The 99,953-nt window shown below is 35.8% G+C and carries 82 protein-coding genes, 3 tRNA genes and 2 pseudogenes (2 of these 87 cut by a window edge); 44 read left to right on the top strand and 43 right to left on the bottom strand.

Annotated elements, in window-relative coordinates; all coding sequences use genetic code 11:
- The 7 genes and pseudogenes from dnaE to P164_RS11130 form a co-directional block, all read right to left on the bottom strand.
- Positions 1–2,200 carry the 5' portion of a DNA polymerase III subunit alpha gene (gene dnaE, locus P164_RS11150; RefSeq protein WP_316930204.1) on the bottom strand. 632 nt of this gene lie to the left of the window's left edge, so the window shows 2,200 of its 2,832 coding nt (coding positions 1–2,200); the start codon lies at positions 2,198–2,200; the stop codon falls past the left edge of the window.
- Between the two features lie 32 nt (positions 2,201–2,232).
- Positions 2,233–2,400 carry a PHP domain-containing protein gene (locus P164_RS19140; protein WP_316930203.1) on the bottom strand — a complete coding sequence of 56 codons (168 nt, stop codon included), beginning with the start codon at positions 2,398–2,400 and terminating at the stop codon, positions 2,233–2,235.
- Between the two features lie 32 nt (positions 2,401–2,432).
- Positions 2,433–3,653: a DNA polymerase IV gene (dinB, locus tag P164_RS11145; protein WP_028376464.1), complete on the bottom strand. Its 1,221-nt coding sequence runs from the start codon at positions 3,651–3,653 to the stop codon at positions 2,433–2,435.
- A gap of 106 nt (positions 3,654–3,759) precedes the next feature.
- Complete coding sequence (locus tag P164_RS11140) at positions 3,760–4,611, bottom strand: EcsC family protein (protein WP_035899772.1); 852 nt, start codon at positions 4,609–4,611, stop codon at positions 3,760–3,762.
- Between the two features lie 34 nt (positions 4,612–4,645).
- A pseudogene (locus tag P164_RS19000) lies at positions 4,646–4,879 on the bottom strand (malate:quinone oxidoreductase); the annotation flags it as partial.
- Between the two features lie 93 nt (positions 4,880–4,972).
- Positions 4,973–5,455 (bottom strand): annotated as a pseudogene (locus tag P164_RS18995) (malate:quinone oxidoreductase).
- Between the two features lie 121 nt (positions 5,456–5,576).
- Positions 5,577–5,649: transfer RNA gene (locus P164_RS11130), tRNA-Phe, on the bottom strand.
- 145 nt (positions 5,650–5,794) lie between these two features.
- On the opposite strand from P164_RS11130, the gene P164_RS11125 reads away from it, so the two are divergent.
- From P164_RS11125 to P164_RS11095, 6 genes are all read left to right on the top strand, one after another.
- On the top strand, positions 5,795–6,526 hold the full coding sequence (locus tag P164_RS11125; RefSeq protein WP_051621338.1) for a type III pantothenate kinase: 732 nt from the start codon (positions 5,795–5,797) through the stop codon (positions 6,524–6,526).
- The gene (locus P164_RS11120) at positions 6,526–7,782 is read left to right on the top strand and encodes a hypothetical protein (RefSeq protein WP_028376460.1); all 1,257 of its coding nucleotides are present in this window, start codon (positions 6,526–6,528) and stop codon (positions 7,780–7,782) included. The genes P164_RS11125 and P164_RS11120 overlap by 1 nt, the downstream gene beginning before the upstream one ends.
- 29 nt (positions 7,783–7,811) lie before the next feature.
- Positions 7,812–9,188, top strand: coding sequence for a tetratricopeptide repeat protein (locus P164_RS11115; protein WP_234405851.1), 1,377 nt, complete (start codon positions 7,812–7,814; stop codon positions 9,186–9,188).
- Positions 9,189–9,779 carry an LPS export ABC transporter periplasmic protein LptC gene (gene lptC, locus P164_RS11110; RefSeq protein WP_117434317.1) on the top strand — a complete coding sequence of 197 codons (591 nt, stop codon included), beginning with the start codon at positions 9,189–9,191 and terminating at the stop codon, positions 9,777–9,779.
- A 197-nt stretch (positions 9,780–9,976) separates the two neighbouring features.
- A complete protein-coding gene (locus P164_RS11100; RefSeq protein ID WP_028376456.1) occupies positions 9,977–11,263 on the top strand; it encodes a hemolysin family protein in 1,287 nt (428 codons plus the stop codon).
- 97 nt (positions 11,264–11,360) lie between these two features.
- Positions 11,361–13,481, top strand: coding sequence for a peptidylprolyl isomerase (locus P164_RS11095; protein WP_028376455.1), 2,121 nt, complete (start codon positions 11,361–11,363; stop codon positions 13,479–13,481).
- A gap of 70 nt (positions 13,482–13,551) precedes the next feature.
- Here P164_RS11095 and P164_RS11090 read toward each other — a convergent pair whose 3' ends face one another.
- From P164_RS11090 to P164_RS11080, 3 genes are read right to left on the bottom strand one after another with little or no spacing between them, the layout of a single operon-like run.
- Positions 13,552–14,466 carry a GYDIA family GHMP kinase gene (locus P164_RS11090; RefSeq protein WP_028376454.1) on the bottom strand — a complete coding sequence of 305 codons (915 nt, stop codon included), beginning with the start codon at positions 14,464–14,466 and terminating at the stop codon, positions 13,552–13,554.
- 1 nt (position 14,467) lies between these two features.
- Positions 14,468–15,556 (bottom strand): serine hydrolase domain-containing protein, encoded by a 1,089-nt coding sequence (locus P164_RS11085; protein WP_051621337.1) that lies wholly within the window; start codon positions 15,554–15,556, stop codon positions 14,468–14,470.
- 3 nt (positions 15,557–15,559) lie between these two features.
- Complete coding sequence (locus tag P164_RS11080; protein WP_028376453.1) at positions 15,560–16,879, bottom strand: hydroxymethylglutaryl-CoA reductase, degradative; 1,320 nt, start codon at positions 16,877–16,879, stop codon at positions 15,560–15,562.
- Between the two features lie 238 nt (positions 16,880–17,117).
- Between P164_RS11080 and P164_RS11075 the strand changes: the two genes are divergently transcribed.
- Genes P164_RS11075 through P164_RS11060 form a run of 4 tightly spaced genes read left to right on the top strand, consistent with a single transcriptional unit; the run spans position 17,118 to position 23,211 of the window.
- Positions 17,118–19,289, top strand: coding sequence for a S9 family peptidase (locus P164_RS11075; RefSeq protein ID WP_028376452.1), 2,172 nt, complete (start codon positions 17,118–17,120; stop codon positions 19,287–19,289).
- Between the two features lie 9 nt (positions 19,290–19,298).
- Positions 19,299–20,864: a peptide MFS transporter gene (locus P164_RS11070; RefSeq protein WP_028376451.1), complete on the top strand. Its 1,566-nt coding sequence runs from the start codon at positions 19,299–19,301 to the stop codon at positions 20,862–20,864.
- A 16-nt stretch (positions 20,865–20,880) separates the two neighbouring features.
- Positions 20,881–22,623, top strand: coding sequence for a peptide MFS transporter (locus P164_RS11065; protein ID WP_028376450.1), 1,743 nt, complete (start codon positions 20,881–20,883; stop codon positions 22,621–22,623).
- 39 nt (positions 22,624–22,662) lie between these two features.
- The gene (locus P164_RS11060) at positions 22,663–23,211 is read left to right on the top strand and encodes a thioredoxin family protein (RefSeq protein WP_028376449.1); all 549 of its coding nucleotides are present in this window, start codon (positions 22,663–22,665) and stop codon (positions 23,209–23,211) included.
- Positions 23,212–23,218: 7 nt separating this feature from the next.
- Here the strand turns inward: P164_RS11060 and P164_RS11055 are convergent, their stop codons facing one another.
- The 4 genes from P164_RS11055 to surE form a co-directional block, all read right to left on the bottom strand.
- Positions 23,219–25,252, bottom strand: coding sequence for a ComEC/Rec2 family competence protein (locus P164_RS11055; RefSeq protein WP_051621336.1), 2,034 nt, complete (start codon positions 25,250–25,252; stop codon positions 23,219–23,221).
- Positions 25,253–25,314: 62 nt separating this feature from the next.
- Positions 25,315–25,896, bottom strand: a complete 582-nt coding sequence (locus tag P164_RS11050; protein WP_028376448.1) for a C40 family peptidase — start codon at positions 25,894–25,896, stop codon at positions 25,315–25,317.
- A gap of 5 nt (positions 25,897–25,901) precedes the next feature.
- Positions 25,902–27,014, bottom strand: coding sequence for a lipid-A-disaccharide synthase (gene lpxB / locus P164_RS11045; protein ID WP_028376447.1), 1,113 nt, complete (start codon positions 27,012–27,014; stop codon positions 25,902–25,904).
- A gap of 36 nt (positions 27,015–27,050) precedes the next feature.
- Positions 27,051–27,833 carry a 5'/3'-nucleotidase SurE gene (surE, locus tag P164_RS11040; RefSeq protein ID WP_028376446.1) on the bottom strand — a complete coding sequence of 261 codons (783 nt, stop codon included), beginning with the start codon at positions 27,831–27,833 and terminating at the stop codon, positions 27,051–27,053.
- A 132-nt stretch (positions 27,834–27,965) separates the two neighbouring features.
- On the opposite strand from surE, the gene P164_RS11035 reads away from it, so the two are divergent.
- From P164_RS11035 to P164_RS11025, 3 genes are read left to right on the top strand one after another with little or no spacing between them, the layout of a single operon-like run.
- Positions 27,966–30,107: a carboxy terminal-processing peptidase gene (locus tag P164_RS11035; protein ID WP_410503386.1), complete on the top strand. Its 2,142-nt coding sequence runs from the start codon at positions 27,966–27,968 to the stop codon at positions 30,105–30,107.
- Between the two features lie 3 nt (positions 30,108–30,110).
- Positions 30,111–31,229: an ABC transporter permease gene (locus P164_RS11030; RefSeq protein WP_028376444.1), complete on the top strand. Its 1,119-nt coding sequence runs from the start codon at positions 30,111–30,113 to the stop codon at positions 31,227–31,229.
- Positions 31,230–31,235: 6 nt separating this feature from the next.
- Positions 31,236–32,042 carry a DNA/RNA non-specific endonuclease gene (locus P164_RS11025; RefSeq protein WP_028376443.1) on the top strand — a complete coding sequence of 269 codons (807 nt, stop codon included), beginning with the start codon at positions 31,236–31,238 and terminating at the stop codon, positions 32,040–32,042.
- Positions 32,043–32,050: 8 nt separating this feature from the next.
- On the opposite strand, the gene rodA is transcribed toward P164_RS11025, so the two are convergent.
- The 6 genes from rodA to purH all read right to left on the bottom strand — a co-directional run bounded on the left by rodA (position 32,051) and on the right by purH (position 39,183).
- Positions 32,051–33,313, bottom strand: a complete 1,263-nt coding sequence (gene rodA / locus P164_RS11020) for a rod shape-determining protein RodA (RefSeq protein WP_028376442.1) — start codon at positions 33,311–33,313, stop codon at positions 32,051–32,053.
- Positions 33,313–35,226, bottom strand: coding sequence for a penicillin-binding protein 2 (gene mrdA / locus P164_RS11015; protein ID WP_028376441.1), 1,914 nt, complete (start codon positions 35,224–35,226; stop codon positions 33,313–33,315). The genes rodA and mrdA overlap by 1 nt, the downstream gene beginning before the upstream one ends.
- Positions 35,223–35,729 (bottom strand): hypothetical protein, encoded by a 507-nt coding sequence (locus P164_RS11010; protein ID WP_028376440.1) that lies wholly within the window; start codon positions 35,727–35,729, stop codon positions 35,223–35,225. Before P164_RS11010 ends, mrdA begins: the two co-directional genes overlap by 4 nt.
- Entirely contained in the window at positions 35,719–36,543 is an 825-nt protein-coding gene (gene mreC / locus P164_RS11005) for a rod shape-determining protein MreC (RefSeq protein WP_028376439.1), read from the bottom strand. Before mreC ends, P164_RS11010 begins: the two co-directional genes overlap by 11 nt.
- A 15-nt stretch (positions 36,544–36,558) precedes the next feature.
- The gene (locus tag P164_RS11000; protein ID WP_028376438.1) at positions 36,559–37,587 is read right to left on the bottom strand and encodes a rod shape-determining protein; all 1,029 of its coding nucleotides are present in this window, start codon (positions 37,585–37,587) and stop codon (positions 36,559–36,561) included.
- 69 nt (positions 37,588–37,656) lie between these two features.
- Entirely contained in the window at positions 37,657–39,183 is a 1,527-nt protein-coding gene (gene purH / locus P164_RS10995; protein WP_028376437.1) for a bifunctional phosphoribosylaminoimidazolecarboxamide formyltransferase/IMP cyclohydrolase, read from the bottom strand.
- 138 nt (positions 39,184–39,321) lie between these two features.
- Here purH and P164_RS10990 point away from each other — a divergent pair, with 138 nt between their 5' ends.
- A complete protein-coding gene (locus tag P164_RS10990) occupies positions 39,322–40,575 on the top strand; it encodes an ABC transporter permease (protein WP_028376436.1) in 1,254 nt (417 codons plus the stop codon).
- Positions 40,576–40,653: 78 nt separating this feature from the next.
- Here the strand turns inward: P164_RS10990 and P164_RS10985 are convergent, their stop codons facing one another.
- Positions 40,654–41,115, bottom strand: a complete 462-nt coding sequence (locus tag P164_RS10985; RefSeq protein WP_028376435.1) for a GAF domain-containing protein — start codon at positions 41,113–41,115, stop codon at positions 40,654–40,656.
- A gap of 39 nt (positions 41,116–41,154) precedes the next feature.
- Between P164_RS10985 and xrtF the strand changes: the two genes are divergently transcribed.
- The 3 genes from xrtF to P164_RS10970 are packed head-to-tail and all read left to right on the top strand — an operon-like array spanning position 41,155 to position 42,705.
- The gene (gene xrtF, locus P164_RS10980) at positions 41,155–41,697 is read left to right on the top strand and encodes an exosortase family protein XrtF (protein WP_028376434.1); all 543 of its coding nucleotides are present in this window, start codon (positions 41,155–41,157) and stop codon (positions 41,695–41,697) included.
- A complete protein-coding gene (locus P164_RS10975) occupies positions 41,694–42,128 on the top strand; it encodes an exosortase F system-associated membrane protein (RefSeq protein ID WP_028376433.1) in 435 nt (144 codons plus the stop codon). The genes xrtF and P164_RS10975 overlap by 4 nt, the downstream gene beginning before the upstream one ends.
- Before the next feature lie 37 nt (positions 42,129–42,165).
- The gene (locus tag P164_RS10970; protein ID WP_051621335.1) at positions 42,166–42,705 is read left to right on the top strand and encodes a DUF3347 domain-containing protein; all 540 of its coding nucleotides are present in this window, start codon (positions 42,166–42,168) and stop codon (positions 42,703–42,705) included.
- A gap of 77 nt (positions 42,706–42,782) precedes the next feature.
- Here the strand turns inward: P164_RS10970 and groL are convergent, their stop codons facing one another.
- From groL to miaB, 7 genes are all read right to left on the bottom strand, one after another.
- A complete protein-coding gene (groL, locus tag P164_RS10965; RefSeq protein WP_028376432.1) occupies positions 42,783–44,420 on the bottom strand; it encodes a chaperonin GroEL in 1,638 nt (545 codons plus the stop codon).
- 72 nt (positions 44,421–44,492) lie between these two features.
- Positions 44,493–44,768: a co-chaperone GroES gene (groES, locus tag P164_RS10960; protein ID WP_028376431.1), complete on the bottom strand. Its 276-nt coding sequence runs from the start codon at positions 44,766–44,768 to the stop codon at positions 44,493–44,495.
- A 146-nt stretch (positions 44,769–44,914) separates the two neighbouring features.
- Positions 44,915–45,262: a preprotein translocase subunit SecG gene (secG, locus tag P164_RS10955; protein ID WP_028376430.1), complete on the bottom strand. Its 348-nt coding sequence runs from the start codon at positions 45,260–45,262 to the stop codon at positions 44,915–44,917.
- 52 nt (positions 45,263–45,314) lie between these two features.
- Complete coding sequence (locus P164_RS10950) at positions 45,315–46,250, bottom strand: hypothetical protein (RefSeq protein WP_028376429.1); 936 nt, start codon at positions 46,248–46,250, stop codon at positions 45,315–45,317.
- The gene (locus P164_RS10945; RefSeq protein WP_028376428.1) at positions 46,251–46,769 is read right to left on the bottom strand and encodes an LptE family protein; all 519 of its coding nucleotides are present in this window, start codon (positions 46,767–46,769) and stop codon (positions 46,251–46,253) included.
- 21 nt (positions 46,770–46,790) lie between these two features.
- Positions 46,791–48,044 (bottom strand): sigma-54 interaction domain-containing protein, encoded by a 1,254-nt coding sequence (locus tag P164_RS10940; RefSeq protein ID WP_028376427.1) that lies wholly within the window; start codon positions 48,042–48,044, stop codon positions 46,791–46,793.
- A 10-nt stretch (positions 48,045–48,054) separates the two neighbouring features.
- A complete protein-coding gene (gene miaB, locus P164_RS10935) occupies positions 48,055–49,500 on the bottom strand; it encodes a tRNA (N6-isopentenyl adenosine(37)-C2)-methylthiotransferase MiaB (RefSeq protein ID WP_028376426.1) in 1,446 nt (481 codons plus the stop codon).
- Positions 49,501–49,772: 272 nt separating this feature from the next.
- Between miaB and topA the strand changes: the two genes are divergently transcribed.
- The 7 genes from topA to P164_RS10900 all read left to right on the top strand — a co-directional run bounded on the left by topA (position 49,773) and on the right by P164_RS10900 (position 59,265).
- A complete protein-coding gene (topA, locus tag P164_RS10930) occupies positions 49,773–52,307 on the top strand; it encodes a type I DNA topoisomerase (RefSeq protein WP_028376425.1) in 2,535 nt (844 codons plus the stop codon).
- Entirely contained in the window at positions 52,308–53,474 is a 1,167-nt protein-coding gene (locus P164_RS10925) for a formimidoylglutamase (RefSeq protein ID WP_028376424.1), read from the top strand.
- Between the two features lie 107 nt (positions 53,475–53,581).
- On the top strand, positions 53,582–54,955 hold the full coding sequence (gene gldK / locus P164_RS10920) for a gliding motility lipoprotein GldK (protein WP_028376423.1): 1,374 nt from the start codon (positions 53,582–53,584) through the stop codon (positions 54,953–54,955).
- A gap of 67 nt (positions 54,956–55,022) precedes the next feature.
- Positions 55,023–55,658 (top strand): gliding motility protein GldL, encoded by a 636-nt coding sequence (gene gldL / locus P164_RS10915; protein WP_028376422.1) that lies wholly within the window; start codon positions 55,023–55,025, stop codon positions 55,656–55,658.
- A gap of 46 nt (positions 55,659–55,704) precedes the next feature.
- Entirely contained in the window at positions 55,705–57,237 is a 1,533-nt protein-coding gene (gene gldM, locus P164_RS10910; RefSeq protein WP_028376421.1) for a gliding motility protein GldM, read from the top strand.
- Positions 57,238–57,250: 13 nt separating this feature from the next.
- Positions 57,251–58,138: a gliding motility protein GldN gene (gene gldN, locus P164_RS10905; RefSeq protein ID WP_028376420.1), complete on the top strand. Its 888-nt coding sequence runs from the start codon at positions 57,251–57,253 to the stop codon at positions 58,136–58,138.
- A 71-nt stretch (positions 58,139–58,209) separates the two neighbouring features.
- Entirely contained in the window at positions 58,210–59,265 is a 1,056-nt protein-coding gene (locus tag P164_RS10900; protein WP_035900075.1) for an NAD(P)/FAD-dependent oxidoreductase, read from the top strand.
- Here the strand turns inward: P164_RS10900 and P164_RS10895 are convergent.
- Positions 59,252–59,656: a DUF983 domain-containing protein gene (locus tag P164_RS10895; RefSeq protein WP_028376418.1), complete on the bottom strand. Its 405-nt coding sequence runs from the start codon at positions 59,654–59,656 to the stop codon at positions 59,252–59,254. The two genes, P164_RS10900 and P164_RS10895, sit on opposite strands and share 14 nt — an antisense overlap.
- A gap of 118 nt (positions 59,657–59,774) precedes the next feature.
- Between P164_RS10895 and P164_RS10890 the strand changes: the two genes are divergently transcribed.
- From P164_RS10890 to P164_RS10865, 6 genes are all read left to right on the top strand, one after another.
- Positions 59,775–61,682, top strand: a complete 1,908-nt coding sequence (locus tag P164_RS10890; RefSeq protein ID WP_028376417.1) for an ABC-F family ATP-binding cassette domain-containing protein — start codon at positions 59,775–59,777, stop codon at positions 61,680–61,682.
- Positions 61,683–61,767: 85 nt separating this feature from the next.
- Positions 61,768–62,904, top strand: coding sequence for an efflux RND transporter periplasmic adaptor subunit (locus P164_RS10885; protein WP_035899770.1), 1,137 nt, complete (start codon positions 61,768–61,770; stop codon positions 62,902–62,904).
- Positions 62,905–62,909: 5 nt separating this feature from the next.
- Positions 62,910–66,107, top strand: a complete 3,198-nt coding sequence (locus P164_RS10880) for an efflux RND transporter permease subunit (RefSeq protein WP_028376415.1) — start codon at positions 62,910–62,912, stop codon at positions 66,105–66,107.
- Positions 66,094–67,431: a TolC family protein gene (locus P164_RS10875; RefSeq protein WP_028376414.1), complete on the top strand. Its 1,338-nt coding sequence runs from the start codon at positions 66,094–66,096 to the stop codon at positions 67,429–67,431. The genes P164_RS10880 and P164_RS10875 overlap by 14 nt, the downstream gene beginning before the upstream one ends.
- Positions 67,431–67,613, top strand: a complete 183-nt coding sequence (locus P164_RS10870; protein WP_028376413.1) for a CPXCG motif-containing cysteine-rich protein — start codon at positions 67,431–67,433, stop codon at positions 67,611–67,613. Before P164_RS10875 ends, P164_RS10870 begins: the two co-directional genes overlap by 1 nt.
- Positions 67,614–67,815: 202 nt before the next feature.
- Positions 67,816–68,172 (top strand): STAS/SEC14 domain-containing protein, encoded by a 357-nt coding sequence (locus P164_RS10865; RefSeq protein ID WP_028376412.1) that lies wholly within the window; start codon positions 67,816–67,818, stop codon positions 68,170–68,172.
- Here P164_RS10865 and P164_RS10860 read toward each other — a convergent pair.
- Positions 68,169–69,731 (bottom strand): hypothetical protein, encoded by a 1,563-nt coding sequence (locus P164_RS10860; protein WP_028376411.1) that lies wholly within the window; start codon positions 69,729–69,731, stop codon positions 68,169–68,171. The genes P164_RS10865 and P164_RS10860 overlap by 4 nt on opposite strands.
- Positions 69,732–69,859: 128 nt before the next feature.
- On the opposite strand from P164_RS10860, the gene P164_RS10855 reads away from it, so the two are divergent.
- Positions 69,860–69,932, top strand: a tRNA-Met gene (locus P164_RS10855).
- A 135-nt stretch (positions 69,933–70,067) separates the two neighbouring features.
- Here the strand turns inward: P164_RS10855 and P164_RS10850 are convergent.
- The 7 genes from P164_RS10850 to P164_RS10820 form a co-directional block, all read right to left on the bottom strand.
- Positions 70,068–70,667, bottom strand: a complete 600-nt coding sequence (locus tag P164_RS10850; protein ID WP_028376410.1) for an HD domain-containing protein — start codon at positions 70,665–70,667, stop codon at positions 70,068–70,070.
- Between the two features lie 4 nt (positions 70,668–70,671).
- Positions 70,672–71,250: a phosphatase PAP2 family protein gene (locus P164_RS10845; RefSeq protein WP_028376409.1), complete on the bottom strand. Its 579-nt coding sequence runs from the start codon at positions 71,248–71,250 to the stop codon at positions 70,672–70,674.
- Positions 71,251–71,282: 32 nt separating this feature from the next.
- Complete coding sequence (locus tag P164_RS10840; protein ID WP_028376408.1) at positions 71,283–72,026, bottom strand: membrane protein; 744 nt, start codon at positions 72,024–72,026, stop codon at positions 71,283–71,285.
- An 89-nt stretch (positions 72,027–72,115) separates the two neighbouring features.
- Positions 72,116–74,536 (bottom strand): TonB-dependent receptor domain-containing protein, encoded by a 2,421-nt coding sequence (locus P164_RS10835; RefSeq protein WP_028376407.1) that lies wholly within the window; start codon positions 74,534–74,536, stop codon positions 72,116–72,118.
- 52 nt (positions 74,537–74,588) lie between these two features.
- On the bottom strand, positions 74,589–75,872 hold the full coding sequence (locus tag P164_RS10830; RefSeq protein WP_035899769.1) for a sensor histidine kinase: 1,284 nt from the start codon (positions 75,870–75,872) through the stop codon (positions 74,589–74,591).
- 3 nt (positions 75,873–75,875) lie between these two features.
- The gene (locus tag P164_RS10825; protein WP_028376406.1) at positions 75,876–76,550 is read right to left on the bottom strand and encodes a response regulator transcription factor; all 675 of its coding nucleotides are present in this window, start codon (positions 76,548–76,550) and stop codon (positions 75,876–75,878) included.
- Positions 76,551–76,715: 165 nt separating this feature from the next.
- A complete protein-coding gene (locus P164_RS10820; protein ID WP_028376405.1) occupies positions 76,716–77,651 on the bottom strand; it encodes a sugar phosphate isomerase/epimerase family protein in 936 nt (311 codons plus the stop codon).
- Between the two features lie 182 nt (positions 77,652–77,833).
- Between P164_RS10820 and P164_RS10815 the strand changes: the two genes are divergently transcribed.
- A tRNA-Val gene (locus tag P164_RS10815) sits at positions 77,834–77,908 on the top strand.
- Between the two features lie 58 nt (positions 77,909–77,966).
- Here P164_RS10815 and P164_RS10810 read toward each other — a convergent pair.
- Together P164_RS10810 and gldJ are read right to left on the bottom strand one after the other, a co-directional pair.
- Entirely contained in the window at positions 77,967–79,259 is a 1,293-nt protein-coding gene (locus tag P164_RS10810; protein ID WP_028376404.1) for a UDP-N-acetylmuramoyl-tripeptide--D-alanyl-D-alanine ligase, read from the bottom strand.
- 84 nt (positions 79,260–79,343) lie between these two features.
- Positions 79,344–81,041 (bottom strand): gliding motility lipoprotein GldJ, encoded by a 1,698-nt coding sequence (gene gldJ / locus P164_RS10805; protein ID WP_028376403.1) that lies wholly within the window; start codon positions 81,039–81,041, stop codon positions 79,344–79,346.
- A 212-nt stretch (positions 81,042–81,253) separates the two neighbouring features.
- On the opposite strand from gldJ, the gene porU reads away from it, so the two are divergent.
- From porU to P164_RS10755, 10 genes are all read left to right on the top strand, one after another.
- Positions 81,254–85,135 carry a type IX secretion system sortase PorU gene (gene porU / locus P164_RS10800; RefSeq protein WP_028376402.1) on the top strand — a complete coding sequence of 1,294 codons (3,882 nt, stop codon included), beginning with the start codon at positions 81,254–81,256 and terminating at the stop codon, positions 85,133–85,135.
- Between the two features lie 36 nt (positions 85,136–85,171).
- Positions 85,172–86,329 carry a type IX secretion system outer membrane channel protein PorV gene (porV, locus tag P164_RS10795; RefSeq protein ID WP_028376401.1) on the top strand — a complete coding sequence of 386 codons (1,158 nt, stop codon included), beginning with the start codon at positions 85,172–85,174 and terminating at the stop codon, positions 86,327–86,329.
- 74 nt (positions 86,330–86,403) lie between these two features.
- A complete protein-coding gene (locus tag P164_RS10790) occupies positions 86,404–86,886 on the top strand; it encodes a cytidine deaminase (protein ID WP_028376400.1) in 483 nt (160 codons plus the stop codon).
- Between the two features lie 163 nt (positions 86,887–87,049).
- Entirely contained in the window at positions 87,050–88,051 is a 1,002-nt protein-coding gene (pdhA, locus tag P164_RS10785; protein ID WP_028376399.1) for a pyruvate dehydrogenase (acetyl-transferring) E1 component subunit alpha, read from the top strand.
- A gap of 4 nt (positions 88,052–88,055) precedes the next feature.
- A complete protein-coding gene (locus tag P164_RS10780; protein WP_028376398.1) occupies positions 88,056–89,756 on the top strand; it encodes a pyruvate dehydrogenase complex dihydrolipoamide acetyltransferase in 1,701 nt (566 codons plus the stop codon).
- A gap of 75 nt (positions 89,757–89,831) precedes the next feature.
- Positions 89,832–90,872, top strand: coding sequence for a M28 family metallopeptidase (locus P164_RS10775; protein WP_028376397.1), 1,041 nt, complete (start codon positions 89,832–89,834; stop codon positions 90,870–90,872).
- Complete coding sequence (locus tag P164_RS10770; protein ID WP_028376396.1) at positions 90,865–91,554, top strand: SDR family NAD(P)-dependent oxidoreductase; 690 nt, start codon at positions 90,865–90,867, stop codon at positions 91,552–91,554. The genes P164_RS10775 and P164_RS10770 overlap by 8 nt, the downstream gene beginning before the upstream one ends.
- A 3-nt stretch (positions 91,555–91,557) precedes the next feature.
- Positions 91,558–92,154: a SprT-like domain-containing protein gene (locus tag P164_RS10765; protein ID WP_028376395.1), complete on the top strand. Its 597-nt coding sequence runs from the start codon at positions 91,558–91,560 to the stop codon at positions 92,152–92,154.
- A 6-nt stretch (positions 92,155–92,160) separates the two neighbouring features.
- Positions 92,161–93,249, top strand: coding sequence for a mannose-1-phosphate guanylyltransferase (locus P164_RS10760; protein ID WP_035899767.1), 1,089 nt, complete (start codon positions 92,161–92,163; stop codon positions 93,247–93,249).
- Between the two features lie 6 nt (positions 93,250–93,255).
- Positions 93,256–94,689, top strand: coding sequence for a DUF389 domain-containing protein (locus P164_RS10755; RefSeq protein ID WP_028376393.1), 1,434 nt, complete (start codon positions 93,256–93,258; stop codon positions 94,687–94,689).
- Positions 94,690–94,729: 40 nt separating this feature from the next.
- On the opposite strand, the gene P164_RS10750 is transcribed toward P164_RS10755, so the two are convergent.
- Complete coding sequence (locus tag P164_RS10750) at positions 94,730–95,506, bottom strand: ABC transporter ATP-binding protein (protein ID WP_028376392.1); 777 nt, start codon at positions 95,504–95,506, stop codon at positions 94,730–94,732.
- A complete protein-coding gene (locus tag P164_RS10745; RefSeq protein ID WP_028376391.1) occupies positions 95,506–96,243 on the bottom strand; it encodes an MlaE family ABC transporter permease in 738 nt (245 codons plus the stop codon). Before P164_RS10745 ends, P164_RS10750 begins: the two co-directional genes overlap by 1 nt.
- 113 nt (positions 96,244–96,356) lie before the next feature.
- On the opposite strand from P164_RS10745, the gene pafA reads away from it, so the two are divergent.
- Complete coding sequence (gene pafA, locus P164_RS10740) at positions 96,357–98,000, top strand: alkaline phosphatase PafA (protein WP_028376390.1); 1,644 nt, start codon at positions 96,357–96,359, stop codon at positions 97,998–98,000.
- Here the strand turns inward: pafA and P164_RS10735 are convergent.
- Together P164_RS10735 and P164_RS10730 are read right to left on the bottom strand one after the other, a co-directional pair.
- Positions 97,992–98,840, bottom strand: coding sequence for a glycosyltransferase (locus P164_RS10735; protein WP_028376389.1), 849 nt, complete (start codon positions 98,838–98,840; stop codon positions 97,992–97,994). The genes pafA and P164_RS10735 overlap by 9 nt on opposite strands.
- Positions 98,837–99,358: a methyltransferase gene (locus P164_RS10730; RefSeq protein WP_028376388.1), complete on the bottom strand. Its 522-nt coding sequence runs from the start codon at positions 99,356–99,358 to the stop codon at positions 98,837–98,839. Before P164_RS10730 ends, P164_RS10735 begins: the two co-directional genes overlap by 4 nt.
- Positions 99,359–99,565: 207 nt before the next feature.
- Between P164_RS10730 and P164_RS10725 the strand changes: the two genes are divergently transcribed.
- On the top strand, positions 99,566–99,953 hold the 5' portion of the coding sequence (locus P164_RS10725) for a sigma-70 family RNA polymerase sigma factor (protein WP_028376387.1). Its footprint extends 164 nt past the window's final position; the window shows 388 of its 552 coding nt (coding positions 1–388); the start codon lies at positions 99,566–99,568; its stop codon lies beyond the right edge, outside the window.

Below are 99,953 nucleotides of genomic sequence, written 5' to 3'. Positions count from 1 at the left end.
CTATACTTAAAGGTACACGTTGAATAAAATCTGTAAACGATTTAAAAGAACTAAAAGCTCGTGCGTTTATAATCTTAATCATAGATTTTTTTTCAAGACTGTCTAGATGTTGAAGTCCCAAATAAATAGTTTTATTTTTTATTATTGTTTCAATATTACTTTGGTTAATACAAGGTGCTTCAATAGTAGCACCTTTCATACGGGCTTCGTGAATATAAGTTTCGGTATTATAAAAACCACCGCCATTATTTATGGTTGCGACCATGTATTCTAAAGGATAATAGCATTTTAAGTAAAGACTTTGATAGCTTTCTACAGCATAAGATGCAGAATGACCTTTGGCAAATGCATAACCGGCAAAACTCTCTATTTGCCGCCATACTTCATCTACTATTTCTTGTTTTTCCCCATTAAGAATACAGTTAGATTTAAATTTATCTTTTACATCTTGAAATTCTTTTCTAGATCTGTACTTCCCACTCATTCCTCTTCTCAATACATCTGCTTCTGCTAAATCAAGCTTTGCATAATGATGTGCCACTTTAATCACATCTTCTTGATATACCATAATACCATAGGTGTCTGGCATAATCTCATACAACACCGGGTGCGCTTCTTTGCGCCGCTCCTTATTTCTATGTCTTAAAATATATTCGCGCATCATACCACTTTTAGCTACCCCTGGTCTAATAATTGAACTTGCTGCCACCAGGGTAAGATAATTGTCAACTTTTAATTTTTTTAAAAGCATACGCATAGCCGGTGATTCTACATAAAAACATCCTATACATTCTGCCTGCGAAATCATTTTATTGATTTTTGAATCCTTAAAAAACAAACTTGCATTGTGTATATCTGGAAGTTTAGCTTCTGAATGATTTTTTTTTATAATGTCTATAGCATCTTTTATTTTTCCTAAACCTCGCTGGCCTAAAATATCAAACTTGTATAAGCCAACATCTTCTGCGATATGCATATCAAATTGTACGGTAGGAAAATTTTTAGGAGGTAAGTGGGTCGCAGAGAAGTAATGAATGGGTTTATCTGCAATTAAAATTCCTGCAGCATGAATGCTTAAGTAATTAGGTTTGTCATTTAAATATGTACTGTATTTTAAAATTAATTTTGATATATCATCAAGTTGTTCAAAACTATAACGACCATCACTTAGTTTATCTATTTCATGTTTAGGCAAGCCAAAAACTTTTCCTAATTCACGTACAGCCCCGCTATGTTTAAAAGTTACATAAGATCCTAAAAGAGCAGCCTGGTTATTTTGCCCAAATTCTTCAAAAATAAATGATGTTACATCTTCTCGATCCCAGGTCGAGAAGTCGATGTCAAAATCTGGAGGACTGCTTCTAAACTCGTTCATAAACCGTTCAAAATATAAGTCAAGTTCAATAGGATCTACATCTGTAATACGCAATAAATAAGCAACAATACTATTAGCACCACTACCTCTACCTACATAGAAATAGTTTTTACTGCGTGCATATTCTATAATTTTCCAGTTTATTAAAAAAAATGAAACAAAATTTTGACTTTTAATAAGTGTGAGTTCTTTTTCTACACGCTGTTTTATTTGGACTGTAATTTTATTATAACGTTGTGGTAAACCTAATTGACAAAGTTCATTGAGTTTTATAAAATCTAATTCTTCAGAACCTAAAACTGTTTTTAGATTTTGAGGTTTTCTATCTTTTGAAAAGTCAAAATGAATGGTACACGAATTTAAAATTGAAGTAGTATTCTCTATAATATGGCGATACTCTACAGTAATCTGATTAATTATTTCCGAAGAAAGTATTTTCTCATCTGGTGACGCCTGTTCTTCTTTGGGTAATTTACTAAGTAGAGAATTAGTGTCTATTGCTCGTAAAAGGCGATGGGTATTGAAATCTTTTTTATGACGAAAAGTTACTGGCTGAAGCAGAACAAGTTTATTTTTAAAACTACTATAACTAGAAAAGCGAAGCTTATTTAGTTCTTTGAAAGCGACCCCTATATATTCATTTTCTAAAAAACTGAATTTATCCAGTTCGAGTACTTTTTCAAAAGGATAGATAATAATAGCATCTGAAATTAGAGGAGAATGATCTGGGAATTTAGTTTTATCGTGTAAATGCTTAGATAAGAAACTATTAATATTTAAAAATCCATTATTATTTTGTGCAAGCATGACGTAGCACTGTCGCATACCATTTCTAAAATCTACACCTACTACAGGCTTTATTTTTTTTCTTTAGCCTTACTAATAAACTTTAAGCAGGCAGAAGTGTTATTAATATCTGTGAGCGCAATACAGCTTTGCTTATTTTGAATAGCAAGATCAATTAACTCTTCTTCTGAAAGCGTACCATATCGTAGACTGAAATACGTATGACAGTTTAAAAACATAATTAAATTATTTGCTTAATTAGAGATGTGTCTTATTGATGCCTATGAGCTAAAACTATAGGAGGCTGGCCATTAAAGGGATTTCCCTGACCACCTATAGTTCTGGAGCCTTCTCCCATAGTAGCAGCTCTCATTACGCTGCGATCGCCATAGCGTATACGTATTTCATCCATAGCTTTATATAGACTTACGGTACGGTTTGTATTTTCAAAAAGATCTATTTGATAATGACCTTCAGTAAGGCCGCTAAAGCGAACACCCACCAGCCTAATAAGTAATCTCCTATTATAAAGTTTTTCAAAAATCTCTAATACCTGGGGTATCAAATTATGATCTGCAGCAGTGTATGGTATTTTTAGTTGCTTAGAAAAAGTTTGAAAATCTGAATACCGAACTTTAACCGTAATACAAGAAGTTAATTTATTACCACGACGCAACTGAAAAGCCAGGTTTTCAGCCATTGCATGAATAGTTGTTTTCAATTTATGTATATCTGTGGTATCCTGTCCATAAGTGCGCTCACTTGATATAGATTTACGCTCGTGGTATTGAATAATAGGAGAGCGGTCTATGCCATTTGCGCGTTCCCAAATTACTCTCCCGTTTTTACCAAAAACGGAGATCATCATCTCAACCGGCATTTGCTGAACAAGACCTATGTTCTTTACTCCAAGATTGCAAAACGTACGGAAGGTTTTCTCGCCCACCATAGGTATTTTTTTTATAGAAAGCGGTTCAAGAAATAGTTTTTCATAACCAGCATCAACTTTAAGCTGACTGTCTGGCTTCGCTTCATTAGTAGCAACCTTAGAAACTGTTTTGTTTACAGAAAGTCCAAAAGAAATAGGAAGTCCTGTTTCTCTAATTACTTTTGAACGTAGTTCTTTAGCAAACTTGTAGCAACCAAAAAAACGATCCATACCGGTGAGATCTGCATAAAATTCATCAACACTCGCTTTTTCTAGAATAGGAACTTCTTGCTGAAGAATATCAGTAACCATTTTTGAATACTTTGTATAGGTGCCGGCATTCCCTCTTATATAAAATGCTTGTGGTAAAAGTTGCCTTGCCATTTTAATAGGCATTCCTGAGTGAACACCGTATTTTCTTGATTCATAACTTGCTGCGCTTACCACACCGCGATCTCCAGTGCCTCCTACTATAACAGGTTTTCCTATGAGTTTACTATTCGCTAAGCGTTCACAAGAGACAAAAAAAGTGTCAAGATCAAGATGTAAAATATTTCGATTCATAAAATTGGAATTATTACAAAAATATGGAAATATTCCTAATTTTAGGAAATAATCTGATTTCTGAATAGTTAATTATTCAGTTTTAAATTATTAGAAATTTTTTAAGTTATTCAGAAATAGGAAGTTGTTTAGGTTTTATGTGTTCATAAGTTTCTTGAATGAGTGCTTTAGAATATTTACGTTCTAAGCGTCTCAATGTAAAATGTGCAGTTGCCATTTTTTGAAAATGAGAAATAAATAAGACATTGATAGACGCACCAGCAGCAGCACCTAATACAGGAATTGCCTGAGCAGCAAATTTCTCACTTACCTGTACACTAAAACGTGCCGCAATCTGATTAATAAGTTTTGCTAGTGGTGCAGCTGTTTGAGAAGCTAGTGCTTCAATTATATTTTTGGTACCATTTTCTGCAATATAAACACTGGTTTGATTCATTGCTGTATGCAGTGCCGCCCGAGTAGCATAATAACTTGTATCTAATTCGTCATCATCGTCAGATGTCCCACCTAATGCGAAAACCTGCAGACACGCTAATTGTGTATTTATATTGTGAATATCTTCTCCCTGGCTTCGCGCGATATCCATAATAGATCGCATCATAAATTTTGTAGAAATCAATAAGTCTGCAGTAAAACCAGCGACCCCAAAAAAACCACCTGTAGCACCAGAAAGACCGGTTACCACTTTGTAGGTAATGTTTGAAGAGGGAGTGTATTGTCTTCCTTTATTAAGTGTTTTCAAATTTGCCTTTACAGAAAGTTGAAGGGCTTTTTGAATAGTGCTGCTTATTTTGTCCTGATATTTTTCAGGAAGTAATGTCAAGCCAGAATCTATAGGTGTTCCTATAGTGTTTAATGCACGCATTAAAAAGGAAACTTCATCAAGGTCTTTTTTAGATTTTTTGATGAGAACCAAATCTTCTAAACTTATTTTTTCTAATTGTGCTAAATGCGTCATTGTTTTTAGTTCTAGTTAATTTACTACTGAAGAATTACAAGTTTAAAGTTTTTTCTACGTAGCTTAAATTTTCTTTAAAGGATTCTTTAGTAAACTTATTTATATAAACGGGAACGATTTTTTGAAGCTTTTGTTTTGTTTCAGCAGAACTTAGGAGTTCTGGAAAGGCTTTTTCTAAAACATCTAAGATAATTTTTACAGCTGTAGAAGCTCCCGGTGAGGCTCCCAACAAGCAGGTGATTCTGCCGTCTTTACTACTTATTACTTCGGTTCTAAATTCTTAATTAACTTCTTTGCCTCGTTCAATACGTGAAGCAGCCATTTTCTCATTGGTATTGCGATCGTGCATCATTTACGGAAACTATTCTTTCATCTTATTCTCATCTTCTGTAAAATCTATGCTACCAAACATAAAATGTGACTTCATAGTTTCAAAACGCTTCTTGAGATAGGCGACATCATTAGAACCGGTGATCAAGCTGCGATGTGGGACATTCGAAATAAAAGTTGAGGGGTCTTTAATATGGTTTTCAGTTACCAGAAAGAACCAGAATTTTTTAAAAATTCCAAATTGATTGCAGATAGCAATAGCTTTACTTATATCTATTGACCCATCTTCATTTTGTAGTGTATAATTGAGTTCGCATTAAGCAGAATGACCGGTATCTGCATTATTTCAGACAGCACTGCTTTTTAAAGCAACATCCTCAAGACACTCTAAGAAGAGAATTTTAAGTTCTGGTTTTACAAGCCTGGTAAGTAACGCCAGTATTGCACTCATAATCCCACCACCCACACAAATTAAATCGTAATGTGTACTTACATTTATCTGGTCTTTACTCATCTTATTTTCGGTTAAAATTAGAAAAGTATAAGGTTAATTTATGGCAAGGATTTGTTAATAGTTAAGAGGGAAATTGTGATAAAACAAAAAACCCCGAAACATAAGTTTCAGGGTTTTGTTGTGGTACCTCCAGGAATCGAACCAGGGACACACGGATTTTCAGTCCGTTGCTCTACCAACTGAGCTAAGGTACCTCGCCTAAGCGGCTGCAAATATAAAATCAATTTTTAGATTGCACAACCAATTTTAGGAAAATTAATGATTTTTTTTTGTGAGCTTTTGCTAAATGTGTGAGCACGAGGCTTTGAGTATTTGTATTATTGCAAAAAAAAATCAGCAATGATAAATCTGGCAATCGATTTAGGTAATACCCGCATTAAGTTTGGACTATTTGATCAGAATATTTTAAAAAGTAACTGGGCTGGTAGTGTTGATGCTGCAAAAACCCGATTTGAACAAATCATAAAAGAATTTGAAATAGATCATATTGTAGTTTGTGCCACAGGCAATTCAAAAGATTTTGTCACGTTTATAGAAAATAGGGGTCTTTCTTTTGAATTAATATCCTCACAAACACCTATGCCTTTTAAAAATGGTTACAAAACTCCACAAACACTAGGCCTAGATAGGATGATTTTAGTTGCAAGTGCACATGAAGATTTTTCTGGTGAAAATGTATTAATCATTGATGCCGGCACATGTGTTACATATGATTTTAAAGATGCGAGTGATACCTATCAGGGAGGTTCAATCTCTCCGGGTTTACAAATGCGTTTTAATGCGATGCATAAGTTTACTGCACGATTGCCACAATTAACACCTGTAGAAACGGTAATTGATGTAATAGGTAAAGACACAAATGAGGCAATGCAGTCTGGTGTTGTGAATGGTTTAATAGCTGAAATAGACGGTCTAATAGACTGGTATAAAGTAAAATTTGAAGATTTAAAGATTATTTTAACAGGAGGAGACGGGCTATTTTTGTCTGGTAGGCTAAAAAATGGCATCTTTGCCAACTCAAATTTTCTCCTGAAAGGACTGAATTATATAACAGTATTTAATAAAAGTTAATGATAAAAAGATTTTTAGTAGTTGTTTTGGTTTGTATCTCGGCTTCTGCGTTCGCTCAGGAAGGTAATTCTTCACCGTATTCTTTTTACGGATTGGGGATTTCGAACTTTAAAGGTTCAGTAGAGAATCAAGCAATGGGAGGTTTGAGTATTTTAGGAGATAGTACCCATATAAATTTTAGAAATGCAGCTGGTTATGGTGCCTTAAAGTTGACAAACTTTACGATTGGTGCTAATCATAGAGAAACAGATTTAACCAGTAATGGCGAAAACGGTCATACTACTTCTACTACAATAGATTATTTGGCCCTGGCATTTCCGGTTTCTAAAAAATTAGGAGTAGGTTTTGGTTTAGTTCCCGAAACTTCTGTTGACTATCAAATATTAAATGCGGGCGAAACAAGCCTTACTCAATATTCTGGTAGAGGTGGAGCTAATCGCGCATTCTTAGCAGCGGGTATTGAGATTTTTAAGGACTTCAGATTGGGAGCGGAAGGAAGTTATAATTTCGGAAACATTCGTAATGAGATTATTCAGGTAGATGAAGGTCAGCAATATAGTGTGCGTGAAATTGATAGGTCTGATATTCAGGGATTAACTTATAATTTTGGGGCTCAGTATGAAGCTACATTAGCAAAAAAATATAAAGTTTATTCTTCAGTAAGTTTTCAGCCGGAGGCTAGTTTAACATTAAGTAATGATAGATCATTACAGTCTGTTGTTTATTCACAAACAGATAAAGCAGTTGTTAGCGTTATAGATTCTCAAGATACTAATTTAGCAGATACAGAAAGTATTGTGCCTAATATGTATTCTTTTGGATTAGGGTTTGGAGAGACTAACAAGTGGTTCGCTGGGGGGCAGGTAGAGTTTCTAGAAAGCAGTAAATTAACTAATAGATCTTTTATTACTCCTGAGGCTACTTACGATGATTCATTTAAATATCGTTTAGGAGGATATTTTGTTCCAGACTATAATTCCATAACAAGTTATTGGAGTAGAGTTACTTATAGGCTAGGTGCTCGATATGAAGAATCAGGTTTGATGATACAAAATGAGTCTATTGATGAGTTTGGCATATCTTTTGGTCTTGGATTACCGTTAGGACGAGGATTTAGTAATGCCAACTTAACTTTTGAATACGGTCAACGCGGAACAACAAACGCAGGCTTAGTTAAAGAAGATTTTTTTAAAGTAGGCCTTAGTTTGTCATTAAATCCACTTAGACCGTGGTTTGTGCCTAACAAATACAACTAAAATTATTAATATTGCTTTTAAACCATTTAATGATGAAAACTAAATTAACATTACTATTTATAGCCCTTGTAGGAGCAGTAAATTTCGTTAGCGCTCAAGCTACTGAAGAATGCGTTACAACAATGTCTATTTTTTCTGAGCACGCAAAAGTTAAAAATTACGATGCAGCTTATGAGCCATTTATGAAATTGCGTAAAGAATGTCCTACTACTTCTTTTGCGTTGTATCAATATGGAGAGCGTATCTTAAAATACAAAATCGAAAAAACTTCAGGAGCTGAGCAAATGGCTTTTCTTGAAGATTTAAAGAAAATGTATCAAGAGAAGAAAACTCATTTTGCTGCAAAAACTAATGAAGGTGAAGATCTTGCCGATGTAGCAATTATAATGTATGATAACAAAATAGGAACTGCTCAAGAGCAATACGCTCAATTTAATAAAGCCTGGGAAACTGATAAAGCAACATTTACAAATGCAAAAGGTTTATACGAGTACTTCGTAGTAGCTGTTGAGTTACAAGAAGCAGGTTCTATTGAGTTGCAGGAAGTTTTTGATATGTATGATAAAGTACAGGAAAAAATCACTGAAGAGCAAGATGGTTACGCTAAACGTATGGAAACAATCTTAGAGAAAAAAGAGGCAGGTACTGCACTTTCTGCTCAAGAGAAAAAACTAGAGCAGGTTGCAGAAGTAAACCTAGATAACTACTCTAAAGTTTCTGCAGGTATCAATCAAAAATTAGGAGTTTTAGCTGATTGCGATCGTTTGGTTCCTTTTTATGAGGCTGCTTGGGAAGAGAAGAAAGGTGATGTGACCTGGGTTAAAAATGCTGCAGGACGTTTAGTTTCTAAAGAATGTACAGATAGTCCGCTATTTGTAAAGTTAGTTGAGCAATTAAATACATTAGAGCCTTCTGCAGAAACGTCTTATTACTTAGGTCGTCTTGCAGAGCAACGTGGTGAAAATGCTAACGCATTAAAATATTATGAGGAGTCTGCAAATCGTCAAACAGACCCTTCTAAAAAAGCTAAAGTATTTTATCAGTTAGCTGAGAACTTTAGAAAAAAAGGAAGTATGAGTAATGCACGTAGCTACTACTTAAAAGCTGTAGGAGCAAAACCTTCAATGGGTATTGTGTATCTTAAAATTGCAGATATGTACGCTGGTAGTGCAAACAGCTGTGGAGATAGTGTATTTAATAAAAGAGCAATCTATTGGTTAGCTGCAGATATGGCTGCTCGTGCAGGAGCTATTGATCCTTCTTTATCTAGTGTTGCTCAAAAAACTGCCGCTGCTTATAGAGGTTTAGCTCCAGATCGTACGATGATTTTTAACGCTGGTAACGCTGGTCAACGTATTAACTTTAGCTGCTGGGTAGGTGGCGGAGTTACCGTTCCAAATTTATAAGTGAGTACATCACATAAACATATAATCTTAAACTTAGTCACAGCATTAGCTGTGACTTTGTTTTTTAGTTGTGGTAACAGCTCAGAAGAATTACAAAAGTTCAATCAGCGCACAGATGGTCCTTCTGCAGAAGGTGAAGGCGTTGTTTTAAAATATACAGATTCTGGTAAAGTAGTTGCTACACTAAAAACACCATTGCTTATAGATTATGGCTTATTAAACTTTCCGTATCAAGAGTTTCCTAATGGTGTAGAAGTTACTTTTATAGATGACGCTAAGAAAGAGAATTATATTACGGCAGATTACGCTATTAGATACACCCGCACAAATTTAATTGATATGCGTAAAAATGTGGTTCTTATAACAAGCGATTCCACGCGGTTAGATGCCTCTCAATTGTTTTGGGATCAACGAAATAAATGGGTTTTTACAGATAAGCCTTACACTATTAAGTTTCCTGATAATTCCTATAATAGTGGAGATTTATTTGACAGCAGTGAGGACTTCAAAAATTTTATATCTTTAGATAATCAAAGTAGAATGTATGTTAAAGAAAATCCAGATTCTACTAAAAATGATAGCTTATTATAATGTCTAAGTACTTTAAATATTTCGAATACGCCTACTTAATTTTTGCTGCACTGTTTTTATTTGAAGCGGTAAGAGTATGGTCTGTAGAGCCTAGTAAAGCTTATCTTTATTTGTTTTTCGTAGTAATTGCCATAGGTATGTACTTCTTTAAGCGTCGCTTTAGGAAAAAGTATGAACAAGGCAGTCAGAAATAATATATGGAAACAGAAATTCTGATCATTGTAGTTTCCTTAATTCTTTCCGCATTTTTCTCGGGTATGGAGATAGCATACGTTTCTTCTAATAAGATTCATATCGAGATAGAAAAAAAACAAAATGACCTTATTGCTAAAGTTCTTACCCGTTTAACCGAAAAACCATCTAAGTTTATTGCGACCATGCTGGTGGGAAATAATCTGGCACTGGTAATCTATGCCTATTTTATGGGCGATCTTTTACAGGCTTGGTTAGAGGGTGCAGATTTTGGTTATGCCTGGCTTACTAACTTTTTTGTAGAATTTAGTTTGCTAACGCAGACAATTATTTCTACACTACTTGTGCTATTTACTGCAGAATTTTTACCTAAAGTATTCTTTCAGATTTATGCAAACTCACTGCTAAAGATTTTTGCGGTTCCTGCATATCTATTTTATGTTGTTTTTAGTTTCTTGTCAACTTTTATCATCTGGATTTCAGATTTACTTTTAAAGAAATTTTTTAAAACTGATGGTGACGAAGTCCAATTGGCTTTTACTAAAGTTGAATTGGGGAATTATATAAACGAGCAAATAGATTCTTTTGAAACTAATGAAGAATTAGATTCTGAAATACAAATCTTTCAGAATGCCTTAGAATTTTCAGAAGTTAAATCACGTGAAGTAATGATACCGCGTACCGAAATTGTAGCGGTTGAGAAAAATCAATCTCCTTCAGATTTAAATAAACAATTTACAGAAACTGGGCTTTCAAAAATACTGGTATATCAAGACTCTATAGATGATATTATAGGATATGTACACTCATTTGAACTCTTTAAAAAGCCGGTAACCATTACAGATGTATTGATGCCTGTGATCTTTGTGCCGGAAACCATGCTTGTAAAAGATGTTTTAAACATACTTATTAAAAAGCGTAAAAGTATGGCTGTAGTTATAGATGAATATGGCGGTACAAGTGGTATGATGACGGTTGAAGATATTGTAGAAGAGTTATTTGGCGAGATTGAAGATGAGCATGATAGTGTGGTTCTTATTGAAGAGGTTTTAGAAGAAGACACTTATAAATTTTCAGCACGACTTGAAGTTGATTATTTAAACGAAACCTATAAGCTAGAATTGCCTGAAGATGAGAATTATGAGACCCTTGGAGGACTTATAGTAAATCATACTGAAGGAATTCCTGAAGAAGGTAATATTGTGGATATCGAGGGGTATCAATTTCATATTATTCAAACCTCAAATACAAAAATTGAATTGGTAAAGGTACGTGTTGTTGAAAACGATTAATACCTAGATTAATAACTCTTTTTATTTTGCTGATTTTACATTTCATTTTTTCATTTAAAATGGTATTTTCGCCCACTATTTGACAAACACATAAACAATGGCAGTTTTAAACAAGATTAGACAACGCTCGGTATTCTTAATTGCAATTATAGCTCTGGCTTTATTTGCATTTGTACTGGCAGATGTGCTAAAAAACGGTGGTTTTTCTACTCAAAAATCACAACGTATTCTAGGTTCTGTAAATGATGAGGATATAGAACAGCAGGAATTTGCTGGGCTGGTTGAAAGCCAGACTGCGCGTTACGGGGCGGGCATTACTACAACACAGGCAGTAAATGCTGCTTGGGAGCAAGAAGTGCGTCGTATTTTACTTGATGAGCAGTATGAAGATTTAGGTATTACTGTAGAGCAAGATCGTATAAATAATTTGTTGAAAGAGGCATTGCAAAACGATCCTAACTTTCAAAATGACGGTGTTTTTAGTGAGCAAAAGTTACGTGAATATGTAGCGACTTTAAAATCTACAAATCCTACAATGTATGCACAGTGGGTAGATTATGAAAAGCAATTAGCAAATAACGAACAACAACAAATATATTTTAGCCTTATTAAAGCTGGTTTAAATACAAGCTTTAAAGAAGGTCAAATGGCTTACGAGTTAGAAAATAATCTTAGAGATTTAGAATATGTTCAGGTTCCTTATACTTCTATTGCAGACGATCAGGTAACAGTTTCTAAAGAAGATATTGCTGCTTATCTTGAAGATCACAAATCTGAATTTAAATCTGAAGCTACCAGAAATCTTCGTTATGTAATGTTTTCTGAAGCGCCTTCGCTATCTGATGAGGAAGCTTTAAAAGCAAGCGTTGCTTCGCTTTTAAATAAGCGTGTAGAATATACGGCTGCCACAAAAACAAATGATACCGTTAATGGCCTGGCAGCAACTACAAATCCTGAAGAATTTGTAAATGAATACTCAGATTTACGATATTCAGATGCTTATTTATTTAAAAACGAATTGCCTGGTTCTGTAGGAGATACTCTTTTTGGTCTAAATGAAGGTTCTGTTTATGGTCCTTACAAAGACAATGGGTATTACAAAATTTCAAAAGTAGTGGGTGTAAGTCAAATACCTGATTCTGTAAAAGCGTCTCACATACTTCTTACCTATGAAGGCCTTGCAAATGCTGCAAGCCAAACACGATCTAAGGCAGAAGCTAAGAATTTAGCAGATAGTCTTGCTTCAGTAATAAAAGCAACGCCATCTAAGCTTGCAGAATTAGCTCCTGAATTTTCTGCAGACGGCAGTAAAGAAAAAGGTGGTGATTTAGGTTACGCTACTAAAGGAAGATATGTTAAGCCTTTTAATGACTTTATATTTAATGGCAATACAGGAGAAGTAGGAGTTGTAGAATCTCAATATGGTTATCACGTTATCAAGATAGATGATCAGAAAAATAAGCAACGCGCTATTAAATTAGCAACAGTTGCAAAAGAAATAGAGCCATCTCAAGAGACAATCAATGAAGTTTTTAATGCTACTACAAAATTTCAAATGGCTGTTTCAGACGATAAAAATTCATTTGAAGATGCAGCTAAAGCTGACAACTATACGGTAAGACCTGTAAATAGCATTAAAGCGTTAGATGAGACATTACCAGGACAGGGTAGTCAACGCGAGATTATTCGTTGGGCGTTTAATGAAGAAACTAAAACAGGAGACGTGCAGCGTTTTAATGTAGAAGGAGGTTACCTGGTAGTACAGCTTACAGCTAAAACAGAAAAAGGATTAATGCCGGTAGATCAAGCTTCTCCGCGAGTAACTCCAATAATTCGTAATGAGAAGAAAGCTGAACTAATTAAGAAAAAAATTACTGGTAAAGATCTTAATGCAATTGCTTCTGCAAATAATGTAAGCGTTCAAACTTCAAATGGAGTAAATCTTAAAAATCCTACTTTAGCAGGAGCAGGTACAGAGCCTAAAGTTATGGGTATTGCTTTTGGTCTTGATAAAGGTAGTGTCTCAAATCCTATTGCAGGAGATAAAGGTGTTTATGTAGTGAAGGTAGTAAATGTTACTCCTGCTCGTAAGCTTGATAATTATGCGAGTTTTGCGATACAAAAAGATAATGCAGATAGGGCTAATGTGAATTTTACTGTTCTACAAGCATTAAAAGACGCAGCTAAAATTGAAGATAAACGAGCTGATTTTTATTAATCAGTAACATAGAGTACAAAAAAAAGAGCCGTTTTTAAAACGGCTCTTTTTTTTGTATAAAATTTAGCTTCTAATATGCCATATCACTGTAAGAAATTATTGTGTGGTATTCTTTATTTCTAAAGTAGTCAAGATCTTCCTGATTTGCAGTTACAAGAATAAAATCACCGCCCCAGCCTCCCAGACTTTTAATGCTTCCGGGGTAATCTGCAAATAATTGCTGCTTTATAGTTTGGGTATTTAGTACTGAAGCAATAATGCGCTCGTGAGCGTCTATAAGCGCCCTAAAACTGAGTAATTCTTCACAGATGAGCAATGTTTCGCTTATTCCGGAAACCTTGTTAATCGCGCTCTCCAGGCTTTCTTTAGGTTGTTTTCTATAATTTGATATTGCGTCTCTGCTGTTTTGTTTTTTATTGAGATGTATAAAATATAATTGATCTCTAAATGGTGGATTAAACTGTGTTTGTAATACGCGGGGTTTTTGTTCTTTGAGTTGGTACAGAATTGGAGTGTGATTACTTGCGCAGGCAATGTCGTAGCCGCTGCCACCAAATGTTAGATTTAGTAAGGCATATGCATCTACTTCTGCCCATTCTGCGAGTGTATAAATAAGTGTAGACGAAGAGCCTAGTCCCCAATTACTTTCAAATTCTAAAGTGGTGGTTACTTTTATATTTTTAGCATCTCTTAAAAATTGCGGATTTAAACTTCGTGCTGCCGCAAGTAGTTGAATTAAACGGTCTTTAGGGTCTGCGGGTTGTTCGGGTAGTGATTTATTTAAATCTTCATAGGTTAGATGCGTAGTAAACCAGAGTTCACCAGAAGACTTAAGACTTACCCAGGTTATTCCTTCGGTATTTAAATCTTCTACAACCAGACTTTGTCCTTTTTGAGTAGGTATAGCCAGTGCTAGAGCTCCATCTAAAACAAGATATTCTCCAGTTATGAGAAGTTTTCCGTGGCCGTAAAATCGCTTACTCATATTATTTCTTAGATTTTTGAGGTTGTGATGTTATAAACTGCTGAAGATTATAAATAGCCTCAACAGCTTCGGTAGAAGCTGTATTCATAAGTATTACAACTGCTATATTTTTATTTGGTAAAAGTACAGTATGGCTGTAGTACGTACCTGCACTGCCATCATGAAAACTCATCTTTTCAGAATCCTTAATTACATTTCCCCAGCCATAAGCATAGGGGCTTTGACCAAAATGTAACCAATTATAATCATCTGCATTAAGATAAGTACTCGTTCCTAAAAGCCCGTTTAGATGTAGCTGTATAAATTTGCTGTAATCGAGTATATTCATGCTAATGTCTCCGGCACTAGACATATAATCTGGTAATTTATAATCGTGCTCTGGTGAGAGGGCTTCAAATACTCCCTTTTGATCCCAATGTCCCCAGGGATACGCAGCGTTTTCTTTATTGGGAAATCCTATGAAGTACTCTAAATCTAATTCCTGCATAGTCTGATCTACCAATTCCCGGTAGGTCTTACCCGAAGCACGTTCTAGCATTAAAGCTGCTAATACGTAACCAGCATTAGAGTAGGTGCCTTTTTTTACAGCTTTTTCGGTTAAAACACTTTTTGAAAACGAATATCTGTTTTCACTAATTGAACCTTTTAATATATTGAATTTTGTGAGCTCAGAGCCTTTAGTGTAAGGGCGTATTTGAGCATTATGCGATAATAGATCTCCTAAAGTAATATCAGAATAAACAGATCTACTTGTTGATTCTAGTTCTGGAAAAAGTTTGAAGAAAGGAGTTCCCCAACTTATTTCTCCTTGCTCAGTTAGGCGCATAGCAATAAAAGAAGTTATTGCCTTTGTATTAGATCCTAAATGAAATTTAGCATTTATAGAAATTTGCTCTTTCTTCGAAAACCTTGCTTTTCCATTTACATAACTAAAAATAGAATCTGGTGTAATTAAACTAACTGCAATTGCTGGTATTTGATGGACTTGCTGTGCTTGCTTTATTTTGATTTTTAAATCTTCAGAAAGTTCCTGAGCAGTGCACAGGTTTACTAGTAAAATAAAAGAAACCAGGCTAAAAGTTAGTTTCATAAGCTATTCGTTTCGAGCATTTTTAATAAATGAATCAACAGCACTATGGGTTACTTTGTGCGTTTTAAAATGATTTATTGCCTGTGCCTTTTCTGCATCTGTAGCCTCAAACTGATTCAACATATTCATAAGGTGCATTTTCATATGCCCTTTCTGAATTCCGGTTGTGGTAAGTGATTTAATCGCCCCAAAATTTTGAGCAAGACCTGCCACTGCGATGATTTCCATAAGTTGCGGTGCGCTAGGGTTGCCCAGCATTTCAAGATTCAGTTTTACTAACGGGTGTAATTTTGTAAGACCACCTACAGTTCCTAATGCCAGAGGTATTTCTATCCAAAATCTAAATATTCCATTTTCAACCGTAGCGTGGGTAAGACTTGAGTAGCTTCCATTTCTTGCTGCATAAGCATGAGCACCGGCTTCAATTGCTCTAAAATCATTTCCGGTAGCAAGAACGACAGCATCAATACCATTCATAATTCCCTTATTGTGAGTAACTGCGCGGTAGGTTTCTACCTCTGCGATACGTATTGCCTGTACAAATTTTGATGCAAAAACTTCAGGATCTATACCGTTTGCTTCTGTAAGTTCGCTCACCGCACAACATACTTCAGCGCGTACAACACATCCCGGTACATAATTAGAAAGAATGCTCATAATTACAACCATTTCTGCGTTACTTTCGGTAAAAGCTAAATGGTTATTAAACTCCCGTTGCCAGCTTTCTGCAAGTTGCTCAAGACACGAATTTATAAAATTTGCCCCCATGGCGTCCAGGGTTTCAAATGTTACATGCAGTTGATAATAGTTTTCTAAATATTCTGTTTTATTAACGAGATCAATACCGGTAATGCCACCGCCACGATTTTCCATAGAGGCGGTAAGTTCTTTGAGGTCTGCTAATAATGTAGCTTCTATATCATCAAAAAACTCATTTAATATTAGATTGTCACCTGCGTAGGTGAAGTGAACCTGTCCTATTTTTTGTGTACCTAATATTTCAGCTTTAAAACCACCTCGAGACATCCAGAATTTTGCAGCTTTACTTGCTGCGGCAACAACAGAACTTTCTTCAATCGCCATAGGTATTGCAAAGGTTTTGTTATTAATAACAAAATTAGGAGCAACGCCTAATGGCAAATAGTAATTTGAAATGGTGTTTTCTATAAATTCATCGTGCAATTGCTGCAACTTGGTATCAGAATTCCAATATTGTTTAAGCGTAGAAACCGCATTAGGTGAATCTGTTAAAAAATTATCTGCAAGCCAGTTTATTTTTTCTTCTTTACTTAAGCGGGAAAATCCTTGTATTGTTTGAGGCATAATCAGGTAAAAATATTGAAGCGTAAAGATACTATTTTGGCTCATGTATAAGCCTTTTATAAGCTTTGTTATATTTTAAGAGTAACTCATTTAGGAGTAAAGGAAGATTAAATACTTGAGGTTATTATAATGATACTCGCGTATTTAGCTAAAAGACTGCGTATTTAACAACGATAAGCAGGGTTTTTTGATTAATTTTTAGTAAAATTGGCGGTCTATTTTTAAGTTAAATTCCACTATGAATATAAAAAAAGTACTATTTCTGTTTGTATTAATTGCTACCGTAGCAACTCAGGCACAACAGAAAAATATTAGCGTTGAAGAAATATATAATGGCACTTTTAGAATGCAATACCTTGATAGGTTGCATCCTATGCAAAATGGTAAAGAATATGCGGTTTTAAATACAGACCGAAAATCTGGTATTAAAACACTTGATGTTTACAGTTATGAAACCGGTGAAAAGGTAAATACAATTATAAACTCAAGTGAGATTGAAGGCTTAGATTATTTTATAGGCTATACCTTGAGTGCTGATGAAACTAAAGTTTTGCTAAGCACAAACCTTCGTTCTATATACCGTCGTTCAAGTCTAGGTGTTTATTACGTATATGATTTGGTTTCAAAAAAACTTACACAGGTTTCAGATCAACCTATACAAGAACCTACGTTCTCACCAGATGCTTCTAAAGTGGCTTATGGCCTCAATAATAATTTATATGTAAAAGATATTGCTACAGGAGCAACTACACAGTTAACTACAGACGGTGTAAAGAATAAAATTATTAATGGTATTACAGACTGGGTTTATGAAGAAGAATTTTCTTTTGTAAGAGCTTTTGACTGGAATGCCGATGGAACTAAAATTGCTTTCATTCGTTTTGATGAGACCGAAGTTCCTGAATTTAGTATGGATGTCTTTGGGAGTGAATTATATCCTTCAAAAGATACCTTTAAATATCCTAAGGCAGGAGAAAACAATGCTGTGGTAAGTCTTCATATTTATGATTTGGCTACCACCGAAACTAAAGCTGTTGACTTAAGCGGTTTTCAAAATTATTATATTCCCAGACTAGAGTGGACACCAGATGCTAACGTTCTGGCAGTGCAAACAACAAGCCGCAAGCAAAATGATCTTAATCTTCTTTTTGTAGACGGAACTTCAGGTAAGGCAAAACTCATACTTTCAGATAAGGATGATGCTTATGTTGATGTAACAGATAACCTTACTTTTTTAGATAATAATGACTTTTTATGGACCAGTGAAAAAGATGGCTGGAATCACATTTATCACTATGACAAAAACGGAAAATTAAAGAATCAGGTTACAAAAGGTAATTGGGAAGTAACCAGCTATTATGGTTACGATGCTAAAAGTAAACGTGTTTTTTACCAAAGTTCAGAAAACGGTTCTATAAATCGTGGTGTATATTCTGTAAAAATAAATGGAAAGGATAAAAAAGCACTTTCAGCTAAAGCAGGTACTAATTCTGCAGATTTTAGTACAAACTTCACGTACTATATAAATAGTTTTTCAGATGCTTCAACTCCATATGTATTTACATTACACAATGCAAATGACGGAAAGCTAATACGTAAGATAAAAGACAATCAAGAGCTTAAAGATCAATTCTCTGACTATGTGATTTCTGAAAAAGAATTTTTCACACTTCCTATTAATGGTGAGGAGCTTAATGCATATATGATTAAACCGAAAGATTTTGATGCATCTAAAAAATATCCTGTTTTTATGACGCAATATTCCGGTCCCGGTTCTCAAAGTGTTGCAAACAGTTGGGATGGTGGTAATGGTTACTGGTTTCAAATGCTGGCTCAGGAAGGTTATATTGTAGTGTGTGTAGATCCTCGTGGTACTGGTCTTAAAGGAAGAGATTTTAAGAAAATGACGCAAAACGAATTGGGTAAATATGAGGTAGAAGATCAGATTGCTGCTGCAAAGGCACTGGGTAAACGCGATTATGTTGATGCAGATCGTATAGGAATCTGGGGATGGAGTTATGGCGGCTTTATGGCTTCTAATTGTATCTTTCAAGGAGCAGACACGTTTAAAATGGCAATTGCTGTAGCGCCGGTTACCAGCTGGAGATTTTACGATTCTATCTACACAGAACGTTATATGACAACGCCTCAGGAAAACGCTGGTGGTTATGATACCAATTCACCATTATCTCACGTAGATAAGTTAAAGGGTAAGTTTTTATTGGTACACGGTAGTGCAGATGATAATGTACATGTACAAAATACAATGCGTTTAATTGAAGCATTAGTACAGGCAAATAAGCAGTTTGACTGGGCAATCTATCCCGATAAGAATCACGGTATTTATGGTGGGAATACACGTTTACACCTGTATACAAAGATGACCAATTTTATTAAAGAAAATTTATAAAACAACCTAATGGCACAATCAGCACAATTTACCAAACAAAAAGAATTGTTTGGACATCCGGTAGGACTATACATTTTATTTTTCACAGAAATGTGGGAGCGTTTTTCCTATTACGGGATGCGTGCATTATTGGTACTTTATATGACTGCTTCAACTATTCAGGGAACAGATGCTAGAGGAACAGGATTGGGGTGGACAGATCAAGAAGCGTTGGCATTATACGGCTGGTACACCATGTTAGTTTATGTAGCATCAATACCGGGAGGTATGATCGCAGATAAATTAATAGGTCAGAAAAAGGCCGTTCTTTTAGGTGCTATAATTTTATGTATAGGTCACGGCGTTTTAGTGCTTACAGATGTCTGGGCTTTTTATACCGGTCTGGGTCTTGTAATTGCTGGAGTAGGATTATTAAAACCTAATATCTCTACAATGGTAGGTGGCCTTTACAGAGAAGGAGATATTAGAAGAGATAAAGGATTTAGTATTTTTTATATAGGTATTAATACAGGTTCACTAATTGCAACTTTAATCATAGGCTTTGTAGTAGCTGAATATGGCTGGCATGCAGGGTTTGGTCTTGCAGGTATTGCCATGGTTCTAGGGTTAATTGTGTATTTATATGGCCAAAAATATTTAAAAAACGTAGGAAGTTTATTAAAAGCTGAAAGTAAAGAGGACGAGATTTCCTACGGAAAACTTTATGGAGAACTATTTAGATCTCCAATGCAACTTGCAGTTACAGGTGTTTTAATAATTTTTTCAATTGTAGGCTGGTATTTTATGGACTGGGGATTTGGTCTTTTATTTTTATTTATAACAGCAATAGCCGCTTTAATGATGATGATCTATAAAGATCTTCCATCACGTATTTTTAAAGATCGTTTTATGGTCTTATTACTTTCTTTTATTATGACCATAATCTTCTGGGGCGCATTTGAGCAAGCCGGTGGATTAATGAATTTATATACAGATTCTAAAACAGACCGAATGTTATTTGGCTGGGAAGTGCCCACTGTAATGTTTCAAAGTTTAAATGCCGGTTTCATCATCATTTTTGCAACGATAGTAGCTAACTATTGGGCTAAGCGAAAGCTTAAAGGAAAAGAAGCTAGCTCAATTTTAAAAATGGCAATGGGTATTATTATAATGGGCTTTGGCTTCTTATTTATGGTATTTGCTGTTATGGAATTTGAGAAATCTGGAACTTCAAGTATGCTTTGGTTAGTTTTTGCATACCTGTTTCATACTATAGGAGAACTATGTATCTCGCCGGTAACGCTTTCTTTTATTACAAAACTCGCACCGGTTAAATATGCGTCACTGCTTATGGGTGTGTATTTTGCAGCCACAGGTCTTGGTAATAAAGTTGCAGGTCTTATTGGAGAATCAGCAAGTGAATTTGGTGAATACTCGGTATTCCTGGGTATTTTAATATTTACAAGTGCAATAGGAATTGTATTTATTTTAGCTTTAATACCATTAAAGAGACTTACGCACGGTGCAGAAGACAATGAGCGCGAGATTTTAGAGCAAGAAGATTATGAACTTGCAGATCCTAAAATCAATAATTAATTAGATTTAGATTAGGATGGCTACATCATCTACAGAACAATTTTTCAAAAATCCGGTGTTGGGTCATCCCGCCGGATTATTTGTTTTATTCTTTACTGAAATGTGGGAGCGTTTTTCCTATTACGGAATGCGCGCACTTTTAGTGTTGTTTTTAACAGCTTCTCTTTTTGACGAGGGATGGGCCTGGCCTCGGGAGCACGCACTGGCATTGTATGGTACCTACACGTCATTAGTTTATCTAACTCCTATTTTAGGAGGTTATATAGCAGATAAAATCATTGGTTACAGAAGAGCGGTTGTTATTGGTGCTTTGCTAATGACCCTGGGTCACGCCGCAATGGCGGTAGATACACATTTTGCTTTATATCTGGGTTTATTTTTCTTAGTAGTGGGTAACGGCTTTTTTAAGCCTACGATGACTTCTATTATCTCTCAGATGTATGAGAACCACGAGCATAAAAAAGATGGTGCTTATACCATTTATTATATGGGTGTAAATGCCGGAGCGTTTCTAGGTATTTTATTATGCGGTTATACTGGTGAACAATGGGGGTGGCATTGGGGCTTTGGTCTTGCCGGTGTTTTTATGTTTGCCGGTATGCTTCAGTTTTATTTTGCACAGAACATTTTTGGTGAAGTAGGTAAGAAGCCTGTGAAAACAAACGAGGATGAGGTAAGTTTTGATGCTTCCATAAAATTAAATCCGTTTTCGACTATTGATAAAGTATTTATCGCAATAAGTGCAATTATAGGTTTGGTATGGATTATTAACGACCCAATGTCTAAAATAGGAGGTACTAATGTTTTTGATTTTGAAGTAGGACCACTTTCCGGAAGCAACTTTATGATCTTATTTGCACTGGTCATATTTTTAATATTATTGGTTTCCAGAATCACTAGATATGCACCTCTAGTACGTGATCGTATGATTGCCGTTTCAATATTTGCCTTTTTCACTATATTTTTCTGGGCAGCTTTTGAGCAGGCTGGAGGATCGATGACCATTTTTGCTAATGATTATACAGATCGCGTTTTAGAAGGCAGTGCGGGTACTATATTCAGAATTGCAAATACGCTAATCACAATAGTCCCATTGTGTGTAATAACATGGGTTTTATGGATGCTTTTTAAACAAACCTTCGGAAAATATAAACTTGCAAATCTTATACTTGGAGGAAGTTTTGTCATTATATGGGCGTTAGTAATTACAATGCTTTATGAGCAATATACTGCTGAAGCACCAGAAGTACCAGCTTCATGGTTTAGCGTTTTAAATTCACTTTTTATAATAATATTCGCACCGCTTTTTTCAAAATTATGGGAGAGCAAATACAACCCAAGTGTTGCGGTTAAATATGGCATAGGTCTTATCTTATTAGGAGTTGGTTTTGCTGCGTTAGCTTATGGTGCAAGTGATATTCCACAAGGTGCAAAAATTGCAGCAGTTAGCATTATATGGCTTGTACTGGCCTATTTTTTTCATACTATGGGAGAGCTTTGTCTATCGCCGGTAGGATTATCTTATGTGAGTAAGCTGGTTCCCGGAAGAATGATTGCGATGATGTATGGAGTGTGGTATCTTGCAATTGCGATAGGCAATAAACTTGCAGGAAGCAGTGGCGGGATGATAGATCAAATTACGGCAGAGTACTCGCTATCTACATTCTTCTTATTATTTTTCTTTATTCCGGGTGGGGCGGGTGTACTTATTATACTCTTACACCCTTTATTGAAAAAATTAATGCACGGAATTCACTAAAACGGTCTGCTTTTTGAAATTCTCTTTTAAAATAATATTATGCAAAAATTACTAATAGCTGCATTTCTTATAGTTTTGAGTTCATCAGCTATGACTGCTCAAAAAGCAATTAAATGGATGTCTTTTAATGAAGCACTTAAAGCTCAGAAAAATGAACCTCGTAAAATTTTTATGGATGTTTACACAGACTGGTGTGGACCGTGTAAATTATTAGATCAGAACACGTTTCAGAACAAAGATGTAGCAGCATATGTAAATGCAAATTATTATGCAGTAAAATTTAATGCCGAAGGTACAGAGTCTATAAAATATCAGGATTTTACTTATACAAATCCCAATTACGATCCTAATAGAAAAGGGCGTAACAGTCAACATTTATTTGCTCATGCCTTAAAAATAAACGCTTATCCCAGTGTAGTCTTTTTTGATGAAAAAGGAAATTTAATTCAACCACTTCCTGGTTATAAAACACCGCAGCAATTAGAGATATTTTTAAAAATGATTAAGACTGATGCTTATAAACGCATCACAACTGCTGAAGCATGGCAAGAATACCAGTCTAATTTTGAAAGTAAGTTTAAAGGCTAAAATGCGTTTATTCTATTTTATAAAATCCCATATCATACGTATTGTGAAATGGGATTTTCTTTTTTCTACACGTAGCTTCCCAACGCATCACATAATTTTTGTAATTACTGCCGTCTGCAATTATTTTAACTTCAGGAAATTGATGTATCAATCGGTCAAGATTAATTCTGGGAGATTGACTTAAAATGATTAAATCTGGTTTTAAACCGGGAATGTCATAGATTCCAAGACTATCTATGCGTAGAATTTTCTTAGAGTTTACCAGATAGAAGTTGTTGAGAGGTCTACTTTGAACACTATTTATAAATTGATTTTCCTTAAAATTTTTGATAATAGATTCTGACATTTTTTTGTCTTCAGGTAAATAAAATAGAAGTTTTTTATTAGAATCTTGTTTTGCTAAAAGACTCGTATTGTATTGATGCAGTATGTAGAGCGAAGAGTTTGATTGTTGTTTTCTTAAAACTAGAAGGCCTGTAGGAAGCGCTATAAGTGTTATTAGAAATATACAAATACGTTTATAATTAATCTTATTTATAAGGTTTCCGAAGGAAAAAATAATTGCATACCCTATAAACACCAGTGTTATTGAAAAATAAATATTTGTGATTAGGAATGAGTCAAATTGAGCAAGGTAGCGTATTACCGTATTCAACAGAGTCAGCAAGAAATCATACGCCGAAGCAACAGGGGCAGGGAGCATGTTCAAACCAGCTAGAATAAGTATTACAATACCGAAAATTAGGAGAACACCTAGTACGGGTAGAATAATCATATTAGCCACCAGAAATAATCCCGGAAACTGATGGAAATAATACAGACTTAGAGGTAATACGCCTATTTGCGCAGCAATGCTTACTACAATAAGCTGCCAGTAGTATTTTAAAATTTTATTTTTGGGTTGCCATAACTTTTCAAATTTAGGATACAACCAAATGATAAAAAATACTGCGGTATAACTTAGTTGAAAACCCACTTCATAAATGAGTCCGGGGTTTATTAGAATTAATAGAAATGCAGATATAATTATTGCATTTAATGAAGCTTGCCGCTGGCCGAGTAGTGAGCCTAGTTGTATAAAGCTAAACATAGTTGCTGCGCGCAATACAGAAGGCGATGAGCCTGTAAATAGAGCAAATGTCCAAATGATAGCGATTACTAAAATACAGCGTAAAATCCGGCTTGTTTTGTAATTACCTAATGGTTTCAGTAAAAACTGAACAAGCAGCATGAGAATGCCCACGTGCAATCCTGAAACTGCGAGAATATGTATTACGCCCACATTACTGTAACTCTCTTGTAAATCGCTTGAAAGTTCTTGACGCTGCCCTAAAAGTAGCGCATTGAGTACAGCTCTAGAATCTTTATTAAATGAATAGTTATTTATTTTCTGCTGCAGATAAGATCGGCTATTAGCAGCATAACCTTTTAATGTTATTTCCTGTTTTTTGAGGTATATCAGTTCTTTAGACGTTGTGGTAATTTGTGCATAAATATGTTTCCTATTTAGATAAGCGGCATAATCAAATTGAAACGGATTGCGTGCTGGAGTAAGTTTTTCTAGCTTTTGATTTACATAGATTCTATCATCAACTTTTAATTTTGATCGTTGTGCTGTACTATCTTTTTTAATATTTAAAAGTACAAACCCCGTGGTAAAAATGGAATCTGTCTGATTTAGGCGTGCTATATATTTGCCGTCATAAAAGCCTGGCTTAAGTTCTTCAACAATAGTAAAAATTAAATTCTGAGAACTATTTGCTGAAGATACCTGAGTATAGTGATTAGTCTTTTTGAGCGGATCATTAAATTGAGTGACCGTAACCCCCAGACATATAAAAAGTAAAAATGCTAAAACACCTGTAATAGGATGCTGTGCTCTTTTTAGTTTTAGAATAAAATGTACAGTGGTAAAGAGAATTAGTATACCAGCAAGGAATAATAATAGTGCCTTATGAGATATTGAAAGATAAGACTCACACAAAATGCCGGTTAAAAGACCGGCAAGAAGTATAAGTATAGTAGTATTTATACCTTTCACAGATTAATCAATTCCTGAGTAAAGGAGGAATTAATTACAATACTACTCAAAAAATCAATTAGTTACATATATTTTCGGGCTTCTTTAAAAGCGTTATTCCAGTAACCTTCATTAAGAGAAGATACAATTACGCCTTGTGAAGTAGAGGAGTGTATAAATAAAACTTGCCCCGGTAAAACATCAACCACAAGACCTACGTGGTTTATATGTTTACTTTTACGACCAGTAACAAAAAAGAGTAAGTCTCCGGGTGTTACATTATCTGCTGCAACGCGTTCACCTTCTTCGGCCATAAAACGGCTTACTCTGGGTATTGCTACAGATTCCTGTAAAAATGCTGTGTAAATAAGACCGCTGCAGTCCATCCCTTTTTCTGAAGTCCCTCCATATTTATAAGGCGTACCCTCAAATTGTCGTGCATTGTTTATGATGTTGTAGCGTAATCTGTTTTCGTCTGCTACTTCAATTTCAGAGAGGTAAATAAAGTCTCGTTTAGTTGCCGGTTTACTTATTATAGGTTTTGTATCCTGCTGTACGTAACGTGTTTTTTTTGTAGGTTTTGTAGTCGTAGCAATACTTTTGTGGCTGCTTCCGCAGCTGATCACTGCTAGACTTAACAATAGGGTAAAAAAGACTCTGATCATAAAGCTTAAGAAATACTGTTAAAAATTAATTTGGCTGTCTTGTCGCTGGCTCCTCTTCCGCCTAAATTCTTCTCTAATTCATAATAAGAATTGAAAAGAGTGTTGCGGTTTTCGTCCTGCAAGATAGAGGTCAACGCCGTTTTTAAAGTTTTAGTATTGAACTCAGATTGAATGAGCTCTTTTACTACTTCTTTATTCATAATTAAATTAACTAAAGATATGTAATTGAGTTTAATAACCCGCTTCGCAATTTCGTAAGAAATTTTACCTCCTTTGTAACAAACCACCTCCGGAACTTTAAAGAGAGCGGTTTCTAAAGTTGCAGTTCCTGAAGTTACCAGTGCTGCGTAAGAAACGTCGAGTAAATTATAAGTTTGATTCATTAAAAGATGAACCCGGTTTTTCTGTAAAAAGGGTTCATAAAACGCTAAATCCTGACTGGGCGCGCCGCCTATTACAAACTGGTACTCTTTAAAATCTGGAGTTATACTAAGCATAATCTCGAGCATTTTCTGAATTTCCTGCTTTCGGCTTCCCGGTAAAAGTGCGATTATAGGTCTTTCATCAAGATTATGTTGCGCTCTAAAGTCTTGTGGTGAAATAGGATTGCGGCTACTTATCTCATCAATAAGGGGGTGTCCTACAAAGTGAACCGGAAAATCGTGCTTTTCCTCATAGAATTCTTTTTCAAAAGGGAGTATAACGTACATCGCATCAACATCTCTTTTAATAGCTTTTATTCTGTTTTCTTTCCAGGCCCAGATTTGAGGTGAGATGTAATAATGATTTTTATAACCTTTTACACGAGCCCATTCTGCAATGCGAAGATTAAAACCGGGATAGTCAACATAGATGATCACATCCGGATGGTAACTGGCGATATCTTTTTTGCAAAATGCAAGATTCTTAGTAATGGTACGCAGGTTCATAATAACCTCCAAAAAACCCATAAATGCTAAATCCCGGTAATGCTTAACCAGAGTGCCGCCTACTTTTTGCATTAAATCACCACCCCAAAATCTAAAATCAGCATTAGGGTCTTCAGCTAAAAGAGACTTCATAAGGTTTGCAGCGTGCAAATCACCACTAGCTTCACCGGCTATTATATAATATTTCACGGAATTTTGTTTAATTAATTATGCCTGTCGGAAAACTTAAGAAGTAAAACTCCATTTATTTAAAGTTGCTACAAAATCGTGTGCTGTAAGGTCAAACTGCACCGGTACCACCGAAACGTAACCATTTGCTAAAGCCCACTCGTCTGTATCGTTTCCTTTATCTTCATTTACAAACTCGCCACTAAGCCAGTAATAATCGCGACCCATAGGATTTGTACGTTTATCAAATTTCTCTTTCCATTGTGCTTTTGCTTGTCTCCCTACCTTTATTCCGCAAATTTCACTGGCTTTTAGTTTTGGGATATTTACATTGAGCACAACACCTTTTGGCAATCCGTTTTTGAGGACTTGTAAGGTTATGCTTTTTACAAAGGTATCACAATGTGAAAAATCTGCATCTATAGAATAATCAAGTAATGAAAAGCCAATTGCAGGAATCCCTTCTACACCGGCCTCTACTGCGGCACTCATTGTACCAGAATAGATGACATTTATCGAAGAATTTGAACCGTGATTAATACCACTTACACAAATGTCTGGTTTACGGTGCATGATTTCCTGTACGGCAATCTTAACACAGTCTGCAGGAGTACCAGAGCAACTGTATTCTTTATGGTTTTCATCTTGAAATTCCTTTACAGGATCACAATAAATAGTGTCATTTACAGTTATAGCGTGACCCATTCCGCTTTGCGGACTGTCAGGAGCTACGACAACAACATCACCTATTTCTTGCATGATGCTAATTAGTTTGCGAATGCCGGGGGCGGTGATGCCATCGTCATTAGTGATTAAAATTAACGGTTTTTGCTGAGCCATATAAGTTTTGCTTTCTAGTGCTAAAATACTAAATTACCGAGCCATTACACGGCTTAACGTTTAACAAATTATTAGCGTAAACTTAGGGTCGTGGCACGGTTTTTAATGTAGCTTGCTAGTAAAAAGAAGAAAATGCAACGAATTATGATAAAAAATGTGAAAGTTCTGGTTTTAGCATTATTGTTGGGAGCTGCGTCTTGCAGTTTTACAACAAATAATGAAGATCCGGGAAAAGATAAAGTTCTCATTAGTTTGATTTCATATGTTTTGGAAAAAGGACATTACGATGCTAAAGAATTTAATGATGAATTTTCAGAACAAGTTTTTAAAGACTTTGTAACGGCACTTGACCCATTAAAACGTTATTTTTTACAAAGTGACATTAAAGAGTTTGAGGTCTATAAATTTGAGATAGATGACCAGATACGTAAAGAAGATATTACATTTTTTGATTTAGCCTACACGCGTTTAAGACAACGTATGGAAGAATCTAAAGAGATTTATGTAGATATTCTCGATAAGCCTTTTGACTATACAGAAAATGAAACTATAGATACAGACTACGAGAATCTGGAGTATGCTAAAAATAGGAAAGAGCTTAAAGACCGTTGGAGAAGCCAATTAAAATTTAGTACGATAGGTGTGTATTACGACCGTATTGAAGAAGAAGCTAAGAAAGAAAAGGACTCGTCAGGATACAAAGCACTTAGTAACGTAGAGCTTGAAAAAGAATCTCGAGAGAGTACAAAAAAATCATATATAGAATATTTTGAATTTACAGATGATTTTGATCGCGAAGATTATTTTTCGGTATATATAAATTCTATTGTTGAAGAATTTGACCCTCATACAGCATACTTCGCTCCTGTAGATAAAGACCGTTTTGATATGCAGATGAGTGGTCAGTTTCAGGGAATAGGTGCTCGTCTTCAGAAAAAAAGTAACGAAATAAGTATTACTGAAGTTATTTCGGGAGGTCCTGCCTGGAGAGGTGAAGAGCTTGAGGAAGGTGATATTATTTTAAAAGTTAAGCAAGAAAAAGAAGAGGTTGCTACCAGTGTTGTTGGGATGCGTCTCGATGATGCGGTAGAGCTTATTAAAGGTCCAAAGGGAACCGTTGTTACTTTAAATGTAAAGAAGAAAGACGGGACAATAAAAAATATAGCAATCACACGTGATGTTGTAGAACTTGAGGAAACCTATGCAAAATCTACTACGGTAGAGAAAAATGATCGCACATATGGGGTAATCAATTTACCTAAGTTCTACTTTGATATGCAAAATGCAGAGGAGCGTAATGCAGCTACAGATGTAAAAAAAGAAATTATTAGGCTTAACGAAGAAGGTGCAGATGGTCTAGTAATAGATTTACGTAATAATGGTGGTGGTTCACTTTCTACAGTTGTTGATATCGCCGGTTTATTTATAAAAGAAGGACCAGTAGTACAGGTAAAATCTAATGGTGCAGAAAGCGAGATTTTACAGGATAAAGATCCTGAAATTATATGGGATAAGCCTTTAGTTATTTTGGTAAATGAGATTTCTGCTTCTGCAAGTGAGATTCTTGCTGCAGCAATGCAGGATTATAAGAGAGCAGTTATTTTAGGGAGTAAGCAAACTTATGGTAAGGGAACCGTACAAAATGTATATGACCTTAACCGCTGGTTACGTCAAAATGATTTAGGAGATATGGGTGCCTTAAAAATAACCACCCAGAAATTCTATCGTATAAATGGAGGTTCAACACAACTTGAAGGAGTGAAGAGTGATGTTGTTGTCCCAGATAAATATAGCTATATTGATATAGGAGAGAAAGATCTTGAGAATCCGTTACCGTGGGATAAAATTGCAGCTGCAGATTATAAAGTTTGGGATGGTTATATAGATTATGATCAAACGATAAATAGCAGTAAAAAAAGAATGGCTCAAAATGAGTATTTAAAACTTGTAGAAGAGAATGCTAAATGGATTAAGAGTAAACAAGATGATTCAATCTGGCCACTTAATTTTGATGCTTATAAGTCTAAAATGGAGATTAATGTAGCTGAAGCTAAGCGTTTCGATGGTTTGCGAGATTATAATTCAAATCTTACTTTTAAATCATTGCCTTACGAAACTCAATTATTCAAATCAGATACTACGCTTGCTCAAAAAAGAGAGCGCTGGCATGCAGAATTAGCCAAAGACGTTTATATGGAAGAAGCTATTAATGTTCTTGAAGATTTAAAAGTAAATAATATTAGAAGAAGCAAACTGGCTGACGTTAGGGATTAACCTATGGCAGATCATTCAAGTTCTTTATCTCAATTAGCGCTCCGGAAATTTTTAAAAAATTTCTGGGGCGTTTTGAGTTTAATATATATCGTCGTTTGCGGTTTAGTTGCTGTATTTGCTTATCTATTGGCTCCAGATGATACTCAGAATGCAAATCAAATGCATCTTTCGATTCATTCTAAAAAGCCCGGTTTTACGGTTACCATGTTAACTGTTCCGGGGTCTAGTAATAATAAAGAGGGTTTTTTAGAAAAAGCTTTTAATGGCAAGTCTAACACAGATACAGAAATTCCGATTTTTAGTTATAAAATTTTGGACACCGAAGTAGAGTATGTACCTTATACAGAAGATGGTGTCACCGAATTGACAAAAGCTATTCCATTATCAGATTTCAATCTACAAGCTTTAAATCAAATTGATTTTGAAGATCAGTTTATTAGCGAAAAAACATTTTTATTGGGTACAGATAAATACGGGAGAGATCTTTTAAGCAGAATGCTTATAGGAACACGTATCTCGTTTAGTATAGGTTTTGTTGCCGTCTTGATCTCCTTGATAATTGGTGTTTTTTTGGGGGCAATAGGTGGTTACTATGGCGGTAAACTTGATGCTTTCATAATGTGGATTATTAATGTCACCTGGTCAATACCCACCTTACTTCTTGTTATTGCAATAACATTAGCTCTTGGTAAAGGTTTTTGGCAGGTTTTTATAGCTGTAGGTCTTACCATGTGGGTTGAGGTAGCTCGAGTGGTAAGAGGGCAGGTTTTGAGTGTCAAAGAAGCGCAATATGTTACCGCAGCCAGAGCTTTAGGATATAAAAATATGCGTATTCTTTTTAAACATATATTACCTAACATTCTTGCTCCGGTTATTGTAATAAGTGCTGCAAATTTTGCAGGAGCTATTTTAATTGAAAGCGGTCTAAGTTTTTTGGGTATAGGAGCACAGCCACCCATCCCGAGTTGGGGAGCAATGATAAAAGATCACTATTCTTATATTATTTTAGGTAAGGCTTATCTTGCTATAATACCGGGCCTTGCCATCATGAGTTTAGTTATGGCATTTATGCTAATGGGTAATGCTTTACGTGATGCGCTAGATGTAAAAGGCGTTAATTAATAAGTTATGAGTAGAAAATATACCTATCCTTTTTTAATGATGTTCGCTATTGCTGCTATTTATGTAGGTGAAAAATACATAGAGAAGCAAGATAAAATAGAAGTTGTAGATGCCAGCAGAGTTGTTAAAGAGACTAATTTGAACTACTTCTTACCAGAGGCCGTAGCTAAGACTATAGTGCATCATACATATTATAGTCTAAGTTATAATGAGGAAGCAGAGCAGGCTGCCTGGGTTGCTTATACACTTACTAAAGATCAGCTGCATGGAGAAGACCAGTCAAGACCATATTTTGATGTAGATCCTGCCGTAAGTACTGGAGCTGCAAACTGGCGTAATTATAAAAATAGTGGTTATGACAGAGGACATTTATGTCCTGCAGGGGATCGTAAATTTAGTACTCAGGCGTATAATGAAACTTTTTTGACGAGTAATATTAGCCCGCAATTGCATGATTTTAATAGTGGCATCTGGAATCGTTTAGAGAATCAAGTGCGCGACTGGGCGAGTAAATTTGATTCTCTTACAGTGGTTACAGCCGGAGTTTTAGATAATCCCCTAGAAACAATAGGTAGTGAGCACGTTTATGTTCCTAAAGCATTTTATAAAGTGATATTGCGTAAAACTGATTCCGGGTATACGTGTATAGCCTTCTTAATTCCGCATAGCGAAAGCACAAAAAATTTAAACGAATTTGTAATTACACTTGATGCTTTAGAAGCTAGTACAGGAATTGATTTCTTTCCGAAGTTAGACGACTCAATCGAAAAAGCGATGGAACAAAAAACTAATCTCAGTGACTGGCAATTTTAAACTTTTAACTACCACTGATTTATTCTATCTGAATCGAGTTTAACGAAAATAAATAGTAAAATCGTGAATCCCCAAAGTCCCGAACCTCCATAACTAAAGAAGGGTAACGGTATACCCACGGTAGGAAAAACCCCGGTAACCATTCCTATATTTATTATAAAATGAATAAATAATATGCCGGCGATACTGTATCCATAAATACGGCTAAACTGACTCTTTTGCCGTTCTGCCAAAACGATAATTCGTAACATTAAGCCCACAAATAAGGCAATAACCAAGGTACTTCCTAAAAACCCCCATTCTTCGCCTACGGTGCTAAAAATGTAGTCTGTATGCTGTTCGGGAACAAAGTCACCTTTAGTTTGAGTTCCTTTTAAAAAACCTTTTCCGGTTAGGCCTCCATTACCAATTGCAATTTCAGATTGATAGGTGTTATATCCTATGCTTTTCATATCTACATCTTTACCTAAAACCACATTAAAACGGTCTCTGTGGCGCTGCTCAAAAACATTTTGAAATATATAGTTTACCGAAAAAACAAAAAGAATTGATACGATAGGGAGAATATAAAACAGGCGTTTTCCAAAACGCTTTTTACGATTCTTAAATAGCAATGCAAGGGCTATTAAAACAATTCCCAGAACCACCCACAAGGGGCCAAATGCCAATGTGAGTACAAATAAGGCTATGGTAACCGAGCCAATAATTAAATAAACACCAGATAAACCCTCTCTGTAAAGCGGAAAGAAAAAGGCAGCATAAACCAGAGCACTACCAGGATCGGGTTGAGGTACAATACAAATTGCTGGCAGGGCAATAATCACAAAAGCACGTAACTGATGCATAAATGATTTAACATCGGTTTGAATATCGCTTAAATATTTTGACAGCGCAAGGGCTGTTGCTGCTTTGGCAAATTCACTGGGTTGTATACCAAAACTTCCAAAAGAATACCAACTTGTAGCTCCGGAAATATTTTTACCAAATACGAAAAGTCCCAATAATGAGACAATAGATATGACATAAATCACACTTGCAAAACGCTCAAAAAACTTAGCGTCAAGTGATAGTATAAAAATTATAATGAGAAAACTTAGGCCTATAAAAAGAAGTTGTCTTGTAAATAAATTATCAAAGCTAAAAAATTCAGCAACCCCCGTAGGATCAACGGAAGCTGAGTAAATATTAAGCCATCCTATAAGAACTAGTGCTAGAAATAAAACAATTATAACCCAGTCAAAATTACCGTAAGCTTTAGAAAAACTATTCATTAAAGCTCTACTTTTTTAGGAACACCACTTATTTTTTTACCGTCGTTAATGGGAAACGGCTTTCCGCTAAGTGGTTTTGCATACTCGTCTTCAAGACTATTTGATAGAACGTATTCTTCAATATCTTTACGTGTGACCTCACCTTTAATGTATTTTTCGATCATTAAACTGGCAATTTTCCCTGCATATCGAGAACCCCAATATCCATTTTCTACAAAAACGGCTATTGCAATTTTAGGATTGTCTTTAGGTGCAAAAGCCACAAATATGGAGTGATCTGTCAATTGAGCTCTATGCCCGTCTATACGCGTATAATTTTCAGCAGTACCGGTTTTTCCACAAATATCTATACCGGGTATTTTAATACCTGCTGCTGTGCCGTAATTATAGGCACCAAACATACCTTCAACTACCGGTTCAAAATTTGAAGCATCTATAGTGGTAACGTTTTTAGTTCTATATTCTTCAGGTATTAACTCAGTTTGATGTTCTATACTTTTTAAAATATGAGGTGTGTAGAACCAGCCTCTATTTGCTATCGCTGCGGTTACATTTGCTAATTGAATAGGAGTAAGACTCACTTCTCCCTGTCCTATAGAGTTTGAGATTGTAGCTGTGCTAAACCATTTGTATTTTGGGTAATCGTAAGCTTTATTATAATATTTACTGTCAGGAATAAAACCAGGCTGACCTGTAGGTAAATCTGTACCCATATAGCCGCCAAGACCAAAACTCTCCAGGTGATTTTTCCAAACATCCATGCCTTCTTGAGGAGTGTTGTATTTTTCAATTACCCTGCGGTACACATTAGCAAAATAGGCGTTACAAGAATTTGCAATACCTGGTATCATACTTAGCGGACTAGGATGGTGGTGGCACCCTAATTTTCTACCGTGAGAACCGTAAAAGTAGCCGCCATGACATGAGAATGCTTCTTCAGAATCTACTACATCTTCCTGTAGTGCAATTAGTGCATTGAGTGTTTTAAAAGGAGATCCCGGGGGGTATTGTGCCTGTAAGCCTCTATCAAAAAGAGGTTTTGCTATAGAGTCGTAGTATAATTTTGTAAAATTTCTTGAGCGTTCTCTTCCTACGAGTAGTGCAGGATCAAAGTTAGGAGCAGAGATAAGTGCTAGTATTTCTCCCGAAGAAGGCTCAATTGCTACAATTCCGCCACGTTTATTGATCATTAAATCTTCACCATATTGCTGAAGATCAGAATCTATTGTAAGGGTCAAATCCTTACCCGGTGATGGTAAGGTGTCAAGGCTTCCATTTTTATAGGGGCCAATATCTCTATTAAAGCGATCTTTTTGTATGTATTTAACTCCTTTTACACCACGTAGAACTTCCTCATATTGTTTTTCAACGCCTGTTCTTCCTTTTAAATCCCCAGATTGATAGTAGGGGTTGTCTTCAATATCTTTGTAATTAACTTCGGCTATATAGCCTAAAAAATTTGCTCCGTAATCTATTTGATAATCCCTTAACGATCTCTTTTGAATAAAAAAGCCGTCATATTTACGCATCTTCTCCTGAAGGTAAGCATATTCAGATTTAGTAAGTTGGGGTATGACAATAGATGGTAATCGTGGAGAATAAACCCGGGCTTTTTTAAGTCGGTTTATAAGCATCTCCTTATCCATTTTTAAAAGTCCGCAAAACTCGAGCGTATCAAATGGTTTAACCTCACGAGGAATAACCATAACATCATAAGAAGGCTGGTTGCTTACTAAAAGATTGCCACTTCGATCATAAATATGACCTCGCTGCGGATAATCAAAAAAGCGTTTTATGGCATTATTTTCTGAAAGACTGGCGTAGGATGTATCTAATATTTGCAAATAGAATAGCCTTCCGGTGAGCAAAAAACCGGATATAAGTACAATTGAAAAAAGTAAAATTTTTCTCATTTACGCTTAAAGCTAAATAGGGTTATGAAAATCAAACAGAGCAGTACACTAAATATACCACTGAAGAACGTTTTCTTAAGTATATAGATTATGTCTGAGAAGTTAAAACTTTCAACAAAGAATAGTATGAGATGATGTGTAAAAACTAAAATACTTACGTACAGGAGGCGTTCTCCAAAATCTGCTTTAGTAACTTTTATTGCATTATACTCATAAGCTACACCAAAAATAGATTGTAAAATCCACGGCCTCAGATAAGCTATGGTTACACATGATGCCGCGTGCATACCACCACTATTACTAAACATATCTAATGTGAGTCCTAGTAGGAAGCTTAAGAAAATAAGTAAAGCTCTATTGTCACCTATAGGAAACATTAAGATGAACAAGACATATGGATAGGGATTAATATATCCCAAAAAATTAATGTTATTAAAAATGGCAACCTGTAGAAGTATTAGTAATACAAATCGCAGAATATTTGTGAATATGCTACTGCTCATCTACGGTCTGTTGTTCTAAAGTTTTTATCTCTTCGCTATCAAGATTTTCAATAACATAAACATAGCCTACGTTAGTCATGTCATTAAAAAGTTTGATTTTTATAGTATAGAAATTCTCGCTGGGATCAAGTTTAAAGTTGTCTATAGTACCTATTCCTATACCCTCAGGAAATATGGTTGATTTACCTCCTGTAACAATAGTATCGCCAAGAGCGACCGGTGCTTTTGATTGTACATCAACAAGATCAACAATATTGGGATCTCCTCCTTTCCAAACTAAAATACCAAAGTGATTACTCTTTTTTAGTTTTGCGTTAATTTGAGAATTGCTGTTTAAGATGCTTAAAACTGTAGCATATTTATTTGATACCCTATCAATAATACCTACCAGTCCTTTACTTGTTATTACACCAAGATCTTGTTTTATTCCTTTTTTTGAACCACCGCGTAGTGTAAGAAAGTTATCTTTTAAGTTGTAATTGTTATTAATTACTTTAGCTGTAGTAAAACGGTATAATGAATTAAATGCTAGTGTATCAAGATTTTGTACGTTCTTATCTGTAATATTATAAAGCCTTGAGCGCAGCCTGTTATTTTCTTCTACGAGTTGCTTATTATGAATCTTTAAATCAAAATATTCATAAATATCATCAAGGCCACCGTAAATTCCGCCGCTTAGAAAATTAGCAGAATTCACAAATTTACTACGGTGATACGAGTGTGACTGTATGGTAAAAACTAGAGATAAGAACAGCAAAAAAGCAAATAATAGAAAATTTCTATGCTTTATTAGAAAATTTACAATTTGCTGCATGAATCAATACCCTAATTATTTTACAAAAATACTCTTGAACTTAGCCAGGTTTTTTAGCGTAATACCTGTACCGCGCACAACGGCACGTAAAGGATCTTCAGCAATATAAACCGGTAAGTCTGTTTTTTGAGATAAACGTTTGTCTAACCCGCGCAACATACTACCACCACCTGCTAAATAGATACCAGTATTGTAAATATCTGCAGCAAGTTCTGGGGGCGTTTGCGAAAGCGTTTCCATTACGGCATCCTCTATGCGTAATATAGATTTGTCTAATGCTTTAGCAATCTCTCTGTAGGATATAGAAACCTGTTTAGGTTTACCTGTAAGGAGGTCGCGACCCTGTACACTCATATCTTCTGGTGGAACTTCTAAATCTTCGGTCGCTGCACCTATTTGAATCTTTATTTTTTCTGCACTACGTTCTCCTACATAGAGGTTATGTTGGGTGCGCATATAGTATATGATATCATTTGTAAATACGTCACCTGCAATTTTTACAGATTTATCACAAACAATACCTCCTAAAGCAATTACTGCAATTTCTGTAGTACCACCACCTATATCAACAATCATGTTACCTTTAGGTTGCATGATGTCTACACCTATACCTATAGCGGCTGCCATAGGCTCGTGTATAAGAAATACCTCTTTACCGTTAACACGCTCACAACTTTCTTTTACAGCACGCATTTCAACCTCTGTGATTCCTGAAGGGATACAAACTACCATACGCAATGCAGGAGCAAAAAGCCTTTTCTTAAGCGCAGGAATTTCTTTAATAAACATGCTTATCATTTGCTCACTAGCATCAAAATCTGCAATTACACCATCTTTAAGAGGACGTATTGTTTTAATGTTTTCGTGTGTTTTACCCTGCATCATTGCAGCTTCTTTTCCGGCAGCGATAATTTTATTAGTAACGCGATCTCTGGCAACAATAGAAGGGCTGTCTACAACAACCTTGTCGTTATGTATTATAAGAGTGTTTGCGGTACCGAGGTCAATCGCTATCTCTTCAGTTAGAAAATCAAAAAAGCCCATAGGATGTAAAGTGAGAGTGAAATATGATAATCAGGTTAGTCTTAAATGTACTGAAAAATTTCGTCTTAATTAGTGTTTAAAATGTCTTGTTCCGGTCATTACCATAGCAATATTATTAGCATTGCAATAATCTATGCTCAACTGATCTTTTATAGATCCGCCGGGTTGAATAACCGCTGTGATACCCGCTTTATCTGCTATTTCAACACAGTCAGGAAACGGGAAAAATGCATCACTTGCCATTACCGCTCCTTTTAAATCAAAACCAAAAGCAACCGCTTTATCTATTGCCTGGCGTAATGCATCTACACGAGAAGTTTGGCCAGTACCACTTGCGTAAAGCTGGTTTCCTTTTGCAAATACAATAGTATTTGATTTTGTGTGCTTACAGATTTTTGAAGCAAATATTAGATCACTTAACTCTTGATCTGTAGGTTTATTGTCTGTGGCTGTAGAAAGATCAGAAAGGCTGTCTGTGATAGCATCCTTATCCTGAACTAAAATACCATTTAAACAACTTCTTACCTGATCGTTAGGTAACGCTACAGGTTTCTGAACTAAAAGAACTCTATTTTTCTTTCCTTTTAAAATTTCAAAAGCTTCTTCAGAAAAACCGGGAGCAATTACAACCTCACAAAATAAAGAATGAATCTCTTCTGCTGTTGCTTTGTCGATTTCTGTATTTGATATTAAAATTCCACCAAAGGCTGAAACAGGATCTCCCGCTAAAGCATCAACATATGCCTGGTGAATTGTTTCTCGTTGAGCTAAACCACACGCGTTATTGTGTTTCAAAATAGCAAACGTGGGATTCTCATCTTTAAATTCTGCCATTAAATTTACAGCAGCGTCAACATCTAACAGGTTGTTATAAGAAAGTTCTTTTCCGTGAAGTTGATCAAACATTGCATTAAAATCGCCAAAGAATGTTCCTTTTTGATGCGGATTTTCACCATATCGTAATGTTTTTCCTTCGGTATAGCTTGCTTTGTAAACTACTTCTTCTTCATTAAAGTAGTTAAATATTGCAGTATCGTAGTGTGAGGAAACATTAAAGGCTTTTGCGGCAAAACGTTTGCGGTCTGTCAGTGTAGTAGTGCCTTCATTTGCACTTACCAGTTCAAGTACTTCCTTGTAATCATCTACAGAAGAAACGCATAACGTGTCTTTAAAATTCTTAGCAGCAGCGCGTATTAATGAAATACCACCTATATCAATTTTCTCAACAATATCTTGTTCTGAAGCTCCTGAGGCAACTGTTTTTTCAAATGGGTACAAGTCAACAATTACAATATCTAATTGCGGAATGTTATATTCTGCCATTTCAGAAATATCACCTTCGTGGTCCTGACGGTTAAGTATACCCCCAAAAATTTTAGGGTGTAATGTTTTAACTCTTCCACCTAGAATTGAAGGGTACGAAGTAACCTCTTCTACAGGTACTACCGGAACACCTAGATCCTGAATAAATTTTTCGGTACCTCCCGTAGAATAAAGGGTGATACCTAATTCATTAAACTTTTTTATAAGTGGTTCAAGACCTTCTTTACTAAAAACTGAAATTAGTGCGGCTTTAGCTTTTATGGCAGTACTCATGAAGAATTTTTTTATTTGGCTGCAAAAGTATGAATTAAACCCTTAAGAGGAGTTGATAATTGTTGTATTTTCTTAGCTTAAATTTGTAACGTTCAAGACAATTATACGTCCTATGGTCGTTCATGTTAACACACATCTATGCTCATTTATCTTAGGGTATTAAAAGAAAGTCTCGCATTTGCGATTAATGCACTGCGTAATAATAAGTTGCGTACGCTGCTATCACTACTGGGTGTAACCATAGGAATATTTTCAATCATCGGGGTTTTAGCTGCGGTAGATTCATTAAAACAGGAGATCAAAGGCAGTTTGTCTTCATTAGATAACAGTACTATTATCTTAATGCGTTTTTCTTTTGGGCCTTCGGAAATTCCCCAGTGGAAACGGGAGCAGTTTCCTGATGTAAGCTATGAGGAGTATCAATATATTAAACGAAATGTGCCTGATGTTGATGCTGTTTCATACAGCTTAAATGTTCGGGCAGAATCTATTAAATATGGTGATAAGCTGGTTACAGGAGTTGGCATTGCACCTGTTACCGAAGGTTATTATAATATTGAATCTCTTAAATTAAAAGAGGGACGGTTTTTTAATGAATCTGAGTCTAATAGCGGTTCGCCAGTAATTGTTTTAGGAGATGAGATTGCTGATGGATTGTTTGGTAACTTAAATCCTATAGGTAAAGAAGTGCGTCTTTATGGACAACGCTTTACAGTCATAGGTGTTCTTGAGAAAGAAGGAACCAGCCTCTTTGGTCCTTCAAAAGATGGTTCTGCAATCTTACCGGTAAATGTGGTGCGGCGTATCTATGGGAGCAATAATAAATCTGCTTTTCCTTCTATAGTTATTAAGCCGGCTTCTGGTGTAGATATACCTGAGTTTAATGCAGTACTTGCGCAACGGCTAAGACAGCTGCGTGGTTTAAAGCCAGACGATGTAAATAATTTTTTCATCAATCAATTGTCAGGGTTCACAGATCTTATAGATAATATAACCGGTACCATGTCGACTATAGGTGGTTTTATAGGCTTATTCTCTCTGCTTGTAGGTGGTTTTGGAATCGCAAATATTATGTTTGTGAGTGTTAAAGAGCGCACAAATCTTATAGGTATTCAAAAAGCACTGGGTGCAAAGAACAGGTTTATACTGCTTCAATTTTTATTTGAGTCTATAATTTTAGCAACTATAGGTGGACTCATAGGTCTTGGTTTAGTTTGGATTATTACAATTATAGCATCGCAATTTACCGGTGACTTTGAGTTTATTCTTTCCGCAGGAAATATCTTTGCGGGTTTGTTTAGTTCTGTTATAATTGGCCTTATTGCCGGTATTGTTCCTGCATTAATGGCTTCACGATTAGATCCTGTTGAAGCGATACGTACTGGTATGTAAGTAGGAGTACAAATACAAAAAAAAGAGCCTGCTTTATCATTTGATAAAGCAGGCTCTTTTTTATAAATTCTTTTAAACTTAAGCTTCTAATATATTAGCGACTTGCACATTTACCCATTCTAAAAACCGTTCGTCTGCATCAGTAAAAGGATCTGGAGTGTTAGAGTCAATATCTATCTGACCTATATTTTTTCCGTTTACAAATAATGGAACAACAATTTCTGCTTTTACGGTAATGCTACAAGCGATATAATTGTCCTGTGCATTTACATCAGGCACCACAAAATTTTGATTAGAAACGGCTACCTGTCCGCAAATGCCTTTTCCAAAAGGAATAATGGTGTGATCTGTATGTGCTCCCGCGTATGAACTTAATTTGAGTTCGTCTTTATCACCATTCTTGAAGTAGAATCCTACCCAGTCATAATGAGCTATAGTTTCTTTGAGAAGGTCGCATACTTCTTGCAGTCGTTGTTCAACAGATAAGCTTGCGCTATCTAATATTTGCGATACTTGAGGTTTTAGAGTTTCAAAAGTCATTTTTCTTGTATTTTAGACCGGTCAATAACCGTTATCAGATTGTTAGATTTAATTCGCAAATATAAGTCGGTACTTCTATTTATCCTTACATTTTTAGGAGTGTATGTGGTGCTTAGTGTTGGCTATGCAATTTACTTAAAACAAGAGTTTTCTATAGCGCATTATCCTGATTATGTAACCCATCAGGTAGCAGTGCAAAGTAATTGGCTTATTAATATAACTGACTACTCAAGTTTTATAGAGCCGCATTCTGAGGAAGCATCTATGAAGCTTTTTGTAGAAGATTATTTTGTAGTACGTGTGGTAGAGGGGTGTAATGGGGTGAGCGTAATAATTCTGTTTACCGCTTTTGTGTTTTCTTTTTATCAGGGATTTAAAAAAACTACGGTATTTTTTATTCTAGGTAGTCTGCTTATCTATGGTATTAATGTGCTGCGGATTGTTATTATAAGTATAGGCTTATATAAAATCCCTGAATACAGTAGGATACTTCATGATGTAGTATTTCCAGCAATTATTTATGGTACCGTAGTTTTACTTTGGCTATTTTGGATAAAGCGATTTAAAAAAATATCCTCTTGAAAAAAATAGTTCTTGTTCTGGTGGTAGTGTTTCTTTTTTTAATACTTGTGGCTATGCGTTATTTTCAGCAACACTTGTTTTATGATCCTTTACTGTTATTTTTTGAAAAGGATTACTTGAATTCAGGATCATTACCTCAGTTAGATATTTTTAAGATGCTTTTTTCTATCAGCATTCGCTTTTGGATTAATTCTATAATTTCTATTTGTATATTAAAGTTACTTTTTCGAGAAAACGAACTACTTAAGATACTCATTCTAATCTATGGTGTTTTATTTGGGTTGCTAATTATAACTTTCTATTTCTTAATTGCCCAATACCAAGTATCGTTTGAACTCCCCTTGTTTTATGTAAGAAGATTTTTAATTCAGCCTATGTTACTTTTAATATTATTACCTGCTTTTTATTATCAAAAGCTGCGCAGCAACTAGTCTATTTGTATATTTGGGTTAAATAGTAATTTACAATATGAAGAAATTATTTTTAGTACTGAGTTCCTTTTTGATTTTAGCCTGCGGCGAAAGCAAAAAAAATCAGGAAACAGTAACCGTTTCCGGTAGTGAATCGAGCACAGGTAAACTAGTTTATAACGGAGCAAAACGAGATGCTAAATTTAAAAACGATGAGGTAACAAGTGTATATGATAACTATAATAAGTTGAAGACTGCTCTTGTGAATACAGATTCTGAAGCCGCCCAAAATGCAGCAGAAGAAATGATATCAAGTATGGAGGCTGTAGAAGTAGAGGCAGATTTAAGAGAAGAAGCTCAGGCAATAGCAAATACCAAAGATATTAATAAACAGCGTGCGCATTTTGAAAAGTTAACTTCTGGAGTAAAAACCTTTGTAGAAGAAAATATTTCTGGCGGCACACTCTACTATCAATATTGCCCAATGGCCTTTGATGGTAAAGGTGCATACTGGATTTCTAATGAGAAGAAAGTTTACAACCCTTATTTTGGTGATGTGATGTTAAATTGCGGAACAGTAAGTGAAGAAATAAATTAATTTTTAAATACATTTATATAAAGAAAAAGCCCTTCAGAATTCACTGAAGGGCTTTTTTAATATTTAAAAATTGATGTTTACATCATTCCCGGCATACCGCCACCCATACCACCTGGCATTCCACCACCGGCATTTTCTTCTGGGATATCAGTTAATGCGCACTCAGTAGTTAAGATCATACCAGAAACAGATGCAGCATTTTCAAGAGCCACACGTGTTACTTTTTTAGGGTCTATAATACCAGCAGAAAGCATATTTACATAGGTATCTGTTTTAGCATCATAACCATAATCTTCTTCGCCTTCTATTACTTTAGCGATAACTACAGAACCTTCACCACCTGCGTTTGCAACGATAGTACGTAAAGGGGCTTCAATTGCTTTTGCTACAATTTTAATACCTGTAGCTTCATCTGCATTAATAGCTTCAAGATTTTCTAAAGCGCGTTTTGCACGTACAAGAGCAACACCACCACCAGCAACAATACCTTCTTCTACAGCAGCACGTGTAGCGTGAAGAGCGTCATCTACACGGTCTTTTTTCTCTTTCATTTCTACTTCAGAAGCAGCTCCTACATAAAGCACAGCAACACCGCCGGCTAATTTAGCCAAACGTTCCTGTAGTTTTTCTTTATCATAGTCGCTAGTTGTAGATTCGATCTGAGCTTTGATTTGGTTTATACGACCTTTAATGCCGTCTTTATCACCAGAACCATTTACGATTGTCGTGTTGTCTTTATCTATAGTCACGTTCTCGGCAGTGCCCAGCATATCTATAGTAGCATTTTCTAACGTGAAACCACGCTCTTCGCTAATAACAGTACCACCTGTTAAGATCGCAATGTCTTCTAACATAGCTTTACGACGATCACCAAAACCTGGAGCTTTAACAGCAGCAATTTTAAGTGCTCCTCTTAATTTATTTACAACTAAAGTAGCAAGTGCTTCACCGTCTACATCTTCTGCAATAATTAATAATGGCTTACCAGACTGCGCTACCGGCTCAAGTACTGGTAATAAATCTTTCATAGAAGAGATCTTTTTATCAAATAATAAGATATAAGGATTCTCTAATTCAGTTTGCATTTTTTCACTATCTGTAACAAAATATGGTGATAAATAACCACGGTCAAACTGCATACCTTCAACTACATCAACATACGTCTCTGTACCTTTTGCTTCCTCAACAGTAATTACACCTTCTTTACCTACTTTACTAAAAGCTTCAGCAATTAGTTCACCTATTACATCGTCGTTATTTGCAGAAATAGCTGCGATCTGCTTTATCTTTTCTGAAGAGTTACCTACTTCTTTAGTTTGAGAAGCAAGATCTTTTGTGATAGCCTCAACAGCTTTGTCTATCCCGCGCTTTAAGTCCATTGGGTTTGCACCCGCAGCAACGTTTTTAAGACCTTCCTGTACAATTGCCTGAGCAAGTACTGTTGCAGTTGTAGTACCGTCACCAGCTAGATCGTTAGTTTTAGAAGCAACTTCTTTAACCATCTGAGCTCCCATATTTTCTAAAGGATCTTTAAGCTCAATTTCTTTGGCTACCGTAACCCCATCTTTAGTCACTTGAGGAGCACCAAAAGATTTACTAATGATTACGTTACGACCTTTAGGGCCTAATGTTACTTTTACTGCGTTTGCTAGTGCGTCAACACCGCGTTTAATACCATCTCTTGCTGAGATGTCAAATGTTATCTCTTTTGCCATTGTAAATTTTATTTAAAATTTTCGCGACTGCGAAAAAATATAATTGTTATTTAATAGAAGAAAATCAGGTTATTAGATAACCGCAAGAATATCATCTTCACGCATTATTAAGTAATCTGTACCATCTAATTTTAATTCGGTACCAGAATATTTACCGTAAAGAACAGTATCACCTACCTTAACGGTCATATCGTGATCTTTTTTTCCATTTCCTACCGCTATAACTTTACCTTGTTGTGGTTTTTCTTTAGCTGTATCCGGAATATAAAGTCCAGATGCTGTTTTTGTTTCAGCGGCTGTAGGCTCTACTAAAACACGGTCTGAAAGTGGTTTAATGTTTACTCCCATTTTAATATAAATTTTTTAGTTAATAAAGTTCGTAATGATGTAGCCTGTAAGGCAGAAATTATGCCACCAGACTTTGGCTGACAAAAAGACAAAAAAAAGACCGCATAAATGCGGTCTTTATATTTTATATATGACTAAAATGTCATTTAGTTTGATTCTGTATCTTCTGCGGGTGCTGCTGTTGCAGGAGTGGTAGCATCTGGCACAGGCATTATATTCTCAACATCTTCTCCCTGTATTACTTTTGACTCAGAAGAATTACCTCCGCCAAAAATTGTAACGTTAGAGATTAAAATAAGTACAAGTAAAATAGTAGCAAGTCCCCAGGTACTTTTATCTAAAAAGTCACCGGTTTTTTTAACACCACCTATTTGTTGTGTTCCGCCTCCTCCAAAAGAAGAAGATAAACCACCACCTTTTGGGTTTTGTACCATTATAACAACAATAAGTAAAAATGCTACAATTACGATTAAAACTAAAAATATTAAAAACATAGTTTAAGGCTTTATAAAGGCGGATTTCAAAATTTAAATGTGCCGCAATTTATTATTTATTTTCTTGCAATTTAACTATTGCCCGAATTTGGTCTGCAAAGAAACCACTTTTTTCCGGATATTTCAAACATAAAATTTTATATGCCTGCTTTGCTTTTTGATAATTCTTTTGCTCGACGTAAACTCGCGCTAGAGTCTCTGTCATTAAGCTTTCATTAGGCTGAAAATCACTTTGTAGATCTTGTTTTTTAAACCCTTCTTCAGGAGATTTTACCTTTATCTTAGGGTTTGTTTCAATAAATTTATCGATTAATTCTAATCTACGTATGCGATCAGGATCTTCACTATCCTCCTGAACTTCTGAAAAAGAAACAAATTGCGTAGGTTTTGAGTCTAGCTTTATTTCTTCGGGTGTATTAGATTTTTCAGTAGGAGAGTCAGAATTTTCGGTTCTGTCAATCTTATTAAATGAAGTTATCTTTAACCATTGGCTAAATGAGTGAGTCTCACTCTTTGTGAATTCTAAAGGTTTTCCTATTTGTAACTTCTTTTCAGTGGCCTGTATATCATTGTCTTCTATACTTTCTTGAGGTTGTTCCTTCGGAATAAAAAAATCACTTGATAATACCTGATTGGCCTTCGCGATTTCTTCAGCATCTAATTCTGCTGAAATATCAATAAGGTCGTGCACAGGCATATCGCGCAGTTGCTCTTCCTGAGCTTTTATTTGCTCGCTTATAGCTGTTTGATTAAAATTTTCTGAAGTAATGTAATCAAATAGAACGGTACGATCCTGAGTATAAGCAGCTGTTTTTTTTAACTGATTGTTGTATAGAAAACTCTCCTGATTTTTCAAACCTTTTAAGTAAAGTGCTCGTGCCGCCTGAAAGTATGGATACTCTTTTACTACCTCATTTAATGCTGAGGTTTGCTCCGGAGTAATTGTATCAGGATTTTCTAAAAGATATGTAAAATCTAAGGTGTTCATTTACCAGTTTGCAAGCGATTCATTAAAAATGTCTTGAGTAATACGCTCAAAAATTTCTGCGATTGCGCTATCTAAAGCACTGCCTACTAATTGAGAATTACCGGGTGTGTCTACAAAAAATGAGAATCGCTTTTCAAAGTCATCACTGCCATCTTCTTTTTTAGTATTGGTAAATCTACACAAAACAACTATGGTTAATCTGTTTTGAGCTGCAAGGTTATCTGATGTAGCTGTTTGAGGAGCTATGTAATAATCAACAATCTCACCTTCATATATTAAGTCTGCATTAGCAGCATTTGTAGCCAGATTTAGGCTAGTTTGGTTCTGAATTAAATCAGAAAGAGCAAATGAGAAATCTCTGTCAATACCAGGCTCTACAATAGGAGCGTTGTTTTGAAAAAAACTTACATAAAAGCTTTCAGTTCCCGGTTGAATAGAAATACCAGTAAATGAATAAAAACCACAGCTGTTAAAACAAAAGCAGCTTAATAAAAGAAGTGTTATTTGAAGTTTTTTCATAAGTTGTTTAAATAACCTCTTTTAAAGATCGTATTGTTTAATTTTTCTGTACAAAGTGCGCTCGCTAATTCCTAATTCTTTTGCCGCTGCTTTGCGTTTGCCGCTGTGACGTTCTAGCGATTTTTCAATGAGCTCTAACTCTTTTTCCTGTAGCGATAAGGTTTCTTCTTCTTCTACATCTTCTGCAAAATGATACTTGTCTGCAAGAGAAGATTTAGCAGCAGACTCTTGCGGAAGTTGTAAAACTTCGGTGATATCTTCTGCGCTCTCGTAGGCATCTGTCTCGTCTTCGCTGTATATTTTTTTAATAAGTGATTTGTTTTCTTCCTGAACGCTAGCGTTATTACCTTTTTCCATTAACTCAAGCGTTAATTTTTTAAGGTCATTCAGGTCACTTTTCATATCAAAAAGAACTTTATATAAAATTTCACGCTCACTGCTAAAATCACTTTCACTCTTTTTAGAGCCTATCACAGCTGGTAAATTTGAGCCTGTATCGGGTAAGTAATGACGTAATTTATCTAACGTAATACTTCTGTTTTGTTCTAATACAGAAATTTGCTCGGCTACATTGCGCAGCTGTCTAATATTACCACTCCAGCGGTACTTTAAAAGCGCGTTTATAGCATCGTCTTCGAGGCGTATTGTTGGCATTTTGTACTTATTAGCAAAGTCTGAAGCAAACTTTCTAAAAAGTAAATGAATATCTTCTTTACGTTCTCGCAAAGGCGGAAGATTTATATCTACAGTACTTAATCTGTAAAATAAATCTTCTCTAAAACGTTCCTGATTAATAGCGTCAAACATTTTTACGTTTGTTGCTGCTACAATGCGTACATCTGTTTTCTGAGTTTTTGAAGAACCTACTTTTAGAAACTCTCCATTTTCTAAAACCCGAAGGAGACGTACCTGAGTAGGTAGTGGCAACTCACCAACTTCATCAAGAAATATGGTTCCGCCGTCTGCTTCTTCAAAATAACCGCTACGTGTTGAAGTTGCTCCTGTAAAAGCTCCTTTTTCGTGACCAAAAAGCTCGCTGTCTATAGTGCCTTCTGGAATAGCACCACAGTTTACAGCGATGTATTTATTATGCTTGCGGTGCGATAATGAATGTATTATGCGTGGAATACTTTCTTTACCTACACCACTTTCACCGGTAACCAGAACCGAAATATCTGTAGGGGCTACCTGTATCGCTTTTTCAATCGCACGATTGAGTTTGGGGTCATCTCCAATGATCCCAAAACGTTGTTTTATAGCGTGAACTGATTCCATTAACTATTAATTAATTGTTTGAAGAATAACCTACAGCTTTACCTAAAAGAGTAGAAGTGGTGCACGAAAGAATTTCTACGTTTACAAAGTCGCCTATTTTATAATGTTCTTTTGGGAACACAACTACTGTATTTTGAGAATTACGACCAGACCATTCTGCGTCACTTTTCTTAGATTCTTTTTCAATAAGAACTTCAACGACGCGGCCTACCTGTTTTTTAGTATTGTGGTGTGAGTGTTCTAATTGCAATGCGATGACTTCGGCAAGGCGTCGTTTTTTTACCTCTAACGGGATATCATCTTCAAGTTTACGAGCTGCCATTGTTCCGGGACGCTCGCTATAGGCAAACATAAAACCAAAGTCATATTTTACATAACGCATTAAGCTTAATGTGTCTTGATGATCTTCTTCCGTTTCCGTAGGAAACCCGGTAATAATATCTTGAGATATACCACAATCTGGCATTATTTCACGTATATTATCTATTAGGTCAAAGTATTCTTGCCTTGTGTGTAGGCGATTCATTTCTTTTAAAATACGATCACTTCCGCTTTGCACCGGCAGGTGTATATAGTTGCAAATATTATCATATTTAGCCATAGTACGTATAACATCTAACGTCATATCCTGAGGATTTGAAGTTGAAAATCTAATACGCATTTTAGGTTGAGCCTCTGCTACAAGAGCTAATAAGCCAGAAAAGTTAACCGCTGTTGCCTGCGCCATCTCGCTCGCTTTGTCAAAATCTTTTTTAAGACCGCCGCCATACCATAAAAAACTGTCAACATTTTGTCCTAATAAAGTGACTTCTTTAAAGCCTCTCGAGGCAAGATCGTTAACTTCTTCAATAATACTTTGAGGGTCACGGCTGCGTTCGCGTCCTCTGGTAAAAGGTACTACGCAAAAGGTGCACATATTATCACAACCTCTGGTGATGCTCACAAAAGCTGTAACACCATTACTTTGTAAACGCACAGGTGCTATGTCGCCGTACGTTTCTTCTTTAGAAAGAATAACATTTATTGCATCACGACCTTCTTCAACCTCGCTTAATAAGTTAGGTAAATCTTTGTAGGCATCAGGGCCTACAACAAGGTCTACGATTTTCTCTTCTTCTAAAAATTTGCTTTTTAAGCGTTCTGCCATACAACCCAGCACGCCTACTTTCATAGCCGGGTTTATTTTCTTTACGGCATTATATTTTTCAAGACGTTTGCGTACGGTCTGCTCTGCTTTATCACGTATAGAGCAGGTGTTTACAAGTACAAGATCTGCGTCCTCAAGCTTTGAGGTGGTGTTGTAACCTTGATCTGCAAGTATAGAAGCAACAATCTCACTGTCGCTAAAATTCATTTGGCAACCGTAGCTTTCAATAAAAAGCTTTTTAGTATTTGTTTTTTGAGGTTCTAAAACCAGTGTTTCTCCTTGTTTATTTTCGTCTATAACTTTCTCCATAATACGGTCTGCTTCCTAAAAATAGTGGGCAAAGATACGATTAACTCAACTTGTGACAAAGTGTCATTAGACCGAAATTTAAATTCATTAGTAAAGTGATGTAGGTTATATATTTAAGCGAATTAAATACTACAAGCTAAAAGCTATTTAGGGTCTAAATGAGGTTTCTGGTCTCAATAATAAATTTTCTACTACTTTTGCGATTCTAAAATCAAAATTAAATTAAGCTCCTTTTAGTTTTATTTTGATTGACAAATTTTGAAAAAAGCGTTATGGCAAAAAATCTTGTAATTGTTGAGTCACCTGCAAAGGCTAAAACTATTGAGAAATTTCTGGGTTCAGATTATAAAGTAGAAAGTAGTTTTGGTCATATTGCAGATCTGCCAACAAAGGAACTCGGAGTAGATGTTGAGGGTGATTTTACGCCAAAATATACAGTAAATAAAGATAAGAAAGCGGTTGTTAAAAAACTACGAGACTTAGCTGATAAAGCAGAAATGGTTTGGCTAGCGAGTGATGAGGATCGGGAGGGGGAAGCTATAGCCTGGCATCTTGCAGAAGAATTAAATCTTGATAAAGCAAAGACAAAACGAATTGTTTTTTCTGAAATTACTAAAAAAGCTATTCTTAAAGCGATAGACAATCCACGTGATATTGACTATAATCTGGTAAATGCACAACAAGCAAGACGTGTACTTGATCGTCTGGTAGGTTATGAGATATCACCGGTTTTATGGCGAAAAGTAAAAGGAGGTTTATCTGCAGGTCGTGTACAATCTGTATCAGTAAGACTTATTGTAGAGCGTGAACGCGAAATTCAGGCTTTTAATACTGAAGATTATTTTAGAGTTGATGCTGAATTTGCTAATGCAGACGGTCGTACTTTAAAAGCGAAACTTCCTAAAAATTTAGATACAAAAAAGGAAGCTGAAGAATTTCTAAAAGCAAATGCTAATGCTACATTTAAAGTAGATGCATTAACAACTAAACCGGCTAGTAAATCTCCGGCACCACCGTTTACTACTTCTACATTACAGCAGGAGGCAGCGCGTAAGTTGTATTTTTCGGTAAGTAAAACGATGAATATGGCGCAACGTCTTTATGAGGCGGGTCTTATTACTTATATGAGAACAGATAGTGTAAATCTTTCTCAAGATGCAAAAGAGGCTGCAGGAAACGAAATTAACTCTGCATATGGTACTAAATACCATAAAGAGCGCAATTATAAAGGAAAAAGTAAAGGAGCTCAAGAAGCTCACGAAGCAATTAGACCTACAGATTTTAGTAAGCACTCCGTTAATATAGAAAGAGATCAGGCGCGATTATACGAGCTTATCTGGAAACGAGCAATTGCCTCACAAATGAGTGAAGCTAAGCTAGAACGTACAAATGTGCAAATTGCATCTTCAAACCATCCTTCAAATTTCACAGCAAACGGAGAAGTTATCAAATTTGATGGTTTTTTAAAAGTATATCTGGAAGGGACAGATGATGAAGACCAGGAAGAAAACGGAATTCTACCTCCATTAAAAGAAGGAGAAGTGCTTGATAATCATTGGATCACTGCTACCGAGCGTTTTACCAGAGCTCCATATCGTTACACTGAAGCGTCATTAGTAAAGAAGTTAGAAGAATTAGGTATAGGAAGACCGTCAACTTATGCACCTACAATTACGACCATTCAAAATAGAAAATATATTGAGAAAGGTAATGTTGAAGGGGTAGAGCGTGAGTACGATTTAATCACACTAAAGAAAGGAGCTGTTAAAGCTACTAAGTTGTCTGAAAAGGTAGGCTCAGATAAAGGAAAATTAGTTCCTACAGATGTGGGAATGGTAGTAAACGACTTCCTTGTAATGCATTTTGAAAATATTCTTGATTACAATTTTACAGCAAAAGTTGAGCAGGATTTTGATGAGATTGCCGAAGGCAACGAAGAGTGGACAAAAATGATGAAAGATTTTTATAAAGACTTTCATCCTCAGGTTAAACACGTTGCAGAAAATGCAGATCGCGAGGTAGGCGAGCGTGTCTTGGGTAAAGATCCAAAGTCTGGCAAACCGGTAAGCGTACGTCTTGGTAAATATGGAGCAATGGTTCAAATAGGCTCTGTTGAAGATGAAGAAAAACCACTGTTTGCGGGTCTCTTACCAGATCAGCAATTAGAAAGCATAACCTTTGAAGAGGCAATGGATCTTTTTAAACTTCCTCGTGAATTAGGGGAGTTTGAAGGAGAGCCGGTAGAGGTTAATAATGGTCGTTTTGGACCTTACGTTAAATTCGGAAAAGCTTTTGTTTCACTTCCTAAAGGTATAGATCCTTTAGAAGTTGAGTATGATGAAGCAGTTAAGTATATTAAAGAAAAACAAAAGGCAGATGCGCCTATTTACACGTATGAAGATAAGCCTGTTCAGAAAGGTGTGGGTCGTTTTGGGCCTTACTTAAAGTGGAATAGCATATTTATTAATGTTAATAAAAAGTACGATTTTGATAACTTAACAGATAAAGATATCGTTGAGTTAATTGAAGATAAAAAGCAAAAAGAGAAAGATAAGGTCTTACACGATTTTAAGGAAGAGGGAATACGTGTAGAAAAGGCAAGATGGGGAAGGTCTAATATTATAAAAGGTAAAGTTAAAATAGAACTACCTAAAACAGTAGATGCTGCGGCCTTAACTTTAGAAGAGGTAAAAGCAATTTTAGAGAAGCAGGGGCCTAAGAAAAAAGCCGCTAAAAAACCGGCAGCTAAAAAAACAGCAGCTAAGAAAAGTACAGCTAAGAAAGCACCAGCAAAAAAGAAAAAATAAATGGCTTTTGAAAATTTGTCCCCAGTTTCAGACGCGATAATTGCACACGCAGATTTACTCAATGAACAGAGTTTAGCTTCCGTAATTAAAGTGCACTCGCGACAGGGTGGTTTACCAGAAATGCAAAATTTAAACATTGCAATAATTGGTGTTCGGGAGAGTAGAGGAGCAGTAGATTATATAGATTCGAGTTTAGATTTTACGGCCATTCGTAAAGCTTTATATGCGCTGTTTCCGGGTAACTGGTATACTAAAATAGGGGATCTGGGTGATTTAGAACCGGGAGATAGCGCTTCAGATACTTTTTATGCTTTAAAGGAAATAATAACTCAACTTGTAAAAAATAATATAATACCATTAGTTCTTGGCGGTAGTCAAGATCTTACGTATGCACTATACAGAGCATTTGACGGGCTGGATCAAATGGTTAATTTAGTAAATGTAGATGGGCATTTTGATTTAGGAAACAGTAGTTTGCCAATTACAAATAAATCATATGTAGGTAGAATTATTGTAGATCAACCTTATAATTTATTCAATTATTCAAATATAGGGTATCAAACCTATTACAACTCTCAGGAAGAAATTGACCTGATGGAAAAGTTATATTTTGATTCTTTTAGACTAGGAAATTTAACTTCAGATTTAAGCGCTGTAGAGCCAGTAATGCGTGATGCAGACATTGTTAGTTTAGATTTGTCTTCTATTCAATCTGAAGTTTTAGGTTATATGCATCCTCATAACGTTAATGGTTTTAATGGAAGAGAAATATGCGCAATTGCAAGGTATGCAGGAATTAGTGATCGCGTAAGTGTTTTTGGTGTATTTGAATATAATTTGCAGAGAAATAATGAAACAGGTGCGGCACTTATAGCTCAATTACTTTGGTATTTTATCGAAGGAGTAAATTTTAGAGTAAATGAACGATTACAAGACAGGGAGACAAATTTCTTACACTATAGTGTTCCTGTTGATGATGAGTTGCTTAGCTTCTATAAAAGTACCGTCTCTGAACGCTGGTGGATAGAAATTCCATTTATGAAAGGCGTTAATAATAAATTAAAAAGGAACACGTTATTACCTTGCACTGAAGACGATTATATAAATGCCTGTAACCAGGAAATACCGGAACGCTGGTATAAAGCAAAGCGTAAGAATGAAATTTAATTAACAAAACTTTTTAGTTTTGAATGTAATTTTTATCAAAAAATTGTTTTTTAGCAATTTTATAGATAGGTTTACCGTCTCAAATCTAGATTTAACCTAATTTACCTATGAAGAAGTTTATTGCATTTATTGCGATTGTAAGCTTATTAGTTAGTTGTGGTCGTAACGATCGTGGTGAACTTGTGGGAGTCAAAGGGAAAAAGTGGAACCCCGAAAAGCCATACGGGATGACTTTAGTCTCTGGTGGTGCTTTTATTATGGGTAAAAGTGATGATGATATCGCTGCCATTAAAAATGCTCCTACTAAAACCGTAACAGTTCGTTCATTTTATATGGATGAAACTGAAATTACCAATACAGAATACCGTCAATTTGTTAAATGGGTACGCGACTCAGTTACACGCGCACGTTTAGCTATTTTAGCAGATGATCTGGGAGAAACGCCTGGTAACGATGGTATAGGAGAGTTTGCATTTGTTGATTATGATCCAGATGATATGACTCCCTATGAGCAGTATATGTATGATAATTATTACAGCTTAAGTGATGATTATAGTGATCGTAAACTTAATTGGGATATAGAGTTAATTACAGATCCTATGGATTATCCTGACGAGTATTATGTTGAGGTAATGGATACAATGTATATTCCTTTAGAAGAATCTTACAATGGTCAACGTACAATAGATGTAAATAAACTTGTTTACAAATATAGATATCTTGATATGGAAGCTGCCGCACGCCAAAAAGATGGTAAGCGTAAAGATTTCATCAGAACTGAAGAAACTAAGATTTATCCTGATACTACAGTTTGGATTAAGGATTTTGCTTATTCGTATAATGAACCTATGCATAATGATTATTTCTGGCATAGCGCATATGATGATTACCCAGTTGTAGGAGTTAGCTGGCAGCAAGCAAAAGCCTTTTGTCAATGGCGTACAGATAATAAAAACTCATATAAGAAACAGAGAGGTCAGGAGTTAGTTAATAGATTTCGTTTGCCAAGTGAGGCAGAATGGGAATATGCTGCCCGTGGTGGTCTAGAAAGTGCTACTTATCCATGGGGTGGTCCCTATACCAAAAATGACAGAGGTTGTTTTATGGCTAACTTTAAGCCATTAAGAGGAGATTATGCTGCAGATCAGGCTTTATATACAGTTGAGGCAGACTCCTATGAGCCTAATGACTACGATCTTTATAATATGGCAGGTAATGTTTCTGAATGGGTAGGATCTTCTTATGATCCTAATGCCTATGAGTATATTTCTACAATGAACCCTAATGTTAGCGACTCAAAAAACCAACGCAAAGTTGTAAGAGGTGGCTCTTGGAAAGATGTAGCATACATCATTCAAGTGAGTACTCGTGATTATGAGTATGCTGATTCTGCACGTAGTTACATTGGTTTTAGAACGGTGCAGGACTATCTTGGTGTAGATCAAGATGTTAATATGAGAAAAGGGCCTTCAAGACGCTAATATTATTAAGATTAATTTTCCCCCGAATACACTTTAACCTAATTAAAAATTTAAATCTCAGAAAAAGATGGCAAAAAAAGGAAGTCTTTCCGTTACAAACATGATTTATGGTTTGGGAGCTGCTATAGTTATTGTAGGAGCTTTGTTTAAAATTCAGCACTGGCCATATGGTTCAGAAATTCTAACACTGGGGATGGTGGTAGAAGCTTTAGTATTTGGTTATTCAGCATTTGAGAGACCTACTCAGGATTTGGACTGGTCTTTAGTTTACCCGGAATTAGCAGGAGATACACCTGCGGCGCGCCCTAAGAAAACTGTAGAAGTTGTTGAAGAGAAAGGTTTACTTTCTCAAAAACTTGATGCGATGCTTAAAGATGCTCGTATTGATTCTGAATTAATGAATAGTCTAAGTACAAGCATCCGCAGCTTTGAAGGTGCAGCTAAAGGTATGGCGCCAACGGCAGAAGCAATGAATTCTACAAAAAAATACAGTCAGGAAATGGCTCTTGCTGCTGCGCAAATGGAATCTTTAAACAGTTTGTACAAAGTTCAGGTTGAGACAGCTGGCCGTCAGGCAGAAATTAATAATGAAGTTGCAAATAATGCAGGTAAATTAAAAGAGCAAATGGAGAGTCTTGCGACTAACCTTTCTTCACTTAATGGTGTTTATGGCGGAATGCTTTCTGCTATGAATAAGAGATAACTGAATTACTAATAAAAACTATTAATTCAGTAGAAAACATACCATTATGGCAGGAGGAACACAGTCCCCAAGACAAAAAATGATAAATCTGATGTATCTGGTATTTATTGCGATGATTGCAATGAATGTAGATAAAGAGATTTTAAATGCGTTTAAAATATTTGACGTAAAATTTACGAATTCAAATTCTAGATTAGCTGAAGATAATCAATTAGCTATGGCGGGTCTTGAAGCGAAGGCAGCAGAACAGCCGGCAAAATATCAGCCTTTGTTAGGTAAAGCCCGAGATGTTAAGAAGATTTCTGATGAATTCTACGCTTACTTAGCAAGTATAAAAGATACGCTTACAGATGGTATAGACACTAGTAGTTATGCCAATCTTGATAAAACAGCAGTTCTTGACGAACGTTGGTTTACAGGAGATAGATATACTAAGGAAGGTGATGCGTTTTTGGCTAAAATTGAAAATTATAAAAGCCAAATGGCAACTGTACTAGGTGATGAATTTTCAGACGTTAACAAAATCGTACAAAATACTTTTGCAGTTGAGCCACAAACTAACAAAGACGGTAAAGAGATTGCCTGGTTAAAATATAACTTTGAAGGCTATCCATTAGCGGCTTCGATTACGCGTTTTACGCAAATGCAAAATGATATTCGCGCTGCTGAGTCAGAAGTGTACTCTTCTTTACTACAGGGACAGTTAAGTAAAGATGTTTCTTTAAGTAATTATGAGGCAATCGTTATTGCAGAAAAAACTGCATTCTTCTCTGGAGAAAGCTTTAAAGGAAAAGTAGTTTTAGGTCGTTTTGACAATTCACTAAATTTTGACAAGGTAATCATCAATGGTTCTGAAGTTAAAAACTTACAGTCGGGACAGGTAGTTTTAGATTTTCCTGCAGGAAGTGTAGGAACCCGAAAAATTACAGGAGAATTAGTTTACACAGAAGACGGTGAGCCAAAGTCAATTCCTATTAATAGTGAATATGCAGTAATTAACAGGCCTAACTCAGCTACTATTTCGGCAGATAAAATGAATGTTGTTTATCGTGGGGTTGCAAACCCAATGACTATTAGTTTTGCTGGTGTACCAGATAATAGTGTAAATGCGAGTGCTCCTGGTTTGTCAAAACAATCTGGAAGTAATTATATTATGAATCCGGGTAGTGGAAACGAAGTGACTATAAATGTTTCTGGAACTATGGCAGATGGTTCTAAAGTAAGTGACTCTAAAAAATTCCGTATTAAAGATATTCCAAGTCCTACCGGTACTTTGCGTGGTGAAGATGGGATACTAAAAATGCAACGTAATGCGTTAGAGATATCAACTGTTGGTGCTAAGCTTATGGATTTTGACTTTGATTTAAACTTGAGTGTTACCGGTTTTAAATTTAATGTACCAGGTCAACCTACAGTTCAGGTAAATGGTAGTAGATTAGATTCAAGAGCAATAGACGTTTTGAGAAGAGCTCAGCGAGGATCTACAGTGCAAATATTTGATATTACCGCTCAAATTTCTGGTAACAGTAGTTATAGACTTAAGAAAGTTGCACCGGTTCTAATTGAACTTACAAATTAAAAATTAAAAAATTATGATCACCCAAAAGCAAGCTTTTAGTGTTTTTTGTTTGATGATTGGTTTTGCTTCTTTTGCGCAAACTAATATTTTGAACGCAAAAATGCCTGCTCAGATGTTTGAAAAAACGGAAGGGCAGATTCAGTTAGATAATGATAAGCCTTTGCCATACGGTTATGTAGATAGCAGAGATGTGCTTTGGGGTAAGAATACCTGGGAGATCGTAGATCTTGATGAGCGTATAAACTTTCCGTTATATTATCCTGTTGATACAAACAATATAGGTTCAGATAGAAGGTCGCTTTACGATGTTCTGGTTAAGAATATTAAGGCGGGTAATTTAGATATTTATGCAGATTCTTATTTTAATCAAAAGATAGAATTAAAAGATATTGCTGCTGCAATGTCTCGAGTAGATACTACAGATTTAGGTATTGAGCAGATAAATGCGGGTTACGAAGTAGACGAACAATATATAGACAGACGTGATATTAGTTCTGCAGATATTGAGCAATATTGGATACGTGGATATTGGTATTTTGATAAGCGCCAGGGAGAGTTAAAATACCGTTTAATAGGTATTGCACCGGTAGCTCCAGATGTTAACTTCATTGATGATGAAGATCCTATTATGGTTCCTTTATTTTGGGTATGGTATCCTACAGCTCGTGAAATTCTACACGAGGCTAAAGTATTTAATCCTCAAAATTCTGCACAACCATTGTCATTTGATCACTTGTTAAATTCTAGACGATTTAATGGCGTTATTTATCAGGTAGATAACATACAGGGTGATCGTGAAGTTAAAGAGTATATAGCAGATAATGCAATGATGCAACTTTTAGAATCTCAACGTATTAAAGAACAAATACGTAATTTTGAAAGTGATATGTGGAACTACTAGTAAATGTTTCTCAACTAAAATTTATAAAACGCCTTTTTTAAAGGCGTTTTTTTATGACTTATTTTTACACTATGAAGTACGTAGATTATCTTATTGTGGGTTTTGGTCTTGCCGGGATGGCATTTTGCGATCAATTAGAGCAGCATAACAAGTCATTTTTTGTAATAGATACTAAAGATAGCGCGGCCAGTAGAGTTGCAGCCGGCCTTATTAATCCGGTTACTTTGAAGCGATATACTATGCCTTATAAAGGGGAAGAGCAATTTGACCTTGCGAAAGCCTATTTTACGCGTCTCAATGAGAAGTTTGGATTTCCGTTTATGAAGGAATTGCCTGTTTTAAAAATATTCTCCTCAATTGAAGATCAAAATAATTGGTTTGAAGCTACAGATAAGCCTGTTTTAAATCGTTTTTTAAATGCATCATTGGTTAAAAATAACTCCCTTTTTATTGAAGCTCCATTACAGTTGGGAGAAGTAAAAGAAACCTCACGTATAGATATTCCTGCCCTATTAGATGCATATGCACATTCGCTTATGAGTAGTGATTCTTTGAGTTTTGATCAATTTAATTACGACGAACTTGTTTTAAAAAGTGATGATTCAATTTGCTATAGAGATATCAAGGCTAGACGAGTAGTTTTCGCCGAAGGCTATGGTATTAAACAAAATCCATTTTTTAACAAATTACCTTTGGTAGGCAATAAAGGGGAGTACCTAATCATTAAAGCTCCTGATTTACGACTTTCAAAAGCCCTTAAAGCCTCATTTTTTATTATTCCGTTAGGAGATGATTTGTATAAAGTAGGGGCTACATTTAACTGGAAAGATAAAGATTCAGTCCCTACTACTGAAGCTTTAGAAGAGCTATTGCAGAAATTAAATAAAGTGATTACATGTGAATATACGCTTGAAGCGCAACAAGCAGGAATACGACCCACAACGGGAGACAGAAGACCACTAATAGGTGTTCACCCTAATTATAAACAATTGGTTCTGTTAAATGGTTTAGGAACTCGGGGTACGATGATGTCACCCTACCTCGCTAAAGTGTTATTTGAGCATCTCGAACTAGGTATTCCCCTTGATGAGGAGATCTCGATTTCTAGATTCCCTAAGAAGTTTTAGTGGTACCTTTAGCTTTTTCTTCATCATAATTAAAGAAAAAATTAATCCAGATATTCCGACTCAAACGCATAATTATAGGCGCAAATACAAGAAGAGTTATAATGATAGAAATAAAACCTGCTACCAGACCTGCACCTACAAAAAAGTGAGTAATTACAAATGCTGCTACAGCAAACGCTATACCTACACCATAACTTACATACATAGCCCCGTAGAAAAATGAAGGTTCTATTTTAAATTTGGTGTTGCAATGCAAACAACGTTCGTGCATTTTGAGCGTGTCTGTAAGTATATAAGGATTTGGATTCTCATACATACTTTTTTGCTGACAAACCGGGCAAGTGCCAGTAAGTATGCTATATAACGGGTTTCCCTGGAGAAGTTTTTTCATAGTGTAATTTTACTGGTTTCCCAGATAATTAAAGGTATCTAAAGTTACAAAAATCGATAATCTTTAAATGCCGAAAATCCGGCATTTAATAATAACTTTGCGCCTTAAAATTTAGAGCATGTTAAATATTCACAACCTCTCTGTTTCGTTTCAGGGAGAATATCTATTTGAGGAAGTTACGTTTAGACTGGGTGAAGGAGATCGGGTAGGATTAGTGGGTAAAAATGGAGCCGGTAAATCTACAATGCTACGCATAATTTCACGTGAGCAAGAATACGACACCGGCCAGATCGCTACAGATAAAGACATTCAGATAGGTTTCTTAAAACAGGATATAGATTTTGTAGAGGGACGTACCGTTCTTGAAGAATCTTATGAAGCTTTTGAACTTATTAAAAAGCTAGAGGCGCGTCTTGAAGAGATAAATATTGAATTAGCAGAGCGTACAGATTACGAAAGTAATTATTATCACGACTTAATGGTTGAACTTAATGAAGTTCAACATCAATATGAAATTCACGGTGGATATAGCTATCAGGGAGAGACAGAGCGTATCTTAATGGGGCTGGGTTTTAGTAGAGAAGATTTTAATAAAATTACAGATACATTTTCTGGAGGGTGGCGTATGCGAATTGAGCTGGCTAAATTATTACTTCAAAATAATGATGTTTTATTACTTGATGAGCCTACAAACCACTTGGATATTGAATCTATTATTTGGCTTGAAAGTTTTCTACGCAACTACCAGGGGGCTGTTGTAATCGTATCTCACGATAAAATGTTTTTAGATAATGTAACAAATCGTACGATAGAGATTTCGCTGGGTAAAATATACGATTACCCTAAACCCTATTCGCAATATCTAGTTTTACGTCAGGAAATGCGCGAACAACAAATGGCTGCGCAGAAAAATCAACAGAAGGAAATAGAACATACAGAAAAGCTAATATCTAAATTTAAGGCAAAAGCTTCTAAGGCAACTATGGCACAGTCTTTAGTTAAAAAGCTTAACCGTATGGATGTTATTGAGGTTGATGAAGATGATAACAGTGTGATGACCCTTAATTTTCCTGTGTCTGTAGTGCCGGGTAAGGTGGTTGTAGAAGCGGAGGGGATTAAGAAAAGTTATGGTGATAAGCATGTTTTACAAGGGATAGATCTTTTAATAGAGCGCGACAGTAAAACGGCATTTGTAGGTCAAAACGGTCAGGGAAAATCAACTCTTGCAAAAATAATTGTTGATGAGATCAAATATGAAGGAAGATTAAAACTGGGGCATAATGTGCAAATAGGATATTTTGCGCAAAACCAGGCAGATCACCTTGACGGAAGCAAAACCGTACTCGACACGATGATTGATGCTGCAAATGAGAAAAACAGAAGTAAAGTACGTGATATTCTGGGTTCATTCCTCTTTAGAGGCGAGGAGGCAGAAAAATATGTACGTGTACTTTCTGGAGGAGAGCGTAACCGTTTAGCACTTGCTAAATTAATGTTACAGCCCTTTAATGTTTTGGTGATGGATGAGCCTACAAACCACCTGGATATAAAATCTAAAAACGTTTTAAAAGAAGCTCTTAAAAGCTTTCAAGGAACATTATTATTAGTTTCTCACGATAGAGACTTCTTACAAGGTCTAACTTCTACGGTTTATGAATTTAAAGATCATAAGATAAAAGAATATTTAGGAGATATTGATTATTACTTAGAGAAACGCGCAGTAGAAAACTTAAGAGATTTAGAGAAAAAAGATCCTAAGGTTAAAGTAAAAGAAGCAGCTCCTAAGGTAGAATATAAAGATCAAAAAAAAGTAAAGTCACTTAACAACCAACTTAGTAATATTGAGTCTGAAGTGAATAAGCTGGAGCGTGAAATTAAAATAATGGATCAGGAGCTTGCTGCAGACTATGCTAAAACCAGTTCTAAGCCAGACTTTTTTAAAAGATACGAGGCTAAGAAGAAAAAGATTGAAGAGCTTACTTCAAAATGGGGTGAAGTGACCGAAGAACTAGAGCTTTATAATTAGCACTTTATTTATATTAAATTTAACAAACTAGAAGACTAAGTACAGGTATTTTTGCAGCTTATGGTTGTTTCTTAAAAAATACTTAATGCTTAAAGCTGTACGTCTGATTATAGGTTTAGTAATACTTGGTGTCGCAATTGCGATTGGGTATTCAATTGCTAACCGGGATAAAGATATTCCTGTTAAAGTTGACAAAGTTGTTAAAACGGTTTTTGTTGAAGAAGTTAAAAATGATACCGTTCCTATAGTTATACCGGCTAATGGAAATTTAGTTGCAAAAAACCGACTGGAGCTTTATGCAGAAGTTCAGGGGATTTTTAGATCAAGCGCTCACGATTTTAAAGTGGGCCAGTCGTATACTAGAGGTGAGACCCTTTTAAATCTTGATTCTTCAGAATACTATGCTTCGGTACAAGCTGCCAAGAGCGAATTGTACAATCTGGTAACTTCAATAATGCCAGATTTACGATTAGATTATCCGGAGATTTTTCAGAAATGGCAAACCTATCTTAATGGTTTTGACATCAATAAATCAACGCCACAATTACCCGAAACAGATTCTCAAAAAGAACGCTACTTTATTACAGGTAGAGGTCTTTACTCTTCATACTACAACGTAAAAAACCTGGAGCAGCGGCTAGGTAAATACCGCATTACTGCCCCATTCTCAGGAATTTTAACAGAGGCGCCGGTAAATAAAGGTACGCTGGTACGTCCTGGTCAAAAACTGGGTGAATTTATAGATACTTCAGTTTACGAACTTGAAGTAGCGATAGGCAAAAAGTTTAGCGATCTTTTAACGATAGGTGAGAAAGTTGCTTTAACAACAGTTGACGGGACTAAAGAATACACCGGTAAAGTAGTACGTGTAAATGGTAGAGTTGATCAAACCACGCAAACGATAAAGGTCTTTATTGAGATTGCCGGGGCAGATTCTTTAAAAGAAGGTATGTTTCTTCAGGCAAATTTAGAAGCCAAAGATGAGCCAGATGCAATAAGTATTCCGCGTCAGTTATTAGTAGATAACTCACAGATTTATGTCATACGTGATGGACTACTTGATCTAATAGATGTAAATCCCGTCTATTTTTCAGATAAAGAAGTTATCATTAAAGGAGTGCCAGATGGGACTCAATATCTGTCTAAAAGTGTACCCGGTGCTTATGCCGGAATGCGCGTGAAGATTTATGAGGAAAATCAAACTACAGGAAATACGGAATAGGTTTTATGAAAAATTTAATTAGTTATTTCATAAAATACAGTGTAGCCGTTAATGTGGTTATCATGGCTTTTGTGATTTTTGGAATCATCGGAGTTTTGAGGATGAAATCTTCATTTTTCCCTTTAATAGATTCACAAATAATCACGATTAACGTTACCTATCCTGGTGCTTCTCCGCAAGAAATAGAAGAAGGTATTATTCTTAAAATTGAGGATAATCTTAAAGGTCTTGTAGGCATAGATCGTGTGACATCTACATCTAGAGAAAACGGTGGTAACGTTACGATAGAGATTGATCAGGATGAAGATATAAATGTCATTCTTGCTGAAGTAAAAAATGCCGTTGATCGCGTGCCCAGTTTTCCTACGGGGATGGAGCCTCTGGTTGTCGCTAAGCAGGAAGCAATACGACAGACTATAGGTTTTGCGGTGAGCGGAGAAACTATAGATCTTGCTACCTTAAAGCAAATTGCCCGAACTATTGAATATGATTTACGGGCGATGGATGGAATATCGCAGATAGAAATAAGCGGTTATCCTGATGAAGAAATTGAAATCGCTGTACGCGAAAATGATTTACTCGCTTATGGGCTCACCTTTACTGAAGTTGCGCAAGCAGTTTCCAGAGCAAATATTCTTACCACAGGAGGAAACATTAAAACAGAAAAGGAAGATTATCTTATACGGGCAAACAACAGATCGTATTACGGTGATGATCTTAATAATCTCATTGTACGTGCAAATAATGACGGATCGCTCATAAGACTTAACGATGTAGCAGTAATTAGAGATCGTTTCTCAGAGACGCCTAATGCATCTTATTTTAACGGGAATCTTGCGGTTAATGTTGAGATAAGTAATACTAACAATGAAGACCTGCTTACAACTGCAGAACAGGTTAAAGTTTATATTGAAGATTTTAATGCAAAATACGATGCAGTACATATAGATATTACCTCAGATTCTTCAATACGTCTGGAGCAGCGTACAAATTTATTGGTAGTAAATGGCGCAGAAGGTATTCTTCTGGTAATCTTATTTTTGTCTTTTTTCTTAAATACGCGTCTTGCATTCTGGGTAGCAGCAGGGATTCCCGTAGCATTTTTAGGGATGTTTATATTTGCCGGAAGCTTTGGTGTAACAATTAATGTATTGTCTCTTTTTGGGATGATTATCGTTATAGGTATTCTGGTTGATGACGGTATTGTAATTTCAGAAAATATCTATCAGCATTATGAGATGGGTAAAACACCCATTAGAGCCGCAATTGATGGTACTGTAGAGGTTATTCCGCCTATTATTTCAGCAATTATAACCACGGTTTTAGCATTCTCAACCTTCTTATTTCTTGATAGTAGGATAGGAGAGTTTTTTGGAGAAGTTTCTACGGTCGTGATTCTTACACTTGTAGTATCTCTGGTGGAAGCTTTAATTATTTTACCGGCGCATATTGCACACAGTAAAGCTTTAGTACGTGAGTCTGAATTAGATATTGCTAAGAAAACGGGAATTCAAAAGTTTATGTACAAACTGCGTTATTTCAATAAGAAAGGCGATCAGTTTATGAGTTATATGCGGGACAAAATTTACACGCCTGCACTTCGGTTTACACTTACAAACCAGCTTATTTCGTTTTGTATAATTGCCGCTTTACTTATTGTCACTGTGGGTTCAATTATGGGAAGTGTGATAGGTGTGACTATTTTTCCAAGTATTGCGAGTGATACAGTTTCTATAGAATTGTTAATGCCTGAAGGTACAAACCCACAGCGTACAGATAGTATTATCACAATGGTAGAGAAAGCTGCCTGGCGTGTAAATGAAGACTATACAAGCAAGCAAACCGATAATTTACAGGTTGTAGAAAATATCATTAAGCGTGTGGGGCCCGGAAACAATAAGGCTTCTTTACGCATTAACTTATTGCCCGGGGAGTTTAGAGACTTTTCTTCTCCAGATATAACAAACTCCATTCGGGATGAAGTAGGAGAAGTGTTTGGCGTAGAGCGTTTAACTTTTGGTTCTGGAGGTAATTTTGGCGGAAGCCCTATATCTATTTCTCTATTAGGTAATAATACTGAAGAATTAGAAGCAGCTAAAGACGAGTTGCGAGCTAGTCTCGAGAATAATGCATTGCTGCGCGATGTGGTTGATACAGATCCTGAGGGGATTAAAGAAATACAAATTGTACTAAAGGAAACAGCTTATTCTTTAGGGCTTAATTTAAGCAGTGTGATGACGCAGGTGCGTAGTGGTTTTTTTGGAACGCAGGCGCAACGTTTTCAACGCGGGCAAGATGAGATACGCGTTTGGGTGCGTTATGATCGCAGTGATCGTAGCAGTCTAAATGATCTTGATGATATGCGTATTGTTACTCCTACCGGAGAGCGTATTCCGCTGAGTGAGATAGCGACTTATACTATTTCTAGAGGTGATGAATCTATTAGTCATTTAGAAGGACAACGTGAAATACAGGTTAATGCAGATATGGCAGACCCTAACGGAAGCACTACAGATATACTTGCTGAAATTAAGGCAACGGTAATACCCGATATTTTATCAAAATATCCAACCTTATCAGTTTCTTACGAGGGTCAAAATAGAGAGGCAGAAAAGCTAAGCAATTCTGCAAACGAGGTAATTTGGGTTATTTTATTCCTTATTTATGCAACTATCGCATTTACCTTCCGCAGTTACAGTCAGCCGTTTTTACTGTTGTTTATGATTCCTTTTAGTGTGATAGGTGTTGCCTGGGGTCACTACATTCACGGTTTTCCTATAAATGTACTTTCTGCCTTGGGTATTATTGCTTTAATAGGTATTATGGTAAACGATGGTTTGGTTCTCATAGGTAAACTCAATGGATTCTTAAAAGAAGGGATGAAATTTGAAGATGCAATTTTTGAAGCTGGTCGTTCACGATTTAGAGCGATTTTTTTAACCAGTATAACAACTATTGCAGGTCTTGCTCCTTTACTTCTTGAGAAGAGCCGCCAGGCACAATTTTTAAAGCCTATGGCGATCTCTATTTCTTATGGTATCGCCATCGCAACTTTACTAACCTTATTAATGCTTCCGTTATTATTGTCTATTTCAAACTGGATTAAAACGAAATCAGTTTGGGTAAAAACAGGAGAGGAGCCCAGTAGAGAAGATGTTGAACGTGCAATTAAAGAATTAAAAGAGGAAGATGAAGAGCATTAATCTAAAAGTAGTTATAGTAAGTTGCTTGATTTTTGCTTCTGGCTTCGTGAGTTATGGGCAGGAGTCTTTTCTCTCCAGAGCTGAGGCAATCGCATTGACTCTAGAAAATAACTATGGTATTGCAGTTGCAGATAACAACATTCTTATTTCTGAAAATAACGCAGATATTCTCAATTCGGGCTATTTGCCTACTGTTTTTGGAAGTGCAGGTTTAAACTACACAGTAGAAGATCAACGCACAGATAGAGATGATGGTCAGTCTTTTGTTTTAGAAGGTGCAAAGTCTGAAAACTATAATGCCTCGGTAAATTTGGAGTATACCTTGTTTGACGGTTTAGGCAGGCTGTATAATTTTAAGCGTTTAAAAGAGAGTTACAATCTTTCTAAACTAGAAGCACGAGAAACTATAGAGAATACGATGCTTCAGTTGTTTTCGGTATATTTTGAAGTTGCCCGACTTACAGAAAATGTAGAGATTTTAGAGCAAACCCTTGAGATTTCCAGAAATCGGGTCAAACGTGCGGGTTATCAATTTGATTATGGACAAAATACCAAGCTTGAGGTTTTAAATGCTGAAGTTGATGTTACCAATGACAGCATTAATTTAATGAACACCAGACAGCAATTATTAAATACAAAACGCGATCTCAATGTAGTACTGGCACGTGATTTAAAAGCTAGTTTTAATGTAGATACGTTAGTTTCTTTTATACCTAAGATGGAGCTCGATTCATTTTTAGAAATGGCTAAAGAAAACAATGTGCGCATATTGCAGAGTCAATCTAATATAGCCATAAGCCAGTATGATATTAATGTTTCTAAGGCTCGATTTTTACCTACTGTAGGTCTTACCGGTTCTTATGGGTGGAATGAGTCTATAAGTCCGGCATCTGCTTTCTTTACGGGTAGCACGCGCCAAAATACAGGTTTTCAAGGGGGTCTAAATTTAAGATGGAATCTTTTTGATGGTGGTTCTACATTAACTCAGGTACGTAACGCTAAAATTGTTAAAGACAATCAATTACTTTTTAAAAAACAAGTAGAGCTAGAAGTGCAGCGTGATGTAGCTAATGCATTAGGTAATTATGAAAACCTAGTAGCTGTTTACGAAATTCAAGAGCAGAATGTGATAACCAATAAAAATAATTTTGAACGTTCTCGAGAACGTTTTAATTTGGGGCAAATCACTTCAATAGAATTTAGACAGGCACAAATAAATCTAATAAATGCTGAGACTAATAAAAATCTGGCAAAGTATGAAGCTAAGCTTGCTGAGCTTCAGTTGCTGCAACAGGTAGGTCAGCTTTTAAATATTGAATTTTAATGGAAGAGCATTTTTTTCAATGTCCGTACTGCTGGGAAGAAATTTCGATGTTATTAGACGTTTCAGTGCGGCATCAGGTTTATGTTGAAGATTGTGAAGTATGTTGCAACCCTATAGAGCTAACGGTAGGTTATGAAGATGGTGAACTTGTTACATTTTCTGCGCAAAGTATAGAGCAGTAGCAGTAATTATAAAAATTTGTAGCGGTTGGGGTATTGTATTTTTTATACAATTCAATCCCAAAATTTAAGAATATTGCCTTTATTTGGAGGAAAGTTAAGCTTATTGTTTTAAAATGAGCTATTCTCTAAGTTCTTTCTAACCGGAAAATTAGGTACACATTACTATATCTTTATTATTATATTTGCATAAAATTCCCCCTCAGTGCTTTTAAATTTTAGTTTTTCTGATAATGCAATTGGTTACATTGTAGAAGGTACCATGAATTACGATGCGATTAGTGAATTGAAGCAGGCAATTCTAAAAATGTTTGAAGAGCACGAAACTATTAATCTCTACTTAGAAGACAATAATATTAATCGTTTTACACTTGATGCGGTTTTTATTGCAAGTATCTTCCCAATGCAGCATAGTCATAGGTTAAATAAAGTTGCAATGGTAACAAACCGTAAGTGGATACATGCAATAACTAATGTCAATAAGTCTATACTGGGCAAAGATTTCAAAAATTTTACTATAGATCGTCGTTTAGAAGCTATAGAATGGATTGCTTCAAATTAATCTAATACAGTAACTGTTTTTAGCATTCCATCTTTTAAATTAATCCAGAGGTAATTAAAAAAAGATTTGTTTTGATTTCGGGTAACGTCACCTGAGCCTTCCTTAAAGCCTTTATCTTCCCGCTTACTTGTGTTAGAAATAAAAATATTAGCGATAGTTGATGCTAACCATTTTTTCTTTTTCTTTTCTTGATTTAGAATATTTACTTTAAAATCGTCATATGTCATTTGCATATCTATATGAGAACTATAGTCATTACCGGTAATTGTAAAATACGTGTGCGCAATATTACCTTGCATCTCAACGCCAAGGTTAGGTGAGGTAAAGCCATCTAGATTTTTTACGGGAAGCTTACTTAAACTACCCACCAGATAAAATTTATCTTGCTTGTTTTGTACATCAAATTCCCAGTCGAGAGTCATAGGGCTTTGTTTCATAAAGATAGCTTTTATAGCTATTTTAGTTTTTTTCTCGTGTTCTTTGTAGGTGTTACCAATGTTAGTAAGGTTAGCTTGCAGGTTTTTAAAATTTATAGATCCTGACTCTGAACCTTGATTTACTTTTTCAGTATAGATTATAGAGCCATTTTTAATTTTTAAAGAATCTACCATTAGATCAAACTTTAGATCACGTAACATTTTTGAGTACAAAGGTTTTGTGCTAAAATCATCTGCAAGAAGTTTATCTCTGTAAAGGTTGAGCGCAGGCTCCTCAAGCAAGATTAATGGCGTGTTTATATAGAACCTGCCAGAGCGTTCTCCGTATCGTAGAGAATCAATGCTAATTTTTTTTATTAACAGATTTACGTGATCTCGTTCTTGACTAATACTATTGCTTAATTGCTTGCGCGAAACTGCTGTTTTAAGCTGTGTATTGGTCATTTGTAATGAGGAGCCATCCCAGAGCACATTTTGAACAGTAAGCTCATCAAAATCATTTATTTGGTAATATAGCGAGTCGTAACTAAGGCTAATGCGCTCGTAATTAAAAGGTCTTGTAATGGTTTCTGTAATAGTAGGGGTAATGTTTTGTAGGTTTAGATTAAAGTGGGCCGTTTTAAGTAGTATGTCTTCTGTTTCTGGTTTTAAAATCTGGATATAATTAGTCACCAACTCAAACTCCTCAATATGAAAGGTACCATTTATGTTTTCAGCCTTAATAGGATTTGTGCTTGCACTGTCTTTAGATGACTTCTTTGTTTCTTTTTTTACCTGCTTATAATGAGAAAGGCTATCTGCAAGAATCGTAATTTTTTTAAAATGAATATTCTTGTTTCTAAAATAATCCCAGTGATCTAATCCTTTTAACATTACGGTAGCATTGTTTACTTCACTACGAGGCATAGAATCATTAGCAATTATACTTACAGTAGCGTTTTTCATACTGGCATTGCCACCCCAACTGTCAATATTTAAATCTTCGTAGGTAAGATTTATTGAGGAGGGCAAATCATTTTTTATAATCTGCTGAAGTTGGTTCTTTAGATAGCTATTGAGAAAAATTGCGGCCACGCCTAGAAGGCTAAAAAAGACGAAAAGAGAAATTAGTAGTTTTTTCATGAAGATTAAAGGTATCTATATTTCAGGCTATTAATGTTAGTGAAATTATAATTTTAATGCGGAATGAAAATATTTTCAAAAAGCCCTTGTGAGAACCAAAGAAGTGTTCTATATTTGCCGTCCAATATCGCGGGATAGAGCAGTAGGTAGCTCGTCGGGCTCATAACCCGAAGGTCACTGGTTCGAGTCCAGTTCCCGCTACTAGCAAAGACAAGGCTTCACAGAAATGTGAAGCCTTTTTTTATTTCGCATATCTTCAACATACTTAAGTTATCCTTAGTACTCATTTTAAATAATTTAACTATAAATCAATCTGTTAGTTGATAAGCAACAGGGTTAAATGTCTTTTAATTTATTTTCAAGGCTTTTTATATTGAGCTGTTTTTGATAATTAAATTGCAGATTTGCAGAATTTGTGAAGAACCTATGGCTCTGTAGAAAAACGATATTTGCTTCTAGCCACTCTTTTTCAGAATAGTTAATGCCCTCATTTACGGCCCATTCTTTTCTTAAGTTTCTATTTTTCTTATCAAAACATTTCTGGCCTAGATGCGCGAGATCGGCATCGCGTATTACCATTTGAAGTTTGTTAAGCGGTATTGTATTTAAGGCTGTAGCGTATATAGTTTCAGTAACCTCATCAATAAATTTTTCTGTTACGGTATACTGTTTTAGAAATTCTTCAGCTAAAGTTGCGCTCTTTTTTTCGTGATGGAAAGTTCCGAAAATATGACCTGTATCATGAAAGTAAGATGCAATTATTAGGGTAGTTTTTTCATCATTACTCAAGTTTTCACCTTCGGCTATGCGTTTTGAGTTTGTGACAACTTCTTTAGTATGTTTCCAGTTATGAAAAGGGTAGGTACTGCAAATGCTATTTTTTATGAGTGATTTGCAGTAGCTATGTGTTTCTTCAATTAAATTTTTAGAAATCATCAAGCTAAAATTTATAAGTGAATCCTACCTGGTGATTTCCTTCAAAATTAGAATAGGAGAGTTTCATATGTTGTTGTTGATATTCTGTAGTGAATAATAAATTACTTCCTAAACCAATTGCTGCACCAGCAACAACATCAAGAATATCGTGTTTTTTTGAATCTATTCTGCTGGCTGCTGTAAATCCTGCCAGAGCATATGCGGGGATACTGTATTTAAAACCGTAGCGCAAATGTATAAAACCTGCACTATGAAAGGCTGTTGAGGTATGACCAGATGGAAAAGAGTTATCATTACTCAAATCTGGTCTTGGCTTATTAATACTCGTTTTTAAACCATAAGTCACAGCTTCTGTTAAGATAAAGCTTTTAGTGAACTGCCAGGCACCTTTTGTGTCTCCTTTTATAAGTGTTGCCCCAAAAGTAGCTATAGGTAGCGTAACGAGTATCACATCGCCTATCGTTTGAGTTGTTCCTATTTTTGGTTTTGTCTCACTAGTGTCCTGAGCTTGGGTATAATTAGATGTAAAATATAAGGATAGAATTAAAACAGCCGTAAAATTGACTTTGAGATGTTGAAGCATTAAGAATGTGTATTATAGAATTGTATATAGAATTAGCTTTTTTTATTTCGCTTATGCGAAATGAAAATCAGCAGACTTATAAGTATTGTTGATACGATTGAAGCTTGTAATGTTCCCAGATCTAAACCGCCTTTGTTAACGGGTTTTGTAAGAAAATCTCCAAAGGTTGCGCCAAAGGGTCTGGTAAAGACAAAAGCTATCCAGAATAAGAGTATTTGATTGGCTTTAGTGAGATAGTGAAGTAACATTACCAGAGCAATCATACCTGCGGTTACTAAAGCGCCGGTTAGATAACTGAGACCTATCGCATCACTTAAATAATCGCCAAATGCAGTGCCCAGACTGTTTGACAGTAAAACTGCGGACCAGAAATAAAGCTCTTTATTCCTATTAAAAATGGGATAAACTTTTAGATTTTTAAATTTTGAGTACCAGAGTCCAAGCGTAATGACGAGTAACGTAAATAGGATAAAGCTTCCCTGTGTATATCCCAGACCTAAACTACGATCTATAAAGTCTGAAATCTCAGTACCTAACGTGGTGGTCGCGATGATAACTAGCCAGAAATAAAATGGAGTATACTTTTTTGAATACAATTGAATACTGAGTACAATACCGAAAAACAGCAGCGTGATTATTATTCCTACCGTATATCCTAAACCTAAGGTCTGTGAAATATAATCACCCAGAGTTTCCCCGAGTGTCGTTGCAATAATCTTCATAATCCAAAAGGCAAGGGTTATCTGAGCGACCTTATTTAAATCTGGTTTTTCCATTAATTAAAGATTTTAAGCTTTAAAATTAAAGCTCAATTCTAAAGAGAGTTTAAAGAGAATTGCTTCAAGCGTGCGTTAAACGTTTTCAATTAGAATTTATAGTTGAAGCCCAGTCTTATGATTTGAGTCTCATAAAAGTTATCGTAAGTTGCGGCGAATCCTTCCCCTGTTAGACGTTGTCTAAGCCCGAAGCGATTGAATAAATCTGTAGCAGATAACGTCATTTCACCACGTTTTTCCCAAATTGATTTCTTCAAGCCAAAATCAACCGAATATCTGGCGAGCTGTTCTCCTTGCGGAATATTCTTTTTAGAATAATACAATCCTGTAAGTTGAGTTTCTAGTTTCCAGGGAAGTTGAACGGTATTTGTAATTTTAAAATCACCGGCTATGTCACTTGATTTTTCTATGAAAAAAGGCCGCTCGTACGGAAACAATAAAGTTCCCTGAAAGGCATCAATAGCATTTTGATAGATATTAAAACTAGAAGTGATTTTCCAGTTTTGTAGCACATCCTGGCTGAATAATACCTCAATACCGGTGTTAGTACTATGCCCGGTATTTTGATAAATTCGGTTTACAATATCATATTGCGGATTGCTATTGTCTATACTAAAAATTCGTTGGTAAGCCCCATCAATAGTTCTGTGATAGATTGCAGAGAATAGAGATCCTGAACCCCACGAATATCTATGTGCTAACTCTACAGAGTTTGTAAACTGTGGTCTTAAATAAGGGTTACCTACCTTGAGAAGTTCGGGGTCGTCATATTTAGGAAAAATACGAAGTTCGGGTTCTCCGGGGCGATCTACTCTGCGGTTATAGAAAAGTGAAATTTTATTTTCTGAATTTAACTTATAAGTAAATCGTACACTGGGAAATAACTCAAAATAATCGTAGTTATCGTTTGTATTGTAATACGTATTCTTAGGGTCTAGCGCGTAGGATACTTCAGTTTGCTCTGCGCGAATACCGGCCTCAACGTCAAAATTTTCTTTCTCTAATAGGTAATTTGCATAGGCAGCATAGAGGTTTTCTGTCCATTTTGAAAAATCTCCCAAATTTGGATAAATGATAGATTGATTGCCGCGCATAATCGCATAATCTACAGGCAATCTTCTAAATCTGCCTTTTGCACCTATCTCAATTTTTCCGCTACTTAAAGCTTTGGTATAATCTATAGATACACTCGTCGTATATTCTATAGCTCTAATGTTTGTCATATCACGACCGGTGCGCACTGAAGAGCTATCGTTTAAAAAATAGCTTTCATCTTCTAATCCGCGTGTATATTGAGCATTTGCAGAAAGTGAATGACCAGCTTGATCAAAACTATGTTTGTAATTAATAGCTGCATTAATAAAACTCGTAACTTCTTCTTCTTTCCAGGTATAAAGTCTGTTACGCAGGTTTTGATTGAGATTAATAAAAGCAACTTGCGAAGTGTCAATATGTTTTTCTCTATCAAACATTCCTGAGAAGGTGATTTGATCGTGTTCTCCTAACTCCCAATCTACTCCACCGGTTACAATAGATCTAAATTGTTTTCTGTTTTCGGGGACCTGTGAGATGATGTCCCTGCCATCGTCGTAGTTACGTGTTGTGAATTCGTTATTTGGTAATGCCTGCTGAATGATAAATTCGGTTTGTAGAAAATAATTGAGTTTCCCAGTTCTGTAGTTGAGGTTTAAACTGGGTATTAATTTTGGGTTAACTGAATAACTGCCAAAGTCTGTAGGAGTATCTGTTCTGCGTTTGCCTAATGCCCCTAATCCAAAAGACAAGCCTGCATCTCCATTAAAACCATTTTGCTTTTCCTTTTTATAAATGATATTTACAATACCGGCAAATCCATTAGCATCATATTTAGCAGAAGGATTATTAATGATCTCAATACGTTCAATATTTGCAGCAGGTATATTTGATAGCCCTTTTTGATTGCCAAAACCAGTGAGGCTAGATTGCTTTCCATCTATAAGAACCACCACCTTGTCACTACCTCTAAGTACAACTTTTCCTTCCTGGTCAAAAGCTACTCCCGGCATCGTTTTCATAGCATCTAATACAGATCCGCCAGATTGTGCAACATTATCATCAAGGCTAAATGATTTTTTACCCAGATCAGAACTTACGGCTGTTCGTTTTGCTAAAACTTGAACTTCGCTTAGATTTTCTGCAGATGGGACCATTTGTATTTTACCCAAATTAAAAACAGGATTTAAGCCACCTGCACTTATTTTTCTCTGAATGGTTTTAAAACCTATATAAGAGATTTCTACTATGTAGTTCCCTAAAGGAACATTTGTAAATAAAAATGAACCTGCATCGTCTGAGATTGTTCCTGTGAGTACCTCTTTAGAAGTAGTTTGCTTTAAAGTTATATTTACAAATGGTAAGGGTTGCAAATGTTCTTCGGTAACCACACCTTCAATAACAATTGATTTCTGAGCAAGCGCAGAAAAAGATAAAAGTAGAAGTAAGAGTAAAGCCAGATTTTTAAAGCGTATCATAATTTTAGTTTGTAACAAAACTAAAATTGCTTTCTAAAGAAATTTTAAAGTTCTAAGTAGAAGGAATAAAAGTAACTTCAAATTGATGATAACCCTGGTTTGTGCTATTTTCTAAATTTTCCTGAAAGGAATAAGAGGGCTTAAAACCATAGCGATCACATATTTTTTTAACGATTGAAAGACCTAAGCCGCTCGAGTCTTTTTTTGAACTTTCCTTATAAAACCTATCAAAAACATATTCGGGTTGCTTCAATGCACTATCACCTGTATTTGAAATTTTAAATGTGTTCTTAGTATAATTTATTAGGATAGAAGCATCCCTTTGATTATACTTTACAGCATTTGATATTAAGTTAGTGCATAAGATTTGCGCGAGGTATTTATCCATCTTTATTTTTAGAGGAAAATTTGATTCAATGGTAAATCTTGAAGGGGTAAGCTCTTTAAAATTATTTAGAATTTCTTCGATGAGGTCATTTAATACAAATATTTCTTCGCTAGTAAATTGTTCATTTTCAATCTTAGCTAATAAAATAAGCCGTTTGTTAAGTAGTTTTAACCGGCGTATGTCACTTTGCAAAGAAGAAAGTTGCTCGTATTGGCTATCGTTTAAAGTATTGTCATTAAACATGGTTTCTATCTTTGCCTGCATAATCGCAAGTGGTGTTTGCATTTCGTGCGATACATCTTCAGTAAATTGCTTGAGGTTTCGGTAATCTATTTGAACCTTTGATGTTAAATGGGTAAGCTCTTGATTAAGTTCGTCAAATTCTATAATATCAGATTCCTCAAGTTTTAAAGGGTTTTCAGATTTTATACTGAATGCTTTGACGTTATCTAGATTTACAAAAAAGGGTTTCCAGAGTTTTGCATTTCTTGATTTATTCAGATAGAAAATAAAGACAAAAGCAATAAATATGAGGGTTAAGAATATAAAAACTATTGCATATAAAATGTTTTCAGACTCAATAACCATAGCTCTTACAGTTATTTTATAGGTCATTCCGTTTACCTTTTTGGTTCCAGATAATTGTCTAAAAAGCTCTACTTCGTCTTGTAAAGGATCATAGATGAGTGTGTCTTTTAGTAAAGCAGGAAGCACATCATCTGATTTTTCTACCACAATTATTGGTGGAATAGCGTATAACTTTGGGTTTGTAACTAATAGGCGTTCTACGCGATCTTTATTAGAATACAACTCTTCTTCAATCTCATTTTCCAGAAGTGACTTAGTATAAAAATAAAGTGCCACAGCAGCAATAAGCATAATTATAAGACCATTTATTAAAAAGGCTTTAGATGCTTTTTGAAGAAGATGTTTTTTAGGTTTGTTCACGGTTTAGTTTGCTGTGAATTTATAACCTGACCCATACGCTGTTTGTATATATTTTGCAGTTTTTGAAGTTAGCTTTTTTCTAAGGTTGTTAATATGCACGTAGATAAAATCAAAATTATCTAGCATATCACTATCATCTCCCCATAAGTGTTCTGCAATAATTGCTTTAGATAAAACGCGATCTTGATTGGTAATAAAAAAGAGTAAGAGGTCATATTCTTTACGGGTAAGTGAGATAGGTCTATTATCAACGTAAGCAGTTCTAGCTTGTGTATCTAATCGAATTTCTTCAAATCTAATAAAGTCATCGCCTCCAAACTTTCCGCGTCTTAAAACAGCTTTAATTCGCGAATTAAGTTCAGCTAGGTGAAAGGGTTTTGTAATGTAATCATCTGCTCCCAGATCTAGACCTTCCAGCTTATTTTCTAAAGAGTTATTTGCCGAAATTATAATAACACCAGATTTTTTGTTGTGCGCTTTTAGTGTTTTAAGCAGATCTAACCCGCTTCCTGAAATTAAATTTATGTCAAGTATAATTATGTCATACTCATAAAGATCTAACTTTTCTGAAGCTTCAATAAAGTCTGAAGCTGTCTCGCAGATATTAGCTTCTCGGCTTAAATAGTTTGCAATTGATTTTTGCAAATCAAATTCGTCTTCGGCGATTAGATATTTCATAGTTTAAAAATAACAGAATAAATGTACTCTGAAATTCTAAAGAGAAACTAAAGATTGCAAGAAGCTTCTTTTGATTAACGAAATCTCAATTTTTTAGATAAAATAAAAAAAGCCGGCTGCCTTTAAAGGCAGCCGGCTTTTTAAATAGATAGTATGATTTTAGTATTATTGAAATCCTATAGTCTCTAGGCCTTGATGGCTAATCTTAATAGCTTCTAGAGGTGTGTGGTTAAAAGTTTGATCTTGTTCTACAAAGTAATATTGCATCCCAGACTTTTCTTTTTCAGCAAGAATACGTTTAAAGTCAATTTTACCTTCTCCTACAGGAGCAAATTTTCCTTCGTCATCCATATCCTTCACATGCCATAATTTAAATCTGCCAGGATACTTTTCAAAATAAGCGACAGGATCTGCACCTGCCTTAGTCACCCAATACAGGTCCATTTGAAAGTTAACATATTCAGAGTTAGTGTTTTCAAGCAAGTAATCAATAGGTACTATTCCATTCTCATTTTTTTTGAATTCAAAATCATGATTGTGATATAGCAATTGTAACCCGGCAGCATTACACTGCTCCCCGAGAGTATTTAGAATTTTTGTGAGCTCCTCAACAGTACCTGTCATACCCATTGTCATTGTTTCCTGATCAAAAGTAAACCTACCCATAGGAGGTACAGGAATAACAAAATATTGAAAACCTGCTGCTTTTACATCTGCAATCATCTGTTCTGCATTTTCTAAAGTTACAGAACCCTGATGTGTACTTACGGGTTTTAAATTAATACCCTCACAAAATGATTTAAAATCCTGCGGAGTCATAGTGTAAAATTTTCCCTCTTCATAGCCGGCTGCTTCAATATATGCATAACCGTCTCCTGCGACTGTTTGTAAGGTTGTTTCTGCATTTTCTGTCATTGCATCACGCAATGTATAAAGTGCTAAACCACCAAATTGCGCTGTTTCAATTGAATCCTGGCTTACTACTTCAACTTCATCGCTGCTGTCTTTTTTCTTTTGATCACCGCAAGAAAATAACAAAACGGAAGCTAGAGCAAGTCCTACAAGTTTTACATTTTTAAATTGAAAAGGTTGTATTTTCATAAATATCTAATTTGTTTACATTTTAAAATTAAGTTTTTCTAATTACTATAGATGATAAATTACTTACTTTAATACGTATTGAGTTTTTAATTATACAAACGAGTATCCTGAGATTGTGATTTAATTTAAGACTAAAATACATTGTATGTATTCAAATACTTAATTAGCTTTACTTTCTTTTAGGGATATTAACTCAGTTGGTTCAGAGTGTCACGTCGACAACGTGGAAGTCATTGGTTCGAATCCAATATATCCCACATAAAAGAGGGTTTTATCTTCAGATAAAACCCTCTTCTAATTCTTTTGTATAGTAGATTAATTATTTAAAAGATCTAAGATACCTTCTAGCTTCATCCCTCTTGAACCTTTAATTAAAATAGTCGCCTGCGGAAGCAAATAGGAAATTTCAGCAGGAAGTCCTTTTTCTTCAAGATCCTTTATATTTTCAAATTGGTGGTTTTTAGTTTTTATTTTTTTAAAATTTTCACCAAGAAAAACAATATTTTCCAGATCTAAATTACGTGCTAAATCAGCAATATATTGGTGTTCTTCTACTGCGCTTTCTCCCAGTTCAAACATATCTCCTAAAAATGCAATTTTAGATTTTGCTTCTAAACCGGCAAAATTGTTTAATGCAGCTTCCATACTTGAAGGATTTGCATTGTAGGCATCAAGAATTATTGTTTGTTCTTCCCGCTCAATGATCTGAGATCTGTTATTAGAGGGAATATAAGATTCAATAGCATTTATAATATCTTCGGTATTTATTTTAAAGTAGCAGCCTATTGCAGCAGCCGCCGCAATATTTATTGTGTTGTACTGACCTATCAAATTGCTTTTGAGATGTTGATTATTTAAAATTAAGGATGCAAATGGGTTTGCTGTTTTATACGTAAAATGAACATCAGAATCTTTAGATTGACTAAATGTGTAGCTATGTGTTTGGCCTATTTTACTCTTTTGAATGGGGTCATCGAGATTTAAAAATAAAGTTCCTTTATGTCCTATAAGGTAAGTGTAAAGTTCACTTTTACCTTTAATAACACCTGCAACGCCGCCAAAACCTTCTAGATGAGCTTTGCCAAAGTTTGTTATATAACCAAAATCTGGAGCTGCAATTTCTGTTAGTTGTTCAATTTCACCTATGTGATTTGCACCCATTTCTACTATCCCAAACTCAGTATCTGAAGTCATAGATAGCAGGGTTAAGGGCACTCCTATATGGTTGTTTAAATTGCCCTGAGTAGCAACTGTTTTAAATTTTTTAGAAAGAACGGAGTTAATTAATTCTTTTGTAGTGGTTTTGCCATTACTGCCAGTTAATGCTAATATAGGAATGTCTAAGTGCTTTCTATGTATGTGTGCAAGATCCTGAAGTGTTTTAAGTGCATCTGCTACTAGAATTATTCGGCTATCACCTGATGCAAAATCCTTATCGTCAATAATCGCATATGATGCTCCTTGTTCTAGAGCTTCTACCGCATAGGTGTTTCCGTTAAAATTGTCTCCTTTTAAGGCAAAGAAGATCGTATCTCGTTTTATTTTCCGTGTGTCTGTAGTTACTCCTTTACTTTCTAAGAAAAGTGAGTGTATATCATTTATTTCCATAGTAATCAGTTAAAAAAAATGCCCAAAGCTAAAGCTGAGGGCATTAATTATTAATACTTTATGAAAGGTACCGTAGATCTAAAATTAGTTTCTAGGTGTTTTATTTTTAGTAGCTTTTGATCCTACTCGTGACATGGCATTTCTAAAGCCAATATCATCTGTAGCCATAGATTGTGGTAAGTATCTGCGTTGTGCAGGATCTAACCAGTATTCTCTGTCTCTCCAGGATCCACCTTTATATACACGAACCTCGTCATCTATTAAAGTAGTACGATCATTTGCTTTATCGTATTCTTTATTCAAACCATTTTCTCCTGCTGATATTTTGTTAATAGGAGAATCATACATTCTATCATTTGTAGATTCTGAGTCTGAGAAGCTTTGGTAATATCGAGAAGATTGTTTGTCACCATCTCTAAAATTACGGTTGTCACTTTCAGAAAACTGAGTTCTTAAGTAGGTATCGTCATCGTTAACAGGAACCTGTAAAATTTCTCCAGGTAGGTTACGTGCAATAATTTTACCATTATCAAGGGTGTCAAAAACGATATCTGCAGTTGTAAGTACTTTAACAGTACCATCTTCATTTATAGCGTTTTTAGTATAAACGTTACCTCGGTAGTAGTTAAAATCATTGTACTCATCATCTACAATAGGTCTGTATACGTCAGCTACCCATTCTGAAACGTTTCCGGCCATATCATACAACCCATAATCGTTAGGAGCATACGATTTAATCTCTGCAGTAATATCTGCATTGTCATCAGACCAACCTGCGATACCGCCGTAATCACCATCTCCTTGTTTAAAGTTAGCTAATTGATCACCACGTGTCTTACGATTACCAGAACGTGTGTAAGCACCATCCCAAGGATATTTTTTTCTACCACGGTAAACGTTATATTCTCTTATTCCTACAAGTCCTAAAGCGGCATATTCCCATTCTGCTTCGGTAGGTAGACGATATTTTGTAGTAGAAATAATACCATCTTTCATTTGTACATAAATGTCTTTAGCCTCAGGGCTTCCTCCGGGATTATTCGGGTTTGCTTTTGGAGTATTTGCTTTCTCACGCTGTGCAGAAGCTCTTCCTCCTCGTATTACATCATCTTGCCCCCCATAAGTTAAACTCGGCGATTGTAAGTAGGTGTAAGTGTCAAATGTAGATTCTGCATCTACATTGTATTTGGCTCCTTTTTGAGTGTAGCCTTCCTGTTCTAACACAAATTCGTTATAACGGTTTGTTCTCCAGGTTCCGAATTCTACAGCTTGTATCCAGCTAACTCCTACTACAGGATATCTGGCATAAGCAGGGTGACGCAGATAATTCTCTGTCATTGTCTCGTTAAAACCAAGACGGTTACGCCACACTAAAGTATCTGGTAAAGCGCCGTAGTAGATATTGCGATAGTTTGCTTCTTCTGGAGGGAATACCTTTTTTAGGTAATCAAGGTATTCTAGATACATAAGGTTGGTTACCTCGGTCTCATCCATATAGAAAGATTGTACGTGTTGTTGATTTGGAGTATTATTCCAATCGTGCATCACATCATCCTGAACCTGACCCATTGTGAAGGTACCGCCCTCAATGAAGACTAAACCGGGAGCAGCTTCCTGCTCTTTATAGTCTGTATTGGCTTGAAAACCGCCATCTCTGTCATTAATACTCCAGCCTGTGGCTCTAGAGCTGTTTTTGTAGTCTTTGCCTTTGCCTCCGCAGCTTGAAAGTAATACTGCAACAAGGCTGAAGCTGAGCGATTTAAGCACAAGATTCCTATTCATAGGTGTAAATTCTTTAAGCGAAATTTGGGACTGCAATATAATATAAAGCAGTCAAATTGCAATAAAATTATAAGTTATGCAAATACTAAGTCAATTAATACAGTGAGTTAGCTCCTTTCAAACGAAAAACCGTGCTGTTTAGTATATCTAATACACTAAAATGAATTATGTTAGATTTCTTACTTATTTTGCAAAGCCTTGTAAATTACCTAATGAGAATTTTTATACTGTATGTCGTTTTGCTTTTTGCATTTTGTGCTGTATTTGCGCAGAATAAAGAGTTTGTTATAAACTGGAGCGAATCTGTAAATGTTTCTACTCAAGCAAGGCCAAAATCTGTAACTGGTTTTGAGCCTGAATTTTTCAGTTATTCACCTGTTAGAGGTATTAAATATCATAATAGATGGAAAATGAATATGAGTGCGTCTCCAGCTTCAGTGAATTTTATTCCAGTTTCAACAAAAATAATAAGCAAGCAAGATTTAAAGGATTTAGATATAAATACGATCACTGAAGACTTTCAATTTAAGTCAGGCATTTCTACTGCTCGGGGAGAAACATATTTTGAATTTGATTTTTCACCTATATTTTACGAGAATAAGATTTTAAAACGTATTGAGTCATTTAGAATAGAATATAGTGAACAACGTCTTAAATCAAATCGTTCTGCAGTTCTACAAGAAACTAAAAATTCTGTGCTTGCTTCTGGAGCTATTTATAAATTCTATGTAGAGAAAACCGGAATTTATAAACTCGATAAAAGTTTTCTGGAGTCATTGGGAATGAATGTTAATGCAATCAATCCGCAAAATTTAAAAATTTATGGAAACGGTGGTGCTATGTTACCCTTACGTAATGCAGATAATTTGTTGTTTGACCCACAGGAAAATACCATTAAGGTTGTAGGAGAAGATGATTCCCGTTTTGATGATACAGACTATATATTATTTTACGCCGAAGGCTCACAGGGTTTTAATGCTGAAAGTCTAACGCATATTAATGCCTATGCAGATAGAACTTCTTATTTTATTACCGCTTCTGGAGGTTCTGGTTTGCGTATAAAAGAAATGCAACAACCTGCTGCGATTGCAGATGTTGTGATTAACACATTTGATGATTACCAATACCACGAGTTAGACGAGCAAAATTTACTCAATCTCGGCAGACGCTGGTTTGGGGAGCGTTTTGATATTGAAAATGAACAAAGTTTTGAGTTTAATTTTCCGAATAGAGTTACAACAACCCCAGTAAATCTTAGACTTTATACCGCTGCGATTTCAGAATCACCTACGTCTTTTACGGTAAACTTAAACGGGAATGGAATTGCCACGTTAAATATACAAGCTATTAATGAGTCTATTTTAGCGCGTGATGCTTCATATAATAGTTTTTTTACTCCCGTATCAAACCCGCCTGTCCTTGTAGATGGAGATCAATTGAATCTAACGCTTAATTATAATAACAACGGCAATCCTTCGGGAACGGGGTTTCTAGATTTTATAGCGATAGGAGCAGAGCGAAGATTAGCAGGAACCGGAGTTCAATTGGCTTTTTCAAAAAATAGTACGGCAAATACATTAGGAGTAGGTCGCTTTGAATTAAGTAATGCTTCCGAATTTTCTGAAATTTGGGATGTTACTAATAAAACAGCCATAACTTCAATAGTAAATGCAGAAAGTGCTTCAAATTTTAGTTTTAAGGCGCAGCTGGGTGTGCAGCATAAGTATGTAGCGCTTAACCCTCAGGATTTTTATCTTCCGCTACGCGATAATGGAAATTCGTTAGTGCAAAATCAAAATATTAAAGGCACGATCTTTCAGGGTAGTGGTGGTTTTCGAGATGTAGATTATTTAATAATTACATCAGAACTCTTACGGCCGCAGGCAGAGCGTTTAGCAACTCACAACAGAAATTATAGAAATTTAAATGTTAAAGTACTCACGCTAGATGCGATTTATAACGAGTTTAATTCTGGAAATGCAGATATAGGAGCCATACGTAATTTAGTGCGCTATGTGTATGATAATGCTTCGTCAGTAGATACCCGTCTTAAATATTTATGCCTTTTTGGGGATACTTCTTTTGATTATAAAGATCGTATTGCAAATAATAACAATATAGTCCCCACATTTAATACGTATCACAGCTTCTCGCAGTCGCAGTCGTATATGAGCGATGATTATTTTGGTTCACTAGATCTTAACGAGGGAGTTATTGAGAATGGAAGTCCCGCTGGTAATGGCGGAGCAGATCGTCTTGATGTGGCGGTGGGAAGAATTTTAGCAGATACACCACAACTTGCAAATGCTGTTGTTGATAAAATAATACGATACGATTCACAGGCTGCTTTAGGAAGGTGGCGCAATAATTTTGTGTTAGTAAGTGATGATGTTGACTTACCCTGGGAGTTTGCAGAATTAGAATCTACAATTGATGCCCTTGGAGATCAGATTCAGATTGAGAAACCATTTATAAATGTAAAAAAAATACACAGTGACAGTTATCAGCAGCAGTCATCAGCTGGTGGCAACAGATATCCCGAGGTCAATGAGGCGATCTCAAACGAACTAGAGGTAGGTGCATTAGTTATGGCGTATCTGGGTCATGGTGGCGAAAATACGCTGGCTTCAGAATTTATTTTCACGCGTGAAAATGCTCAGAATTTAAATAATACAGATAAGCTTCCGGTAATTGTAACGGTAACGTGTGAGTTTACCCGTTTTGATAATCCTAATCGTACGGCGGCGGGAGAAGAATTATTCTGGAACTCTGATGGTGGAGCGGTGGGCCTTGTAGCAACTACACGAGAAATTTCTGTGAGGTTGGGTGTTGCTTTTAACAGGCAACTTACTTCAGACCTATTTTCCTTTGGTACAAATGAAATAAAAAGTGTTGCCGAAAATCTGAGAGAGACTAAAAATCAAATAAATGACGATAACCGCCGGGTGATTTTCTATATAGGAGACCCCGCGATGAAATTAGCTTTTGCTAAGCCTAATATTAGACTTACGACGATAAATGATATTCCGGTAACTCAGCAGACAGACACTTTGAAAGCCTTGAGTCGTATAAAGATGAGCGGGGAGGTGGTTGACGTTTCGGGCAATCGTATAGAAGATTACACCGGTGATCTGGCAACTACTATTTATGACAAGTATGTAAACAGGCAGACACTGGGTAACGACGGTACAACAGATGAAGCCGGAAATTTATTAATTCTAGATTTTAAAACATTAGGGGCTATTTTATACAGAGGGCAGGCGAGTGTGAAGAACGGAATGTTTACGTTTGATTTTGTGGTTCCTAAAGATGCTACAATACCCTTGGGAAATGGGCGGGTTAATTTTTACAGCAAACGTGATGCAGGACTAGAAGATCAGGCAGGTGTAGATCAACGAATACTTGTAGGTGGCTTAAATGAGAATGCGCCTGAAGACAACGAGGGGCCTTTGATTAATTTGTATATGAATGATGAAGGCTTTGTAAATGGGGGCATTACAAATATATCACCTACACTTTTAGTTAAGTTGGAAGATATAAATGGTATCAATACCGCAAGCGGAATAGGACATGATTTAATAGCGATTTTAGATGGTGACGAAGAAAACCCCATCCTTCTTAATGATTTTTATGAGAGTGATACAGATAACTTTAATTTAGGTAGAGCGCTACGTAAACTTAGAGATTTAGAGCCTGGATTGCATACCGTTACGGTTATAGCCTGGGATACCTATAACAATTCATCAACAGCAGATTTACAATTTATTGTTGCGGGTGATGATGAATTGAAATTAGAAAATGTACTTAATTATCCCAATCCTTTTGTAAACTATACAGAGTTTTGGTTTAACCATAACAGACCTTATGAACCACTAGAAGTACAGGTTCAGATTTTTACAATTTCGGGTAAAGTTGTTAAGACGATAAATCAAATCGTGAGCACAACTGGATTTTTATCTAGAGAACTCACGTGGGATGGTCTAGATGATTTCGGACAAAAAATAGGAAAAGGCGTTTATGTGTATAAGATTACCGTTAAATCTACGTTAACGAATAAGAAGGTTGAAAAATTTGAGAAATTAGTCATCCTATAAGCATTTAATATATATTTGTCAAAAAGCGCCACTTTAATGAATAAACTTCTACCTTTTTTACTTGTTTTAGTAAGTGTTTTGCCTGCCGCAGCACAAGATGTTGAAGGTCGCCCTATTACCACGGGTGTTCCTTTTTTAGCGATTGCGGCAGATGCACGCTCTGCTGGTATGGGAGATCAAGGTGTTGCTTCAAGTCCTGATGCGTACTCACAACAATGGAATCCTGCTAAATATGCTTTTATAGAAACGCAACAGGGCGTTGGGTTTAATTATACACCCTACTTAAGTCAATTAGTGAACGACATATTTTTAGGGCAGATTACCTATTATAACCGGTTTAGCGATCGTAGCGCTTTTGCAGGGAGTCTGCGTTATTTTAGTCTTGGAGAAATAGAGGCTGTAGATAATGAGGCGCAAATAGATAATCCTTTAATTTTAAGCCCTAATGAGTTTACATTAGATATTTCTTATGCACTGCGTTTAGGAGACCGTTTTTCTATGGCGGTTGCAGGACGTTACCTAAGAAGTAATTTAAAACTGCAGGTACAGGATGAAGATGCGAGTGCTGCTGGTTCTCTAGGTGTAGATATTGCAGGATATTATCAATCTGAGCAAATCTCTTACAATGATTTTGATGGCAGATGGCGCGGTGGTTTTAATATCTCTAACATAGGTCCTAAAATCAAATATGACGATGCAGGGCAGGAAAATTTTATACCTACAAACTTAAGACTGGGAGGTGGGTTTGATTTTATATTAGATCCTTATAATACAGTTGCTGTAGGACTCGAATTTAATAAATTACTCGTTCCTTCTCCTCAGGATTTTAATGGTGATGGAGTTATAGACGGCACTGATAATTCAGAATATCAGACTATAGGCTTTTTTGAAGGTGTTTTTCAATCTTTTGGAGATGCACCTAACGGAATAAGCGAAGAGCTTAAAGAGGTTACATGGTCTTTAGGAGCAGAATATAATTATGATAATGTATTTGCTTTTAGAGCAGGTTATTTTAATGAAAGCGATTTAAAAGGAGCTCGTAAATTTGCAACCTTAGGTTTAGGCTTTAGATATACTGCAGTTGATATTGATGTTTCCTACCTCTTTTCTACAACTCAGGTGCGCAATCCTTTAGAAAATACATTACGTTTTGGAATAACCTTCAGTTTTGGAGATGAATATTCTGAGTATTAATATGTATTCTCTAATCAGCTTGCTCTAATTAATATTTGAAATCAGCAATAGTGTAGGCTACTTTAAATTTATAGATGAAAAAAATACAGATTCAATCTGAACTTGATGTTTATGATGATCTTTCAGAATTGCCGAAAGATGCACACGACTTAATGCTCGCGGCGTTTGATGCTAGAGATGCAGCATATGCACCTTACTCCCAGTTTCATGTAGGCGCAGCGATTTTGTTAGATAACGGTGAGGTTATAAAAGGCAATAATCAAGAAAATGCAGCCTATCCTTCAGGCCTTTGTGCAGAACGTACGGCGATATATTATGCGGGGGCAAATTATCCCAATGCTGTTATTAAAATGATGGCAATTTCAGCAAAAGCAAAAAATAAAGAGACATTAACACCTATTCCTCCTTGTGGTTCTTGTAGACAGGCTATTGCAGAATATGAGGTAAAGCAAAAACAGCCTATAGAGATCTTTTTTATGGGAGAACGGGGTAGTGTATTTAAAAGTGATTCGCTACAAAATCTTCTACCATTACTTTTTACACAGGAGTACCTGTAATATAGTATAAAATAGTACTTAAGCAGTCTTAATACGATCTGCTTTTCAATATTAAAAGAGTAGTGTTTTTTTTAGAGAAAGACTTTCTCTCTTCCTTTTGAATATACTATTTTTGTTATTCGTCAAATTAAGACGAGCTGGTGTATAGATAAACCCATATTTAATGAAAGAAATCACAAAAGAAGTATACCTGAACTGGTATGAAGAGATGTCCTTCTGGCGCAAGTTTGAAGATAAATTAGCTCAAGTCTATATTCAACAAAAGGTAAGAGGGTTCTTGCACTTATATAATGGTCAGGAAGCTATTCTTGCAGGTGCATTGCATGCAATGGACCTTACAAAAGATAAAATGATCACTGCATATCGTAATCACGTGCAGCCTATAGGTATGGGAGAAGATCCTAAACGTGTAATGGCAGAACTGTATGGTAAAAAAACCGGTACCTCTATGGGGTTAGGTGGTTCTATGCATATATTTTCTAAAGAATTTCGTTTTTACGGAGGTCACGGTATCGTAGGAGGGCAAATTCCATTAGGAGCGGGTCTTGCTTTTGGAGATAAATACTTTAAGCGTGATGCGGTAACCTTAACGTTCTTCGGAGATGGTGCGGCGCGTCAGGGTTCTTTACATGAGACGTTTAATATGGCGATGAACTGGAAACTTCCGGTTGTATTTTGTGTAGAGAATAACGGGTATGCAATGGGAACTTCAGTAAAGCGTACTGCAAATCACGAAGATATCTGGAAATTGGGATTGGGTTACGAGATGCCTTGTGGTCCTGTTGATGCGATGAATCCTGTTGCTGTGGCTGAAGCTTTTGATGAGGCGATAGCAAGAGCAAGACGTGGAGATGGTCCTACATTTTTGGAACTTAAGACATATCGTTACAGAGGTCACTCTATGAGTGATGCTCAAAAATATAGAACTAAAGATGAGGTTGCAGAATATCAAAAAATTGACCCGATTACTCAGGTTAAGGATATTTTGTTAGAGAAAAAATATGCAACCGAAGAAGAATTAAAAGAGATAGATAAGCGCGTAAAGAAACGAGTTGCAGAGTGTGAGAAATTTGCTGAAGAAAGTGAATTTCCAGATAAATCAATTATGTACGATGTTGTTTACGAGCAGGAAGATTATCCATTTTTAGCACATAAACCAGTATAATAGTATGGCAGAAGTAATAAAAATGCCTCGCCTTAGTGATACAATGGAAGAAGGAACCGTTGCATCTTGGCTTAAGAAAGTAGGTGATAAAGTAGAAGAAGGCGATATACTTGCAGAAATTGAGACCGATAAAGCTACTATGGAGTTTGAGTCTTTTTACGAAGGCACGCTACTTCATATAGGTATTCAAGAGGGAGAGACTGCTAACGTAGATGCTCTTTTAGCCATTATAGGTGAAGAAGGAGAAGATATCTCAGGATTGATTGACGGAAGCTCTGATTCTGAATCAGCGTCTAAATCTGATTCTAAAGAACAAAATGCCGACGACTCTAAAGAGGAAGAAGAAGAAACTCAGGAGGATTCTAGCGATGATGCAGAAGAACAATCATCTGATAATGCTGAAAGTTCTGATATTCCAGAAGGCGTTGAGGTAATTTCTATGCCTCGATTGAGTGATACAATGGAGGAAGGTACTGTTGCTTCCTGGTTGAAAAAAGTAGGTGATAAAGTAGAGGAAGGCGACATACTTGCAGAAATCGAAACTGATAAAGCAACGATGGAGTTTGAGTCCTTTTACAAAGGTACTTTGCTACATATAGGTATACAAGAAGGGGAAACTGCAAAGGTTGATGCCTTACTTGCTATTATAGGTGAAGAGGGTACAGATGTTTCTGGTATTATAAACGGTAATAAAAGCGGATCAGCTAAAAAAGAAACTTCTAAAAAAGAGGCGCCTAAGAAGGAAGAATCTAAGAAAGAGGCTCCTAAACAAGAAGAATCTAAAAAAGAAGCTCCAAAGAAAGAAGAAACTAAAAAAGAAGCTTCAAAACCTCAAAATTCATCATCTGCAGATGGTCGTGTTTTTGCATCTCCTTTAGCAAAAAAATTAGCAGAAGAAAAAGGTGTAGATATTTCTAAAGTATCAGGTAGTGGAGAAAACGGAAGAGTAGTGCGTAAGGATGTGGAGAATTATTCTCCTGCAGCCACAAGAGCTAGCGTTCAGCAGTTTGTTGCAACCGGTGAAGAAAGCTATGAAGACGTTAGTAATTCTCAAATGCGTAAAGCGATTGCAAAATCTCTTGGTAAATCTAAATTTACAGCACCGCATTATTACTTAAATGTAGAGTTTAATATGGAGAATATGATTGCTTTTCGCAGTCAGTTCAATCAATTGCCAGACACTAAGGTTTCTTATAATGATATGATTATTAAGGCGGTTTCTATCGCTTTAAAGCAGCATCCTCAAGTAAACTCACAGTGGTTTGATGATAAGATGCGTTTAAATAAACATGTACATATAGGTGTTGCAGTTGCAGTACCAGACGGTCTTGTGGTTCCTGTAGTGGAATTTGCTAATGAAAAATCATTACAGCAAATAAATGCAGAGGTAAAAGAGCTTGCGGGTAAAGCACGCAACAAAAAACTGAAGCCCGAAGAAATGCAGGGTAGTACATTTACGATCTCTAACCTGGGTATGTTTGGCATTACAAACTTCACTTCAATAATAAATCAACCCAATTCAGCAATACTTTCTGTGGGTGCAATTATTGAAAAGCCAGTGGTTAAAGAGGGTAAAATTGTAGTGGGCAACACAATGACCTTATCTATGGCTTGTGATCACCGTACTGTAGATGGTGCTACTGGTGCTCAATTTTTACAGACTTTAAAAATGTATATAGAAAATCCTATTTTAATGTTGACCTAATACGTTGACAGTTTACAAATAGATTATAATTTAAAATCCCGTCAAAACCTGATGGGATTTTTTTATCTTGAACCTATGAGAAAAATTTTAGTTACACTAAGTGCATTTACTTTTATGGCTTGTGGAAGTCATTCTGATGTACGCGAAGTTGACGCAACGGCGGCCGCAGAGGCATCTAAAGGATACACCATTCAAACGGATGTTAAGACCGCATTAACCGAAGCAAAAAAGCCAGAAAATTTTAAGGCTTACGTTAGCGCTGAATCTATAAAAAAACACATCGAATTTTTAGCCTCAGATGATTTGCAGGGTAGAAAAACCGGAAGTGAAGGTATTGATGAGGCAGCGACCTATATCATCAAACAATTCCAAGATGCAGGTGTTAAATCGTATTTCAGTTCGTACAGAGATAAATTTGATGCAAAAGGGGTATCTGGTTATAATGTAGTAGGTATGCTAGAAGGTACAGATCCTAAATTAAAAAATGAATATGTAGTAATAGGAGCGCACTATGATCATATAGGAACTGCAAAAGCTGTTAATGGAGATATAATTGCAAACGGGGCAAATGATAATGCTTCCGGAACTTCTGCAGTAATTGAGTTAGCTAAGTATTTTGCAAAATCAAAATCAAATAAGCGCAGTATTATATTTGCACTATTTTCTGCTGAAGAATTAGGGCTTTTAGGTTCTGCTCATTTGGCAGCGCGTTTAAAAACTACAGAGATTAAGCCGTATGTAATGTTTAATATAGAGATGATAGGTGTGCCAATGACCGGTAAGGATTACAGCGTATATCTAACAGGGTATGAAAACAGTAATATGGCTGAGAAGTTTAATAGTTATTCTGGGATAAAGGTTATGGGCTTCTTGCCTCAAGCTAAAGAATATAACCTGTTTAAGCGTAGTGATAACTTTGCGTTTTATGAAGTTTTTAAAATACCAGCGCAAACTGTTTCAACATTTGATTTTACAAATTTTGATTATTATCATCAGGTAGATGATGAGGCTGCAATTATGAATTTTGATCATATAGCATCTGTTGTAAATCAATTAATCCCGGGAGTTGAGGGGATGACTAATAGTGAATCTCACGAAATTATCTGGAATGAGTAACGTAAAAAATATAGTTCTTACAGGAACAAGTAGAGGAATAGGCTTTGAAATGGCACAACTTTTAGCTGCTCAAGGTCATAATGTACTGGCATTATCCCGCAATGTGAAGCCTCTGGAGCAATTAAATTTAGAAGGAATACATACTTTTTCTTTTGATATTACAAATGTATCAGACCTGAAGAAAGTTTCTGATTTTGTTAGTGAGCAATGGGGTTCTGTAGATGTTTTGATTCATAATGCAGGAGCTTTAGTGAATAAGCCTTTTGAAGAAATTTCTGCAGCATCATTCCGCAGTGTTTACGAGGTTAATGTGTTCGGAGTTGCTGCTTTAACTCAGACAATTCTTCCATTTATGGCTAAAGGAGCACATGTGGTTACCGTAAGCAGTATGGGTGGTATTCAGGGCAGTTCAAAATTTCCTGGTCTTGCTGCATACAGTTCAAGTAAAGGTGCGGTTATTACACTAAGTGAATTGCTGGCGGAAGAATATAAGGAACAAGGTATTGCTTTTAATGTTTTAGCCTTAGGAGCCGTGCAAACTGAAATGCTTGAAGAAGCATTTCCGGGTTATTTAGCACCGCTTTCAGCACAGGAAATGGCTTCTTATATCGCTAACTTTTCACTTACAGCTCAAAAATTTTATAACGGCAAAGTACTACAGGTATCGGCAACTACGCCCTAGTTTATGAAAGAGATTTTAGGTAAATACATACCTGAGCAGGCTGTTGTGCCAGTTTTTGAATTAATTAAAAACTTTGGTGTACACCTTAAAATTGTAGATGAGCGTGTCACAAGGCATGGAGATTATAGAAGATTAGCAGATGGTGGACATCAAATCACTGTAAATACAAATCTGAATACCTATCGTTTTTTAATAACCTTGATTCACGAAATTGCACATTTAGTTGCATTTCAGAAATATGGAGCGCGTATAAAACCTCACGGTAGGGAATGGAAATATACCTTTCAAAACCTTATGCTTCCTTTTATACGTCCCGAAATTTTTCCAAAACAAATTTTACCGGTTCTAGCACATCATTTTAAAAATCCTAAAGCCAGTAGTGATACTGATGCTAAGTTGTCGCTTGCTCTTAAGGAATTTGACCCTCCCAATGATAAAAACTATATATTTGAAATTCCGGAGGGTAGTCTTTTTAGAATTTACAACGGTAAAATTTTTAAGAAAGGTGTAAGGCGTATTAAGCGCTATGAATGCTTAGAGACCGCAACTGGACGAATTTATTTATTTCAGCCTAACGCAGAAATAGAGCTTTTAAAATAATCACTTATGAATAAAAATTATTATGCAATTATAATGGCTGGTGGAGTAGGATCTCGTTTTTGGCCACTTAGTAAGGCAAGTTATCCTAAGCAATTTCATGACATTCTTGGTGCGGGAGAAACCTTGATAGAACGCACCTTTGGTCGTTTGTCTCAGACCGTACCCGCAGATAATGTGCTGGTTTTAACAAATGAACGGTATAAAGCACTTGTAAATGAACAATTGCCTAAAGTTAAGGATGAGAATATAGTGCTTGAGCCTGCAATGCGTAATACGGCACCGTGTATTTTATTAGCTGCTTTAAAAATCTACAAGTCAAATCCTGATGCAGTTATGATCGTTGCACCTAGTGATCACTGGATAGAGGATGAAGCTTCATTTCTACGAGATTTAGAGACCGCGTTTCAGGCTTGCGCAACAGATAGTTCTGAAGAAAAACTATTAGTAACACTGGGGATTGAACCTACTTTCCCACATACAGGTTATGGCTATATTCAATATGCCGCAGCAGATTCTGATGTTAAAACCGTAAAAGCATTTAAGGAAAAACCTGATTATAATACAGCTAAATCATTCCTGGCTGAAGGTAATTACTCTTGGAATGCAGGGATTTTTATATGGAGTGCCAAAGCAATTATAGAAGCATTTGAGAAATATTTACCTGAAATGTTTTCCCTATTTAATAGCGGATATGACGCTTTAAATACTCAAAGCGAAGCTCAGTTTATATTAGAGAATTATGCTAAAGCAGAAGATATAAGTATTGATTACGGAATACTTGAAAAAAGTAAACACGTAGGGGTTATTCCGGCAACATTTGACTGGAGTGATTTAGGTGCTTGGGGATCTTTATACGATAAGCTTGATAAGGATAAAGATGACAATGTAATTGTAAATGCTAAAGTAGTTTCTAAGGAGTCTACAGGTAATTTAATACGTACACAGCCAGGTAAAGTAGTTGTAGTAGATGGTTTAAAAGATTTTATTGTTGTTGATAGTCAGGATGTGCTTGTAATTATGCCAAAGGCAAAAGAACAGGATGTCAAGATTATGAGAAATGAAGTTAAAGAAAAGTTTGGGAGTGATCTCGTGTAAGAATTTATGGTAGAAGAAAGTAAACAGACAGGAGAAGAGAAAATTGTTTCCAACGAGGCAGTAAAAAAAGATGCTAAAAGCCTCTTAAAAAATATTCGTCAATTTATGTCTGAATTATTAGATATACGTGACGATACAGATAGAGATTCAACTATTGAAGCTGTAAAGAAAGATATTTCCTTTAAAGGGCATAACGCGTGGATTCTTATATTTTCAATATTTGTTGCCTCTATAGGTTTAAATGTTAGTAGTACTGCTGTAGTAATAGGAGCGATGTTAATATCTCCTTTAATGGGACCTATCGTAGGTATAGGTCTTTCATTAGCAATTAATGATATTGAGACACTACGAAGATCATTGATCAACTTAGCGGTTATGATAGTTCTTAGTGTACTTACCGCAACTATTTACTTTTTGATTTCTCCTATTACCGAATTAACTCCAGAACTTGAAGCACGTACCTATCCTACCATATTAGATGTTCTGGTAGCTATATTTGGTGGTCTTGCGCTTATTGTAGGTAAAACTAAAAAGGGCACAATGGCAAGCGTAATCTTTGGTGTTGCAATTGCCACTGCTTTAATGCCTCCGTTGTGTACTGTGGGTTATGGTATTGCAATGGGTGAACCCTCCTACTATACAGGTGCCTTTTACTTATTTTCTATCAATGCCGTGTTTATTGCTCTTTCTACCTTTTTAGTATCTAAGCTATTAGGGTTTCCCATGGTTAAATATGCAAACAGTAAGCGCCGTAGATTTGTTGCTCAAATGGCGTCGTTAGTGGCTTTAATTGTGATGATTCCTAGTATGTTCTTGTTTTATAATCTGTATAAAACACAGGTTTTTAATAGTGCTACAGATGAGTATGTAAAAACAGTAATTAAATATGAAGGGGCAGAAGTTGTAAAATTATCTCAGGATTATAAAAGTAAGCGTATAGATGTTTATTTAATAGGTGCTCTAGTTCCTAAGCAGAAAATTGCAGAATGGTATGACGGCCTTCGTGAAAATGAAAATTTGAAAGAGGTAGATTTAAAAATTCACCAGGGTTCTGATCAATCTTCAGAAATGGCAGAACAGCTTTCGAGTGCTGTAAAGTCTGGGATTCTTGAAGATCTTTACGTGAATAATCAACAAGCTTTGTCTGATAAAAATAGTCAGATTGAATTATTAGAGAATGAAGTTGCACGTTTGCGATCTTCAGGTATACCATTTCAAGGATTGAGTGAAGAAGTTCATGTAAACTATGAAAATATCGAACGCTTTGGATTCTCTAACACCATAAATACCGACTTTAAAAAAGCAGATACAATACCTGTATTCTTTGTACAATGGAATTCTAAATTGAATGAAGTAACTAAGAAAAAGGAGGAACTAAAATTAAGAAACTGGATTAAAATTAAGTATAATCTAGATACTTTAAATATTGCTCGCTATTAATTGAATGATCTTATGATAGAGATATTTAATAAGATGATTATTATTTGTTTACTTGGTCTTTTAAAACGGCTTCACGTACCTTTTTAAAGAGATCTGAAGAGTAAACAAAGTCAGTCACATCTTTGTTGTCTGTTTTAAATATAGTGTCTTTAGAACCTTCCCAGGCTAAATGCCCTTTTTGCAGAAAAACGATTTTTTCACCTATTTCCATTACAGAGTTCATATCGTGGGTATTTATGATCGTAGTAATGTCGTATTCGTGAGTTATTTCCTGTATTAGATTGTCAATAAGTGTGGCTGTACGAGGGTCTAAGCCTGAGTTAGGCTCATCGCAAAACAAATATTTTGGGTTGTTTACTATAGCTCGAGCAATAGCCACCCTTTTTTGCATTCCTCCAGAAATTTCTGAAGGTAGCTTTTTATTGGCATCAATAAGATTTACGCGTTTTATTACAGCATTAGCGCGCTCTAATCGTTCTGCTTTACGCTGTTTAGTAAACATTCTTAACGGAAACATTATATTTTCTTCTACCGTCATAGAATCAAACAACGCACTCCCTTGAAAAACCATTCCCATTTGCTCGCGCAATGTACGTTGATTCTCTGAAGAGAGTTCTGAGTAGGCTTCACCATCATAAAGTATGCGACCTTCAGTAGGTCTAAAAAGGCCTAATAAACATTTCAAAAAAACGGTTTTACCAGATCCACTTTGTCCTATAATCAGATTGGTTTTTCCTTTTTCAAAAGTCGTGGAAATTCCTTTCAAGACTAATTCATCTCCACCAAATCCTTTCTTTAAATCTTTAACTTCAATCATTAGCTTAAAAGTAATTGAGTGATAACGTAATTAGATAAAATAATAAATACACTGGTCCAAACAAATGAGGTTGTACTGGCTTTACCTACTTCAAGCGCGCCACCTTTCATGTAATACCCAAAAAAGGAAGGAATGGTTGCAAGCAATAAAGCAAAAACAAAAGTTTTTAAGAAAGCATAGACTAATTGAAATGGTATGAAATCTTCCTGAAGCCCTTGTATAAATTGATCACCGGTAGAAAAACCACCTAATACGGCTGCAGTGTACCCTCCTAAAATACCCAGAAACATTGCGATAGCAATAACAAAAGGATAAAATAACATTGCAATGATTTTAGGAAAAACCAAATAATTTAATGAGTTAATTCCCATTACCTCGAGTGCATCTATTTGTTCGGTTACACGCATCGTGCCTATGCTCGACGTAATAAATGACCCTACTTTACCAGCCATTATTATAGAAATAAATGTAGGGGCAAATTCTAAAATGATAGATTGTCTTGAGGCAAAGCCTATCAATGACTTTGGTAGTATAGGGTTATCCATATTTAATGCGGTTTGTATAGCAACAACACCGCCTACAAAAAAAGAGATAAAACATACGATACCAAGTGATCCTATGATTAAATCATCTATTTCTTTTAAAACAAGATTGCGTAGTACAGAGGTCTTTGTGGGTTTAATAAATACACCCTTAATCATCATAAAATAAAGACCAATCTCTTTTAGGTATCCCATATTCATTTATTCAGGCTTAAAAATAGCAAAAATAGGTGTGACGGCTATTTAAGATTAACTTAATCTTATTAATAAAACAAAGCCTTAGCTTTGTGTAACAAATTAATAAAACAATGAATTTTTCTTTTTTTAAGTCATTCTCAATAGGACTTTTTCTTTTATTGAGTGTGCACAGTTTTAGTCAGGCAGAACCAGAAAAACCCAGGCTGGTAGTTGGTATTGTTGTAGATCAAATGCGTTACGATTACTTAACCCGATTTGATAAGCACTATGGCAATGAGGGGTTTAAACGTTTAGAAAATGAAGGCTTTGACTGCCAGAACAACCACTATAATTATGTGCCTACCTATACCGGTCCTGGTCACGCATCTGTTTACACAGCTACTACTCCGCAAAATCACGGTATAATATCGAACAACTGGTATAATAAATTTGAGAAAAAAGATGTGTATTGTGCCGAAGATACTACGGTAGCGTCTGTAGGTACTGCAAATATCCCGGTAGGGCAAATGTCTCCACGACGTATGAAGACTACAACAGTAACAGATCAAAACAGGCTGCATACGCAAATGCGTGGAAAAACGATAGGTGTAGCAATAAAGGACCGAGGTTCAATTTTACCCGCAGGTCATACCGCAAACGGGGCATACTGGTTTTATGGTGCAGATGAGGGCCGATTTGTTACGAGTACTTATTATATGGAAAATCTCCCAAAGTGGGTAAACGATTTTAATGATAAAAAGAAGCCCGAATCGTACATGAAAGTTTGGGATACTTATAAGCCTATAAAAGAATATATAGAGAGTGGTAGTGATCTTAATGACTTTGAAGGAGGATTTCGTGGAAAAGAAACTGCTACTTTTCCTTATGATTTAAAAGATTTAGGAGCTACAAACGGTGGGTATGATATTTTAAAAACAACACCTTACGGAAATTCTCTAACCACAGATTTTGCCATTGCTGCACTTGACGGGGAAGATTTAGGTAAAGATTTAGATACAGATTTTCTTGCGGTGAGTTACAGTTGTACAGATTATGTAGGTCATAATTTTGGAGTGAATTCTAAAGAAATTCAAGATACTTATGTACGATTAGATTTAGAATTGGCACGTCTCTTTAAAGCTTTAGATAAGCAAGTAGGAAAGGGTAATTACACCGTTTTTCTTACTGCAGATCACGCCGCAGTGAATGTACCTGCGTATTTAACTAGTGTAAAAATTCCTTCAGGATACTTTAAAGGTTCAGAGTTTAATAAAGAACTTAGGGCTTTTGTAGCTCAAAAATATGGGAGAGATGATTTGATAGAAAATATATCGAACTATCAGGTATTTTTTAGCTACGAAGTGTTGAAAAATGAAAAAATTAATGCTGAAGAATTACAAAAAGATATTAAGCATTTTGCATTGCAATATGAGGCCGTGGCTATGGTGTATACACGTGCTCAAATGGAACAGGGAGCTTATGAAAGTGGTGTAGCTTCTTTAGTTCAGAAAGGATTTAATCAAAAGCGTAGTGGAGATGTGTTTATAGTTTTAGATCCAGGATATTTAAGCGGTGGCGGTACAGGGTCTTCTCATGGTTCTGCATTTAGTTACGATACACATGTACCTTTGCTTTTCTACGGAAATGGAATAAATAAGGGTAAAACCACACAAAAAACAGTGATACCAGATATCGCAGCTACAATTTCTGCCTTGTTAGGAATAGAGTTTCCTAACGGAACCACCGGTGAAGTGATTTCTGAAGTTTTAAAATAATTTTTGTTTAATCTTCTTCCATCGAAGATTTCTTATAAAAGCACCTTCCTCTTGAGTAACTAAGTAGGGAAGGTGTTTTTTTTGTGCTTTATAAAAGCCCATTACATAATCGCCGAACAGTTGAAAGCTCTTTTTACGCAGGGCCAGCTTAGCGGAAGCTACCAGAGTTAGTAACAAGCCATAACGCATCCCATAGAACGCCTCACCTTGCTTATACTTTGCTTTGGCAGAATACGTGTGCCCGGTTGGCTTAAGGTGTCTAACCTGCAAATGTTCATTAGTAGCTACTTCCCAGCCGTGATATTGGGCAAGCAATTCATCAAGTGTGTCCCAGCCCATCGCAGTTTTTAAACCATTTATAGCTTCAAAACATGCTTTACGGTAGCACTTTAAAGCGCCACGTATATGATCTTTATTGGTAAGATTTTCAAGCTCCCAAACCCCATTTTTATCTACATAACAAAAGCCGCCGTACATCCCAAGTTTAGGGTTACTCCTAAAATGCTTCACTAATGTTTCTAAATAATTTTCCGGAAAAATTAAATCTGCATCAAACTTGCACAGCAAATCATAATTGGTTGTTAGGCGTTCTAAGCCATAATTAAAGGCCTGTACCACTTTACTTCCTGGTAAGTGTGTGGCTTCAGAGTCTTTTTGAATAAGTTCTATAGTAGGATGCAAGGCTGCATATTTAGAAACTACAGCAGACGTATGATCTGTACTGCCATCATCTACCACGATTATTTTTTCAGCAGAAAAACGCTGATTTAGTAAAGAGTCTAAAGTTAAATTAATGAGATTTGCCTCGTTATATGCAGGTATGATGATTACAATTTTCATTTTCGCTCTGCGTAAATCAAATAATATCTGGGTGTAAAAAGACGCAATAATGGTCTAAAACCTATTTTTTTTACGGGATGTGTAAACTTTTCGCGCCTTTTAATAACCCACCCTGATTTTTCTAAAAGCCAGTCAAACTGCCAGTCTTCAAACTCGTGATAATGCCGGTCCCACTTGTCAGTTTTACTTTGGTAGGCAGGAGAAAACCATAGTTTTAAGGGTATGCTGGCGACTAACTTAGTTGCTTTTATCTCGCTTAAAACATTAAAAGGGGCTAGTAAATGTTCAAAAATCTCAAAAGCGGTTACGGCATCAACATCTGTATTTATTACCGCCTCTGTATTTATATCTAGGTCTTCGCCGCTTGTATTTTGAACCTGAAACCCCAGAGTTTTCATTATTTCTGAAAACGGATTTTCGACTCCTAAATCAAGTATAGAGCTTTTGATCGGAAGCACTTCCTCTAAAAATTTTGCAGTTTTTGCATACCGCTTATTCGGAAAAGTTTTTTCGTACACAGATTATAGTATTTTCCACCGCTGTGGGTTAAATTTTGATGTTTTAAAAAATTTTAAAATCAAAGGCAAAAGTAGTTGTTTGAGAGCATTTAGATAAAAAGGTTTTAAATTGAAATTAAAAAGCCAGGTGGAAACTAAAATTCTCACAGGCTCACAACCTATAATTGTTTAGATTTGCAACGTGTTGATACGACAGATTTAACAATTATGGCAGACCACCAACTCAATCCCCAAAAATGGGTGGATAAATACTCTGATTATCTCTACAATTACACAATTGTAAAGGTTAATGATAAAGAGATTGCTGAAGATATTATTTCAGAAACTTTTTTAGCCGGGTTAAAATCTATGAAAAATTTTAAAGGGGAAGCCAGTGAACGTACCTGGCTTATCTCTATTCTTAAGCGTAAAATTATAGATCATTACCGCAAAATAAACTCTAACAAGGGGAAGGCTGAGGTGCGTATGAATTACGCAAATGATGATGAGGCTGGTGATTGGTTAGAGGAGCGTGTTGCAGACCCTTTTGATAAAACAGCAGAAGATGACTTGGAGAATACAGAATTAGGTGTTGCAATTTATGCCTGTATTGATA

Origin of the sequence: Leeuwenhoekiella sp. MAR_2009_132 (assembly GCF_000687915.1) — a bacterium.
Taxonomy (GTDB): domain Bacteria; phylum Bacteroidota; class Bacteroidia; order Flavobacteriales; family Flavobacteriaceae; genus Leeuwenhoekiella.
Note: the sequence above shows the minus strand (reverse complement) of the source record. Positions and strands in the feature narration are given on the sequence as shown.

Excerpts from the sequence above, each read along its gene's own strand:
- P164_RS19140 (WP_316930203.1), bottom strand. The coding sequence starts at position 2,400 with ATGTTTTTAAACTGTCATACGTATTTCAGTCTACGATATGGTACGCTT.
- dinB (WP_028376464.1), bottom strand. The coding sequence starts at position 3,653 with ATGAATCGAAATATTTTACATCTTGATCTTGACACTTTTTTTGTCTCT.
- P164_RS11140 (WP_035899772.1), bottom strand. The coding sequence starts at position 4,611 with ATGACGCATTTAGCACAATTAGAAAAAATAAGTTTAGAAGATTTGGTT.
- P164_RS11125 (WP_051621338.1), top strand. The coding sequence starts at position 5,795 with ATGATAAATCTGGCAATCGATTTAGGTAATACCCGCATTAAGTTTGGA.
- P164_RS11120 (WP_028376460.1), top strand. The coding sequence starts at position 6,526 with ATGATAAAAAGATTTTTAGTAGTTGTTTTGGTTTGTATCTCGGCTTCT.
- P164_RS11115 (WP_234405851.1), top strand. The coding sequence starts at position 7,812 with ATGATGAAAACTAAATTAACATTACTATTTATAGCCCTTGTAGGAGCA.
- P164_RS11100 (WP_028376456.1), top strand. The coding sequence starts at position 9,977 with ATGGAAACAGAAATTCTGATCATTGTAGTTTCCTTAATTCTTTCCGCA.
- P164_RS11095 (WP_028376455.1), top strand. The coding sequence starts at position 11,361 with ATGGCAGTTTTAAACAAGATTAGACAACGCTCGGTATTCTTAATTGCA.
- P164_RS11090 (WP_028376454.1), bottom strand. The coding sequence starts at position 14,466 with ATGAGTAAGCGATTTTACGGCCACGGAAAACTTCTCATAACTGGAGAA.
- P164_RS11085 (WP_051621337.1), bottom strand. The coding sequence starts at position 15,556 with ATGAAACTAACTTTTAGCCTGGTTTCTTTTATTTTACTAGTAAACCTG.
- P164_RS11080 (WP_028376453.1), bottom strand. The coding sequence starts at position 16,879 with ATGCCTCAAACAATACAAGGATTTTCCCGCTTAAGTAAAGAAGAAAAA.
- P164_RS11075 (WP_028376452.1), top strand. The coding sequence starts at position 17,118 with ATGAATATAAAAAAAGTACTATTTCTGTTTGTATTAATTGCTACCGTA.
- P164_RS11070 (WP_028376451.1), top strand. The coding sequence starts at position 19,299 with ATGGCACAATCAGCACAATTTACCAAACAAAAAGAATTGTTTGGACAT.
- P164_RS11065 (WP_028376450.1), top strand. The coding sequence starts at position 20,881 with ATGGCTACATCATCTACAGAACAATTTTTCAAAAATCCGGTGTTGGGT.
- P164_RS11060 (WP_028376449.1), top strand. The coding sequence starts at position 22,663 with ATGCAAAAATTACTAATAGCTGCATTTCTTATAGTTTTGAGTTCATCA.
- P164_RS11050 (WP_028376448.1), bottom strand. The coding sequence starts at position 25,896 with ATGATCAGAGTCTTTTTTACCCTATTGTTAAGTCTAGCAGTGATCAGC.
- surE (WP_028376446.1), bottom strand. The coding sequence starts at position 27,833 with ATGGCTCAGCAAAAACCGTTAATTTTAATCACTAATGACGATGGCATC.
- P164_RS11035 (WP_410503386.1), top strand. The coding sequence starts at position 27,966 with ATGCAACGAATTATGATAAAAAATGTGAAAGTTCTGGTTTTAGCATTA.
- P164_RS11030 (WP_028376444.1), top strand. The coding sequence starts at position 30,111 with ATGGCAGATCATTCAAGTTCTTTATCTCAATTAGCGCTCCGGAAATTT.
- P164_RS11025 (WP_028376443.1), top strand. The coding sequence starts at position 31,236 with ATGAGTAGAAAATATACCTATCCTTTTTTAATGATGTTCGCTATTGCT.
- rodA (WP_028376442.1), bottom strand. The coding sequence starts at position 33,313 with ATGAATAGTTTTTCTAAAGCTTACGGTAATTTTGACTGGGTTATAATT.
- mrdA (WP_028376441.1), bottom strand. The coding sequence starts at position 35,226 with ATGAGAAAAATTTTACTTTTTTCAATTGTACTTATATCCGGTTTTTTG.
- P164_RS11010 (WP_028376440.1), bottom strand. The coding sequence starts at position 35,729 with ATGAGCAGTAGCATATTCACAAATATTCTGCGATTTGTATTACTAATA.
- mreC (WP_028376439.1), bottom strand. The coding sequence starts at position 36,543 with ATGCAGCAAATTGTAAATTTTCTAATAAAGCATAGAAATTTTCTATTA.
- P164_RS11000 (WP_028376438.1), bottom strand. The coding sequence starts at position 37,587 with ATGGGCTTTTTTGATTTTCTAACTGAAGAGATAGCGATTGACCTCGGT.
- purH (WP_028376437.1), bottom strand. The coding sequence starts at position 39,183 with ATGAGTACTGCCATAAAAGCTAAAGCCGCACTAATTTCAGTTTTTAGT.
- P164_RS10990 (WP_028376436.1), top strand. The coding sequence starts at position 39,322 with ATGCTCATTTATCTTAGGGTATTAAAAGAAAGTCTCGCATTTGCGATT.
- P164_RS10985 (WP_028376435.1), bottom strand. The coding sequence starts at position 41,115 with ATGACTTTTGAAACTCTAAAACCTCAAGTATCGCAAATATTAGATAGC.
- P164_RS10970 (WP_051621335.1), top strand. The coding sequence starts at position 42,166 with ATGAAGAAATTATTTTTAGTACTGAGTTCCTTTTTGATTTTAGCCTGC.
- groL (WP_028376432.1), bottom strand. The coding sequence starts at position 44,420 with ATGGCAAAAGAGATAACATTTGACATCTCAGCAAGAGATGGTATTAAA.
- groES (WP_028376431.1), bottom strand. The coding sequence starts at position 44,768 with ATGGGAGTAAACATTAAACCACTTTCAGACCGTGTTTTAGTAGAGCCT.
- secG (WP_028376430.1), bottom strand. The coding sequence starts at position 45,262 with ATGTTTTTAATATTTTTAGTTTTAATCGTAATTGTAGCATTTTTACTT.
- P164_RS10950 (WP_028376429.1), bottom strand. The coding sequence starts at position 46,250 with ATGAACACCTTAGATTTTACATATCTTTTAGAAAATCCTGATACAATT.
- P164_RS10945 (WP_028376428.1), bottom strand. The coding sequence starts at position 46,769 with ATGAAAAAACTTCAAATAACACTTCTTTTATTAAGCTGCTTTTGTTTT.
- P164_RS10940 (WP_028376427.1), bottom strand. The coding sequence starts at position 48,044 with ATGGAATCAGTTCACGCTATAAAACAACGTTTTGGGATCATTGGAGAT.
- miaB (WP_028376426.1), bottom strand. The coding sequence starts at position 49,500 with ATGGAGAAAGTTATAGACGAAAATAAACAAGGAGAAACACTGGTTTTA.
- topA (WP_028376425.1), top strand. The coding sequence starts at position 49,773 with ATGGCAAAAAATCTTGTAATTGTTGAGTCACCTGCAAAGGCTAAAACT.
- P164_RS10925 (WP_028376424.1), top strand. The coding sequence starts at position 52,308 with ATGGCTTTTGAAAATTTGTCCCCAGTTTCAGACGCGATAATTGCACAC.
- gldK (WP_028376423.1), top strand. The coding sequence starts at position 53,582 with ATGAAGAAGTTTATTGCATTTATTGCGATTGTAAGCTTATTAGTTAGT.
- gldL (WP_028376422.1), top strand. The coding sequence starts at position 55,023 with ATGGCAAAAAAAGGAAGTCTTTCCGTTACAAACATGATTTATGGTTTG.
- gldM (WP_028376421.1), top strand. The coding sequence starts at position 55,705 with ATGGCAGGAGGAACACAGTCCCCAAGACAAAAAATGATAAATCTGATG.
- gldN (WP_028376420.1), top strand. The coding sequence starts at position 57,251 with ATGATCACCCAAAAGCAAGCTTTTAGTGTTTTTTGTTTGATGATTGGT.
- P164_RS10900 (WP_035900075.1), top strand. The coding sequence starts at position 58,210 with ATGAAGTACGTAGATTATCTTATTGTGGGTTTTGGTCTTGCCGGGATG.
- P164_RS10895 (WP_028376418.1), bottom strand. The coding sequence starts at position 59,656 with ATGAAAAAACTTCTCCAGGGAAACCCGTTATATAGCATACTTACTGGC.
- P164_RS10890 (WP_028376417.1), top strand. The coding sequence starts at position 59,775 with ATGTTAAATATTCACAACCTCTCTGTTTCGTTTCAGGGAGAATATCTA.
- P164_RS10885 (WP_035899770.1), top strand. The coding sequence starts at position 61,768 with ATGCTTAAAGCTGTACGTCTGATTATAGGTTTAGTAATACTTGGTGTC.
- P164_RS10880 (WP_028376415.1), top strand. The coding sequence starts at position 62,910 with ATGAAAAATTTAATTAGTTATTTCATAAAATACAGTGTAGCCGTTAAT.
- P164_RS10875 (WP_028376414.1), top strand. The coding sequence starts at position 66,094 with ATGAAGAGCATTAATCTAAAAGTAGTTATAGTAAGTTGCTTGATTTTT.
- P164_RS10870 (WP_028376413.1), top strand. The coding sequence starts at position 67,431 with ATGGAAGAGCATTTTTTTCAATGTCCGTACTGCTGGGAAGAAATTTCG.
- P164_RS10860 (WP_028376411.1), bottom strand. The coding sequence starts at position 69,731 with ATGAAAAAACTACTAATTTCTCTTTTCGTCTTTTTTAGCCTTCTAGGC.
- P164_RS10850 (WP_028376410.1), bottom strand. The coding sequence starts at position 70,667 with ATGATTTCTAAAAATTTAATTGAAGAAACACATAGCTACTGCAAATCA.
- P164_RS10845 (WP_028376409.1), bottom strand. The coding sequence starts at position 71,250 with ATGCTTCAACATCTCAAAGTCAATTTTACGGCTGTTTTAATTCTATCC.
- P164_RS10840 (WP_028376408.1), bottom strand. The coding sequence starts at position 72,026 with ATGGAAAAACCAGATTTAAATAAGGTCGCTCAGATAACCCTTGCCTTT.
- P164_RS10835 (WP_028376407.1), bottom strand. The coding sequence starts at position 74,536 with ATGATACGCTTTAAAAATCTGGCTTTACTCTTACTTCTACTTTTATCT.
- P164_RS10825 (WP_028376406.1), bottom strand. The coding sequence starts at position 76,550 with ATGAAATATCTAATCGCCGAAGACGAATTTGATTTGCAAAAATCAATT.
- P164_RS10820 (WP_028376405.1), bottom strand. The coding sequence starts at position 77,651 with ATGAAAATACAACCTTTTCAATTTAAAAATGTAAAACTTGTAGGACTT.
- P164_RS10810 (WP_028376404.1), bottom strand. The coding sequence starts at position 79,259 with ATGGAAATAAATGATATACACTCACTTTTCTTAGAAAGTAAAGGAGTA.
- gldJ (WP_028376403.1), bottom strand. The coding sequence starts at position 81,041 with ATGAATAGGAATCTTGTGCTTAAATCGCTCAGCTTCAGCCTTGTTGCA.
- porU (WP_028376402.1), top strand. The coding sequence starts at position 81,254 with ATGAGAATTTTTATACTGTATGTCGTTTTGCTTTTTGCATTTTGTGCT.
- porV (WP_028376401.1), top strand. The coding sequence starts at position 85,172 with ATGAATAAACTTCTACCTTTTTTACTTGTTTTAGTAAGTGTTTTGCCT.
- P164_RS10790 (WP_028376400.1), top strand. The coding sequence starts at position 86,404 with ATGAAAAAAATACAGATTCAATCTGAACTTGATGTTTATGATGATCTT.
- pdhA (WP_028376399.1), top strand. The coding sequence starts at position 87,050 with ATGAAAGAAATCACAAAAGAAGTATACCTGAACTGGTATGAAGAGATG.
- P164_RS10780 (WP_028376398.1), top strand. The coding sequence starts at position 88,056 with ATGGCAGAAGTAATAAAAATGCCTCGCCTTAGTGATACAATGGAAGAA.
- P164_RS10775 (WP_028376397.1), top strand. The coding sequence starts at position 89,832 with ATGAGAAAAATTTTAGTTACACTAAGTGCATTTACTTTTATGGCTTGT.
- P164_RS10770 (WP_028376396.1), top strand. The coding sequence starts at position 90,865 with ATGAGTAACGTAAAAAATATAGTTCTTACAGGAACAAGTAGAGGAATA.
- P164_RS10765 (WP_028376395.1), top strand. The coding sequence starts at position 91,558 with ATGAAAGAGATTTTAGGTAAATACATACCTGAGCAGGCTGTTGTGCCA.
- P164_RS10760 (WP_035899767.1), top strand. The coding sequence starts at position 92,161 with ATGAATAAAAATTATTATGCAATTATAATGGCTGGTGGAGTAGGATCT.
- P164_RS10755 (WP_028376393.1), top strand. The coding sequence starts at position 93,256 with ATGGTAGAAGAAAGTAAACAGACAGGAGAAGAGAAAATTGTTTCCAAC.
- P164_RS10750 (WP_028376392.1), bottom strand. The coding sequence starts at position 95,506 with ATGATTGAAGTTAAAGATTTAAAGAAAGGATTTGGTGGAGATGAATTA.
- P164_RS10745 (WP_028376391.1), bottom strand. The coding sequence starts at position 96,243 with ATGGGATACCTAAAAGAGATTGGTCTTTATTTTATGATGATTAAGGGT.
- pafA (WP_028376390.1), top strand. The coding sequence starts at position 96,357 with ATGAATTTTTCTTTTTTTAAGTCATTCTCAATAGGACTTTTTCTTTTA.
- P164_RS10735 (WP_028376389.1), bottom strand. The coding sequence starts at position 98,840 with ATGAAAATTGTAATCATCATACCTGCATATAACGAGGCAAATCTCATT.